The sequence below is a fragment of the Vibrio proteolyticus NBRC 13287 genome (genome assembly GCF_000467125.1).
In the GTDB taxonomy this organism is placed as follows: Bacteria; Pseudomonadota; Gammaproteobacteria; order Enterobacterales; family Vibrionaceae; genus Vibrio; species Vibrio proteolyticus.
Genome location: NZ_BATJ01000012.1, coordinates 57,090 through 149,926, shown reverse-complemented (window position 1 = coordinate 149,926; position 92,837 = coordinate 57,090). Strand labels below are relative to the sequence as shown.

Below are 92,837 nucleotides of genomic sequence, written 5' to 3'. Positions count from 1 at the left end.
GTCTTCTTCGCCGGGGCGTGGGAAGGGTTACGAAGACAAAATATCGCAAGAAACGTGGCTTAATGCGTTTATGTACTAGCATAAATGGACAGGACACGCGTTTGCTTAAGGAGAGACCATGCACAAAACCTGGCTTGCAATCACGCTGGCGGCTTTGGTGGCCGGTTGCGCCACCGGTGACACACCCGCGGCGAAAAAGAAAAATGCTCAGAAGGAAACCAATGCCGCGCTACAGGAAATTTACAACGAGCACGCTGGGGCTAAGTCTGCGGTGGCGGGTAGTATGGCGTATCTGGTGTGTACTGGCAGTGACAGCTATCTGCTGGCGGCTGCGTCAGGGGGCGGCGTGTGCACGTATCACAAGGGTGGGGCTATCAGCTATTATCGTTTTGCATCGCTGGGAGCCGGGCTTGGGCTCGGGTTTAAGAAAATTGCGTTTGTTTACGCATTTAATAATCAAGTAGCGATGAAGCGGTTTGAAGAAGAAGGGTGGGACGCCGGGGCTAAAGCAGATGCGACCGCGAAAACCACCGAAGAGGGTGATCAGGCTGCCGCCAATACCTCATATGATGCCAATGGGGTGAAAGTCTTTCAGACGGCCTTGTGGGGGGCAGCCGCTCAGGCGACAGTGCAAGGCTACAAGTTCTGGGAAACCGATTTTACCGATGACGTGATTGAGCATTCCGAGTAATCCGTCTGCCGGCCGCGATTAAGCGGCCGGCCTCCGAATCAACGAAAGCAAACCTGTGCCCAACGAGCCAGCCCTGCCGTGACGGAGCCGAAATAGTTGCCGCTCACCACTGGAATGCCGGGTAGCGTCTGTTGTACGGCTGCTTTCAGAATCGGTGATCGGGCCGAGCCGCCGGTCATGAAGATTACATCCGGTTTAATCCCACCTAAGGTGACCGCCTCACTCACCAGTTCCACCATTTTGCGTTGTGGCGCTGCGATCGCCTCGATCATGGCGTCACGGTGAATCTCGACCTCACACAGATCCGACATTATCTTCAGTTGTGTGGTGATGCTTTGGCGCTCAGACAGCGCAATTTTGGCTTCTTCCGCTTTCTTCACCAGGCTATAGCCCAGGGTATCCTGATACACCGCCATCAGACGGGCAAGTTTTTGTGGCTCCTGTGCGTTTTTGACCAGACGTTGAAGTTCTGCCAAGTTTTCCCGGGCATAAAACTTACTCTGGGCGCTGACGTCATTGATGGCGATCGGGTTCCAGAATTGTGTCAAAGCGATATCCAGCCCGTCATTGGTTTTGCTGCCAAGGCCGAAAGGATGCATCAGTTGTTTAAACGTCAGATGGATATCCAGATCGTTACCGCCTACCCGTTGGCCACTGTGTGCGATCAGACTGTGCTCGCGCTGGGCCTGGCCGCAAAAAGAAGGGCCCATTTGAATCAGCGAGCAGTCGGTGGTGCCGCCGCCGATATCCACCACCAGAACGGTTTTGTCCTGGTGGAGTGTGGCTTCGTATTCCAGACCGGCGGCGACCGGTTCAAACTGAAACTCAACATGACGGAATCCCGCACGTTTCGCGGCCCGGTGGAGAATCCGTTCGGCCTGCTGGTTTGACGCTTCGCCACCGCGCCCGTGGAAGTTGATTGGCCGGCCAATGACGGCATCATCAATACTGTGTTGAGTGTGGTATTCGGCCTGTGCTTTGATGTTGGCCATCATGGCGCACACCAGATCTTCGAAGAAGCTCAGTTGTACGTCTCGAAGCCCGATTGCGCCCAGAAACGATTTAGGGGATTTAACGTAATAGACTTCTTGCGGGTCGTCGAGATAGCGGGTCAGTGCCGCCTGACCGAATACCACATCATCAGGATGGAGCTCGATGTCTTCTTCTTGGTTGGTGGCAATGGCACGGCGCAATAACTGCTCACCTGTGCTATCAGCCGGTGAGATACGGCGATGGCGAAACAGGTGTTCAGACACCGACTCTCGGGTCGGAGCGGCCAGGGTTGACGGAATGTACAAACCTTCTTGTTCCAGCGCAATCAGTTGGGGCTCCTTGCCCACCATCTGGGCTACCGAGCAGTTTGCTGTACCGTAATCAAAACCTATATACATGTGCCACCTCCAACTTATCGCGAAAAAAGGTCGGAGATGCTACCTCAAGCCGGGCCGCTTCTCTAGTTGAATTTTGGCTGTTGCATAGGGTTCCGCCAAAATTGTGAAGCGCCGGCTGAAATGGCCGCTGAGTAAGCGCAAGCTTAGATTTCATCGCTTGCTGACGCAGATTGACTTGCTATACACATTTCTCGTCGCAGCGACTGTTAGGCTGATCACTCACCTGCACAATCTTGCACGATTTGGGAGAACAAACCATGGAAACCATTCTGGTATTTGGCGGGTTGGGCGACCCCAAAAGTTCGGTTATTGCCCTTTATCAACCGCTACTTCGTAAACTGCAACGTCGCTTTCATCTGGTGGCGATAGATCCGGCCGTCAGTCACCCGGACGCACTATTACGGCGTCAGCAATACGCGTTTGAGTACGCCGATGTTTATGCTTCGCTGCAAGCCTACAGACAACAACATTCGACAGAATCCGTTGCCGCCAGCTTCCTGCTCACCCCAGTCGCGACCCACCTGCCGTTGATTGAGGATTTGTATCAACACGGACTCTCTTCTAACAGCTTGATTGTGGTGGAAAAACCGTCGTTTTCGCTGCGCCAGTGTGAGCGGGGTTTCCACCAACTGATCCCGGCCATGCGTGCGCGGGGCACGCGGTTTTACTTTGTCGATACCGCGCTGGTGGCCCCCTCTCTGGAGGCGTATCTGAAGCGTGACGATGCATTGTCCACCAAACGGCCAAATAAAATCATTGCCGTCGCCAGTGATAACCCTGTTAACAGCGTGCCGGCGTTAGACGCATTTCGACTGAAGCACAACATTGCGGCGATCAATCAGCGTCGGCTGCTGGAACCGGAGATGGCCGGTGGCGCCGGACTCGGGCTGGACATGGGAGTCCATGCTATCGCGGGTCTGGTGCGTCTGCTGCAATATTCCGCCTGGGAGGTCAGTGGCTTTGATGTGACAGGAGCACAGCTAGAGGCGCTCATGCATGTGGATTTACTGCGTCAGCCTGGTGCGGAAACGTATTTGTATGCACAGGGGACGTTGCAGGCAAAGGAGCACCAAATGGTGTTTGAAGTGCAAGGCGGTAAAGGCAGTGACATCTGGGACCGGCGCCTGGAATTGTATTTTGACGATCAAGTGGTTGTGATTGGCCTGGGCACACTGAAACATGCGCCTTACTTATGGCGCTGGGCAGATGGCCGGGAGGAGTTTCAGCTGTTTGCAGCCCAAACGGCCGGGTATTCTCAGCACGCGATAGATATTCTGGCGGAGTTAGCCGACGTGCCCGATTCAACACGAATACTGACCTGTCTGGAAAGCGAACTGCTGATGGAAAAAACCATGGCGTTTCTTAACCAGATCTATTTGCGGGTCGGAGATTCGCTGCACGAGCGGGAACGCCAGATTCGACACGTCGACAAACACTCTCCCGCGCACTTGTCTGAGCGAGAGTATGAAGTTCGCAGCAGGCTGTACGACTTTGTTAACCGTATCATTCAGCGTGAGTGACAGGCGGATCACATCCGCTGAGCGTGGCTCTGGTGTTTCAGAGGCGGGCTGTCCAAGATAAGTGCACTCACAACAGAAGCTGGTTCAGTCGGTTGCGCGCCAGCATCCCCAACTCGTTCTGGTTGGGTATGGCGACCAGGCCGGGTGTCAGTTTCTGCAGGCTATCGGTTTTCAGTTGTTGTCTGACTTGGCCGTTTGGCAAAAAACCGAACACGTGATCTGATAAGGTGGCCCCGGTGGCGGAGCGCGTGCGGGGTGACACATTTTGACTGAACGTCACATTATGTAGGCCTTGTCGCCGAACTGTCATATTTCTAACCACATGAAATACATGGCTATTTTCTATTTCCAACCGCGATTCTGCTTCACTTTCCTACCGCTCTTACTCTCTTTTGTACAAAATGTGACCATATCTGACAAGGGGAAACTTTCACCACCACAATTGATGATAACTCTCACAATATCAAACGGATATTGAGGCATTCAGCGGTTCTTCTCTTACAGTTTTTGATGGCTTTTTTAGCACACGGGTGTGCTTAGCAGCCTTTATTTTTTTGTTTTTTAATTGAAGGGAAGAATATGAAATTCAAAAAGAGTTTATCTGCCGGGCTCCTTTTGTTCGGAGGTCTGAGCGGTGTGACACCATCCGTCGCTGCGGAGGTGCCACGAACCGCATTTGTCCATTTATTCGAATGGAGTTGGCCGGATATTGCCACCGAATGCGAAACCTTTCTTGGCCCTAAGGGGTTCTCTGCGGTTCAGGTGTCTCCGCCGCAAAAAAGCGTCAGCAATGCTGCCTGGTGGGCGCGCTACCAACCTGTTAGTTACTTTTTTGAAGGGCGCAGTGGAACCCGGGCTCAATTTGCGGATATGGTCCAGCGTTGTAAAGCGGTGGGGGTCGATATTTATCTGGATGCGGTGATCAACCATATGGCAGCACAAGATCGCTATTTTCCAGAAGTGCCTTACAGAAGTAATGATTTTCACAGTTGCACGGGCGATATCGATTATTCCAACCGCTGGTCGATTCAAAATTGCGATCTGGTTGGGCTGAACGATCTCAAAACCGAGTCAGAATACGTTCGGCAGAAAATTGCAGACTATATGAACGATGCGCTCAGTCTGGGCGTGGCGGGGTTTCGGATTGATGCCGCCAAGCATATCCCGGCCGGCGACATCGCGGCGATCAAGAGCAAGCTCAACGGCAGCCCGTATATCTATCAGGAGGTTATCGGGGCGGCAGGGGAGCCGGTACAAACCAGCGAGTACACGTATATTGGAGACGTGACGGAATTTAACTTCGCCCGGACCATCGGGCCTAAATTTAAGCAAGGTGGTATTAAAGACCTGCAGGGGATTGGTTCGTGGAGCGGCTGGCTGAGCAGCGACGATGCGGTGACCTTTGTGACCAACCATGACGAAGAACGCCATAACCCTGGCCAGGTTCTCAGCCATCAGGACTTTGGCAATCTGTATTTCCTCGGTAACGTGTTTACTCTGGCGTATCCTTACGGCTACCCAAAAGTGATGTCGGGGTACTACTTCAGTAATTTTGATGCCGGGCCACCATCGACAGGGGTACATTCTGGTAATGCGTGTGGCTTTGATGGCGGTGATTGGGTCTGCGAACACAAATGGCGTGGTGTAGCCAACATGGTGGCGTTTCGCAACCACACAGCAGCCCAGTGGCAGGTCACTGACTGGTGGGACGATGGTTACAATCAGGTGGCGTTTGGTCGTGGCGGGCTGGGCTTTGTGGTGATCAATCGAGATGACAATAAAGGCATCAATCAGAGTTTCCAGACGGGAATGCCCGCTGGCGAGTATTGTGACATCATTGCCGGTGATTTCGACACCCAGAGCGGTCATTGCAGCGCTACGACGATCACCGTCGACAGTCAGGGGTATGCACATTTTACTGTCGGTAGTCATCAGGCCGCTGCGATTCACATTGGCGCGAAACTCGGCTCCGTGTGCCAGGACTGTGGCGGCACGGCCGCAGAGACAAAAGTCTGCTTTGACAATGCACAAAACTTTAGCCAACCGTATTTGCATTACTGGAATGTCAATGCGGATCAGGCCGTAGCGAATGCAACCTGGCCGGGCGTCGCGATGACGGCTGAAAATGGCGGTTACTGCTACGATTTTGGTGTCGGTCTCAATTCACTTCAGGTAATTTTCAGCGATAACGGCGCCAGCCAAACCGCTGATCTGACCGCCAGCAGTCCGACGTTGTGTTACCAGAACGGAACGTGGCGTGACAGTGACTTCTGCCAGAGTAGCAATGTGGGCAACGAGAGTTGGTATTTCCGTGGAACCTCAAACGGTTGGGGCGTGAGCGCACTCACTTATGAGGCTGCGACAGGCCTGTACACTACGGTGCAGAGCTTTAACGGGGAGGAGTCGCCCGCACGCTTTAAAATTGATGATGGTAACTGGAGTGAGTCGTATCCAAGTGCTGATTATCAAGTCGGTGATTATGCCACCTACACGATCACGTTTGACAGCCAGACGAAGGCCATCACCGTGACTTCGCAGTAACGTCAAAGCGGCACGGTGATGAGCTGTGCCGCTTTCTGACTAATCGTTGTCGCGGTGTATCTCGCAAGGTGTTGAGAGCGTCACAATGTTTAAAACACAGATGCGATGAATGGATTAAGTTGGTTCATTGGGCACCATCCGATAAGCCAGTCGCAGTGGGTTGGATTCGGTATGAGATGAGTAGCCACAAGTACCGACCTGATAAGTCTTGAAACTGCCGTAGTATTGAACGGTGGTGCTGGCATGGCCCATCGTATCTTTAAACCCGCCCCAGGTGCTCATCGGGGCCGTAAATCCGTACGCTTCGGTCTGAAACCAAGTGCCGCCGTTACGGGTACCAAACAGCAAATTTCCCCACCGGTTTGGGAACAGAATTTCAAATTGTTCATCGGTACTGTTGTGAGAAGACATACCGGTGCGTGATCCGCCGTCGAGATCTCCGTTGTTCAGTAACGCCAGCCAATATTGGTAGAACATTTTATTGTCCGCTACTTCGACCTGGCCACCCTTAAACACGCAAGCACCGCCCTCGTTGTACATTGAAGCTCGGCTATACAACAGACGGATATCGTTAATGACCTGCAAAAACTTTTTTTGGCCGGCCTGAAAATGAGCTTGATCGCGCAGGAGTAACTGATAGATAGAATACGCAGAGTGTCCAAGCGTGGCACAGCCATAATCTGCCCGGCGTTCCAGCGCGTCGGCAACGGAGAGTCTCAGCATGATCGGTTCCTTTTGTTCTGAGGATAAAAGAAAGCTAGGTGAAATGACGGATAAGACAAATATATCTGAGTGATTGGTGCGGAGCAGGAGAGGGGGATGGGGGCAACAAAAAAGCTCCCGAAGGAGCTTTGTCTGGTTAGTCTATTAGGCTGAACAGTAAGGCAGAAATGGCCAGAGCGCCGGCCAGCAGAATAAAGTACGTACTCAGTCGGCCACGGTATGCTTTGAGCGAATCCACTTTATAGACCGCGATCATTGGCATGATGAACAGAATCATGGCGATGACCGGGCCAGACAGTGCTTCCATCATGCCCAGAATGCTCGGATTCATGACAGCCGCAAACCAGATCGCAAAGAACATCGCTACCACGCCCAGTTTGTCGGCTTGTGAGTAGCTCAGGTCGCTGTGTTTAGTCACCAAGCCATTCAGACTCTCACGTGCGCCGAGGAAGTGGCCAAGGAACGAGGAAGTAATGGCGATGAATGCGACCAGCGGGCCCAAAGTGGCAATAAACGGGTTGTGAGTGACATTGGCCAGATAAGACAGTACAGAGACGTTTTGCTGTTTAGCTTCAGCGAGTTGCTGCGGAGAAAGCGTCAACACGCAAGAGAAGACAAACAGCAGCACAAAGGCAATCAGCATAATGCTGGTACGCTTTAAAATCTGCTCGGATTTGACCGTTGCCTGATCATCATAGTGGCGACGTTGTACGCCGACAAAACTGGAAATGGCTGCCGCGTGACTGAACGAAAAAATGACGACGGGGACGGCAAGCCACAGTGTTTGACTGAAGTTGGCGATGTTTGGCATATCCAGTGACGGCATTTGCCAGTTTGGGATAAGGTACAGAGACAAAAAGCCAAGAATTGCAACCAGTGGGTACACCATTGCGGCGAATGCGCGAAGCATCAATTTCTCGCCACCCATCATGATCGCAATCATGGTGAACACCAGCACACCAGACAAGAGCACACGCGGTGGTGACGCCATGCCAGCCTGATTAATCAGAAAACTTTCGACGGTATTGGTCAGGCCGACGCCATAAATCAACAGAATCGGAAAAATAGACAGAAAATACAACAGGGAAATCAGGCGTCCAGCCTGAGCGCCGAAGTGTTCTTCCACCACGTCAGTAAAATCCGATTGCTTATTTTGCGAAGAAAGCACAAATCTTGCTAGCCCCCGGTGGGCCAGAAATGTCATCGGGAATGCCAGGACGGCCATGATCATTAACGGCCAGAACCCACCAATACCGAGATTGATTGGAAGAAACAGTATGCCAGCTCCGACGGCGGTACCAAACAGGCTTAAAACCCAATGTGTATCATGGCGTGTCCATGTCGCGCCTGCTGACAGGTCACTGTTTTTTGATAGTTCTATAGTTTGTTTCACCCTAGACTCGCTTCTTTCTAATATTTTAGTCCAGGAATGTTATACATTTTGAAACTATATATCACACAAATGTTGCAGGTATTAATTCTGTATGTTCTGGTTTTTATAGATCTATGAAACTATGAAAAATTATTAAATCCAGTTTTTAATTTCAATAATATTTTTATTTTTAGATTTAAGTTTCAAAAAATTAATCAAGTTTAGTTTATTGGATTTGTTTATTATTTGCCGGTTTAGCCACACTTTTGTTTGTTTTATGTTGCAATTTGGTGGCAGGGAAAATAGGGATGCAGCAAAGCTGTAACAGATTGACTCGGGCAGTCTGTTTTGATGCATATTGGCGAGCGCTTTCACAGCTTCTGTCTCGACAACGAGTTAGAGTGCAGTTCATGGAGTCCATCATGAGGACATTGTTGATGACGATACCGATAATCTTAGATTGTGATCCTGGACATGACGACGCTATTGCACTGATTCTGGCGTGCGCGTCGCCGGAGTTGGACATTCGCGCCGTGACCACCAGTGCTGGCAATCAAACCCCAGACAAAACGCTAAATAATGCGTTACGAATTCTAACCCTGCTGGACCGCTGCGACATTCCCGTCGCGGCTGGCGCCGCTAAACCATTGAAAAGAGAGTTGGTGATTGCCGACAATGTGCATGGTGAAAGTGGTTTGGATGGCCCTTCTCTTCCTGAGCCCGGCTTTTTGGCCCAACAAACGGATGCCGTGTCGCTGATGGCTTCTGTATTGCGAAGCAGTGAGCATCCCGTGACGATTGTGCCCACCGGCCCGCTAACCAACGTGGCACTGTTACTGGCTACGCACCGCGATCTGATCCCCAAGATAGAACGTATTGTGTTGATGGGAGGCGCAGCGGATTTTGGCAACTGGACCGCGGCGGCTGAATTCAACATATATGTCGACCCGGAAGCCGCCGATATGGTGTTTCGTGCTGGGGTGCCGATCACCATGTGTGGTCTGGATGTTACCCATAAAGCGCAAATCCTGGCGCACGATGTTGACCGTATTCGCAGGGTCAACAATCGCATTGCGACAACGGTAGCTGAGCTGCTCGACTTTTTCCTCATCTATCATCAGGATCCAAAATGGGGTTTTGACGGCGCACCGCTTCATGATCCGTGTACGATTGCCTGGCTGCTGGCACCGGAACTTTTTACTACGCGTGCATGCTGGGTCGGGGTCGAAACTCAGGGCGAGTATACTCAAGGTATGACGGTCGTAGATTTGTTTCAGTTATCCGGGCGGGAGGCAAATGCCGACGTTGTACTGGATGTTGACCGGCAGCGGTTTGTGGATCTTCTGGTAGCACGTCTGGAGGGATACACAACCAGCCATCCGATCGGGTAACGCACTTCAATCAAGGAGATGAGGATGAAACAGCAATGGATCGTAAAGAGTGTATTGTGTGCATGTTTGCTGGCTGCACCGTTGCCGCTGCTAGCGTCGGAGCGGGCCGATACCGCCTGGCAGTGGATTGTGCAAGGAGCCATAGTGGTGGACGTCCGAACGCCGCAAGAGTTTGAACAACAGCATCTGGATGGTGCACGCAACTACCCGCTGAGTGACGTGGCAACCGCTTTCAATCATCTGGACAAAAACACCCCGATCGTTCTCTATTGTCGCAGCGGTAACCGCTCTGCCAAAGCGTATGACTATCTCCGGCAAGCGGGCTTTACTCAACTGCACAACGGGGGTGGGCTGGAAGAAATGCTGGCAGTGAAGCCATGACCGCTTATTGACCGCGTGTCGGACAACCGACGTTATGATCGGCTGAATTGGGCTCGGTACTGCTTGGGAGAGACGCCAACCAGACGGCGAAAATGGTGGCGCATGGTCATGGCGTTTTCAAAACCAGACAACTGGGCCAGTTGATCCATGTTGTGTGCGTCGCTTTCCAGTAAGCCTTTGGCGCGTTCGATCCGCTGCTGTGTCAGCCACTCTTTTGGTGACTGGTGAAAGCTGGTGCGAAACTTACGGTCAAATGTCCTGCGCGACATATTGGCTTTGGCTGCCAGCATGTCAATGTGGATGGGCTGATGCAAATTGTGGTTGGCCCAGTTGAGAGCCTCAGAAAACTGATTCGGTACTTCCAGCATCGGCGTGTCGACAAATTGAGATTGTCCGCCGTGTCGATGCGCGGAGACCACCAGGCGTTTGGCGACCTGATTGGCCGTGGCGTAGCCAAAATCGCGGCGAATCACGGCGAGCCCAAGATCCAGTGCTGCTGCACTGCCAGCGGAGCAGCCAATTTGACCATCAAATACATACAGGACGTTTGGTGCGTAATCCACATGAGGAAAGCGGGCCCGAAAACGCGCTTCAAACTGCCAGTGCGTTGTGGCTTGGCGGCCATCAAGTAATCCCAGTTCAGCGAGAAGAAAGGCCCCGGAACAAAACGTCAGAATTCGTTTGCCGGCTTCGGCAAAGCGTGCGACCTGACGGTGAATCTCTGTGTCTGTGGTTGTTGGCCGAGTCGGCCAGCTCGGGATCACCAGCATGTCGTAGGGTTCCAGACTGTCTACGTTCCGTGCCTGCAATAATACCTCGCCAGTGGTGACAAACGGCTGATGCTCGAGATTGACCACTTCGGTGTGATACCACTGCTCAAACTCTGGTCTCGGCAGGGCAAACAGCTCTGCGGCGCAGGCGAGCTCAAACAGCGATGCGTGGGCGTGAGTAAGAATCGCCACTTTTTTCATCAGGCCTCTCCATGGGACTCATGTGGATAAACTTGGCTTGATATTAACGCACTATGGCTTTTTCGCCAGTGTCCGAGAGCCAGAATGAGAGCCACAATAAGATCTGGTCAATCACACAACAAGGACACGTTATGACAAGCGCCGTTTCCCGAATTCCAGCTGCCGACAGCGACGCCGCTTTGGCACATTTTTCAGCCCTTCAACGGTTTGAAACCGATTGCTGGGACGTTCACCACGCAATGACCAATGGGTTGCAGGATTTTGTCCTGATCGATGTGCGGGGGGGCGAACTTTACCGGCAGGGGCACATAGCCGGGGCGATCAATATTCCGCACCCACGCCTGAACTTCAACAATCTGGCCGAGTTTCCGCTCGATACCCTGTTTGTTGTGTATTGTGCCGGGCCACACTGTAATGGTACTGAGAAAGCCGCGATCCGGTTAGCCAAACTGGGACGCCCGGTGAAAAAGATGATCGGTGGCGTAACCGGTTGGCTGGACGAAGGATTTGAACTGAGGTCAGGGCTGACGGAAGAGGGTGAGGTGACGGTATGAAACTGATCGTGGGACGCGACTCGACCTGGTCGCTGCGCAGCTGGCTGTGCGCCAGTCTGGCCGGATTCATGCCGGAGCTTGAGATTATTGATTTGTCCCGTGGTGAGGCCTCGAAACAGCTTCACCGGTTATCACCAACCGGGCTGGTTCCGGTGCTTAAGGACGGGGATATCGAGGTACACGATTCGCTGGCGATTGCGGAATATTTGAACGAACAAAGTGATGGCAATTTGTACCCGTCAGATACCGCGCAACGCGCGCTGGCCCGCAGTTTGTGTGCCGAACTTCACGCTGGATTCCCGCTGTTGAGAAGTCGGTGTCCGTTTACCTTGGACGCTGTGACGCCAGTGCAACCGGACGCAGCGATGCAGCGTGAATTGACGAGGATAGAACGGATCTTTTCCAACGCGAACAGTCACTTCTATTTTGCTCAGCCCAGTGTGGTGGACGCGTTTTTTGCTGTGATGGCCGTCAGGTTGCAGCACTACGGGCTTGAGCTCGTTGGGTCAGCCGGAGAATACCAGCATCAACTGTTGCGTTGGCCTGCTCTTAAGGAGGCGTTAAAGCAAGCCCGGTTGTGGCGGGAGGCGGGCGCATGAACATCGGAATTTACATCTATGACGATGCCGAAGTGCTTGATTTTGCTGGGCCATTTGAAGTGTTCAGTACGGCCCGCAGACTCGCTCAGAATGACTGGCAGATTTTTTTTATTGCTCAGGAGGATGCTCTGGTGAAAGCGCGCGGCGGTATGATGATCAGCCCGCATTATCACTTCGCCAACCATCCGCCGCTGGACATGTTGCTGGTCGTCGGGGGGCTGCATCAAGCACAGCTCGATAAGCCAGCAGTGATAAACTGGATCCGCCAGCAGGCCCGGCAAGTGAGTCGAATAGCGTCGGTGTGTACCGGCGCCTTCTTGCTAGCGGAAGCGGGCATCTTAGATGGATTGAGTGTCACCACGCATTGGGAAGATCAGGCGGCGTTGCAAGCGCGTTATCCAGCATTATCTGTGCTCACAGACACGCGTTGGGTTGAGCAGGGACACGTGATGACCTCTGGAGGCATTTCGGCGGGTATTGATATGAGTTTGTCTCTGGTCGCACTTCTGGCGGAACGCACCTTGGCAGAGCGCACGGCTGTCCAGATGGAATATCGCTGGCAAGCGTCGCCGTAAACGAAAAGAGCCTGTGACATCACAGGCTCTTTTGCTTAGGAACGCGTTGGTTCTTTGTCTTGCTCTGGTTTTGTCCTGTCCACCAGCAGGTAATCAAACACGTTACGGGCAAAAGGTGCACCGACCCGTGAGCCGCCGTTGCCGTGTTCAATCACCACGGTAGTGACGTAGCGCGGATGCTGAAACGGTGCAAATGACGTAAACAAGCCATGATCAAGCAGGTTCTTGGCCAGTTTTTTGGAGTTGTACACTTCGTCTTTTCTCAGGCCGAACACCTGAGCCGTACCAGACTTACCGCCACTTGAATATTGCGCCCCTTTAAATGCTCGTCGTCCGGAGCCGCGGCTGCCTTCATTTACCAGTCGCATCGCGTTGATCGGAATATCCCAGTCTTGAGCCGGGACGCCTGTAATCGCTGGCAGCGGTTTGGGTTCCCACTCTTTGGCGTGACTGAACTGTTCACCGTGATCTAAGACGGCGCGAAGCAGGTGGGGCGGCATCACTTTTCCGTGATTGAGCAACACAGACGTTGCTTTGGCGATTTGCAGCGGGGTGGCGGTCCAGTACCCCTGACCGATCCCAATCGGAACGGTATCGCCTTGGTACCAGGGGACATGATGACGGACCATTTTCCACTCACGCGTCGGCATGTTCGCGCTGCTCTCTTCACGAATGTCGATCCCCGTGGGCCTACCGAAGCCGAATTTGTTCATCCAGGTTGAAATGCGGTCAATACCCAGATCATACGCCACCTGATAGAAGAAGGAGTCGACCGATTCTTCGATCGCCAATGTGACGTCCACATTGCCATGACCCCAGCGTTTCCAGTCGCGCCACGCTTTAGAATTCCGTTTTGAGCCAGGAATTCGCCACACGCCATGATCGTTTCGCACCGTATTGGGAGTGATCACGTGTTCAGACAAGCCGGCGACGGCCATAAAAGGTTTCACCGTTGACGCTGGTGGATAGACGCCGAGGGTGACGCGGTTCACAAGCGGGTGAGACGGATCGCTCAGCAGTGCACGATAGGCTTGCCCAGAGATGCCGTTGACAAACGGGTTGGGATCGTAGCTTGGGCTGGAGGCCATCGCCAGCACGCTGTTGTCTTGCGGATCCAAGACCACCGCACTGCCCTGACGGTGATCCAACTGGTCAAAGACAAACTGCTGCAGTTTAATGTCGATGTTCAGTACGATGTCCTTACCGGCGACAGGTGGGACGTATTTGATGGTTCGGATCACCCGACCACGGCTGTTGACTTCCACTTCTTCATAGCCTTTGGTGCCATGCAGTATGTCTTCGTAGTAACGCTCTACGCCCAGCTTACCGATGTTGCGAGTCGCCTGATAGTTCGTGAGCTTTCCCTCTTTATCAAGGCGTTGTAGATCACGGTCATTGATGTGCGAGACATAGCCCAGCACGTGGGTCAGAATCTCTCCGAACGGATAGTAGCGTTTGAGATCGGCACTGACTGACACGCCGGGAAACGCGTACTGATGCACCGAAAACTGGGCGACTTCCTGTTCATTTAGCTCACTTTTGATCGTCACCGACAGAAATCCACGTGTGTGCTGGTAGCGCTTTTTGAACGCATCGGTTTCTTCCGGTGTCAGAGTGATGAATGGGGAGAGTTTTTGCAGCAGGGTATCCACATCGCCCGCCTGTTCAGGGATCATGTCCAGGTTGTAGATGGGTTGATTCTCTGCCAGCAAGACGCCGTTGCGGTCGTAGATTAAGCCGCGTGTCGGAGCGATAGGTAAGATTTTGATGCGGTTGTCGTTAGATCGGGTTTTATAATCTTTGTAATGATTGACTTCCAGGTTGTACAGGTTGGCAATCAGCACCCCGATCAGGGCAACAATGCCAAAAAAAGCCGCAATGGCGCGCCGTTTGAACAGTTTAATTTCTTCTTCATGATTACGAATGGGCGTGCGTTGATGAAAATTCATTGTATCTTGAGCTCGTAAGGTTACATCGATGCACTGAGAAGAGCAGGCCGCCAGGGAAAGGCGGTGATGTTGTTACATTTAGTTACACTTAGTCGGTACTCTAACGAGGATCGTTTCAGTAATTGTACGAGCAATGTCAACTTTGTGGCCCTGCGTTGAGATTCGCGTGGCTTTTGGGCTATTTGTTCTCAACTGCATCTTTTTTAAACACTATCGATTATCATGAGCGTTCTCTCGTGCTGACTTGATGATGAAACTCATGCTGTCTGAATGGATCTCCACACCGGCGTTGATTGCCGCATTTCTTATTTTTGTCGGGTCATTTGTCCAAACTGCGATTGGCTTTGGGCTGGCGATTGTGGCTGCTCCGTTACTGTTTCTGGTGTCGCCGGACTATGTGCCAGCGCCGATCTGCCTGGTGGCATTGTTTATTTCTGTGCTTAACGCGCTAAAACATCGTGACAGCGTGGAAATCGGCGGTTTGAAAATGGCGTTAATTGGCCGGGTGCCAGGTTCAGTTGCCGGCGGCGTGCTATTGGTCATGGTGTCGACGGATGTACTGGCACTGTGGTTGGGGTTCTTGGTACTGTTTGCGGTTGCGGTGAGTCTGTTGCCGTTTCGGATTGAGCCGACCCCTATGCGGATGGGCGTGGCCGGTTTCTTTTCCGGTTTTTTTGGCACCAGTTCTGCGATCGGTGGTCCGCCCATGGCATTGCTGCTGCAACATCAGGAAGCCAATCAGCTGAGAGGAAATTTGTCGGCCTTTTTTGTGTTCAGCTCGCTGATCTCGCTGATCATTCAGATTCCCGCTGGCTTTTTTACACTTCACCATGTGTGGATTTCGATACCTCTATTACCAGCGGCCTGGCTTGGCTACAAACTGGCCCGGCTTACCACCCACAGTCTGCCCAAGGACAACATTCGAATGGGCGCGCTTTTGCTCTGCTCGGTCAGCGGGGCGACAGCCGTGTGGCAAGGGTTCAACTAAACTCGTTCATCCCAGATTAAGGAAACATCATGATACTGGAAGTCGCTATATTGAATGTGAAACCAGAATTATCCACGCAATTTGAGCGGAACTTCGCCCAGGCACAGACTATCATTGCCTCTATGCCGGGCTATATCGCGCATCAATTACAGCGTTGTCTGGAAACCCCTGACCAGTATCTCTTACTGGTCAACTGGGAAACGCTTGAGGATCATGAGCAGGGATTTCGCCAATCGCCTCAATATCAGGAATGGAAGCAACTTTTACATCATTTTTACCACCCATTCCCCACCGTGGAGCATTATGAACGGGTTTTCTGAAAGGAGCGACAATGAGAACGTTAGGTAACATTATTTGGTTTATTTGCGGCGGCGTCTTTATGGGGCTGGCGTGGTGGTTGTTTGGTTTGTTGGCTTTTATCAGCATTATCGGCATTCCATGGGGACGTGCCTGTTTCGTGATGGGGAACTTTTCTTTTTTCCCGTTCGGCTACGAAGCGATCTCGCGTGATGAGTTGACCAATGAAACCGACATCGGAACCAGCCCGCTGGGTTTTATCGGCAACGTGATCTGGTTTTTACTCGCGGGTATCTGGCTGGCCATCGGTCATATTATGTCCGCTGTGGCGTGCTTTATTACCATCATAGGTATTCCGTTTGCGCTGCAGCACCTGAAACTGGCGTATATTTCACTGGCCCCGATTGGTAAAACCGTGGTGCCGAAAGAAGAAGCGGCCGTGGCGCGTTATTCGAAATACAACAAGTAAGCGGTATATGAGCCCCGATGAGGGGCTCTTTTTTGTATGGAGAAAACCCCCAGCTAGGCTGGGGGTTCCGTAAAGCTTACAGCTATAAGTTAGTTATATAACCCCTTTCAATTTGATAAAAACGTCTTGTGGTCTGGCAACTGCAAGAGTTAATTAAGAATTGAAAGGGGGTCCCAATGGGGGACGAAAAGAGCTTAGCGCACACGCGATGGAATTGTAAATATCATGTAGTTTTTGCACCAAAGTACAGAAGGCAGGTGTTCTATGGTGAGAAACGAAGAGCAGTAGGCGAGATACTTAGAAAGCTATGTGAATGGAAAAGTGTGAATATTATTGAAGCGGAATGCTGCGCAGATCATATTCATATGCTTTTAGAAATACCACCGAAGATGAGTGTTTCATCATTTATGGGGTATTTGAAAGGAAAAAGTAGCTTGATGCTCTATGAGCGATTTGGGGATTTGAAGTTCAAGTACAGGAATCGAGAATTTTGGTGTCGAGGGTATTATGTCGATACGGTAGGAAAAAACACTGGCAAGATACAAAGTTACATAAAGCACCAACTAGAACAGGATAAAATGGGAGAGCAATTGTCGATCCCGTATTCAGGTAGCCCGTTTACGGGCCGCAGGAAATAGTCATATGCAAATGTCAGATCACTACGCGCCTGCTAGGGCGCTGCTAGTAGGAGAGCCTTATAGGCGCATATGAAAAACCACCGGCTATGCCGGTGGATACTTTTTTTCAAGGTAGAAAAGTTATCAGCCGTTTATTGCTCGGACTTTGCCTTGCTTGAGGTCATGCAGAACCTGAGACTTCGGTCCGTCGGCAATCACGAAGCCTTTTTCCATCACGATCACTCGGTCAACAATGTCCAGCATCGAGGTTTTGTGCGTAATCAGAATCAGGGTCTCGTCTGAGCTAAGCTGACTGAGCTGATGTTTGATGTGCATTTCAGAGCGGTTATCCATTGCACTGGTCGGCTCGTCCATCAGCAGTACAGGCGGGCGTCCCAGCAGAGCACGAGCAATGGCTACCGACTGGCGCTGACCACCAGAGAGCAACAGACCCCCTTCACCGACCTGGCGCTCCAGACCTGCGGGATCTTGTTGCGTGAATACGGTGACACCGGCGCGATTCGCTGCATCCATGACGTCGCGGTCGTCAGCCAGTGGACGGCCGAGAGTAATGTTGTCGCGAATCGAACCGTAGAACAGGTTAGAGTCCTGAGGAACACAACCTATATTGCGGCGGATGTCGATGTGATGCAGCTGTTCGATGTCGGTATCATCAATACGAACATGGCCTTCTGTCGGCTTGTACAGACCCATGATCAACCGCTCCAGTGTGGTTTTTCCTGAACCGATCCGACCAATGATGGCGACTTTTTCGCCTGGATTGATGGTCAGACTGAGATCGCGGATCGACGCTACCGGAGAATCCGGGTAATGGAAAGTGACTTTATCCAGTTCGATCTTGCCGTGCACAATCGGACGGTGAATGTAGCGTTTGCCTTCTTCCTGCTCATCCGGCATCGACATGACCTGTTCAATGATGGTCATGGACGATTTGGCCTGATTGTAACGTGTCGAAAGCAGAGACAACTGGACCATTGGGCCAATCGCCCGGCCGCTCAGCATGGTCGCGGCAATGAGCCCGCCCATGGTCAGGTCGCCTTCCGCTATCAGATACACACCGAGAATGATCATGCCGACGTTGGACGCCTGCTGCACAAACCCTGCGGTATTCTGAATACCATCGGTGATGCGGCGGCTTTTGATGTTCCAGTTTGCCATGTGCGCTACCGCTTCTTCCCAGCGGAACTGGAACTGGCTTTGCGCACCAAACAGTTTCACCGTTTCCAGCCCGGCGAGACTCTCAATCAAGTTGGCGTATTTCTGTGATGCCAGGCGTGAACCTTCCTCGATGGTCCGGCGCAGCGGGCCCTGGATCAGCAGGGAGTAAATCACCAGGATAGCGACCCCGACGATCGGCACCAGGACCAGACTACCGGCCATCATCCAAATCAAGAACAGGAACAACAGTGCAAATGGCAGGTCGATCAGCGATGAAATGGTCGCTGAAGTGAAGAATTCACGGATTGATTCAAACTCTTGCAGATGACGGGCAAACGCGCCAACCGAAGGGGGCTTGGACTCCATTCTAATCCCCATCACTTTGCTGAACAGTTTGGATGAGATCAAAATGTCGGACTTCTTACCGGCCACATCAATGAAGTAGCTGCGCAGCAACTTGAGGGACAGGTCAAATAAGAAGATAACGAAAATACCGCTGGCGAGTACCCACAAGGTCTCAAAGGCCAGATTCGGGACCACCTTGTCGTACACCAAACGGGTAAACATGGGCGCTGCGATGGCAAACAGGTTGATCAGGATCGAAGCGATCAGCACATCACGGTAAATGTTTTTCGATTGCCAGATGGTGCTCCAGAACCAGTGACCATCACGGGTTTTGAGCACTTCCGGGGAGCGTTCGTCGTATCGAAACTGCTTTTTGACCAGAAAGTAGCGACCAATGTATAGCTCTTCCAGTTCACTGAGAGGAATGGACACCGGCATTAAACCGGATTCACCGGTCACGATTTCCGCTTCTTGCGTGTCGCGGTTGATGCTGTTCAGTACGCAGGCATCGCCGCCTTTCAGCAGCAAGACAGCCGGCAGAATCAGATGGGAGATCTCGGTAAGGCCAGAGCGGTTTTCTTTGGCCACCAGTCCCGCCCGCTCGGCGGAGCGGGGGAAGAGGAACGGGGTTAATTTGCCATCCGCGAGCGGTAAGCCATTTATCAGCGCTTCTGGTGAATTCGCTAACCCGTAGTAACGGCTGACGTAGATGAGCGAAGTTAATAGCGGATCTTGCATGCACAACGACCTTTTTGTTTATTTATCGACGATGAAGCCCTGGAAGACATCAATAAAGTGCTCCGACAGGAAGTCGAGCTGAGTTTGCGTTTCGACCCTAGACGCAATGGTGGTGATGCCCAGGTTGTGCGCCGTCCGCGAAATCGACGTCAGGGTAAACTTCTGTTTCTCATCATCCAAATGGTGCGTGAACAGATAGTCCAGTTTCACATAAGCAGGACGGAACTCATTCACGTAATCGAGTGACTGGAAGTTACGGCCGTAGTTATCGACACCAAAATCTGCGCCGGCAGCACGGACCGCATTACAGAACAGGGCGGTGTGGTGCGGCGTGTTAATGAAGCAACTTTCCGGAATCTCAAAGTGCAGTTTCTCGGCCAGAGATTTGTGGCGGTTAAGAATCTGAGTGATCCAGCGGATAAAGCTTGGCTGCGAAATACTGCTCTGAGCGATGTTGATGGCGATGGAGTCCTGGATCTCACCGCTGCTGAGTTTCTCGATCATAGTCTCGATCACGTACTGGTCGAAAATATGGCTGGTTTGAAGCTGCTCCAGTGCGTACAGATACTGGTTGGCACTGTAGCGTACGCCATCGTGTTCGATGGCCGAAAAGACTTCGCGGTGATATGTCTGACCGGCGCTGTTGTTGGCTGACTGCAGGCGGAAGGTGATCCAGTCGTTGTGAATCGCTTCTTCTACCAGAGCTTTCCACTGCTGTTTACCCATCAGGTTCTGATTGTTTTCATGCGACACGTAACCGTAATGCAGATCCGGATTGGCTTTGGCACTGGCCAGCGCATTGTCGAGCAGCGTCAGGATCTCGCTTGGTGACTTGCGGGTTTCGTTGTGTACTACCCCGAGGGAGACTTCCGCAGAGGCGGTGCCGGTTGGATCGGCGTCGATGTCCTGCACAAAGTTGACGATACCATCGGCAGTGACTTTCAGTTCTTCCTCATCCATGTTCGGGAAAATAAAGCCGAACTCGTGGCTGGAGATACGGGCTATGGTGACGTCTTGGGCGTTGATGGACACCTTGAGGTGGTCGGCCAGTTCGCGCACCATACCGTCGCCGGCTTCATACCCGTCTTCTTCATACAACTCTTTGATGAAACTGGCTTCCAGGATCACTACGCCACCAATAGCACTCTCGCTTAACCATGAGTTCAACTGACTCATGTAGTACGCGCGGTTACCTAACTGAGAAACAGGGTCGATGTAGGCCCGTTCACGCAGTTGCTGAGCTTCTTTCGCCTGGGCTTTGAAGGCTTTTTCAACCTGAGCCGACATGCTGTTGATGCCATCGACAACGTAGGTTAAATCCTTGGTGTTTGGACGTGGCAGCGGATCCCCAAACTGGTTGCGCGCCACCTGTTCCATCTTTCTTACTATCAGTGTCAGTGGGCGCAGTGCACGTTTGAGGATAAAGGCAATCGACACCAACCCAATCAAGAAAATGGTTCCGAAGGCGACAACCAGTCGCTCAAAGGCTTTCCACAACTGGGCGTAGGCGTCCCCAGGGTGGCTGACAATTTCAACTTCGGCCAATTGCATCCAACCACTGGTGACAACCCGGCTGTCTTGGATTTTTTCAAACAAATGCAGGTTGGTGAACCATTCTGGAACCCCGTTAGGCTGCACTGGATAGGAACGCAGAATTTCTTCACCGTTATCGAGAAACGTGAGTCGAACAATGGAGTAGCTGCTGCCATCAAACAGGGCGTTGATCACCGATTCCACGGCGACCTGATCTTTGTCCTGCAGATACGGCGCCAGAGCAAGGCCAACCGTGTTGATGGTGTTGTTGACCTCTGAGCGTTGTTGCTGCTCTAGATTATTACGCGTGGTATTAAATTCGATGATAAACACCGAAGTCATCAACAGTAAGAACACTGCTATCATACCGGCGACAAGTTGTTTATATAACGTCATATTGCCTACTCATCGTAACTTACAATTGGTTTGTTTAATTTGATTGAACGTTCTCTGGCCCGCAGATCATTCCACAGACTGAGGCGCGATGCTTTACCGGCCAACTGGCCGCTGTTGGATTTCATCAGCCACAGGTTTTGACCATTAAAGCTGTAGATAGGCAGCAGATCACGGCGAGTGGACGCCGGTTTAATCTCAGGGTTGATGTTGTCCAAAATTAACGGTTCGGCGCTGGGCGTCGCGTAGTACGCCAGCACCATGTGAAACTGATTCAGTTCTATTGCCTTAACGTAGATCAGGCGCAGCCTACGGTCTGGGACCCCCAGCTCTCGGAGGGAAAAGTACTTGGCGATGGTGAAGTCTTCGCAATCCCCGGCATTGCTGCCAAGAAATTCCAGTGGCGTGGCCCAGTAGTCTTTTTTCCCCCACAGTTTGATGTCGTCCACAAAGTACAGTTGGTTAAAAAAGCGATTAACTTCCGTGAGTTGGTCTCGCTCGGATAAACCACGATAAGCGGCGAGCTCTGTCCGCCAGGTCTGTACTCGTGTTGCTGCCCTTTCGCCGTAGGTTTTACGCACCGAACTTACCCACTGCTGCTCTTTGGTATTCAGAGCAACCGTGGTAAATGAGGTTGCAACCAGCAACAACGCTGGCAGCCAATACTTCTTCAATTTGGGCTAGCTCCTGTTGCCTGATTCGTGTTTCGCGTCGCCATCTGCCCGGCTACTCTTTCAGCGCGTTGTCTTTCGCGCCCAGTATAGGTTTAAGCAGATAATTCATGACGGTGCGTTTGCCTGTGATGATATCCACCGTGGATGTCATCCCCGGTATGATGGGCAAGTCTTCCTCTTTACCCAGTGAGGTCTGGTTGGTGCGTACGCGCACCATGTAGAAACTGTTGCCTTCTTCGTCCTGAGTCGTATCAGCGCTGATGTACTCCAGTGTGCCTTCCAGACCACCGTATTTGGTGAAGTCATACGCGCTGAATTTAACGATCGCGGGCAAATCCGGGCGCAGGAAGGCAATGTCCTGCGGTGCGATTTTTGCCTCGACCAGTAAGGTGTCTTCGGTCGGAACGATTTCGACGATGTCCATACCTGGTTGAATAACACCACCGACGGTGTTGACGTACAGGGTTTTTACCGTCCCGGTTACCGGTGACATAATGACGGTACGGTTAACGCGGTCTTCCAGGCCGACCGCAGACTCGGTCATGGCTGACAGGCGATCCTGAGCGTCATTGAGTTTTTGTTGTTGTTCGGAGCGGAAATTTTGCGCGGCGTCGATGCGGCTGAGCATCGATTCGCGCACAGCGGCTTTCAGTACTGGGATTTTCAGTTCACTGGAGGTGAGCTCTCGACGGGTATCGTTAACCTGGCGTTGCAGCTTCAGTAGCTCGACGCGAGGTACGACACCTTCTTCAGCCAGTGGTCTGGTGATATCCAGTTCTTTCTTGGCGAAGTGATAGCTGTCACGCAGGTTACGCACCCGGGCTTCAATCTCCACCAAATCCTGGCGACGCTGACTGATCTGTTCGTCAATCACCGACAGTTGGTTGCGCAGATTATTCAGATCCTGACGGTATGCTGCACGCTGGCGAGCGACCAGTTGCGGCTGTTTATCTTTCAGATCGTCCGGGAATTCCAGTTTGCTGTAATCCAGTTGCACGTTCTGTTTCCAGTCTTTTTCATCAAAGTCGTCGTCGATCACCACGCTGTTGAGTGAGGCAGACAGCTGCAATACGTTGGCGGTCAGGTTGGCCACCTGCTGTTCGCGCTCGCGATAGTCAGAACGAAAACGAGTGTCATCGATCAGTAGCAGTTGCTGCCCCTTTTTAACCAGTTGGCCTTCTTTGACCAGAATCTCTTTAACCAGTCCACCTTCGAGGTTTTGTACCACCTGAATTTGAGAAGAGGGCACCACTTTGCCCTGACCGACCGTGACTTTATCAATCTCAGCCCATGACGCCCAGACTGCCGCAATGATGAAGAAGGCCACCATAACCCACAGCATGATTCGGGCGCTGTTTGGAGTGTTCAGCAGCAGCGCTGCGGTTTTATCGTCCACATAGTCGAGTTCGGTGCTGGTGAGCTTGTCGTAACTGCTCTTGCTCATCGGTGGTCCTTGTGTTGAAAGTCGGGGTTAAAACAGATTCTATTCTTTGTCCCGATAAAAGTTAAGGGCATGATATGCCAAACTAATTTCTGGGTACGTGAATCCTACACGTTGTCGTTGCTCAGGTATATGAACTTAATTTAGATGATAAAGTGCTTTTTGCCCGCACTTTTCCTCATCTGGAGCCGCGTTGACGTGAGCTGGATTACGTTCAGCGGCATTCCTGTGTCTTTCTCAGAAGGATGGGTGGCATGATCTTGAGTTCTCTGACGTATAAGCGCACAATCAACAAAAAATCAGCAGGAGTTGCAATGGAAATCGCAGATATTCGCCGTGAGTACAACAAAGGCGGACTACGCAGAAAGGATTTGAGTCAGGATCCGATTGATCAGTTTAACTTGTGGCTGCAACAGGCCATCGAAGCGGGTCTGACGGACCCGACGGCCATGACAGTTGCGACGGTTGATGAAACCGGTCAACCTTTCCAGCGCATTGTGCTGTTGAAAAACGTTGAGAAAGACGCGTTTGTGTTTTACACCAACCTGGGCAGCCGTAAAGCGCAGCAGATTGCGCACAACAACAAAGTGAGTCTGCACTTTCCCTGGCACCCGCTCGAACGTCAGGTGCACATTACTGGGGTGGCCGAAAAACTTACCGCGGTTGAAAACATGAAATATTTCGCCTCCCGGCCAAAGGAGAGCCAACTTGCCGCCATCGCCAGCCGACAGAGTAGTCGCATTTCGGCTCGTGGCGTGCTGGAAGGAAAGTACCTGGAACTCAAAGAGAAGTTTGCGAAAGGTGAGATACCTGTGCCGAGTTTCTGGGGGGGATATCGTATCCGGCCGGTCAGTATCGAATTCTGGCAAGGCGGCGAGCACCGTCTGCATGATCGTTTCCTCTACGCTCGTGATAACGGTGAGTGGCACGTCGACCGTCTGGCGCCTTAATCCCACTCGCGTTCCTCTGCTTATCAAACACCGCTCATTGAGCGGTGTTTTGGTTATTGAGCACCACAGACAGCTGGGTCTTTAACAATGTTTGCGGAATATAGGAGCCATAACCGAGCTCCAGCGCCTTATCAATCAACTGGTCTTTGCTGTGTGCCGCGAACTTCTGCCTCAGGCGGTCAACATAGCCTTCGAAGGTTTTAATCGAGATACCCATCACCGCTGAAATCTGTTTTGGCTTTTTGCCGTACAGCAGCAAAAACAGCGCCTCCGATTCGCGATTGGTCAGTGGAGCAATCGTGCGCACATGGGGATGATTGAGGGAAATCCGTTCATCGCTCTGATTGAGCCCGACCGCCCGGTAGACCCAATGGCCAACTTCAATGATGGCGGTGTCCGTCAGTTCCTGACCATAAAAAATTGTGCCTTGAATGTCGCCTTGTGCATTGAGCCAAGGCGATTTGCTGAAGATCAGCGCTCGCCAACTTCCGTCAGGAAACGGATGAATGTCGAGCACACGCAGCGACTGGCCCGTTTCGATCACGTAGCGATCCTGCTCGCGAAAATCCGCCGCGCATTTGGTGGTCGGGGCGGGCATATCAAAATCGGTGAGTCCGATGCAGTCAGCGCCGCATTGATGTCCAATCAGTTTGGCATACGCGTCATTTGCGTAGACAAAAACGGATTGAGTGTCTTTGCAGCCCCAGTATCCGGGTAACTGGTGAAAGAGCGACGCCTGTTGCGGCGTAAGGGTGGATAACACGGTTTAACTCGCACGTTACAAGATCGGCTTATGATAGCAAGTGCACAGTGTTCTGTAACCCATATGAGTGAGGATTGAGTCGTGTGGTAAACAAATGAGACAGAAAAAAGCCAGCCATAAAGGCTGGCAAACACAAGATTTATCTTGTCGACGTGTAGAAGAGGATCTATGCCCAACGTTACCGTTGAGAATAGACGTATCAATAGATACCAAACGCAGATACTGTCATCTGAGTTCATACACAATGTAATTCTTTGTTTTATTGGGTTAAAGGGGGGATTTCCCCCTAATGGGAACTTCCGTTGTTCCGAATTGAGTTTTATATCGCCCAGTTGTGTTGAACGAGGACACAAGTCGAAAGCATGATCAAGCTGTGTGAATGCCCCCCTGTCGCTGTAAGGCGAAAAAAGGGGGCGTTTATGCGAGTGCGAAGTGCGGCGTTTAGCTGGGTGTGTTTGGAGCGAGTGTTACCCATACCGTGTCATTACCATGAATGGTGATCACTCGGTTGTAGGGCTTGTAGCCCTCTTTGGTCACGCTGACTTTGTGCTGGCCGCTTGGCAGTACCACTTCGATAGGCGTACTGCCGTAACCAATGCCATTAATGGTGACTTGATCGTTGAACTGATTGGAGCGGAAGGTGACGTTTGCCCACTTTTTATCCTGCTTGTCGACACCACTTGGCACGCTGCCCTGCTGCACGCAGTAACGCTCGTCAACACCAAGTAAGGTACATGCCGCTGAGCGATCTGGTTTGGCCTGCAACTGCACCTGCATTTCCGTTGCGTACTGGTCGTTGCCTTTAAATCCGCTGCTGAGCAACTGGCTTTCCTGAATGTGAATGTTGAGCTGTACGCCTTTGAGGTTCTGCCTGGCCAGAGGCGCTTCTGTCAGGTGGTCGATCAGTTTACTGCTAAACGAATTCACCGCTTGCTGCTTGGTCAGGTACTGGCCCTGATTAGCGCATTCGCCCAAGGTCATGCTGACTGAACAGGTTGTCGTGTATGCCGTGGTTACGACTTCCTGTTGACGCAACTCTTGGGCAAGGCGGTTCACTCGTGCGGTAATGCGTTGCTCTTTGAGTACGGAGAACTCCCCTTTCAGGCGGGTTTGCTTTTGCTGAATTTGTGACAACTGTGTCTCAGCGTCCGCTATGGCCTGCTGTTTCTCTTGTTGGGCGGCCTGATTATCGTTCAGGGCAGCCCAGCTTTGTTTGTACTTACTCTGGAAAGACGTCAGTTCTGTTTCTGGATCCTCAAGCATTTTGGCGTATTGCTTATCTAACGTGGATTTTGCCAGTGTAAGTTCAGAGGCCAACTGTTGCCCTTCCCGAGCCAGAGCCGATTGCTCATTTTTCAGTTGCTGTAGGTGGTTGCTTTGTGTGCTGAGCTCAGCGGTGACGGAGTCAATCTGCGATTGTTTATCGGTCAGTTGGCCATCGATGGCGCTCACCGCGTCCACATTAGGGGCGCTGTCCTGAGCCAGAATTGACGGCGATACCCATAACGGGCTGAGCGCAAGCAAAAGCGCTGGAATGCGACGTGTTCTCATAGGTCCCTGCTAGAATTTTTATCGGTTGACCCACAAAAAATGTGGAATAGACAAACTTTTGACAGCCTGGAATACCCGGCTGACTTATCTAGTGATTCTTCATCCTGAAGCATAAAACTATCACTAAAATCCATGAGTTACAGTGAGTGATTTATTAGTTCTAGTTTGATGCTCATTCCATTTTGATCCGATTAAGGAAATATGCAATAGCTGGGACGAGGAATGATCTGAGGATGAATCATTGAACACACATTGACCGTAATTTATGTGCACTTGATCATTGTTCCGGGTGAGAAATTGATGCATTTTTCACCATGCGGTAGCCCTTGTTTGTGATATGCACATAAGTGGTTATTTGATGAAAATGAGGTTTTGGCTGGCGGTCTTTGTGGTATAAGATGCCTGCTGAAAGCCCGGAAAATCGTTCCAGAATGAAAGAGCAAAATCCTATAAATTGTGAGCTGAAGCTCTCAACAGCCAAACTTTTGTCACCCCGTCCGGCGGAGCTGGTGACGTTGCCTTCTTATATGGATTGCCACGAGCACAGCTACACTCAGGTTGTGATTGGGCTCAAGGGGCAGGCTGAATTTGACGTCAATGGACGGGGCAATTACATCGGCCCTGGTCAGGGATGCGTCGTGACTTCAGGGTCGGATCACGCTTTTGGTGGAGTGATTGGTCAGTCAGACATTCTCGTCCTGAACATGCCGCTGCCTTCCAACGATGATCCGCTGATGCTGCAAAAACTGAATGAGTTGTCGCAGTCCAATGTCTATTTTCAGTTGGATGCGCAGATCCAGCGTTTGATTCAGATGCTGGTGCATGAAATGCAGGCCAGTCCGGAAGATTTATTACTTAGCCGAGCCTGTAATGACACCGTCATTGCGCTGATGCAGCGCCATATCTCGGTTCTGGCTTCTTCGCGCAAAGATTCCCGCTTTGATTTGGAAGCCATCGACCGCTACATCGAACAGAACCTTAACCGCAGAATTACCGTAGCCCAACTGGCCGGGAGTGTATTTCTCGGGGAAAGCCAGTTTCATATGTTGTTCAAAGAGCAGATGGGGATCACGCCACATCAGTATGTGCTCGGTAAACGCATTGATATGGCCAAGGCACTGATTGAACAGGGCAATCTCAGCCTTGGTCAAATTGCCGATCTGACAGGCTTCTCTGGTCAGAGCACATTTACTCATACCTTCGCCCGTTTGCAGGGTGTCTCTCCGTCGCAGTACAAAAAGCGCTTCTCACCGACTTTCTGAGCCATTGTGGCTCGATATTCATCTCCATCGCTCCCGCCTGACGTTATTGACAACCGTCAGGTGTTTGTTCTTCCTCCAGTTTTTATTTAATTAAATGTATCTTTTTGCCCCTTATGTGTTACGTAGGCTAAATTTTACCAAATAATATATTGCTTAAATTCGTGTGATTTTGTTTTTGCTTTGTTAATAATCGTAGTTTTTAGCAAAAAGCTCGGAGTTTTTGACAAGTATTCTTCGCGGACTCAAAATACACTGCCTGCCATGATAGGAACATCCCGCGATAACGTCGGGGTGAGAGTGAGGAAAACGCATGTTTACTGCTACTGATGTGTTAAAGACTGAGTTTGTTGAGCAACCGCTTGAACAGCTGTGGTCACTGATCTCGCCACTCTACATGGTGGACGAATCTCAATGGCTGAAAGAGTTGCTGCCGCTGGCAACCCCGAGTGAATCGGAAAAACAACAAGTCAGCCAGAAAACGACGCAACTGATCAACGCCATTCGCGCGGACAAAAAATCGATTCAGATGATCGATGCCCTGCTGCTGGAATACAGCTTGGATACTCAGGAAGGTATCCTGTTGATGTGTCTGGCAGAAGCGCTGATGCGCATTCCTGACGCGACGACGGCGGATGCTCTGATCCGTGACAAATTGAGCGTAGCGGACTGGAAATCTCACCTGAAGAATTCCGATTCCGTGTTTGTGAATGCCTCAACTTGGGGCCTGATGCTGACCGGTAAAGTGGTCGGTGTGTCAGAAGATGACGCCAAGAGCCCGGGGCAAGCGGTCAACCGCCTGGTCAACAAGTTGTCTGAACCGGTGATCCGCAAAGCCATGTATCAGGCCATGAAGATCATGGGGCATCAGTTTGTGCTGGGACGCACGATTGCAGAAGCACAGAAAAACGGTCGTACGATGCGTGACAAAGGTTACACCTACTCGTATGACATGCTGGGTGAAGCGGCCCTGACCACCGCGGACGCCAACAAATATTTCAAAGATTACCTGATGGCGATTGAAGCGGTAGGACGTGATAAATACGGTCTCGACACCAGCCCGGCGCCATCGGTTTCGATCAAACTGTCTGCGCTGCACCCACGTTATGAAGTGGCTAACGAAGCTCGTGTAATGACGGAACTGTACGACACCTTGATGCAACTGCTGAGCCGGGCGATGGAGCTGGATGTGGCCATCACCATTGACGCAGAAGAAGCCGATCGTCTGGAGCTGTCGCTCAAGCTGTTTGAAAAAGTCTACCGCAGCGAGCAGGTTAAAGGCTGGGGCAAGTTCGGTCTGGTGATTCAGGCATACTCCAAACGTGCATTGCCGGTGCTGGTATGGCTGAACGCGTTGGCGAAAGAGCAGGGAGATCTGATCCCGCTTCGTCTGGTGAAAGGCGCTTACTGGGACAGCGAAATCAAATGGTCTCAACAGGCTGGCTACAGCAACTACCCGGTGTATACGCGCAAAGAAGCCACCGACGTCGCGTACCTGGCTTGTGCGCGCTTTCTGCTGAGCGACAACGTGCGTGGCAACATCTACCCGCAGTTTGCCAGCCACAATGCTCAGACCGTGACTTCGATTGCCGTGATGGCTTCGCACAAAGATTTTGAATTCCAGCGCCTGCATGGGATGGGAGATTCGCTCTATCACCACGCTATGGCCGCGTATAAGCAATCGGTGCGCATTTACGCGCCGGTCGGCAGCCACAAAGATTTGCTGCCGTATCTGGTACGTCGTCTGCTTGAGAATGGCGCCAACAGCTCGTTCGTGCACCGTTTGGTGGATGCGCGCTGTCCGGTTGAAACCCTGACTCAACATCCTGTCGATATGTTGCTGGCCTTCGATACACTCAACAACAACAAGATTCCGTTGCCACCGCAGGTGTTCCCGGAGCGTCGTAACTCGTATGGCGTGAACGTTGATATTGAAAGTGAAAATGCGCCGTTTGAAGCGCAGGTGCAAGCCTGGCTGACCAAGCGTTGGACTGCAGGACCAGTGATCAACGGTGAAGCTTTGTTCGAAAGCATGATCAAGGCTGAACAGGCGATGGAAATCGTCAAAGCGCCTTATGATCGTCGTATCGAAGTGGGTCAGGTGGCTTACGCGAACCTTGATCATGTTTCCGCTGCCATTGAAGGGGCTCAGCACGCTTTTGCCAGCTGGAACCAGACAGCGACAGCCACACGCAGCGCTGCCCTGGAGAAACTGGCCGACTTGCTGGAAGACAATCTGGCTGAGCTGGTTGCCATCTGTCACCAGGAAGCGGGTAAAACTATCCATGACAGCATTGATGAAGTGCGTGAAGCCGTCGATTTCTGTCGCTACTACGCCAAGCAGGTCGATGCATTGGGTGAGTTGGCCGTGACCAGCTTTGATGGTCAGGTGCGCAACGTTTCCCGTCAGGGACGCGGTGTGTTCGTTTGTATCAGCCCGTGGAACTTCCCGCTGGCGATTTTCCTCGGTCAGATCACCGCTGCATTGGTAGCGGGCAACACTGTGGTTGCCAAACCGGCGGAACAAACCAGCCTGATTGCCGCACGTGCCGTTGAGCTGATGCAGCAAGCTGGATTCCCGGCCGGGACGATTCAACTGCTGCCGGGCCGCGGCGCAGAAATCGGCAGTGCATTAACGTCGCATGCGGCGATCGCGGGCGTGGCGTTTACCGGTTCGACGGCGACGGCACAGCGCATCAACCAGTCTCTGGCAGAGCGTGATGCCGCGCCGGTGCCGTTTATTGCGGAAACCGGTGGTCAGAATGCCATGATCGTGGACAGTACCGCACTGCCTGAACAGGTGGTTCGTGATGTGATTCGTTCGGCGTTTGCATCGGCTGGCCAGCGTTGTTCGGCTCTGCGGGTCCTGTATGTTCAGGAAGATGTGGCGGATCGCATCGTAGCACTGATTCAGGGCGCGATGGGTGAACTCAAAGTCGGCACGCCTTATCTGCACAGTACGGACGTCGGACCGGTGATTGATCAAACGGCCAAAACCAAGCTGACGGCGCACTTGGAACTGATGAGTCAGACTCAGCATAAAGTAGCTCAGGTTGAACTGGATGAAACGTGTCAGCATGGCGATTTTGTCGCGCCAAGTGCGTTTGAAATTGATTCGATTGCCTGCCTGAAAGAAGAGCAGTTTGGTCCGATTCTGCATATCGTGCGCTTTAAGGCGAGCGAACTGGCTAACGTAGTGGCTGAAATCAACAACACAGGCTACGGTTTGACCATGGGTATCCACAGCCGCAATGAAACGACTTACCGCTGGATTGAGAAACACGCCCGGGTCGGGAACTGCTACATCAACCGTGACCAGGTTGGGGCGGTGGTCGGCGTTCAGCCGTTTGGTGGACAAGGCTTGTCCGGGACCGGACCAAAAGCCGGTGGCCCACACTACCTGTTCCGCTTCACTCAGACCCAGTTCGCTTAACCGGTAAGTAAGGAGAATCTACATGGTACATCAAGTTGCACGCTTTTCTGATGCTTACTCGGCATGGGAAAACTGGAATCTGACGGATTTCGATTCAAAAAGTGAATGTTTGCTGGCGTTTAAAAATACGCTGCAAGAGAGAATGCCAGGCCTTGCCGGCGTGATCTCATACCATCTTCAGCAGGCTTCGGCACTGCTTGCTCAACCGCATCAATTGGTTGGGCCGACGGGAGAAACCAACGAGCTCTACACCGCAGGCCGCGGTGTGGCTCTGCTCATCCAGAATGATCAGAGTGAAAAAGCACAACACGCCTTTGTTGCACAGCTGACTGCTGCACTGATTGCCGGAAACGGCATCGTGGTATGCAGTGATGATCTGCCGTTAACTCAGGCTTTGCAGGCTGCTTTTGAGCAGTCTTCCATTCCTGCCAACCTGATTCAGTTTGTCTCTTACGACGCTTATCAACAGCTGCTGGAATCAGACGTAAGAAGTGTTGGGTATGTAGGAACCACCTCGGTCGAGCGTACGCTTAACCGTCAACTAGCGAAACGTGAAGGCGCAATTATTGGCCTGGTTTCGGAAACGGATCTGGACGCAACACCTGTGGCGCACGATCCACATCTCTCGCTTCGGTTTATCACCGAACGCACCCGAACTATAAATATAACAGCAGTGGGTGGTAACGCGACCTTGCTTGAGCTAGGGAACGAAACCCACTAGCCCTTCTGAGTCGGCTCCTTCGCAAGAGGGGGCCATATTGAAGGCGATCTTTTTAAGAGGATTTTGTACATGGAAAATAGCTTCGCTATTACAACCACCTTTATCGTGTATCTGATACTGATGCTCGCTATCGGTGTGATCGCATACCAACGAACGAAAAACTCGTCAGATTATTTCCTGGGCGGTCGTTCCCTGGGACCTTGGCCAGCAGCGTTGTCTGCCGGTGCATCCGACATGAGTGGCTGGTTGTTGCTGGGTCTGCCTGGCTACGCGTATGCGGCGGGTATTGAGGCATTCTGGCTGGCTGGTGGCCTGCTGGTGGGTACTTGGCTGAACTGGCTGATCAGCGCTAAACGTCTGCGTACCTACAGTATCACTACTGACTCGCTGACCTTGCCTGAATATCTGTCTCGTCGTTTTAATGACAACTCAAAACTGATTCAGACCATTTCTGCATTCTTCATTCTGCTGTTCTTCCTTTTCTACACCAGTTCTGGTCTGGTTGCAGGCGGTAAGCTGTTTGAAACCGTCTTCGGTCTCGACTACACCACGGCGGTGATCGTCGGCACAGTGTGTGTGGTATCTTACACGCTGTTTGGTGGTTTCCTGGCGGTGTCCTGGACTGACCTGGTGCAAGGTTTGTTGATGGCGGCTGCACTGCTGATCGTACCGATTGCGGCAATGGAAAACGGATTTGGTCACCTGTCGACGGATCTGGCGAACATCAACCCGAACCTGCTGACACTGTGGCAAGATTCCAAAGGTGAGCCTTTGACTGCCGTCGCGATCATCTCGCTGGTTGCATGGGGTCTGGGTTACTTTGGTCAGCCTCACATTCTGGCTCGTTTTAAAGCGACACGTTCAAACAAAGACCTGACCACTGCTCGTCGCATTGCCGTGATCTGGACCGCCTTGTCTATGATTGGCGCGATGCTGGTTGGTCTGGTTGGTCTGATTTACGTCAACAGCACAGGTGATCTGTCCCTGGACGATGGTGAAAAAATCTTCATGCTGCTGGTGAACGCGATGTTCCACCCTGTCGTGGCGGGTATCTTGCTGGCGGCGATTCTGGCGGCCATCATGAGTACGGCGGATTCACAGTTGTTGGTGTCTTCTTCTGCACTGGCGGAAGACTTCTACAAGCAAGTGTTCAAGAAAGACGCGAGCTCAGAAGAGATCGTAATGGTAGGCCGTATTGCTGTAATCGCGATTTCTATCGTTGCGTTGGTGCTGGCGATGACGCCGGACAGCTCAGTGCTGGGTCTGGTGTCTTACGCCTGGGCTGGTTTTGGTGCGGCATTTGGTCCGGCTATCGTACTGAGCCTTTACTGGTCTCGCATGAACCGTAACGGCGCACTGGCGGGCATCATCATTGGTGGTGTTACCATCGTGGTCTGGAAACAGCTGACCGGTGGTTGGTTCGATGTGTACGAAATCGTACCGGGCATCATCTTCTCGACGCTGGCGATCGTTGGTGTCAGCCTGGCAACGGGTGCGCCTGACAAAGTGGTCATTTCTCAGCATGCAAGCTTTGAAAAGCACTTGGCAGAGCTAGACTAAGTCTCCACCTCTGCGTTTCAGCGCCCCGGCTTGCCGGGGCGTTTTTGATCTCGATCAAACTGTTACCGGGGTAATATCTTTGCTCTTGACAATACCCTGACGCGTTTTTTTGCACAGTGTCACGAATTTAATACTAAAGTTTGAGCAACCGGAACCATTAAGCGCAGAATGTGTCCACAAAACTGACACCTCGGACTTGTTAAAAGGAGAAACATCATGCCGGAAGCGTACTGCCATTGCTGTCGTAAGATTACCCCACACAAAATGGTAATGAAGCGATGTCAGAACGAAGAGCAGTCGGTGTTTACCTGGTTTGCCATGCTGTTTCAGGGCGAGCATTACGTGAAGATGGAGCAACAGGCGTTCTGCCGGGTTTGCAACACTCGCTCCGAGATGAGCAAGGCGACCCCGATGGGGAACGCTCACGCTGCTTAAAAAGTTTGACACACTAGCTGAAATGGCCGCGAAATGCGGCCATTTTGGTTTCTGCGCGCGGCATTCCTTCTTGCCAGCCGATCCAGTATTATCTTGCTAGCTAACAGAACAACGAGAAGCCACCATGGAACTTGATCGCATTGACCGCGAAATCCTCCGTACTCTGCATATGAAAGGCCGTCTGTCGATGGTGGAACTGGCTCGTCAGGTCAACCTTACGACATCGCCTTGCTCCGATCGGGTCAAACGTCTGGAAAAAGAAGGCTACATCAAAGGCTATCATGCGGAGTTAAACCCCGAGAAGCTCGGCCTCGATGTACAGGTCTTTATTCATATTCGCCTTGATCAGACCAGTTTTTCGATTTTCGAAAAGTTTGCCGCTGCGGTATCCATGATGCCCGAAATTGAAGAGTGTTATTCGTTGTCGGGAGATTTCGATACCATGATCAAAGTGCGGGTCAAAGACATGAAGGCGTATCAGAACTTTATGTCGTCCAAATTGGGGACGTTACCCGGGGTGATTCAGACTCGTAGTGAAGTGGTGATCGAAGAACACAAAACCGGATTCGGCGTGAACCCAGAGTTACTTTCTACTCTGTAATTCGTGCGATTCCTGTGATATCTATGGCCGTTTGCTGACGCAGAACGGCCTTTTGGTTTGTGCTCAGCTTTGCCACTCGGTTTCACAATACACGGAATGCGCCTGCGGTTCGATTTGCAATGGGGTGGTCTGACCGCTGGCGAGGCGCTGGTAGTTTTCCAACTGGTGTTGATCGGTTTCTCCCCAGTAATGCGGAAACTGTTGGGCAAATTGTGCGAGAGTGGCAACCGCTCTTTGATGCTCTCCCAGCGCGCTGTAAGCACGCGCCAGATAACGGGCCTGCAGCCGAGTCGTCACCGGGTAGTGTTGCAGCGCCAGCACCCGTTGGTATTGTCCTTGATCCAGATAGAGTTTCATCAACGAGTAGACCGCGTAATGATGAGTGGTTGGTGCGCTGCCGTTGTCCCCAAGTTCGATGGCCTGAAGCAAATACTGTTCAGCCTTGGCCGTGTCACCCTGCGCGGCGTACCCCCAACCGAGGAAGATGTGCGTTGACAGTGCCAGCAGCGTATTATCCAACTGAGGCAGCAATTCCGTCATCCGTTGGATTGCCTGCTGCAGCTTCAGCTGATCGGCATCGAACAGCCCCTGATCTAACATGGCAAACGCGAGATAAAAACGAACCATCTCACGAAAGTGCGGGTTGCCTAAGGTTTTAGCGTATGTCTGAGCTTCACGGAATAAAGCTTCTGCGCGGCGGCCCTGATGCTGCTGGAGATGAAAAAAACCCGCGTACAGCAGTGCCTCTGTCAACTCGTAAGGCTGATGCAGCTCACGGTACGCGGTGATGGCTTGATCCAGCGCCTGCTGCCGCTCACTGAGCGGCAGGCTGTAGTTGCGAGCGATCGCCAGTTGCGTGTCCGCTATGCGTGGCCGGTAATCCAGCTGTTGATAGTAATTCAGGGCCTTTCTCAGTTGCAGGCCATTTTGTCTGATGTCTGACCAAGGGCTCTGTTCCAGCCCTTCATTCGCCTGATTGCCCAGGTAGAACAACATGTCGGCCTGGTCATCCAGCGCCACCAGATTATCGCTCAGCGCCCGGGCGCGAGTGAGCCACTGCTGATGATCACGCCATTGCATCGCGGCCCAGGCAGCTCTGGCCGCCAGGCGATAACTGAGCAGCTTGAGGGCTTTGTCTTCGCTTTTTTCGGCCAGCGCGACTGCCTGAGCCACTCGTGGCTGCTGGTCTTCGTCGCCGCGCCGCCGGGCCAATTCAGCGTGCCAGACCGCAACGAACGCGGCCAGCACCGGATCACTGTCGGTGAGGTGTTTGGCGACGGTAACCAGAGTTTGCTCCGCGCTTGTCCACTCTCCAAGCAACACTTGGCTGCGACCCAGATAAGCCTGGGGCCACAGATCACTAGGGTCCAACACCGCCGCTGCACTGAAATAACGCCGAGCCCGATACGCCCCTTGCTGCTCAAGTGCACTGATCCCCTCGGCAAAGCTTTCAGAACTGAGTTTGAGGAAGGTTTTACCACTGCTTTTCTTTGGCATTGCCTGCGGATTGAGCAGCAGGTTGATTTGCTCCCCGACGGCGTAGATTTCCCCCGGTAACGACGGATAGCTGATGCTGCCTTGCTGTATGCGTCCATCGGCGTGGATCAGCCGGAAATCCAGCACTTGCTGTTGATTGTACAACCGGACAGCGGCGGTGATGGCGACATCGGCCTGACGTGCATTCAATAACGTACGAATGTCGCTCTCTGAGGTCGGCTGCGTCAGGTTGGCGTTTAACAGCCACATCTGACTCTGGCTGGGGGAGGTGATGTCTGCCTGCGCATTCTGGCGCAGCACCATAGACAGCATGTCTGCCAGCCCCAGTTCTACCCAGTTGAGTTCTGCCAGGCCAGAGCGGTTATGAAACGGCATGACAACCACATGCTCGCTGGCCGATGGTGGCTTGGATGCTGCCCATGGCAGCAGTTGCCAGGCTGCCACGGCGGTCACCACTAGACATAACGTAAGCGTTGCCCAATGGACACGGCTGAGCCTGAGCCAGTTGGGTGACGTTTTGGGTATGATGATGTCTTGGCTCGCTGGTATCTCGTCAACCGTCACGGCTGCGTCGGTGGCAAGCGGCATAATCCATTGGTAGCCGCGTTGCGGATAGGTACGTACATAATGCGGTTGCTGCGCTTTGTCCCCCAGTGCTTTGCGCAGATCGCGGATACTTTGAGTCAGAGACGTATCGCGGAACTCACCATGCTGCCACAGTGCGCCGAGAAGCTCGTCTTTGCTGACCACACGATCGCGATGTTCGATCAGATAACACAGTAGCTCGGCGACTTTATGGCGCAGTTTAATTTCCTGGCGTTGGTCATTGCTGCTCATGTCATACAGATAACCGGTTTGTGCATCAAATTCAAAATGGGCAAATCGAACCATAGTCGGACACGGCTGTTTAAAAAATCGTGACGGAATAGTAAATCACTTCCATGTTTGGGCTCAATGGTATTGGTCATCGTTATGGGCCGTTTTCGGTGGGATTTTAGATGATTTTATCTCGATTTTAGCTGGATTTTAGGCCGATCTGATATGGCCGGAAGTCAGGCAGGATATAACTTGAGGCAACTTCACGCTCTCAGGACCCGAACGATGGAAACCACCATTCAGACGTTGCTGTTTCAAGGCCAACCTTCCTTCTATTTACTCGCTGTGGTGTTTGCCGCCGGTCTGCTGACCAGCCTGACTCCGTGTGTTTATCCGATGCTGCCGATCACGGTTTCGGTCGTGGGCAGCCAGGCCCGCACACGATCACAAAGCGTGGCTTTTTCACTCTTGTATGTCCTCGGTTTGGCACTGGTCTACAGCCTGCTTGGCTACCTGGCCGCCAGCAGTGGGCAACTGTTTGGCACCGTGGCCACGCATCCACTGACTTTGCTGTTGGTGGCTGGTTTGTGTCTGCTGATGGCGCTTTGGATGACGGGATGGGTGGCAATGCCCAACCTGATGACAAGCACGGCAATTTCGGTGCGAAGTGCCTGGCTGAATGTATTACTGGCAGGCGCGGTATCTGGGCTGGTGATGGCGCCCTGTACCTCCCCGGTACTCGGCATGATGCTGATGTACGTCGCGGCAGACGGGAATCCGGCCTGGGGAGCGAGCCTGATGTTCGTATTCGCTTTTGGCATGAGTGCCTTGCTGATCGCCGCCGGCTCTTTTACGGGCCTGCTGACGACCATTCCACGCTCGGGGCGCTGGATGTTGGTGGTCAAATGGTTGATGGCATTACCGATGTTTGCCGCGTCTTTTTATTTCTTCTGGCAGATTTTTACCCTCCTACGATAAGGAACTTACTATGAAAAAAACGCTTCTTAGCGCGTTTGGGCTGGTGTCGGCCCTGCAACTTGGCTTGGTCAGCACAACCCATGCGGCGGCGCTGCTTCAAGCACCGGAACTCACGGCTCAAACACTCACTGGTCGTAGTATCGACCTCAGCCAGTTTCGTGGCGAAAAGCCGGTATACCTAAAATTCTGGGCGACGTGGTGCAACTACTGCAAAGCGGAGATGCCGCATTTGCAGTCTATTAAGGACAATTACGGGGACGAGGTGGAAGTGATTTCCGTTAACGTGGGCTTTAACCAGACGCCGGCAGGCGCACAAGCTTATATGCAGCGTAATGGTTATGACCTGCCGGTGGTGTTTGATGCCGATGGCGCCATTACCCGCAGTTTTAACGTGGTGGGTACGCCGCAGCACATTCTGATTGACCGCGACGGCCATATCGCTTACCGCACGTTTCTTGCCACGGATCAACTTGACCAGATGATCGAACATTGGTCTGAAGACAAGCCGCAAGGAGAACAACGATGAACTACCTAACACTAATCACGCTGAGCTTGATGTGTTTCTCCGCGGCTGCAACCAGTTTGCCGCATCGTGTTGAGAGTGTCGCCGGCCAATCCATTGAACTGACGCACAATACGCATCTGGTGTTTTTCAACATCTGGGACAATTACGATGCCAAAAGCGGTGCGCTGAAATACGTCGATTCGCTGCCAGATACTTTTACGGACCAGTTTCCGACCGTTTGGATCCAGCCGGATCTGAACATTACCCAGGCACAAATGAAAGATTACCAACGATTCTTTCCTCAGGTCACGCCGTTGGTACTGGACCGTGGATTTGCCATGATGAACCAGATGCAAATCTGGCAGACGCCGCATCACGTGCTGATTGAAGAAGGGCGGGTGGTGTTTTCTGGCAGCGATGATGAGTTAAGCCGTTCGCTCAATCTTAAAGTGGCCAGCACGGCAGCATCCAGTGCCGCCGTGTCCGAAGCTGACCCACTCGCCACCGACTACCGCCGCCCTGATGTGGGAGACAACGCGCCCAAGTTTGATCGTCAGACGCTAAGCGGTCAATCCGTTTCTCTGGCATCGTTGCTCGACCTGCAGCCTCAGGCTGTCTCGCTGGTATTTTTGGACTCCATGTGTCCGATGCCCCACTATCCTGATTGCGAAAATAAAATAGCGCGCCTGAACCAGAAAGTGGCGTCCGAGTCTGACCGGGCCTGGGTGGGAGTGATCAGCCCATTTTATGTCGATGAGTCTGTGGCAAACGACTTTGCCAAGCGCATGAAACTGGATATTCCGTTGATCTTTGATCACGGCAACGCGATATTCCACGCCTATGGCGTGCATGCCACACCGTATCAGATTGAGGTCAATCCGCGTGGGCGCATCACAGCGCGGGGCGAGTTACCTTAACGGTTCGGCAAGGTCTTTCACGGCTTTTGTTATGCACGGCGTCTGCGGTTAATTCGGACGCCGTTTGCTCTCAGACGCTTATCCTTTTGTTAATAGTATCGACGGCAGAGAGCAATTTTGGTTAGATAGGCGCTCGGTATTTATCGGTTCTACGGTAAGGCGCTGCGGCGCTACTGCTTGAAACGATCTGCAAGGATAAGGTTCTGATGTTAAGGATGATCACTAATCTCTTTCCGCTTTGGGCGGTATTGTTGTCGGCGGCCGCGTTGTTTCAGCCTCACTGGTTTGTCGACTTTAAACCTCTGATTGTGCCGCTACTGGCTGTCATCATGCTGTCGATGGGATTGACGCTCAAGCCGGCAGATTTTGCCAATGTACTAAAGAATCGTGCCGCGGTGACCGTTGGTGTCGCGCTGCAGTTCACCGTGATGCCGCTGGTGGCGTTACTGGTTGCTCGCGTTATGCAATTTGACCCAACTCTAACGGTGGGGATGATTCTGGTCGGTTGCGTGGCGGGCGGCACCGCCAGCAACGTGATGTGCTTCCTGGCGAAAGGTGACGTGGCGCTGTCCATCAGCATGACGGCACTGAGCACCTTGATCGGGGTGGCGGTGACTCCTTTGCTGGTGGAATTGCTCGCTGGGCAGAGCGTGGATATTCCCGTGGCGGGCATGTTTGTCAGCCTGCTCAAAGTGGTGTTGCTGCCGGTGGTGGTGGGCGTGGTGGTCAACACGTATCTGCATCGGCTGGTCGAGCGGGTTGCGCTGTTTCTGCCGCTTATTTCAATGGCCGTGATTGTCTTCATCATCGCGATTGTCGTGGCACTGACGGCCGGTAAACTCCGGGAAGTTGGCCCCGTGGTGCTGGTGGCTGTCATGATGCATAATGCGATTGGTTTGGCGGCCGGGTATTGGGTCACCTTAATGTTGGGCTTTGATAAACGAGTGTGCCGGACAATCGCATTTGAAGTCGGGTTACAAAATTCCGGACTGGCAACGGCGTTGGCGATGAAATTTTTTGCCCCCGGTACCGCGATCGCCGGATCGATATTTTCTATCTGGCATAATATCAGTGGTTCAGCGCTGGCCGGGTATTGGTCGCGACGTCAGAGTGGTTGTGATGCGGTGATGACGGAGTCCTGAAAAGTAGTGCTCCCGGAGAGAAAGATGTTAATAGTAAAAAGACTGATAAAACTGGCGATCATCTGTGTGGTGTTTTTTACCCTGTTTGACTTGCTGTCGTACGGTGAAATCACCTGGCACCTGAGGCTGATTCAGGCGCTCAGTGGGCGTTAAGGATAAGTTGGTTTAAAAAAGCCGCTCGGTTGAGCGGCTTTTTTCATCCGGTTATCAGGCAACCAGAGCGGTCAGTACTCCAATCAGGCCACCGAGCACGCCGCCCCAGACCACCAGCCAGCCTAAGTGCTGCTTAATCATCTTCTGCACGATCTCCTTGACCAGTTGAGGTGTCAGCTCATTGAGGCGCTGATCGATGATGTTTTCGATATTGTGCTTGATCTCATCCATCATCGCCGGCGATTCCAACTGCTCTTTCAGCGCCGCTTTGACATTGTCGCTCTGGCTGATTTCAATGACGGATGCCTGCATTTTTTCGACAAACGGTTCTTTGAGTGGTTGCAGTGCCTCGGTGCCGCCAAACATCGCCAGCATGCCACCAAACGGAGAGTTAGCAATTACTTCCACCAGCGAATCGAAGGTCGGATTAAAATCGACGTTAGCGATCACGGGCTCCAGATCCAATGTTTTATCGCCGGACATCTCTTTGTTCAGAAACCGGTCGATATTGGTGTCGGTGAAAAATTGCTCCATCATCAGAGTTTTAATTGCGGCTTTAAACTCTTCGAATCGAACGGGAATCACGCCAGAGCCATACAAGCCGGGCACTTTTTCAAACAGCATATGCACAGCCAGCCAGTTGGTGATGGCGCCGGAGAAAGCGAACAGACCAGCGTAAAATGCGATCTGGTTGTCAAACTGATAACCACCGGCCAAAACGGCGATAGCAACAATATTCGTCAGTAAGCTCTTGTTCATGTGGACTTATCGATAAGGGGAATAGATGGAGCAAGAGTATATTAATGCCCCCGCGGTGTGACAAGGTCTTCGCAGCAAGATAAGTCAGGATGCAACGAAAAGTATCAGAAATGTTTATTCTATGGACTATTTGGATACTTACAGTCACTATTTATTGTTGGCGAGTGGTTAGGATGTAGGTCCACTTTCATTTGAGGAGAACATCATGAAACCCACTTTATTGGCGTTGATCGCCGCTTCATCTCTGACGTCGCTGCCGACTTTCGCCTTGCAGTTGCACAGTCAGGACATCCAGGAAGGCCAGCCGATGCGGGCGGAATTCGAGTTTCAGGGATTTGGTTGTGCGGGTAAGAATCATTCGCCGCAACTGAGCTGGAGCGGGGCGCCCAAGGGTACCAAGAGTTTTGCGGTCACGGCTTACGATCCCGATGCGCCCACAGGCAGCGGCTGGTGGCACTGGAGTGCGGTGGATATTCCAGCGAAGGTAACCGTGTTGGCCAAAGGGGCGGATTTGGGCAAGTTAGGTGCCGTGGAGCTGCGCAACGATTACGGTCATCCGGGGTTTGGCGGTGTGTGCCCACCACAAGGCCATGGTATGCATCGCTACCAGTTTACCGTCTGGGCGTTGCCGGTTGAAACTCTGGATCTGCCTGAGAGTGCCTCGCCAGCGTTGGCCGGGTACATGCTCAATAGTATGGCTTTGGATCAAGCAACGTTGACGGCCACCTATTCTCGTTAAAGGAGGCGTGATGACAGAGCGGGCCTTTTCAGTCAGTTATTATCAGGGGTTGCATCCGCAACATTTGCGTAATGTCGCGGTGCTGGTGCCTTCGCTGTTCTGGATTCAAGCGGGCAGTAAGCGTGTGTTTCAGACGCACCAGACAGCCGACATTGAGGCGGGGATGATGTTGCTGGTGTCTGCTCGTGAGCGGCTCAGTTTTGAAAACCGGCCGGCGCAGGGCCGGTTTTGTTCTCTGCAAGTGAGCTTTCACATCGCGCCCGCTCGTGACATGCTGGAGTATAGCCGTTGCTGCGCCGCGGACAGGAGCGGGGCGCTGTTAAAACTGGATAAAGCTCTGCAAGAGACGCTGCGCCACCTGAGTCAGCTTGATGTATCGCGCTACAGCCTCGCGACACAGACCCATTGGTTAAACGCCCTCTATCAACAGTTGGCGGAACACGGTCGCTTACATCTGCTGTTCCCAGCAGAAGAGGACTCGCTGCTGGTGCGGTTGATTCGTTATTTGAGTCGAGCGCCGGATGAAGCGCATTCGATGGAGCAGGTATGTCAGTATTTTGCCATCAGCCGGGCGACATTGATTCGCCGTTTGAAAAAGCACGATACCCGCTTTCGGGATGTTTTGCTGCAGGTCAGAATGAACCATGCACTGGCGTTAATGCAAGGGGGGGAGCGTCAACAGCTCGCTCTGGCGCTGGCGTGCGGATATCAATCGCCAGAGCGATTCAGCCAGCGTTTCAGTCACTGGTTTGGCATTTCGCCCAAACAATATCTCAGAACACTGCCGCAATAAAAACGGCGACCTGAGGCCGCCGTTATCAGTGATGTGTGAGTTATGCACTTTGCTGCTCCGGCTCTTGTTCGCCAAGGAAACCGCCGGTCTGGTGCGCCCACAATTGCGCGTAGATGCCATTGGCTGCCAGCAATTCCTGATGAGTGCCTTGCTCGACGATGTGACCTTTGTCGAGCACGATCAGGCGATCCATGGCGGCGATGGTGGATAGGCGGTGGGCAATCGCGATCACGGTTTTGCCTTCCATCAGTTCGTAAAGGCTTTCCTGAATAGCGGCCTCGACTTCTGAGTCGAGTGCTGAGGTTGCTTCATCCAGCACCAGCAAGGGCGCGTCTTTCAGCAATACCCGGGAAATGGCGATACGCTGACGCTGGCCACCGGACAATTTCACCCCGCGCTCGCCAACCTGAGCGTCGTAGCCTGTGTTGCCGAACGGATCGCTGAGCGTCTCAATGAACTCATGCGCATGGGCCTGTTTGGTCGCGCGGAGCAGATCGTCTTCGGTCGCATCCGGGTTTCCATACAGCACGTTGTCGCGAATTGAGCGGTGCAACAGCGAGGTATCCTGAGTCACCATACCGATGTTGCGACGCAGCGAGTCCTGCGTGACGTGTGAAATTTCCTGGCCATCAATTTTAATCTGGCCACCTTCCACATCGTGAAAACGCAGCAACAAATTCACCAAGGTCGATTTGCCCGCGCCAGAACGGCCCACCAGGCCGACTTTTTCTCCCGGTTTGATGTGGAGGTTAAGATGATTGATGACGCCTTTCGCCTCCTCTCCGTAGTGAAAACTCACATCATCAAACTCAATGCCGCCCTGATGTACCTGCAGATCTTTCGCTCCGGGTTTGTCTTTGATGTCGATGGGTTTGGCCATGGTGCGCATGCCGTCGACGACGGTACCCATGTTTTCAAACAAGGCCCCGACTTCCCACATGATCCACATCGACATCCCATTAATCCGCAGCGCCAGACTGATGGCAATCGCAATCGCGCCTATGGAGATGGCGTTGTCCATCCACAAGAAGATCGACAATGCGGCTATCGAGAACACCAGAATGTAGTTGGTGATTTCCACTGCGACGTCAAAGCCGGTGACCAGACGCATTTGTCGGTATACCGTATCCAGAAAACCCTGCATGCCTTTCTCTGCGTACTGGGTTTCCCGTTTGCTGTGTGAAAACAGTTTCACCGTGGCGATGTTGGTGTAGCTGTCGACGATGCGGCCGGTCATGGTCGAGCGGGCATCAGCCTGTTCGGAGGCGACCTGTTTGAGCTTCGGAACAAAGTAGATCTGAATCGAGACATAACACAACAGCCAGATCATCATCGGGATCATCAGGCGCCAGTCGGCCTGAGCCAGCAAAACAATGATTGAGGTGAAATACACGGAAACGTACACAAATACGTCCATGCTCTTCATGACGGTTTCCCGCACCGCCAGTGACGTCTGCATTACTTTAGTGGCGACGCGGCCGGCAAAGTCATCCTGGTAGAAGTTGAGGCTTTGCTTGAGCAGGTAGCGATGCGCCAGCCAACGAATCGACATGGGATAGTTACCAAGCAATGTCTGATGGACCAGCAGTGAGTAGCCGACAACCAATACCGGCATGACCACCAACAGCAAGCCGCCGTAAAACATCAAGTCACTGCGATTGTCTTGCCAAAAGGTCTCAGGGTTACTGCTCGACAACCAGTCAACCAGATTGCCCATTGCGCCAAACAGCGATACTTCGACGATCGCCACCACGGTGGCCATTAAAGACATGATCAGCAGTGGAATTTCAAAGCCGCGCGTGTAGTAACGACAAAACGCGAAAATACCTGCAGGCGGTTGTTCCGGTTCTTTGTCGGGGAAAGGTTGGGTGAATCCTTCAAATTTCTTAAACATAATTCGTCCTAAAAAGCCAACGTCATCAGCCTGTCACCTCATGGTGTTTGTATCCGTCAAGGGGGTTATTGGGTGTATTGATCAGGCAGAGTGCTGCAATTGTATATGAAATGTGCACATTTAGGCAGGTTTTCCCACTTCATTCACTTGCATAATATGCGAGCAACGCAAATATTCCGTCTTGGTGGCAGTGAAAATTACTGTAAAATGGTTTTTATTCAGTTAAATCGTTAAGTTTTGGATGATGAAAGTCTGAAATTCAGCAAAATCAGGCTTAACAATATGTTTACAATCTGAATAAATTTAGTGAAGAGATGAGTATCCGAACATGTTGCAGGAACAAGAAAAATTAAGTCCGGATTACCAGACCGTCCAGAACGCCAATTGTGTGGTGATGGTGCCGCCGAAGGAGTTCAAGTATAACGCAGAGACGGCTCAGGACAATGAATTCCAGCATCAGGTTGACCTGAGCGATAGCCAGGTACGCCAGCAAGCAATGGCTGAATTTGATGCGATGGTGGCCACGTTACGCCGTGAAGGCGTGCAGGTTGTTGAGTTTGATTATCCGCTTTCGGCAGTGGAAACGCCTGATGCGGTTTTTCCGAATAACTGGTTCAGTACCACGGCGGAAGGCGGCTTTTATACGTTCCCAATGGCGTGTCAGAACCGTCAGCAGGAAGTTCGCCCTGATGCGTTAGTTGAGGCATTAAGTGACGCAGGCCGTTTGGTCAGTCATCAGGACTCACTGGTCGATTATCTCAACAGCAATGCGCACCTGGAAAGTACCGGCGTGATGGTGATTGATCACGTTAACCGGACAATTTACGCGGCGTTGTCTCAACGTTGTGATCGCGAAGTGCTGGAAGATTATGCTGAGCGCATCGGTTATTCACGCGTGGTGTCGTTCCAGACTGCATTGCCGTCTGGCCATCCGATTTATCACACCAATGTGATGATGGCGATTGGCGAAGGATTCTGCGTGATCTGTGATGAAGTGATCCCGGAGTTTGAACGCCGTTTCGTGCTCAAATCACTGGCCAAAGACAAGCAGGTGATCTCGATTTCGATAGATCAAATGAACCGTTTCTGCGGCAATATTCTGCAGTTGGAAACGGTCAATGGTGACAAAGTGATTGCGATGTCTCAGTCGGCGTTTGATGCGTTCTCACCCGCGCAGCGCGCACAGTTGTCGAGTCACGGTAAACTGCTGCCCTTTAATGTGAAAACCATTGAAGACATCGGTGGCGGCAGCGTGCGTTGTATGTTGGGCGAAGTGTTCCTGCCAAGTCGCAAAAATCCGCTGTAACCTATCCGTTTGCCGTCGGCGCCGCTCATGATTGGGCGGCGTCGCTGTTTTTGCGCCGCTTTATTGTTCTCACTACCATTCGACACTGGATTGGCGGATAAAAACGCGGATCATCAGCGCCCCGGCGGCTGGTAGGCGAGTGAGGTGTCGTTTCTCATAAAGACATTACTGGCGATCACGCTGCCCCCGCATATCAGGCCGAGCGCGGTCCAGGTTTCTGGCGTTGGAAACTCGCCAAACACAGGAATGGCCAGCAAAGTAGCGACAGCTGGCGTGGCAGAAGCGAATGCCGCAGATCGCTCCGCACCCAACTTAGTAATCGCATGCAGATAGGTAAACGCCGCCAACAGACCCGCCCCAACGCCTTGTAGCAGGATATGCCCGTTGACCTCTTTCCACGGCCAGTTGACCAAGGCGGTTTGTGCCAGATGGCTGTCGAGGCGTCCGCTGACAATCAATACGAGTAATGCGCCAGCAGAGACCAGAGAAATATAACCCGCGCTGACCAAAGGATGCAGATTGGCGACCCGGGCACTGATGGTGAACATTGCCCACATCAGGCTGCCAAGTAGGAATAGCATGTGGCCATTCAGTTGCGCATAGTTATACGTGGAAAGGCTGGAATAAAGGAACAATCCAATGCCGCTGAGCACCAGTGTCAGGCCAGCCAGACGGTGACGGCTGAGCGGCTGAGCATAGCAACTCACGGCAATCGCTGACACAAACAGTGGCAGTGTTCCGGGGATCAGGGCACTGCCATGAGCCACGGGCGCATACTGCATGGCGGTGCTGGCCACCAGCAGATAAGGCAGGCCGCAGCCAACTAGCATGCCGAAGTGGTAACGACGTGGGACGGCCAGCAATTGCTGACGCGCTTTCATTACCCAGGGTAACAGCACCAGGGCTGGGAAGATAAAGCGCGCTAGCGCAATATCCGCAGGAGTCAGTGCGGAATTCGCCCCGCCTTTAAGTGAAAGAAAAAAACCGGACCAGAGCAACAGTGTGGCCAGTATCGCCAGATACCCAGAAATCATAACCGTCTCGTGAGGTTGGACACATTGGATACCATTATGAAAGGGAAATAACGCATTAACCGGGCAAGTTGTGGTAAAAATAAAGTGATCTATGATTGAATCAACTCAGTTTTAATTATTATTTGATAGAAAAATGCAAAGGATTGAAAATGGACCGAATTGATCGTCACTTGCTCAGGTTGATCCAGCAACACGGCCGGCTCTCGACGGCTGAACTGGCGGACATGGTTGGTTTGTCCGCCTCACCCTGTGCGAGGCGGCTGAAACGTCTTGAGGAGTGCGGGGTGATCGACGGTTACCGTGCCTGCCTGAACAAGAGCAAAATCGGGGTGGGTATGACGGTCTTTGTTGAAGTCAGTCTCAATAATCATCAGGCAAGTTCGATTGATGATTTTGAACAGGCCGTGATGGCGATGGAAGAGGTGATCAGTTGCCACGTGGTCTCAGGTGCCTACGATTATCTGCTTGAGGTAGTCAGCAAAGAGCTGGCGGGTTATGAATCTTTCATCCGTAAGCTCCAGCAACATGAAAACGTCAAAGATATCCACACCCATCTTGCGATTCGCCAGGTCAAAGGTGAGGGCATATTGCCGGTCTTTATCTGATCAGCAGCGAGTGCAGCACACCGGTGGTGAGAGGACTCGTGCTCGTTGTCGGAGAGTGGCTGGGATTCGGTACATGAAGCGGGGTCGTAAGCGACGACTCTGTCACGCTTGTAGCGCAGGCGCTTGAAAAGCGTTTCAGGATGGGGCAAGGTGTGTTTTTCTCAATGTTGCGACATGTTCGGATAGCTGCCCCATGCCTGAAAAAATTCTGTCATCGATTGTTGTGCTGCCACTGCTGCTGAGTACGTCGGCACTGGCGAGTGTTGAGCCAATCACCCCGCAACAATGCAAAGTGATGCGGGAAAAAGGGGCGATAAGCAATGAATCTCCGATTCAATGCGATCGCCTGTCGACGGTACACGTGCGCCACTATGATTTTAATGGCGAGGTCAAACAAGGCGCGGTGGTGGTGATGAATTCGGTTGCGCATCGTGTTGAGCGCATTTTTGAGGCACTCTATCAACGCAAGGTGCCGATGCAATCCGTACTGCCCATTGAACACTTCAACGGCAGTGACAAAGCGTCGATGACGGCCAACAACACCAGCGGCTTCAATGCCCGGCCGATGACCGGCGGCACGGAGTGGTCGAAACACGCATTTGGTCTGGCTATTGATATCAATCCGGTGCAGAACCCGTTTATCGACATTGATGATCATAATCGGGTCAGTGTACAGCCCGAACAATCCACCAAGCAGTATCTGAACCGATATACCTACCGGGCTGGCAAACCGGTTCGCAGTGGTATGGCAGAAGACGTGATCGATATTTTCGCTGAGAACGGTTTTTTGACCTGGGGCGGTTACTGGAACTACCCCATTGATTCACAGCACTTTGAAGTCGGACCGCGTGCGCTGGTCAACCGTTTGGCAGCGGAACCGGGCAAAGCGCGAGGGGTTTTCGAAAAATACATTGCTGACTACCTGACCTGCATGAAAGCGTCCACTCAGGCGGTACACGAACAGGCCCGGGCGATTTGTGTTCAGAAGGTAACGAAAAAATTCTCTAATTGGGCCCCTTCGCGCAAATAATGCCACCTATTTGGGACGATACGCTGTTGGTAATTCTCCTTTTTTCGTTTACGTAAACCCAGAGAATAGCAACAAAAATAGCCCCATTCGGGGCTATTTTTTGGACCGATGATCAGGCGGTTTTTTCGCTGTCGCGGTTGAACGCCCAAGCGTACATCAGCTCCAGAGCAATGGTGGCGCCAGCCAGTGCGGTAATGTCACTCTGATCGTAGGGCGGCGATACTTCCACCACATCCATGCCGACAATGTTCATCCCCGCCAGGCCGCGAATGATTTTCAGCACTTTGTCCGAGTTGAGTCCACCACAGACCGGTGTACCGGTCCCCGGGGCAAAAGCCGGATCCAGACAATCGATATCAAACGTAACGTAAACCGGCTTGTCACCGGTGATGTCGCGGATCTGAGTGACGATGTCAGCGGCGGGCAGATCGTTGGCTTGCATCGCGTTGATGACATTAAAACCATGACGCTCCTGAGCGTACTCGGTTCGGATCCCGATCTGAACCGAATGTTTCGGTGAGATCAGGCCTTCATTCGGCGCATGATAAAACATGGTGCCGTGATCATAACTGCTGCCATTGGCGTAGGTGTCGGTATGCGCGTCAAAATGAATCAACGCCATCTCACCGTGGTGCTTGGCATAAGCACGCAGGATGGGCAGGGTAATGAAATGATCCCCTCCCAGTGCCAGCATGGTTTTGCCGCTTTTCAGAATCTCTGAGGTGGCCGCTTCAAGCCGGTAGGTAAAATCTTCTGCGTCGCCACAATCAAACACCAGATCGCCAGCATCGATCACTTTGGCGCGTTTGAAGACGTTAAATTCCCATGGAAACTTTTTACCTTCCCAGGCCAGATTCACTGATGCACGGCGAATCGCATCCGGGCCCATCCGGGCACCGGGACGTCCTGATGTCGCCATATCCAGCGGAACCCCAAGCACCACCAAATCCGCATCGCTTTCCAATGGATTGCGCTGATAAGGCTGACGCAGGAATGTCATCGCATTGGAATAGAGTGAATAATCGGTTTTGCTAAACAAATCATTCATTTAAAAGTCCTCTAAATAAGTATACCCGCTCAGACCCTGTTCCAGTTCATCCAGAATGGTCTGCTGTTCGTGGCCGGATACGCGCAGCCGCACCAGTTCGCGGTAATGTTCACGGATGCTGTCTACATCAATATGGACGTAGCGCATCATATCTTCCACCGTATCGCCTTCGTTGATCGACGTCAGCTCAGCCTGGCCATTGTCATGGATGTTCACTACCACGCTGTGCGTGTCGCCGAACAGGTTGTGCATGTCACCCAATATTTCCTGATACGCACCGACCAGGAAAAAGCCCATCAAATAGGGTTGATCTTTGGTCCACGCAGGTACGGGCAGGGTCGTTTCAATGCCTTGGCCTTCCACGTACTGTTCGATTGATCCGTCAGAGTCACAGGTGATGTCGAGCATCACGGCGCGGCGATCGTCGAGACGGTCCAGCCCTGACAGTGGCAGGACCGGGAATACCTGATCGATACCCCAGGCATCCGGCAGCGACTGGAACAACGAGAAGTTGACGAAGAACTTGTCTGCCAGACGTTCGCTAAGCTGGTCGAGGATCGGCCGGTGGAAACGGTTCTTTGTGCTCATCTTGTGACTGAGCTGATGATAGATTCTCAGCGACAGTTGTTCTGCCCAAGCACGTTGCTGCAGGTTGAGAACGCCCGTGGCGAACTGAGAATGCACTTCGGCCAGGTCACTCTGAGTGTCATTGTAAATTTCAATCAGTGCGCGAGCATCCATACCATCTTGCAGGCACTCCCAGTTACGCCACATATTTTGCAGCAGAAGAGGGTCGTGCCACTCCGGTTCAGAGACACTCTCCGGATGGTACGCTTCGGTGCCGATGACGTTTGTGATCAGGACCGCATGGTGTGCCGTCAGTGAACGGCCTGATTCCGAAATGATCACCGGCGTTGGCTGTCCGTACTGCAGGCAGACGTCACCAACGGTATTCACTACGTTGCGTGCGTATTCCGCCAGACCGTAGTTCATCGAGTTAGACGACTGGCTGCGTGTGCCGTCGTAGTCCACCGCCAGGCCGCCACCGATGTCGAAATAGTCGATGTGTGCCCCCATGCTGCGCAGTTCGCAGTAGAAGCGGGCGGATTCATTGACACCGTTGCGCACGTCACGAATGTTGGCCATTTGCGAACCCAGATGAAAATGCACCAGTTGCAGCGCATCAAGCATATTTTCACTGCGTAGCCGATCCATCACATTGAGTACCTGCGATGCAGAAAGACCGAACTTAGATTTCTCACCACCGCTGGACTGCCATTTGCCTGCGCCTTGCGATGCAAGACGAATGCGGATCCCAAGCCGGGGTTTTACGTCTAGGCTTTTGGCCTCTTTCAGCACTAAGTCAAGCTCAGACATTTTCTCCAGCACGATAAAGACTTTATGACCGAGTTTTTCGCCGATCAGAGCCAGACGCATGTATTCACGATCTTTGTAACCATTGCAGACGATGACTGAGCTGGCTTTCTGCGCCAGGGCCAGTACTGCGAGCAGCTCAGGTTTACTGCCGGCTTCCAGACCCAATTGTTTGGTTTCCAGCTGAGCCTGACTGGCCAGTATCTCATCGACTACTTCACGCTGCTGGTTTACCTTAATCGGATACACCAACAGATAATTGTTCGGGTACTGGTACTCTTCAATCGCCTGATTAAATGCCTGACAGATGTTGTGTACTCGCTGATGCAGAATTTGCGGAAAACGCACTAACACCGGCAGGTTGAGACCTTGCTGTTCGATCTGGTGCACAATCTGGCTCAGCGGCATCGGATGCGCATTATCGTTGCGTGGCGAAACGTAAACTTCACCGTTGTTATCGATACCGTAAAAACCCTGACTCCAGTAATGGACGTTGTAATCAGCACGTACGCTGTCTAGTTTGGATACTTGTTCCACATTTCATCTCAAGCAATCGTTATCTGCTGGCCGAGTCGGCCACCAAGATAAAACAGAAAACCGTGACCTGCCGCTGGTGGAGGTCACACCCGACACGGTGTCGCGTCAGCGCGCATTAACGGACAAAAGCGGGTGTGAGTCTAATGATTAAAATTTGTCGTCACGATTGAAAAACGGCGCGATTCGCTGACGAATCATCACTGCTGCATATCCATGAAAAATTCTGCTATCGACGGCCGAAATGAGCATGTTTTTCTCACTCAGAATGCGATTGTGGCCGCTGACCAGCAGCGCAATGTATGGCTGATAGGCAAGGATCTGCGTGTTACCCGCCAAACCGTGCAGTTGGGCGACAACATTGCCAACGGCATGGTGATCGTCGAGCAAGGGGGGAAGGTTGGTGAGCCAGTCGTGACAACCGGTTTACAGAGCTTGCATGATGGCATCAGCGTCCGGGTGATCCAACCCGACCATCAGGTATTATGTCGGATGCCACTGCCACTGATGAGCCGCAACCTCAGGAGTGCTTTGTATTAAACACCCGGTGTTCGCCACAGGGCCGGGTTCAGTCGGACAGGTGAATATCGCTCTGGTGTTGGTCGGCGGACTGATGCGGGTACGTTCTTCTCAGTGTTTATTGTCCCGACCGCGTATGCGCCACAAAAATAAACGCATCTAAAATGGGCTTTCTTTATCCAGCTCACTGCACATTTCGACAATGGCAAGCGAAAGCCCGGATTTAATGATTTGTTGTTGCCGCTGTAGTTGCAACTGATAAAAATCCAGATCGATATCGCCATCCGGTTCCATGACTTCAAGTTGAACCATGCCCATTTTCTGCACCAGATTCAGTTTGCGTATTGGCTCAAGTATCGTCGGGTCGGTAAATTCGTACTCAGCGCCATCGCTGTTTAGCTTGTTACGTAGCTTAATCAGATCTTCAATATCGTGGTAAATCGGGTCGGGCAGAACGCCTAAACCATACAACAATTTGAGACGAACCGCCGGATCACCCAATGGACCGGAATCGTGCAGCAAAGGGCCAACCACCGATTGAACCGCGAAGTTGTCTTTGCGGAAAATTCGTTGCATCAGCACATCAATGGCGACTTCGAATATCTCCACCGTCGCAATAAAAAAACCGCGTACCGAGGGGGTATTGTTGAGACGCTCTAAGATTTCGGTTTCGTTTAACTGGTCTGCCATAAAGTGATTAACGTTGTGATTCAAAAGGGGCCATATGGCCCCATACGACTTACAATTGGTTGAAGATAGCTTCAACCTGCGTGGCTTCTGCACCGTTCTCATCCAGACCGGTGTAGTGAGCCAGAGTGGCTCTCAGGCCATGTTCACGTAGCGATGTTTGCAGCTCGACCGCTTGTGGATCGCTGTCGTTGGTGTATTTCAACGCTGCGGCGATGCCTCTGAGCAGCATGTGATTATCAGTGCCATACTCGATTGTACCCAGTAATGGTTTGATTAATCTATCGTTTGGCCCTAATTTGCGAATTGGCTGGCGTCCAACGCGATCCACTTCATCCACCAGATACGGATTCGCAAAGCGTCCGAGAATTTTCTCAATGTACGCGGCGTGAAATGCCCGATCGAAACCGTAGCGACGGATCAGCACTTCGCCACTCTCTTCCATTGCCTGTTTTACATCGGCGCGAATCTGAGGATCTTCAATTGCTTCACGAATGGTCTTGTGACCTTTCAGGCAACCGAGATACGCGGTAATGCAGTGGCCAGTGTTGAGAGTGAACAATTTGCGCTCAACAAACGCCATCAGATTATCGGTTTTTTCCATGCCGTTGATGTCCGGCACTTCGCCTTTGAACTGGCTTTCATCGACGATCCATTCGCTGAAGCTTTCGACGGTCACTTCCAGAGGATCGTCATTGGCGGCTTCGGCTGGTGGAACGATACGGTCAACCGCTGAGTCGACAAAACCTACCAGCTCATCCGCTTTGGTGTGCAGCGCCGGATCAAGATGCTTGTAGACTTCGCCTTTCAGGTGGGTAGTGCCACGCACCATGTTTTCACAGGCAATGATATTCAGAGGGTTATCGTTACCGGACTCAAAGCGCTTAGCGATGCCGGTTGCGATGGTTTTGGCAATGATGTCAAGTACGTTCGGGCCGACGGCCGTGGTGACCAGATCGGTATTCGCGATGCGGTCAATCACATCATTACTGGTCGAATTCACGGCGGTGACATGTGTAACGGTGTCAATGGTGCATTCCGTACCGACGACTTTTACTTTGTATTCTTGTTTATGACTGAGTTGGTCAACCAGAGGGGCATCGACGTCTGCAAAGGTCACTTCCACATCCGCATCGGCCAGCAGTTTGCCGATAAAGCCTCGGCCGATGTTACCCGCACCAAAATGTACTGCATTTTTCATAATCTGTTACCTACCAAAAAAGTGACTAACGAATCTTAAAGATGAGGTCCGCCACAATAGGGGGGCGTGACGAGACCTCGGTTTTTGCTCAGGAGCAAAACAGGTTAGGCTGCCTGGTGACCGGACAGAATGTTGAGAATGTCCTCAACCTTGTCGGTACTGGTCAGCATGTCGATGGCCTCCGGCTCATCAAGTGCGTTAGTAATGGTGGTAATGACCTGAATATGTTCATCGTTTTTCGCCGCGATACCGATAACCAGCTTGGCAATGTCATCCGCGTCTTCGCCAAACTGTACGCCGCCAGGGTACTGGCAGATAACAATGCCTGTTTTGATGACTCGGTCTTTGGCCTCTACAGTACCGTGAGGTACAGCAATGGATTCACCCAGATAGGTGGGGACCAGTTTTTCGCGTTCGAACATGGCGTCGACGTATTCTGGCTCCGCGTAACCCATCTCAACCAGCTTGTTACCCGCATAGCGAATGGCTTCGTCTTTATTGCTGGCTTTGAGGCCCAGATGAATGTTTTCTCGCTCAATACGGAATACCGATGGCTGCTGGTCTTCAAAGCTATCGTCGTTCGCGGCCAGCACGGTCAGTTTGACCATATTGGCATCATTCGCAGCCGGTTGGTTTTGTGCGGCCATCAATTTAACCACTAGCTGATTGTACATTTCGCTGTCCAGGAAGTTCGTCAGGGAAATGTGGTGTGCGTCAGGTGCGTGCTTACGGGCACGATCCGTTAAGTCTTTGTGTGTAATCACGATGTCTGCGTCCTCTGGCAAGCTGTTGATGGCTAAATTAGTCACGTGGATGTCTAATCCGGCATCCTGGACTTTCTTGCGCAGCATGCCTGCGCCCATAGCGCTGGAACCCATACCAGCGTCACACGCAACAATGATGCTTTTCACACTCGCCATATCGACATCGCCTTTGCTTTGCTGATTGGCTACCGCGCCTTTTGACGTGGCTTTCATGTCTTGCATTTGTGAAGTCGCCTTCTCCAGCGCGACTTCATCGCCATCTTCTTCAGAGGTACGTTGCGCTTTCATCAGAACTGAAGCCACTGCGAAAGAGACGGCCGCCGCTGAGAAGATAGAGCTCAGTACACCCACCATAGAAGCTTTTGGTGTCATCAGCAGTACTGCGAAAATTGAACCCGGTGAAGCTGGAGACACAATACCCGCGTTAAATACCGTCAGGACAAAGACACCTGTCATACCGCCTGCAATTGCGGCCAGGATCAGACGCGGGTTCATCAGAATGTAGGGGAAGTAGATTTCGTGGATACCACCGAAGAAGTGGATGATGGACGCCCCACCTGCAGTCTGTTTGGCTGTGCCTTTACCAAAGACGATATACGCCAGCAGGATACCCAGACCCGGCCCTGGGTTTGCTTCAATCAGGAAGAAGATGGACTGACCAGCTTCAGATGCTTGCTGGATGCCCAGAGGTGAGAAAATACCGTGGTTGATCGCGTTGTTCAGGAACAGAATTTTCGCTGGTTCAACAAAGATAGAAGTCAGTGGCAGAAGGTGAGCGTTTACCAGGAAGTTTACGCCAGCCGCCAACGTGCCGGACAGGATCTTCACAAACGGACCGATGAAGAAGAACGCCAGAATAGCCAACGCCATGCCGATGATACCGGCGGAGAAGTTATTGACCAGCATTTCGAAGCCGCTTTTCACTTTTCCGTCGATCTTTTTGTCAAAGGTCTTGATTGCCCAGCCGCCTAATGGTCCTACCATCATGGCGCCCATGAACATTGGAATGTCGGTACCGACGATTACACCCATGGTTGTGATCGCACCGACCACAGCACCACGATCACCGCCGACCAATTTACCACCGGTGTAACCGATCAGTAGTGGCAGCAGATAAGTGATCATTGGACCAACCATAGACGCCAGCGTTTCGTTTGGCAGCCAGCCAGTTGGAATAAAGAGTGCGGTAATAAAGCCCCAGGCGATGAAAGCGCCGATATTAGGCATTACCATGTTAGACAGAAAGCGACCAAAATTTTGTATCTTGATCTTAGCATCTGGTGATATCATAAGAATTCCCCGTTCGATGTTCTGATGAATATTGTTGTAGTAACGGTTCGCCAAAACCGCTTGATTGCTTAGTACCCAATCAATTTACCACACAATCTTCATTTGGAACTGACAACGGGTTTTTCGTGATCAGCTCCGCATAAAATCCCTACTGCAAAACAATTTTTAGTGACCACTGTCATATCTCTGACATGTAATTTAGCTACATTTTGTTGTTTTTATAATTGTCAATTAATTTTAAATGATCGGTATCACAAAACGTAGCTGGTCAATAAGTGTTTCATGAGTGATCCTTGTCACACAAATGAAAGGTTAAAAAATTAATTCCGCACAACAGGTGATCTTTCTCACAGGTCATTATTTATTTAATTAATCGAATTAAATCCCGTCCAATCTGCCGTCGCTTTTTTGTAATTAAGATACGGCGAACGATATGTCGTGGGTGGCATAATTTTCGTCAGCGAAAGGACTTGCGGAGGGCGATGGCAACCAAACAATAATAAAGAGTAATCCATTGGGTGCATATTTGACCGTTTGTGATGATCCGCATTTTTCATGCCTTAATCACAAAGTTAACAATAAGGTCTTAGTGCGAGCCATGACAAGGTTCAGGGTTATTTTTATTCTTGTTAGAATGCCTGCGTTTTTTATTCATGCCTCAAATAAATTTTCGAATAAATTCCATGAAAGAAAGGATAACAATCTCGGTATCGTCTATTCATGGCACGCAGCATTTCCAGTTTGGAAAATGGTTTCGCCATGTGCTCAAGGGCTTGGGATATTGTATGGCTGTCAGCCTGATTGTGACTGGCGGGGTGATCTACTATCTGAAGAATGAAGTGGATTTCGCCAAGATCAAACAGCGGGAGCTCGAAACAAAATCCATGTCTTTGAGTGAGGAAGTGACGTCGCTCAAAGAGCTTAAGGACAACTTGGAAAGCGACCTGGTGGAGCGCGAAGAGCGCATCAATCTGGTGGCTGATCGTCTGGGCGACTTAGAGAAAGTTCTCGGAGTCGAAGAGGGGGCCGGTGCACTGGAAACCCGTCTGGACGCGGCAGCCATCACGTCGTCGGTTCGAATGGTGATGTTAACCCAAATCCCCAGCGGATCGCCTGTTCAGCATGCACGTATTTCGTCAGGATATGGCAAGCGTAAACATCCCGTGACCGGGAAAATGAAATTTCACCGCGGTCAGGATTTTGCCGTCAACATTGGTACGCCTGTCTATGCTCCGGCTGATGGGGTGGTAGAAGTCGTCCGACCCAGCAACAAGGGGAGTGGTAACTTTCTCCGCCTGCAGCATGCTTACGGTTTCTCCAGTTCGTATTCGCACTTACAGAAGTTCAAAGTGCAAAGTGGCGATTTTGTGCAGAAAGGCGATCTGATTGGCTACTCTGGTAACAGTGGTTTGTCGTCGGGCCCACACCTGCACTATGAAGTTCGTTTTGTTGGCCGGCCGTTAAACCCCCGACCATTTGTTGACTGGGGGGTAGACAATTTCGAGACACTATTTAGTAATGTAAGAGGTATTCGATGGGAATCTTTGGTAGACAAAGTCGAGTTAAGAGTCAGCAGTCAGCTACAACTGTCATCGCAAAAGGCTGTGCAATTAGCGGACAGCTCCAGTTAGAGTGCGATATCCAGGTAGACGGTTCTATCGACGGGGCCGTCGAAGTGGAAAAAAGTCTGGTGATCAGTGAATCCGGTTTGGTCAGTGGTGAAATCCGTGCCGAACGTGTGATCATCAACGGCGAATTTGAAGGCACCTGTTATGCTGACGTAATCGAGATCCTGAGCCGTGGCCGGGTAAGTGGCACCATTTACAGTGACAACCTCAGTATTGAGCCGGGAGGCAAGTTCCATGGCGTGACCCATGCCGGGCAGTACAGTCAGTCTGAGCGTCAGGTGGTGGACTTGTGCGATGCGAAAGCGGCTGCCGAAGCCTGATTGAACCCACGATGCACCGACAAAAGCCACGCACTTGCGTGGCTTTTGTATTTGGGGGCGCTCGGTTTGAACACGTGTGCAACGAACAGAGAGGACCCGTATTGTGGACCTTACATGGGGCTGACTTTGGAACCCATGTCATGTTTGTGGCGCAATTTAGCAAGCCAACTGGTCATACCGGTATAATCGGACGCAATCAATACAGGATGTAGGCATTATTTCCTCGCCAAACGACGTTTCTTTCACCTAATGAAACGGCTTGGATATAAAGCATTTAATATTTTTCGTCCATGGCCGATACAATAAGTATCAATAGAGCAGAAGTCATTAGATGAGTATTATCGGAATAGCGATCGGCGCCACAGGACTGGCACTGATATTAGTGTTCCTCTGGATGTTGTCGCTGTCATTGCGCAAAAAGCGTCTGGAAGAAGAGAAACGTCAGCGAGAGCTGGCGTATCGTCGTGCGCTGGAAAAAAACAAGCAGCGAGAGCGGCAGGAGCGCATTCTCAAGGCTGAAGAAGGGCATGTCCCAACCATTCTGTTTTTGGCCAAAGAAGCTGAACGCACCAACATCAAAGAAGCGCTGCACTGGTACACCAAAGCCGCGAAGCTCGACAGCATTAATGGCATGTACGGCATTGTTCGTCTCAGCCAGAAAATGCGGGAAGATCTGGTGCTGAAAGAACAGGCTAAGTTCTGGCAAAATTGCATCTCAGCACTGGAGGGAAATGCCTCAGCCAAATATGACATGGCGTTGGCGCTGTTTCACGGGCGGGGAACGGATCAAAACGTATTAAAAGCGACTTCCGTGATGCAAGAAGCGGCGGAAGAAAAAAACATCGATGCAATACTTTTTCTTGGCGAGTGGTGCGTTTCCGCGAATAACCCACAACGTAAACCTCAGGATTCGACTTATTGGTACAAACGTGCGGCGCAGCTTAACAGCCTAGAAGGGCGTATGCGCCTTGGGTTGAATTATCTGCATGGGGTTGGCGTTTCTGCGGATCACAATAAAGGTTGCTACTGGTTAGAACGGGCGGCAGAAAAGGGACATGTTCAGGCGATGTATCACGCGGGTGAAGCCTGGATGGACAGAGGGAGCAAAGGCAACGCAATCGCCTATATCTGGTTGTTCCTGTCGGCGTATTTTGGTTATGAGCCGGCAAAAGCACTGCGTGATCAGGTGGGTGCTAATTTAGGGGTCGATTCTGTTGTTGGGTTGCAATCTCTGGTTCGGCCAATCATCAAGAAAATGGCGGCGGGAACCGTCAGTAAGCACTCTGTGATCCGGGTATTGAACAAACTCTACAAACGTGGCATCCAGTTGCCACAAGATGCCACTGACAGTGAGCTACTGAGCGATGACAATGAGCTGGACGAAGAGTTACTCAGTCGCGCAGCGGACACAACGCAGTCTCAGCCGCAACCTGAACCACAGCCTCCTGAGCCAGAATCTCCACCGCCTAAAATGGACTTCAGCGCCGGTTTTAAGTTGTAGACTCGCATCGGATAGACACAAAAAAGCCCCGGTATCAAACCGGGGCTTTTGCATGTTTGGCGGCTTATTCTGCTGCCAGTCGCTTCTGCTCTTTTCTGTGTTGCGCTTTGCACACAGCGGCAGTGAACACAACGTCAGTGGAGCTGTTCAAAGCGGTTTCTGCTGAATCCTGGATAACACCAATGATAAAGCCTACCGCCACGACTTGCATCGCCACTTCGTTTGGAATACCAAACAGGCCACATGCCAGAGGAATCAGTAACAAAGAACCACCCGCAACGCCTGAAGCGCCACAAGCTGAAACTGCAGCCACAATGCTCAGCAGCAGTGCGGTCAGGATATCCACTTCAATACCCAGCGTATGCACAGCCGCCAGAGTCAGCACTGTAATGGTGATGGCGGCTCCAGCCATGTTGATTGTTGCACCCAACGGGATAGACACTGAGTAGGTGTCTTCATCCAGTTTTAGCTTTTCACACAGTGCCATATTCACCGGGATATTTGCGGCACTTGAACGGGTAAAGAATGCCGTAACACCACTTTCGCGCAGACACTGCAGTACCAGTGGGTAAGGGTTTTCACCGGTTTTCACCAAAACGATAATCGGGTTTACCACCAGAGCGATGATCAGCATCGCACCCAGCAATACACCCAGAAGCTGCGCGTAGCCAGACAGAGCTTCAAAACCTGTGGTGGCCAGCGTAGACGCAACCAGACCAAAGATACCAAACGGTGCCAAGCGGATAATGAAGCGAACGATTTGAGACACGCCGTGACTCAGATCTTCAAATACCGCTTTGGTGGTCGCTGATGCGTGGTGCAGAGCCAAGCCCAGACCCACCGCCCATGCCAGGATACCGATATAGTTGGCGCTCATCAGCGCATTCACTGGGTTATCGACCAGTTTGAACAGCAGGGTATTCAGAACTTCACCGATGCCTTGTGGTGGCGTTGTCCCTTCAGCGCCTGACACCAGAGTCAGTGTGGTAGGGAACATAAAGCTCATGGCGACAGCGGTCAGTGCGGCGGTGAATGTACCGAACAGGTACAAAACCACGATAGGGCGCATATAGGTGTGTTGGTTTTTCTTTTGGTTGGCAATAGAAGCTGCCACCAGAATAAAGACCAGAATAGGAGCGACGGCTTTCAGCGCTCCGACGAACAGGCTTCCGAGTAAACCCACCTCTTGTGCACGTTCCGGAGCCAGGAGCGCCAGCACGCTGCCGAGTACGATACCCGCCAGGATTTGGAGAACCAGGTTTCCACGCGCAAAACGGGCGAAAATATTGTTGCGATGCATAGTTATCCCTGCAATGAATCAATCTCTAAAATTATAGTGATGTCAGCTATTGAAAACTGAGGATGACAATAATAGTGGCTCAAGATGATGTGTCTAGAATTAATTGAGAATTAGCACAGCTAATTGCAAAAATGCTGTATATGTAACATTTTATGTTGTTGATTGTTTCGCGCTTGTTATTGATGCGTTGTGGGGAGATTGTTGTAGGAAATTATTCACCCGGCAGGTTACCGGGTGAATCGTAGCGTGTTAGTGGTTTTGCTTGAGTTTGCGTTTGTCTGACTGCACGGAACGATACATTTTACCCAGTTGTTTAAACTTGGCTCGCTGTTGAGCCAGGCTCGAGCTGTTATGGGCTTGTTCACGCAGCAGCTTGAAATAATTCTTCAGGCGACGCTCTTCCAGCTCACCACGATCGACGGCCTGAGTCACAGCGCAGCCGGGTTCCCCCTGGTGGTGGCAATCGTTGAACCGGCACTGCTGAGCGAGCTGCTCGATATCTGCGAACGCCTCACTGACGCCTGCGGCGCAGTCTGCCAATTGCAATTCGCGCATTCCCGGGGTGTCAATCAGAACCGCCCCCGATGGCATGAAGTGCAACGAACGTGACGTGGTTGTATGGCGCCCTTTGCTGTCGTCTTCACGGATCGAACCGGTGTCCTGTTCCGTTGTGCCCATCAAGGTATTCACCAGCGTCGATTTTCCGACCCCGGAAGAGCCCATAAAGGCCACGGTTTGCCCAGGTTGACACCAAGGGGACAGTCGGGCACAACTGTCTGCGTCAAGGCCGTTTACGGCTTCGACACACAGCAGGGGGCTCAAGGCTCTGACTTGCGCGGTTTTCTCTTCCGCGTCATCGCATAAATCGAGTTTACTCAGAACGATGACGGGCTCACTGCCTGCTTCGTGTGCCAAAGCCAGGTAACGTTCGATCCGGCTGAGGTTAAAATCAAGATTCAGTGAACAGACAATAAAGACGCTATCGACATTGGCTGCAATAAGTTGCTCGGCGATTTTACTCCCAGCGGCCTTACGACTGAATAGCGACGAACGCTCTAACGTTCGCAGGAACTGCTCATTTGGGTCGAGCAGTAACCAGTCGCCCACCGTCATTGCAGGTTGCGAATGATGGATAGGCAAGTGGTGCTCGCCGAGTTCGCTGAGCAGTGTGTAGCCGCTTCGCTGATGAGCCGTAACGCGCGCAACGGTCGCGTGTTCGAGTTCATCGAGTAACAGTTGTTGTTGAAAGACAGGTTGCCAACCCAGTTGGCGTAATGATAAATGATGTTTCATTGCTTTTCCCTAGCCACAGAGTAACGTCTCTGTGTCATTGATATGCAGAGATATTAGGGTCGAATGAACAAAAACAGACCCCGGTCTAAGGACACCGGGCAAATTTAGGAGGGGAAGAAAGGAATAGAGTGAAAGTGAGTGTTCGCTTTACTTCGCCTGACTTGCCGGGTGGATACGTAATACAATCATCAGATTCTCCTTATGTTTAATCAGTTAACGGCGCGATGATAACAAAACAGGCGGGAAGAGTCTCACCTGTTTTGCTGTTTTTTCGCCAATTATTGATGGCTGTGCTGCATTTTTTTCATGCCGCTCATGACTTTTTTCACTGGCGCCTGGAAGCTTAGCTTTTCACCGTTGGCGAAGGTAACTTCAACATCAATGTTCTCACCTTCTGCCAGTGGCTGCTTAAGATCAAACAACATGATATGTAAACTGCCAGGCTTGAGTTCGGCCATGCCGTGGGCTGGCAGTTTGATTTTTTCTATCTGACGCATTTGCATCACATCGCCGTCGTGGATCACGTCGTGCAGTTCTACTTTGCCTGCCGCTGGTGTCGAAACGGAAACAATGTAGCGGTCCTCATCGCCTTGGTTCATGAACTGGGCGAAGATGGCACTGGTTGGGGCGTTTGGTGGCGTCGCGCGCGCATAGGCATCGTGAGCCATGATGTCAGAGTTTGCGTAGGCCAACGGGCTGAGAGCCAAAGAGGCCAATAGCAGAGCTTTAAGCTTCATATTATTTTCCTTGTACTGAGCTGGTTACCGACTCGATAGCTGCCACAATCGGTGCCGGTGTCTGAGTGTGCGGCACTTTTGTAATCAGTGTGCCGTCTGGTTTGAGGAAGTAGAAGTAAGAGCTGTGATCCAGCGTGTACTTCAGTTCCGAATCTTTCAGTTCCGTTTTACGGAAAATGACGCCATAGCTGTGCGCCAGTGGTTTGGTCACCGCCAGTGGCGCCGACAGGCCTTCGATTGCCTTGTGGAAGTATTGAGCGTATTGATACGAGTCATCCGCTTTATCGCGTTCTGGATCCAGTGAAACGAACACTGGGCGCAGTTTTGCCAGCGTGTCCGGGTCGATCTGGTTGAGGGCACCGGCCAGCATGGCCAGCGACGTCGGACAGACATCTGGACAGCGGGTAAAACCAAAATACACGATGCGGATACGCTCATCGCTGGTATCAAAAAGATGCACCGGTTGGTCGTTCTGGCCGAACAGCACGGTTTCCTGTGGTGAGGCTGGTTGTTGCTCTGTGGCAACTGGGCTATCGGGCTGAGAATCGAGGTAGGTTTTGACACCATATCCTAAGGCAAAAGCCGCGACCAAAATCAGAGACCAGTTTCTACTCATCTTTTCATCCTTATTGCAGGGTAAACGGTTTGATGACCGTCGGACAACTCGCCCAGCCAGGTCATTTCATTTTGAGTGCAGACTGGCAGAAGTACTTCGCCTTCATAACGCTGGTTGCCAACTGCTTTCAGCACGAAGCGTGCTCGCCCCATTTCCATTTCCAACCCTTCCAAATCTAAGCGCAGTGTTTCAGACTGGGCTTGTGGCCACTGCACCGAGATCTGCACCGGCACCAGCGGCTGAGCCGTATTCTGGTTGAGTGTCATGGTGACATTGGATTGAGAGCAGGGCTGAGAAGACAACACGCAATATTGGTCGAGAGAGAGACGACTGTCTCCCGTGTCAAACCAGCGGGCAATGTCTGAGGCGAAAAAGCCGACAGCCAGTGCCAGAGCAATTCCAGCCAGTTTAATCACCGTGTGCATGACGAGGGTCCGATTACTTGAAAATGAAGATGTTAGCACAGGCGAGGGGAAGTCGTTGAGTGAAAGAGACAAAATATGTCAATAATCAAACGTGGGGCCCGAAGGCCCCGTGTTCTATGCCGCGTGCTCAGACATCACGGTTTTCGGCGAATTTCTCCAGCCCCAGTACCAGAGCAAAAGCGCACAGCATCAAAACAATGGCGATCCCCAGTTGTGCCGGCTGAGAGGTGATGTGTTCAAATTCAAACGGTGTGAGGTTGTGTTGAAGTAAGGGGACTTGTTCCCCTTTGGAGTTGATGCGCCAACTGATGGTTTCTTTCCACGGCCAGATTTTTGGCAACGTGCCCAGCATCAAACCAGTCAGGAACGTCAGAGTGAAGTCACGAAAGCGCTTTAGCAGCCAGGACAACAGATGAGAAAAAGTGAGCAGGCCAATCACACAGCCCCCCAGAAACAGCGCCAGTATATCAATCTGAACCGCTTTGACTGCACCTAAAACGGGCGCGTACATGCCTATCAACAGCAAGATGAAACTACCGGAAATACCCGGAAGGATCATTGCACAGATGGCGATCGCTCCTGCCATCAACACGTTGAGGCTGGTTGGCTCGATTTCGAGCGGATTGAGCACGGTAATCGAGTAGGCAAATGCGACCCCGGCCAAGGCAAATAGCAACAGCGACGGACGTTTATGCTCTATCTGACGCAGCATGTGGTACACCGATACCAGAATCAGGCCGAAGAAAAAGGACCAGATTGGAATCGGATGAGTGACCAGCAGCCAGGAAATAAGCTTTGCCAGCGTTGCAATGCTGGTCAGGATACCGCCAAACAGTGCAATCAAAAACAGCCCGTTAATATGATTAAACGCAGCTTTAAATCCTTCGCGGCGCCACAGCCCGATTAAGCTCGGGTTAACGCGCCGGATACTCTCTAACAAGGTATCGTAGATGCCGGTAATAAAAGCGATCGTACCACCGGACACGCCCGGAACGACATCGGCTGCGCCCATCGCAAGCCCTTTGAGGAACGTAGTAATGTAATTCATTCTTTCTCTTCGGTTCAGTGAATTGTGCCGAGTATAACCTCAAACCCCTCAACTCTGTCCAGCGCCCACCGTCTCAATCAGGTTAACTCTGTGGTGCTGAACTGGAAGAGGAGCGAGACGTAACTAAATACCATAGCGTTTGATCGATCCGGCTTATTGCTGTTCCATATTGCGTTCACATGCATAATGCATTTGCAAATTGCAACAAAGCGGTACCCAATCTGGTAAATAATGAGTACAACGTTGCATATTTGGGCTGTTTTAAACATGGCATGCAACCTGCATTACTTAACGTAATCCCGGTTGCGACCGGGGTTACCTAGCCAACTGACGTTGTTAGTGAATGATTTTGTTCACACTTTATTTGAGCCAATCGCGGTTATTGCGGTTGGCTTTTTTTCTTTCTCAGTAATGGGATACTGTCCCGGTTTACACTTCCTCTTCGATTGAAATCTCGCGTAAAACTCGACAAATCGCTCGGGTTTCTTTAATAATGTCCGCTTTCACTTTGCTCTGACATTGGTTTAGAGTGGAACTTGTCTGTTGTAAGTTCTTGATATAGAGCTATTTTTAGAGGTTATTATTCGATAGGCAATCATTGAAATAACAAGAGCTGTCAATTTGGTGTCAGGCACCAACTGATTTTGCTCTGGCTCGTTAGGGAAGATGAGTGAGAACAATAAAGAGGTTATATGAATCACGTATTGTCGGTGGGACCACTGGAATCTTTCTTAATCGCTATCAGCGTGCTGTTTCTGGGTCATTTCATAAACACCAAAATTCCCGTTTTAAAGAAATTTAACATTCCCGAGCCGATTGTCGGCGGATTGATCGTTGCAGTGTTGATCACTGCCCTACATTTTCAGGGTGTCGATCTGGAATTCTCTCTGCCGTTGCAGAACACTTTTATGTTGATGTTCTTCAGTACGGTCGGCCTAGCGGCTAACTATACCCAGTTGATGAAAGGTGGGGCGAAAGTCTTCATTTTCCTGGGGGTCGCGTCGTTCTACATCATCATTCAGAATGGTGTCGGTGTCTCTTTGGCAACGGCATTGGGTTTGGACCCGTTGATGGGACTGATTGCTGGGTCTATCACCTTATCGGGCGGTCATGGCACCGGCGCAGCCTGGTCACAAACGTTTACCGAAAACTATGGTTTGTCCAACACGTTGGAAATTGCGATGGCGTCGGCCACGTTTGGTTTGATTATCGGTGGCATCATCGGTAGCCCGGTGGCGCAGAAACTGATTGAAAAACATGAATTTGAGTCTGAGTATGGACGCGGTGTCCGTACCCATGAGCGCTTTCCTGAGGTCGTCACATACAACGAATACGAAGAAGACAAAGTTACGGCGAAGAAAGTCATCGAAGTGCTGTTTATTTTGCTGCTTTGTGTGACGGGGGCGAAGTATCTGGAGCAATGGGTCAGCAGCTTTGACATCAAATGGTTGATGATTCCAGACTTTGTATACGCTCTGTTTATCGGGGTGTTCATCACCAACGTTCTGGAAGTGTCCAAAGTTCGCACCATAGATGCAGAAACGGTCGATATTCTTGGCACTGTGTCGTTGTCGCTGTTTTTGGCGATGGCGCTGATGAGCCTCAAGCTGTGGAATATTTTTGATTTGGCGGTGCCGTTTCTGATCATTCTCGCGGTGCAGTCGGTGGTGCTGGGCCTGTTTGCCTATTTTGTCACGTTTAAAGTGATGGGCAGCAACTATGACGCGGCGGTGATGTCGGGAGGACATTGTGGCTTCGGTCTGGGCGCTACACCCACTGCGGTAATGAACATGGGGTCGCTGGTGAATAAATTTGGCCCGTCGCCTCAGGCCTTTATGGTGGTACCGATTGTGGGTGCGTTCTTTATCGATATCGTCAACCTGATCATTTTGCAGGGTTACATCTCGTTTATTGGTTAACGTAATCTGACACAAAAAAGGCTCTGCACTGCAGAGCCTTTTTTGTGGAACTAACTGGATCGAAGCGTCAGTTTCGTGCCGTCAAACTTGAGCTGAGCGAGCAGGTTGCGCGCATTGGTCATGCCTTGCTCGTCAAATTGCAACCCATAGCGAGAGTAGTGCTTTGAGCGTTGCAGATTGCAGACTTTGCCGTACAGCGGCGCAAAAACGTTTTGCTCTTTGTTGTTGGCGCTCAGCTCAATCGCGATTTCATCCCCCACCAGGAAAGTACGCCCTAACGGTGCGGTGATAAAACGGCAGCCGCTTTTTGACAAATCGCGGATTTCACACTCCGAACGATAATCTCCAAGTATCACTTTACCCGGCAGGTTCACTTCGTAGCGCGGCTCTTTGCGCAGTTGCGTCACTTGCATGGTACCGGGAACGGAAATGGCCACCATGCTGACGGGTTCACGCACGAAATGGGTCAGTTGGCTACGAAAATGCACCAGAGCCCCTTCCCCGCGTGGAGAGATCGCCCGGACGGTCAGCCAGAAGCCTTCCTGAAAGAAAAAGTTGATGTCGTCGTCGGAGATCTTGGGGATCTCAATCAGGATCAGATTGCTGGAATGGGTGCCGATAAACGCGGTTTTGCAGCGAAAGGTTGTGCCAACAGGTGTGGTGATGCCTATGGTCATTTCACTGCCATGTTCCAACATCGCCAGCGCGTCTGTGCTGTTGAGTGTGGAAACGGTTTTGTTTCCCCGTTGTATCTCGTTTTTTGCCACTGCCTGTGTGTTCATCTAGCCTCCGTTGCGTCAGCCATTTTTGTTATAGTTAGGCTGGTTTAACGATTTTATTGCCGACGCGGCGAATATTCAATTTGTCAGCCGTCAATAATTGAGCGTTCTGTCAAAAAATTGAAGGGTGAATACGATGAATGAAATAATTCATGATGCCGAGCGCGGCGAATTTCGGGTCCGTGTGGAACCGGAGTTTGAGGCGCTGGTTCGATACCAGTTGGAAGGGAATGTCATGGCGATCACTTCGACCCGGGTGCCGGATGAGCTGCAAGGGAAAGGATACGGTAAAGTCATGATGGAAACGGTATTGCCTGAGATTGAACAAATGGGCCTGACCGTACGTCCGGTTTGCAGTTACGTTGAGCACTATCTCAACCGCCATCCTCAATGGGCGCACTTGGTGGCGAAACCGTGATACTCGACGAATATGCCAGTTTACTCGCACCGCTGGGTATCGAACAGGTTTCCCGGTGCGACGTGCTGCAGACTCTGTGGGGCGGATACGGCGAACTGGTGCGGCTCTCGGTCAGAGGTGCGCACGGGCCCAGTGTGATCGTAAAACACATCCGTTTGCCTAAACCCACATGCCATCCGCGAGGCTGGAACACTGATCGAGCCCACCAACGCAAGCTGTCTTCCTATCAGGTTGAGTGCCGCTGGTATCAGGACTATGCCGGCCAATGTCTGTCACACACGCCGGTGCCGCGTCCACTGCAGATTGAATGGCAGGATCAGGAGATGTTGCTGGTCATAGAGGATCTGCGCACTCTGGGGTACACCAAGGTCAGTCAACAGGCAACGCCGACGCAAATTCAGTCTGTGTTGCGTTGGCTGGCGTGGTTTCATGCCAGTCACATCGGGTCTCCGGCGGACGGATTGTGGGACAATGGCACATACTGGCATCTGGCGACGCGTCCAGATGAGTTGGCTGCGTTGGATGACAGTAGGTTAAAGCGCGCAGCCGTAAAACTGGATCGCCTCTTAAGCGAAGCGCCGTATCAGACACTGGTTCACGGCGACGCCAAACTGGCTAACTTTTGCTTCCGGGCCGACGACAGAGGCGCGGCGGCGGTTGACTTTCAGTACGTTGGCCGTGGTTGTGCGATGAAAGACGTGGCGTTGTTTATCAGCAGTGCGGTGGAACCTGCGCAGTGTGCCGAACTCGAAAGTGCCTTGCTCGACCGTTATTTCCGTTATCTCACACAGGCGTTGCAACATTGTCGTCCAGAACTGTCTGCACATCAGGTTGAACGTGCCTGGCGGCCACTGTTTGCGCTGGCATGGGCCGATTTTCAGCGTTTTATTAAGGGGTGGAGTCCGGGACACTGGAAAATTAACCCGTACACTGAAGCGTTGACCGAACGGGCATTAGACGTGGTAGAGGCTCACCGTGGGTAAGCCTCTTTGCGCCGTTTAATCAAAAGCGGCAACGTGCCATGTAGTAGGTATTGATGTACCTGCCGTGACGAAAGGCCGAGCCCTTGGCTTCCCCTTCAATTTCGAAACCAAATTTTTTGTAGCAGGCGATCGCTTTCTCATTATCGCTGTTGACTTCAATTTCGACGCGTTTGACCTGTAGCCAGTTGTCCGCTAGATCCAACACGGTTTCGATCAGTTTAGAGCCGACGCCAAGCCCGTGGAATTCATCATGCACCCCAATGCCAAAGCTGGCGCAATGCGCACGTCGTGGTCGTTGATTGTGCTCAAAGCCGATATTTCCGACGACTTGACCGTCTACCTCGGCAACAAAGGAATACACGCCTTCAGGAATGGATTCGAGTCGTTTCGTCCACATCGCGAGCGAAGGGCTTGGCAGTTGCAGGGTTTCTGCCTGAGCGCTGGGCTGTGAATAGATTTCGCATAGGGCAGCAGCGTCACTCACCTGAGTTGGACGAACGAGTATTTCCATAAGAGGCTCCTTTTATTATTGACCTCCAATGTAACGTTAACCAGATGAAATGCAAACAGATTCTTATCCAGCGCGGCACGTCACACTCAGGGCAACCAGAGCGTGATCACTGCTGTCCCCATCGATCGCGTAATCAGGGTTAACCAGATGTTTGTCTATTACCTGATAGCGCAAGATATCGGCGAGACAAAATGACGAAGAGGAGCGAAATTCGTCGGAGACTAAGATGTAATCGAGTACGCTGCCCTGAGGGCCAGCGTAATGAGTGAAAGGGCGTGTAACCTCTTGATCGCTGAACAAATGCCAAGCGTCATGCAGATGGTAGCGGGCGTAAGGTTGTGGGTCTTGTCGGTACGGGCCGTTCGAGCGTAAAGCGGCAAACTCGCCGCTGTGGTAATCGGCGTTGAAATCCCCCATCACCAGACACGGGCGTTGCGATTGTTGCTTTGTAGTGACGAGAGACTGATGCAGGCAGTGCGCTTCCCAGCCTCTTTGGATACTCGACTGCCAGCGGCCAGCCAGCTCTTGCCGCCACACACATTCAGATGTCGTGTCCGATAAAAGCTCGCCTTCCATGGGCCGTTGAGATTTAAAATGCACGATGTACACATCGGTATGGCCAATCACTGGTAACGTAATGACCGCGTGCAAGGGTTCTCTGCTGAACGTAAAACGGTCGGGAGACAGGACACGTTGGATGCGGGTTGCGGATTCAATTGGGTAGCGAGAGGCGATTGCTACGACGGGGTGCGTGTAAATGTAGTCGTCGGCGATATGTGGCCCGTCAACGGTGGCAAAATAAGCATAACCAAGGCGACGCAATTGAGCTTGCAGGGCTTTGGGGCTGAACACCTCCTGAAAGCCGACGACATCTGCATTAACCTGCTTGAGTTGTCTCTCCAGCCAGTCACACTTTTTCTGCCACTGAACCTGCGTGTAGATATTGCCAAAGTCATAGAACGCATTCGGCGGCTCAACATAGTTGAACAAATTCATGGTGGCAAAAGTGAGTGTGGTGACAGGCTCTGACATTCAGGGTTCCGGATTGTGATGTTAAGATTTTTTACGCAAATGATTGCGGTTTGGTTAAATTCCGCTTTAAGATCGTATTTTACGTTGTGTAGAGACACTATTATGAATCAGGCTCCCGCCAGTTGGAAAACTCCCCAGAACTTTTTGTTAATTATCTCGATTATTGTCCCGATCGCGTTTTCTAGCTGGATGGCGCTACTGAATAACTTTGTGGTTGAAAAGGCGCATTTTGATGGCGCGGATATCGGTTTATTGCAGAGTGTCCGTGAAATTCCTGGCTTTCTTGCTTTCACCGCTGTCTTTGTATTGTTGTTTATTCGAGAGCAGCGTTTCATGCTGCTTGCACTGGCGATGTTGACCATAGGCACCGCCATCACGGGGTTGTTTCCGTCTCTGTTTGGTTTGTTGATGACGACCTTGTTAATGTCGACAGGGTTCCACTACTTCGAAACGCTTAAACAGTCGCTGTCGTTGCAGTGGTTGAACAAAGATGAGGCGCCCGAGATGTTGGGGAAACTCATCTCGGTTGGTGCTCTTGCATCGTTGCTGACTTACGGAGCACTGTGGATCATGCTGGAGGTCGTTCAGCTTGATTTTGCCTGGGTGTATATGATTTCCGGAGGGGTTGGACTGGCGCTGGTTCTCTGGATAGCGCTGGCGTTTCCGGAATTTCGCTCCGAAACGCCGCAGAACAAGAAACTGGTGCTGCGCAAGCGTTACTGGTTGTATTACGCCCTGACCTTCATGAGCGGGGCAAGACGACAAATCTTCACCGTTTTTGCCGGTTTCCTGATGGTGGAAAAGTTCGGCTACTCAGCGGCCGACATCACGTTATTGTTTTTGATTAACTACCTGTTTAACTTTTTGTTTGCCAAGCGAATCGGCCGTTTTATCGGTGTCGTGGGTGAGCGCAAAGCGCTGATGTTTGAATACACAGGTTTGATCCTGGTGTTTGTGGGGTATGCCATGGTCACCACTGCGGAATGGGCGGCAGCATTGTACGTGGTCGATCACCTGTTCTTCGCGTTGGCACTGGCGATAAAAACCTATTTCCAGAAAATTGCGGATCCGGCGGATATGGCCTCGACCGCGGGCGTATCGTTCACCATTAACCACATTGCGGCGGTTGTCATTCCGGTAACCTTTGGCTTGATCTGGTTGGTGTCTCCGGCGGCTGTGTTCTATATTGGCGCGGGCATGGCTTTGGTGTCACTGGTGTTATCGCTCAATATTCCCGGTAAGCCACAGGAAGGGAATGAAGTGCGGGTGTTGCGCTGGAGCTAGCGTTTGGCCTGAACAAACAAAGCAGCGCTTAGCGCTGCTTTGTGGTTTTGGGAGCGGGTATCAGTGGTCTAAGTAAAGATAGTTCTGCCAGCTTTTCATTCGAATCAACACCTTACGCATGATCGCCACGTGCTCAAAATGGTCTGAATACACCGCTACTTCGAAGGCGGTTCCCAGCGGCAGATTGAATTCGGAGATGTCATCCGTCATTTTCAGTTTGACCATCACACGACCGTTGGTGCGCAGCGCCTCAGTGCCGAGCAATACTCCACGGGCCTGGATCTGGCCTTCACCAATCGCCGGGATGACTTCAATCACTTCGCCCCGAAATACCCGACCAGGAATGGCTCGGAACAAAAACTCGGCTTTGAATCCGGGCTCGATTCGTTGTAAAGAATTTTGCCGGAATGCGGCGGCGTAATAGCGATCTTCCGTGTTGACGTAGGTCATCGCTGGAGCAAGGGGCAGCGGGACGGCCATTAACCCGGGGCGCAGAGCGACCTGAGTCGCGAAACCGCCCGTAGGGGCCCGGACGATGGTTTGCTCCAGGTTAAACTCGGCTTTTCTCAGTTGGGCGAGCAGACTGGCGACTGCGGTGTTTTCCCCTCCGATTTCGGAGTCCAGAGCAAGCTGAGCTTGCTTCACTCGCTGAGCGGCGGCCTTCACGCTGGCTTCAGAGGCTTTGTAGGCTTGCTGACGAGTGTCGAGATCCTGCGCGGTAAACGCGCCTCTTGCATAACCGCGTCTATAACGGATGAATTCACGTTCTGCTTTATCACGTTCAGCGATGGCTTGTTCTTCTTCCGCGACCGCGGCCAGTAAGTCAGATTGCAGGCTCAGTGCACCCTGGCTGGCTTCTTTCACCTGAGCCTTGAGTTTATCGACCTCGGCCTGGAAAGGTGTTGGATCGATTTTAAACAGCACATCGCCCTGTTCTAACGGTACATTCGGTTGCACTGGCACTTCGATCACCCGCCCGCGGACGCCGGAGACTATCGGTGTGGTGGTGTAAACCTGGTTGCCGAACTGACTGAATGGGTGGTTGTAGTTCATCAATAGAATTAACGTGCCGATCAAGGCAATGCCGCCGAGTACGGCGGTGGGTACTGTCCATTTATTGAGAGGGATTTTAAAGATTTTAAAAATGGCAATACACAGCGCGGTGTAGGTCAGAACTAAAAGTAAATCCATTACTGCGCTCCTTGGTGATCGTCAGCCTGAGAAGACTTAGGCGCGTCGGCCGATTGCTGAGCTTTCAGCGTGGCGACTTCTTGTTGTAATTGGCTGACCTGATCAATCAACGATTCGACCCGGTGATGCAGATCGTGCTGCTCCGCTTCCAGTTTTTGAAATCCCCAGCCACGCTCTTTGCGCCACAGCGTGGCCCAGATCCAGAGAAATGGCCACAGGGCATGCAGTGTGAATAAGCTGACCCAGCCAGCATAATGAATGGCATCTTGGTGCGGATGTTCGCGCTCTTTGGCTATTTCATACGGAATATCGTGAATAACAATGATGCCGTAAAAAATCACCAGAGCGACAAATATCAACAGGCCCAGCGCGATGTAATCGAGAAGCATATTGGTGTCCTAGTTCGGTCTTTGAGAAATAGCAGTTGCTACTATTGATAAAAATAAGTAATTGATTGTAAAAAGTATAGTGTCGAAGCCAATTTATACATATCAATTGTGTAACAGAGTTGTGGTTTTTCGGTTCATGGCAACCTTTTATCCAACAACCATCAGACAGGGAAAGCAACAATGTCAATCTATGGAGAAGCAGCTGCGATTTCTGCAGCTGCGGTTTGGGCTGCCGCCACTTGGCTTTACAGTCAGTTCAGCCATCAGTTTTCGGCACTGCAACTGAATATTGTGAAAGGTGTGGTTGCAGCGGCGATGATGTTACTGGTGTTGCCGTTTATGCCACAACCAGAGTGGCAACTGAGTGCGTCTCATTTGTGGATCCTGGGCCTGTCCGGTGTGATTGGCATCGCAATCGGTGACAGCGCTTATTTCGCTGCGCTAAAGCGAATTGGTGCTAATAAAACGCTCTTAATGGAGTCTTTGGCTCCGCCATTGTCGGGCGTATTGGCTTTGCTGGCGCTAGGTGCCAGCCTGAGTCTGCAAAGTTGGTTTGGCGTGTTGCTGACCACCGCCGCAGTGATGTATGTGATTGCCGAGCCGCACACCGGGCGGATCATGTCGTCCAGCGGAATTGCATTTGGTGTGCTTGCCAGTATGTGTCAGGCGACCGGCGTAGTGATCTCGCATTACGCGTTGGTCGAAGGGAATATTCCACCGTTGATTGGAGCGTTGATCCGTCTCAGTGCCGGGGTTGGGGCGGTGATGCTGGTGGTTGGGCGACTTGAATCTCAGCCTTTTTGTGCCATTCGGCGTCATCTCAGTCAGCTTAACCGTTCATCGTTGGGCTGGTTGTTGGCGGCGATTTTTGTCGGCACATTTCTCGCGTTGTGGTTGCAGCAGATAGCACTGAAAAACGCCAATCCGGCCATCGCGCAGACGTTGATCGCCACCAGTCCACTGTTTATCTTGGTCATCTGCGCATGCAAAGGGGAACCTCTGACCCGGCGCAGTGTGCTTGGTACGCTGGTTGCGCTGGTAGGGATTTCGTTGTTCTTTATCCGTTAGCGGTCAGGTTATTCAATACAGATCTGATTACGTCCATTGGCTTTCGCACGATACAATGCTTTGTCCGCGCGATAAAAAGTCCGCTGGGTATTTTCGCCATCGCGGTGCTGTGTGACGCCGACACTGACGGTCAGCCCGCGCTCGCCCAGAATATCATCCCAACCAAATTGGTATATTCTTTCACGGTAGTTTTCAGCGTGCATGGCGGCTTGATCTTGATGTTGATTTTCCAGGATCACCAAAAACTCTTCGCCACCAAAGCGAACACAGGAGGCTCCTCGAAAGAGGAAATACGCAGCCAGTTGTTTGGCGACGTTAATGATTGCCTGATCGCCGACCAGATGGCTGAGTTCATCGTTGATCGATTTGAAGTGGTCGATATCGATCACCAGCAATGAGAAGGTCGCATCGTGCAGCAGCAAATCTTTCAGCTTAACGTCCAGCCAGCGGCGGTTGTGCAGGCCGGTCAAAGGATCGGTAAACACATCCTGCTGCAATTGAGCCACAGTATTCTTCTGGTTTTCGGTGGTTTCTTTCAGCTCGCGGTTCTCAAGCTCTGACAGGATCAGCTTCAGTTGCAGTTCAAAGCGAGACAGGCGACGCAACTGAGAGGAGCCGAGCTCGCTGATGGGGATATTTTTCATCAGGTCCGACTCAATTCGGTAAGCCTTTTTCTGATATTCGAGTGCCCGCTTAAAGTCGCTGTTCATCTCACAAGCGGCGCTGTAGGTATCAAAACACCGCTTAGCCAGCACCGGGGAAGCGTACTGGCGAATGCGTTTGCTGATGGTCGCCAGAATCATGTTCGCCATGTCGGATCGTCCGAGTTCACTCAGGCAGTGGGCAAGTTCAAGGCGGATCATATTAAACAGCCAGCTCGAACTGGTGTTTCCGACGCTATATTGAATGTCACCCAGAGCGTGAAGCGCCTTGGTGGTATGACCTTCCAGACGCAGGATTTTCGCTTGATAGAGCAGAATTTGCCCGGACAGAACCTTATCACTGACCAGAATACTTAATTCTTCGCACTCTTTGATCAAATCGTGCGCCGCCGAGACGCGGCGCAGTTCGATAAAGCATGCCAGCATGTACAGTTTGTATCTCAGCCGCAGCGAACGACTGGAAATGGCGTGATCAATGCCGTCTATCTTTTGGTAGTAGCGCAGAGCGCGATTGTGATCCCCATAAGCATCACACAGATTACCCATCCCCAGAATGGCCAGCACATAGGCATCAATGTCACTGTGCTCCACGGCGATACTGGAAGCGGAGACGTATTCGTTAAGTGCTCCGGAGAAATCCCCCATTTCAAACAGGCGATCGCTGAGGCTGTTTTTGACTGACAGGATCACATCGGCATCCTGCGGCAGGCTGAGCAAACTCAGTGCGGCGCGCAGCTCGTCAATACTGTTGCGAATCTGATTGAGAGTCAGGCGGTACTCGGCACTGATGATCCAGCAATGGGCTTTTTCACGCGGTGAACTGGCGATGTGTTGGCGGGCATAATCCCAGAAGATGGTTGCCTCTTCACCACTAACAGAGGAAGCATCCAGCCCTGATTCACGTATTTTATTCAGTAGTGCTTCCATCTGATACCTTATGCTGGCTCTCTTCCAGCTGTTCCAGAGTAAACGGGAAGGACAGAACATCCTGACAGATCACCTCAGGTTGTGGACCTTTAAATCCTTTACGCTGCCATGGATAGAGTTGAATCATATTGCGCAGGATCTGATACATCTCATCGGCGGCCTGTCCCTGTTCGGCCAGTAGCAATCCCAGACGGTTTTGGCTCAGGCGAGCGAGTAAGTCTTGCTGATGACACAGGGAGTGAACCAACTCTGTGCAGGCATCCAGCAGTTCCGGATTGGCATGGTGAATTGTCACAACCGTATGCGAGGCACGTTTCAACTCGGTTTTATGCTGCATCAATTGCTCCCACCAATAGGTTTCAGAAACCAGGCGACTGAGATGTTTTTCCGGGTCGTATTCGTGCTGGGCCCGAATACGGTTGATCAGTTTTCTCGCTCGCTGTTCCAGTTGGCGTTTGGAGTCTCGCGCTTTGTCCAGACCGGTACGGGAATTTTGTTCACGCAGCATGTTGACGGAATGCTGGCGGTACTTTTTGAACGCAGCCAGCGCAGCTTGATCGTCGCCGCATTCCTCGGCAACCCGCGACTGTTGAAAACAGATTTGCGACAGCAGCTCACCATTATCAAAACTGGCGGCGGACGCTTCGGCTTCGACCAATAGTTCGGCAGCTTTCACTGGGTTTTTGCGCAGCAGTTCCAGCCGTGCCCGGCTGATAAATGAATGTGCTTTCATCCAGGTCAGATTGTGCTCGACAGCCAAATCGTGTGCCTTGCGGGTCGCTTCTTCGGCTTCGTCAGCCCGTTCCAGACCGAGCAGCGCCAGGCCGCGAAAGTCCCATACCTCGGCGTGCCAGGTCCTGTCCGGGTGGTACTGCAGCGCTTCTATCGCGCCGTCGAGTACCGTCAGCATCTCAACATAGTTGTTAAGCAGGTAGTGGTCCCATGCGAGCAAGATGCGGGATTTGCCTTCCAGCCAGTCGATACGGGCATTATTGGCAACTTTCACCGCTAGCTCATGAGTCGAGCGAGCCATATCAAGCTCATTGGTGATGCGCCAGATGTTGCCAAGCCCAATCAGCGCCTCAATCTGAAATTCGACTTCACCGACCAGCGCGGATTGCTCCAGTGTGTTAATCCAGTATTGTTGAGCAGAATAGTATTTGGCTTGCCCCCAACAGTGCAGGGCGTGGATATGCAGAATTTCCGGCAGGTAATCATCGGTGTCGAGAGCGTTGAGTTTGGTGTAGGCGTCTTTGATGTACTTCAGCCCTTTGCGATAGTCCATCTGACACCAGGCGCAACGTGACATGATGATCAAACACTGGATCCTGCCTTCAGGATAGGCAATTTGGACAGAGCGATTGGCGCATTGTTCGGCCAATTTCAGCACTTTTTGAGGGTCAGACTCAACCTGAGCCCGCAATTGCTCAATTTCGGCTTCTAACGTGTGCTGACTTTTGTCCAATGAATCAATCCTTTAGCTCAACGCATGGCATGCGAAAGACATTATAAAAACAGCAGTCAGGCTAAAGCCAGAATAAGCAAACACCGGCCATTAAATAGCCGGGTTAGTTCACACTATTCCTGGTTACGACAGCAGTTCGCGCAATGTCAGTGGTTGCTGCGTCAGGCCAAGGTTTTGTGCCGCTGTTTTCCCTGTCTTATCTTGATAGCACAGATTGTGCCAAGCTCGAAAAATATCCAACATGGGCAACAGACCACCAGGGCGAAGCTTGCGTCTCGGCTCGTTAATGAACGTCGAAAAAAGTAGCTGGAAGCGCTGGTGGTAGAATTCGATTTTTCCCGTGCTGGCCTTGCGGAGCCAGTATTCCGGCGTCGGATGATCTCCGGCCAGGTAGCATATTCCTTTGGCGGTGTGATGCTGAGAAGCGATCGCCCAACGGTCGCGCCACCATCCCATATGAACAATGTCGATTTTGTCAAAATCTTGTGTGTTCTCCCAGCCCGGATCTTCTTCTACGTACATAAGGTCGACATTTTGACGCTGAATACGAGGTAGGCACACACTTAGTGCGGCAGAGCGCAGCACGGGGTCTTGGGGCATATAAATCGATACGCGTTTGTCGTCTCCACACATATCCAGCACATGCAAAAAATGGGCGTAAGAGGTGTAAGGAGGCCGTATTAGTGCGCCTTTGGACGGGTAATTGAATGAGGTCAGGTTGCCCATCGGATCTTCGACGTTGCCGCGGGCTAGAATCGTTTGATATTGCTGGTCAATGCGTTCACGCAGATAGGGTGATGCCTCAGGTACTGGCATGTTGGCTTCTGACGAGTGCTCGCGGGAGACAAAGCGAGCGGGTGTCTGGTAAGGGTCATGGTCGACTTCGCCCTGCGATTCTTCATCGGAGGCGTAGTTGACGTGCTGACACAAAATGTAGCCGGTGTTGGCTTCTCCCGTGGTGATCCACAATACGCCGTTGTTGCTCTGCGGCTGCAAAGGTACGTAAAACGACGCCAGTTCGTATTCGCTGGCATGGTTGACCCAGCGTGCATCTATCATCGCCAGTTTGCGTCGGCAGCGGCTGGCAATGTGATCAAGGTGATCGTAGAACGTTTTTGGGTTGATCGACAGCTTGCGGCAAATTTCACGCACCGAGTAGCTCATGAAGAGTAAGCCGAGCAGATTTTCCTGAAAAGTCAGCTTTTTGTTGGCGCCGGACCATTTGTCGACAAAGGTAGACTGACACGCTTTGCAACGATAACGCTGGCGGTCACCACTGTAACCAAATGCGTGGTACAGATGTTTATGAGTATGAACGGACAAGCCGAAATTTTCGCACTCGTCGTGGCGACACGCCGGAAGGCCATCGCTGTGCAGGTGTCTTAAACGATGCAGTTCGTTTAACACTTCCTGATTGTTAAGTAAGGGGGGGAAAGCACCGCACTCACGACATACCATCGTTGGCCGCTTAGGGTTAGCATGCTGCAAAACGTAACGATTTGCCTCACTCAATCCAAAGTTGTCACACGCCAATGTTTTACAAAAGTTGAGTTGTAACCCGTCTGCCTCCTTTGGCAGTTCATCGTTTGACACGATCGCCCCCTCGGGAAAATTCAGGCTGCCAACCGGAGCTGGCAGCTTGGTACTGTGGAAAAGAATTCGTTATCACAGTCGATTAGATGTTGATCGCCGTTTCCAGAGCGACTTTCATCATATCGTTGAACGATTTTTGACGGTCTTCTGAGCTCAGTTTTTCACCACGGATGATGTGGTCAGAGACAGTCAGAATGGTCAACGCACGTGCGCCCAGATCCGCTGCGACGCCGTAGATGCCAGCCGCTTCCATATCCACGCCCAGGATGCCCAGTTTCTTCATTTTCTCGAAGATGTCTTCTTCCGGGGTGTAGAACAGGTCAGCAGAGAATACATTACCCACTTTCACTGGTACTTGCTGATCTCGCGCCTGGTGTACGGCTGTTTCGAGCAGGTCGTAGTCGGCAATGGCAGCGAAATCGTGGTTATTGAAGCGGATACGGTTCACTTTTGAATCGGTAGAAGCACCCATGCCGATAACCACGTCCATCAGGTTAACGTCATCGCGCACTGCACCACAACTACCCACACGGATAACGTTTTTCACGCCGTATTCTGAGATCAGTTCGTGTACGTAGATGCAGCATGATGGGATACCCATACCGTGGCCCATAACAGATACTTTTTTACCTTTGTAAGTGCCTGTAAAGCCAAACATGTTGCGAACGTCACAAACTTGCTTCACATCTTCCAGGAACGTTTCTGCGATGTATTTTGCGCGAAGTGGATCACCCGGCATAAGGACGGTTTCTGCGAAATCACCTGGTTGTGCATTGATGTGAGGGGTTGCCATAGCTTTTACTCCAATTTGTCAGTAAATGCATTGAGTCATTTTACTGTTTCTGTTGAAAGTGTGTTTTCTTGTTGAGCCAATACTAACCCTGTCAGTACTGGCTCCTTGAGAAGTATGTCACAAAAAGCCCTGTGTGGAGGGATATATTTTCCATTGATAACCAAATGTGTTGAAAGTGGTAAGGCAATCGATTTGTGTAAACGTTTGGCTGCCTTTTTGTGGTGATTGTTCTGGAAACAAAGCGTGATCTTTTTATTGGTGTACAGAAAATATTTTTGTACACAGTGATCGACTTGTGCTAATAATTGTACAAGAAAATAATATGTACACATGTCGATGTTCGAGGTGAACCATGGAGAGTCAATCTGTTCTGGTCGGCGTCAGCGCTTGCGTATTGGGCGAGCGGGTCCGTTTTGATTCTGGCCATAAAGTGAGTAATTTCGTCACCAAGGAGCTTGCTCCTCATCTGGAGTTTATTTCTGTGTGCCCGGAAGTCGGCATTGGGATGCCAGTGCCACGGCCAACTATACGGCTCATCTCCGACGAAGAGCGCATAGCGCTGGTGGAAACCAAAGATGAGCAACGTGACTACACCGAGGCAATGCAGGCGTTTGCCAAGGATAAAGTCGCCGAGTTGGATCAATTGTCGTTGTGCGGGTATATCGTGTGTGCCAAGTCACCGACCTGTGGAATGGAACGCGTGAAAGTGTACAAAAAGCATAACGCCGACAAAGACGGGGTCGGCATGTACACGCGTGTATTGATGGAGTCGATGCCCTGGTTGCCGATTGAAGAGGACGGGCGTCTGAATGATCCGGTGCTCAAAGAGAATTTCATCACCCGGGTCTATTGTCTGCACGATTTGTATACTTCAATGGGCGGCGTGCCCACTGCCAGCAAGCTGATTGAGTTCCACTCACGCTACAAGCTGACGTTAATGGCGCATCATCCGCAGTCTTACCGAGAGCTTGGCCGGCTGGTAGCCAGTATCAATAAATATGACATCAATGAGTTCTTTAACTTGTATCGTTTGGGATTGATGCAAGCCATGGCCATTCGGGCCAGCCGCAAGAACAATACCAATGTGCTGATGCATCTGCAGGGATACTTTAAGCGTTCGCTGAATAAAGATCAGAAAGCAGAATTGCGCAAAGTGATTGATGACTATCGGATCGGGCTGTTGCCGCTGCTTGCACCAATGACTCTCATCAAACATTACCTCAACGCTTATCCGGACAGTTATCTGGATAAACAGAAATATTTGAACCCCTATCCGCAGGAGTTACGTTTACGTTATGGGTTGTGAAACAAAGCTATATGCAATTCGGGAAGTGGCCGAAGCAACCGGAGTGAAACCGGTCACGCTGCGTGCCTGGCAGCGTCGTTATAACCTCATTCAGCCGCAGCGCACAGAGAAAGGCCATCGGCTGTACACGCAAGCGGACATTGATACCATTCATGCGATTCAACGCTGGCTGGCCAAAGGTGTGGCAATTGGCAAAGTCAAAGGCTTGCTGTTGTCAGGCGATGAGGAGACCGGCGCAGAGCAGGCAGACAACATGACGCTGGACGAAGTGGAAAGTTTGCTGGAAGCGCTGGCCGCACTCAATCAGGGCAAAGCCGAAAGCATCCTCAGCGGTGTGTTTAAAGAATATCCGCTCAAGATTGTGACCCAGCAGTTTGTGATGCCGGTGACGGAGGCTCTGGACAAAGTGAAGTCCAGTCAGCGTACGCTGCAAAAAGCGTTGTTCCAGGCGCTGATGCTTACTCGCATCAGTGCCATTATCGACGCGGAAAATAAAGCGGCAACCAAAGGCAAGTGTCTGTTCGTCAGTCTGGATCCGGTTGGAAGCGTCTTTGCCTGGCTGGAAGCGCTACAACTGTCCGAGACCGGACTGCGGGTGATTGTGTTGGATGGGGCTGACGATCTGACCGGGCTCTGTGATGGTGCGGCCTTAGAGTTTTTCTCGCGCTTACATGTGTTCTCTAACCGTGCATTGCCGGATGTTCAGCGGCAGCATCTCGTCGCTTTGTCCAGCCAATGGGACGAACGATTCAGCGCGTCGGATGTGCTGCGGGCACTGTATCTGGACTAGGGAGGCAACATGCAACTGGTATGGTTTCGTCGCGACTTACGTGTTGAGGACAACACAGCGCTTCAACAGGCCCTCCGTTCGGGAGATGCGGTGGTGGCAGCCTTTGTGGCTACGCCTGTGCAGTGGCAGGAACACCATTTGGCGCCGATTCAGGCAGACCTGATTTACCGGCGTCTGTTTGAATTGCAGCGCGATCTGTCCGCACTGGATGTGCCTTTGTTGTATGCCGAAGAGGCTCGTTTCAGCGATGCTGTTGCGGTGGTGACCCACTGGGCACACACTCTTGGTGCGGTCGCAGTGCACCTGAACAAAGAATACGAACTTAATGAAGTGCGGCGAGATAACGATTTGCAGGAGGCGTTGGCAGATGTGGTGATCGACTGCCAACAGCATGACGACAAATGTGCGTTGCCACCGGGGACGGTGCTGAATCAGCAGGGAAATTATTTCAAGGTGTTTACCCCTTTTAAAAAAGCCTACCTCAAGCGTTTCTATGAAGTCCCGCTGACAATTAAGCGCAGCGACAAAGCATCCCAAACAGCGGCTCTCGGTTCACTGTCCAGTGACGTGTTGTCCAATGAGGCGCCTTTTAGTTATGAGCGGCACAGCAGTAATGCTTATCCGGTTGATACCCGCAGTGTGATCGACACCATGCGCGATTACTGCGCACAATCCGTAGAGCAATATCATCAGGTGCGCGATTTCCCGGCGCAGGATGCGACCAGCCGACTGTCGCCGTATCTTGCTATTGGGGCGCTGTCGGTACGTCAGTGTTTTGCGAGGCTCAGTTATGGTCACCCCCACCTCTGCTCAGGCAGGGAAGTGTGGCAGAGTGAGCTTATTTGGCGTGAGTTCTACCAGCATTTGCTGCATTTTGAACCTAAACTCAGCCGTAGCGAAGACTTTGTCCCATGGGGGCGTCATCTTGAATGGTGGTCTTCGGAAAAGCATTTGCAGGCCTGGAAGGAGGGGCGTACCGGTTATCCCATTGTGGATGCGGCCATGCGCCAACTCAACCAGACGGGCTGGATGCATAACCGGTTACGAATGGTGGTAGCGAGTTTTTTGACCAAAGATCTGCACGTCGACTGGCGGGAAGGTGAAAAATATTTCATGAGCAAACTAATCGACGGTGACTACGCCGCCAACAATGGCGGTTGGCAGTGGTGTGCGTCGACCGGTTGCGACGGTCAGCCTTATTTTCGTATTTTTAATCCGGTCAGCCAGGGAGAAAAATTCGATACGGCAGGGCGTTTTGTCCGTCAATGGGTACCGGAGTTAGCAGACGTTCCGGACAAATGGATACATCAACCCTGGAAATGGCCGGGTGTAAAGTCATTGTCATATCCATCACCAATAGTTGATCACAAAGCCGAAAGAGAGATAACCTTACGCCTCTATAAAGAAGCCAAGGATAATTGAACATGTTGCGAAAGTTACTCTCGTTATGTTGTTTGCTGAGCTCAACGGCGTTCGCAGCGACTTTTGACCTTCCGCCGGAGGGGAGTAACATTGTGGGCCGTATGCAGTACCACGAGGTCAAAGACGGTGAAAACATGTCGGACATCGCCAAGCAGTACGATGTCGGCTTTCTTTCGCTGATGGCGGCCAACAAAGGGGTAGACCCCTTTGTTCCTCAAGTCGGGTATGTGCTGACGATTCCGTCAGAAATTATTCTGCCGGCAGTCAGACGCGAAGGTATTGTGATTAACCTGGCTGAACTGCGCTTGTATTACTTTGAGCCAGAGCTGAAGAAGGTGCACATTTTCCCGGTAGGGATAGGCCGAATTGGCCGCGATACACCCGAAATGGAAACCACCATCAGCCAGATGAGACCCAACCCAACCTGGACACCACCGGCTTCGATTCGTCGAGAATATCTGGCGAAAGGAGTTGAATTACCGCCCGTGGTACCGGCTGGTCCGGATAACCCGCTGGGTTTGTACGCGATGAGACTGGCGTACGGCGCGGGTGATTATCTGATCCACGGCACCAATAAGGATTTTGGTATCGGTATGCGTGTTAGCGCGGGCTGTATTCGAATGGATCCGAAAGACATTGAGTGGTTGTTTCATCAGGTTGGACGTGGCGTGAAAGTCAAAGTGATCGATGAGCCGATCAAAATGTCGCTGGAGCCGGATCGCAGTGTGTTCGTCGAAGCGCATGAACCGTTGACCCGCAGTGATGGCAGTAAGAAACAGTTGAAAGTGCCGCAGGAACTGGTTTGGTGGATGGAGGAGCACAACATTCCTCAAACCAAAGCTCGCTCGGTGATTTTGGCGCAAAATGGTGTGCCAGTCGAAGTGATTCCGCCAAGTTTCGATTCGGCTGACTCGGATCCGTTAGGTGATGATGTTGACTTTGCTTTGCCAACCGAGTGAGTGAAAGATAAATAAAAAAATGGTGACCCATGAGTCACCATTTTTTATTACCGCTAACGCAGAAAAGCAAAAGGGCCTGAATAATCAGGCCCTTTTTACTACATAACTGAGACTTACTTAGTGTAAGACTGAGCGATGTTGTCGATACGTTCGTTAGCGCGTGCTGCTTCTTCTTGAGCTGACTGAGCTGCTGCACCAGTTTTTTGAACTTCAGATTTTAGAGACTGCACGTCTTGGCTTAGTTGGCTAACTTGGTTGCTTAGCTCGTCCATTTTCGCTGTTGTTGCTTCGTCTGGACCAGATGCACAACCTGCTAGAAGTAGTACCGAAGACGCTGCAGCTGCGATCAACATTTTGTTCATTATGAACTCCTTGCTTATAAGTAAGTATCAAAAATTCGCCCTATACATTTTATGTCATATAGTGACGAAGTAAATTGTAGTCTCAATTTACCAGAAGACATAGTAGTAAAAAGTCAAAAAAATCCAAGAATTTAACCAATTAGCTGATAAATCGATCGGTGTCTCATAGTTGAGATGAATGCCGTTTTACCTGGCCACTTCCCGTCCAGCCCTTGACTACTCTGACTTTACACACAATTGAGTGTAGTCAACAACTTAGAATTTTGGCATTTTTTCTCTACAGAAACAGAGATACACCAACATCATAAAATTTATGTGATCTCTATCTATAATGTCTCAAAACGCGCTATTATACGGCGTTTTTATTTTGTTGTGTCTGAGGAAAGTAAGAGAATGCATCTGTCAGGCACGAATAAATTGATGGAGAATACTTTGCACTTTAAAGATTTAGGCTTAGACAATCGCTTACTGAAAACCCTTAACCACTTCGATTTCAAACAGGCCACTGAGATCCAGCAGAAAGCCATTCCTGTGGCGATTGCGGGGAAAGACCTGTTGGCGTCATCTAAAACCGGTTCGGGTAAAACGCTGGGGTTTGTTCTGCCAATGCTGCATAAATCGCTAAAGACCAAAGCGTTCTCTGCCAAAGACCCGCGTGGTTTGATTCTGGCACCAACCCGTGAATTGGCCAAACAGGTATATAATGAGCTGCGTTCGATGCTCAGTGGTCTGTCGTACGATGCGACACTGATTCTTGGGGGCGAGAACTTTAATGATCAGGTTAAAGCGTTGCGCCGTCATCCGAAATTCATCGTTGCGACGCCAGGACGTCTGGCCGACCATCTTGAACATCGTTCACTGTATCTGGATGGCCTGGAAACGCTGATTCTGGATGAAGCAGACCGGATGCTGGATCTGGGTTTTGCACCCGAGCTGCGTCGTATTCACAAAGCTGCGAAACACCGTCGTCGCCAGACGTTGATGTTCTCTGCCACTCTGGATCACGCGGAAGTGAACGGTATTGCGTCTGAAATGCTGCAAGCGCCGAAACGCATTTCTGTGGGTGTCTCGAATGAAGAGCATAAAGACATTACTCAGAAGTTTTATTTGTGTGACCACTTAGATCACAAAGAAGCCATTCTAGACCGCTTGATTGAAGAGTCTGATTATCGCCAGATGATCATTTTTACCGCAACGCGTAACGATACCGAGCGCCTGACCGAAAAACTGAACGCGAAGAACCTCAAAGCGGTGGCGTTGAGTGGTAACCTCAATCAAACTCAGCGCAACACCATCATGAGCCGCTTCGAGCGCGCGGTGTACAAGATCCTGGTGACTACGGATGTGGCCTCTCGAGGCCTGGATATCGCCAATGTTACGCATGTGGTCAACTTCGACATGCCAAAGCACACAGAAGAATACGTGCACCGAGTGGGTCGAACGGGCCGCGCAGGTAACAAAGGTGATGCGATGTCTCTGGTGGGCCCAAAAGACTGGGACAGCTTTAAGCGTGTGGAAGCGTATCTTCAGCAGGATTTGACCTTCTCTGAGCTTGAAGGACTGAAAGGTAAGTTTACTGGCGTGAAACCGCGTAAACCCGACTTCCGCAAAGGTAAAACGGCCAACACCAAGAAAGCCAAACCTCAGGCGAAGAAAGTGGCGAAGAAGCCAGCTAAACGTGACAAAGGTTTCTATCAGAACGTCGCCGTGGGGGATGCCGTATTCATTCCTAAGAAAAAAGTGGCGCCGTCGTCTGACGAAGATTAATCAAAAAAGGGTTGGCTTTTGCCAGCCCTTTTTTGTGACAACGGCGCCTCGGTATTCGGTCCCGCAACTGCGTCACTTAATGGTTTTCCTTGCGTTATCGGCGCCGTCAACTTCCCTCTCCAATCATCAACTCTCCAACATTATTGGCGCTAACCTGTGCTATTTAAGTAATGTTCTCTACCTTTAGCGGTGTCTGTTTATCCGGCTGTCTGGGGTAGCTCAACGCGAAATGTGACAGTCACAAGTCAGTGTTTTATGGTCAAAAAAATAGCTAACTGATTGAAACCTAAACACTGACGCGAGAACAAAAATGTCATTTGTCATACAGGCTTCAATTTAGTGAAACACAACTGTCATATTTGCGCCCTAAAGTGAGCAGCGTTCAAGTGAAACACAACGGCAATGATGCCACTAAAGGAAATTGTGATGAAAAAGACAGTAATCGGTGCAATCGCACTTCTAGGCGCAATGGCAGTGACTCCTGTTTCTGCTAAAGAAACTATCTCTGCAGTGGGTTCTAGCAGCGTAACTCCACTGATGGAAGTTTTCTCTGAAACATACATGAAGAAGAACCCTGAAGTCTTTATCGAAGTTCAGGGCCCGGGTTCATCCGCCGGTGTGAAAGCGGCGAAGAACGGCAGTGCAGACCTGGGTATGTCTTCTCGTAACCTGAAATCCTCTGAAAAAGAGCCTTCACTGGTTGAAGAAGTGATTGCTCGTGACGGCATCGCCGTTGTTGTTAACCCTAAGAATGACCTGAAAGGCCTGACGTCTGAGCAAGTGACCGCCATCTACAAAGGTGACATCACAAACTGGAAGGACGTCGGCGGTGCAGACAAGCCAATCGTTGCAATCACTCGTGATACCGCATCGGGCACACGTGGTGCGTTCGAAGACATCATGTCTCTGAAAAAGAAAATCGCAGACAAGAAAGTATCTGCTATTTCTCAACGCGCTCAGGTTGCGAACGGTAACGGTGCATTGAAAACAATGGTGGCATCAAACCCTTACGCAATTGGCTACATCTCTCTGGGTACAGTAGACAACACTGTTCACGCACTGTCTATCGACGGCACTGACGCGTCTGTAGACAACGTGAAGAATGGTTCTTACAAAGTGGCTCGCCCATTCCTGGTTCTGTACAAGAAAGGCCAGCCTTCTGCAGAAACTCAGAAATTCCTGGATTGGATGCTGACTGAAGAAGCACAGAAGATTGTGGATTCTAAAGGTTACATCTCAGTTCACTAAGACACCGGCAATACATTAATTTGCTCAGCCCGCGTTTGGGCTGAGCCTTTTCTATCCAATCCACACCGAAGAAATCGGCAGTGAGATTTATATGACCATCGCGACAAATAGTGAAAAGCTTATGAATACGACAGAAGCGACTCATGTTAACAAGTCAGGTCTGCGTGCGAAAAAACGCGTTGACTGGAAAGAGCGTATCTTCCATGGCTTGTTCCTTACCAGTGCGGTTATCGGTATCGTTTCTCTTGCGGTAATTGCGTATTTCATTTTCAAAGAAAGTATCCCGGCCTTCCAGGAAGTGGGCATTAGCGGTATCGTGCTAGGCCAAGACTGGTTGCCACCGGCACTGTATGGCGTAGCCACCATGATCGTTGCGTCTGTCGTCTCCACTCTGGGGGCGGTGTTGGTTGGGGTGCCGGTCGGCGTTCTGACGGCCATCTTCATCGCAGAAATTGCGCCGAAGCGGGTAGCGGACATCATTCGTCCCGCGGTTGAGTTACTGGCGGGCATTCCGTCGGTGGTCTACGGCTTCTTTGGCCTGGTCATCATCGTACCTCTGATCCAAGACCTGTTTCAGGTGCCGGCGGGTAACACGATTCTGGCCGGTATCATCGTGCTGGGTGTGATGATTCTTCCAACCGTTATCACGGTATCTGAAACCTCTATCCGCGCAGTACCACGTTCTTACAAAGAAGGTTCACTGGCACTGGGTGCTTCCAAAATCTTCACCATTTTCAAGCTTCTCGTACCCGCAGCCCGTTCAGGCATCATGACGGGTGTGATTCTGGGGATCGGTCGTGCGCTGGGTGAAACCATGGCGATCATCATGGTTATGGGTAATGCTCCAGCGATGCCTCAAGGTCTGCTGGACTCTGCCCGGACACTGACCGCGAACATCGCGATTGAAATGTCCTACGCCAGTGGTGTTCACGCGAACGCACTGTATGCTACGGGTGTGGTTCTGCTGGTGTTCATCATGATGCTGAACGCAGCCCTGCTGTACCTGAACCGTGAAAAAGCGAGGTAATGAGAATGGATCGCGCAAAACTAAAACGTTCACGAGAAATTAAAGACAACATCCTGAAGGGTTTCATCTGGGCGGCCGCCGCTCTGACGGTCGGTTTCCTGTTCTGGATTATCTGGTACATCCTGTCTAACGGCCTTCAGCATGTCGACTGGAACTTCATTACAGACGATTACACACGCACTGGCGATGAGCACGGTATTTTCCCGATGATTATTTCAACCATCTACATGGTGGTAGCATCAATCGCAGTGGCGGCTCCGATGGGGATCATGACGGCGATTTACCTGACGGAATACGCGAAAGTGGGCAGTCGTCTGGTGAAAGTGATTCGCTTCTGTACCGAGTCTCTGGCCGGGATCCCATCGATTATCTTTGGCCTGTTTGGTATGACGTTCTTCGTGGCGATACTCGGCCTGGGCTTCTCAATTTTGTCAGGTGCACTGACACTGAGTATCCTGATTCTGCCGGTGATTATCCGAACCACAGAAGAAGCACTGATGGCGGTACCACAGACTTACCGCGAAGGCTCTTACGGTTTGGGAGCATCTAAAATCTACACTATCTGGCGTCTCATATTGCCGAGCGCAATGCCAGGTATCTTAACCTCGGTCATTCTGAGTATTGGTCGTGTAATTGGTGAATCTGCGCCGGTGTTTCTCACCGCGGGCATGGTGGCGCGTATTCCTGATTCGTTGCTCGATTCAGGCCGGACGCTGACCGTTCACCTGTACAAACTGACCACGGAGCTGTTCACCATTGAAGAATGGAATCAGGCTTACGGCACAGCAACCGTTCTGATTGTGGTGGTCCTACTCATCAATATGGTGACTAAGCTGATCGCTAAGCGTTTCAACACAGCGACGTACTGATCCGCCAGCACGAATTTATCGATACACGATTGACAGAATTTAGAGATTAAGACGATGAACAAATTTGATATTGAAAATCTGGACCTGTACTACGGTGAAAACCAGGCTCTGAAAGCGATTAACCTTCCTATTCCTGTGCGTCAGGTGACGGCTCTGATTGGCCCGTCTGGTTGTGGTAAGTCAACGTTATTGCGTTGCCTCAATCGCATGAATGACCTGATTGAAGGGGTTAAAATCACCGGTAAACTCGAGATGGACGGCACCGATATCTACGGCAACATTGATGTCGCAGACCTGCGTATTAAAGTTGGTATGGTATTCCAAAAACCAAACCCGTTTCCAATGAGTATTTACGAAAACGTCGCGTACGGCCTGCGCGCCCAGGGTGTGAAAGACAAAAAGTACATTGATGAAGTGGTGGAGCGTTCACTGCGTGGCGCGGCATTGTGGGATGAAGTGAAAGATCGTCTGAAATCCCATGCGTTCGGCTTATCTGGTGGTCAGCAGCAGCGTCTGTGTATCGCGCGTACGATCGCGATGGAACCGGATGTGATTCTGATGGATGAGCCTACGTCTGCTCTCGACCCGATTGCGACCCACAAAATCGAAGAGTTGATGGAAGAGCTGAAAAAGAACTACACCATCGTTATCGTTACCCACTCGATGCAGCAAGCGCGTCGTATCTCTGACCGTACCGCCTTCTTCCTGATGGGAGAGCTGGTGGAACATGATGCGACCGATGTGATCTTCAGTGATCCGCAAGATGACCGCACGCAAGGTTACGTTAATGGTGATTTCGGTTAAGCCTTACTGGCATAACACTATAACTATAAGCGATGGTAACTTTTGCCCCTCATTGAGGGGCTTTTTTCTGTCTGCTATCTGGCTTTGTACTAAGCCAGATAGCAGACAGGTAAATGCTTAAAGTATTGAACGGTTTTGTGCTGAAAAGCGAACAGCAATATGGCGTCAAGAGAGCTAAAATTGAACGGAAGGCATCGGATGATGGTTTTATCATCGCCGATTCGCCAAATGATGATTTCCGTGAGAGTGTGACTATGATGGGCTCAGACCTAAACGTGACTTATGCGTCGCACAAGTAAGCCAAGTAACATGTTTAAAACGTTGGCTCTCTGGGCTGCGACTTTCTCGCTGACGCCGTCTGCGTTTGCGTCTGGCGCTGCTGACAGCCTGCGGAGTGACAATCTCACCTTCACTTGCCAGCACACAGCGCAGCAGGTTATTTTGCAAGTTCAGACGTCACCAGCGTTTGACGGTACCCTGTTACTCAGTGGTCAAAAGGCTGATCAGAGTCGCTATCAGTTTCAGGGAAAAACGTCCGTTACTTTTAGCTACAGTTTGGCTCAATTACCGCTCCGGATGCAGATCCTGCAACGGGAGACGCGGAGCACGATTGTCTGGATTGATACCGACTGTTACGTGTCCGTAAAAGATCAGTGACGGGTACCGCTGAATTTCATTTCATACATACTTTTGTCTGCCACTGACACCAACTGGTTAATGTCTTTAGAGTCGTCGGGGAAGCAGGCGAATCCAACGCTGGTTGACAGCTTCACGCGGCTCATTCTGCCTACTGTGACCGGCTTTTCAAAACAGGAATAAATGGCGCTTAAGGTCTGTTCGGTTTCGTCAATGGCCGGAGAGATAATCGCAAATTCGTCACCGCCCATACGAAAAACTTCAAACCCCAACAAGGTTTGTTGCATCCGCAGACGGTGTGAAATGCGTTTAAGCACATCATCACCGGTTTGATGGCCATAGGTATCGTTGACCGCTTTGAAGCCGTTGAGATCGAGCAGATAGAGGCAAAACGGGCCACTGCTGGTCTCTTTCTCCAAAGCTTTGAACATTGATAAGCGGTTTGGGATGCCCGTTAAGGCATCCGTCAGTGCCAGATCTTTATGGTACTGAGTTTCTTTATGCAGGATGTAACTCACCAGGCCGACGCAACAAAACAGCAGCGCCATCAACATATATTGTGTTTGTGCCAGTGCATTGGCTTGCGCACGCTGATGTTCGTACAATGGACTGCTGAGTCGAAAGTTCTGGTTCACGTAGTGCAGCATGCTGATGTACAGGTTTTTGAATTCGGCGGTGAGCTCGGTGGCATCTTGCGCAGTTTTGAGGTGAATCAGCTTTGTTTCCAGAGCCTGGAAATTATTGAACATCGCGGTAAAAAAATCTGTCGTGCCTTCGATGGACATAAAATTTCCGGCTTCCGGACTCGACAACAGCAGATCAAAGCGGCTCCAGGCCAATTCGTACTGCAACAAGGTGTGTTGCATCTGCTGTTCTGATTGCAAAGAGTAGGGGATCGCTGAGACCAGTTCGGCGAATTCTTTGTTGAGTTGGAACATGAACCAGGTGGCTTCGGATTGTTGATCTGTGTAGGAGCGGGCGAGATCCCGGGTGGCGGATAGCAGGTACAGGTTGGCGATGATCAGCAGTCCCGTCAGTACGAAAAGTAACGTTTTAGCCCGATAGGCGAATGGAGAGAGTGGATGGCGCTTTACATTATTTTTCATATTTTCTATGGACGATAATCTCTTTTATCTGCCAGACCATTTTGGTCTGGAACACCTCACTGCCTGTCTCCGGATACTTGTCCACATTGAAGAGCAGCCAGTATGGCCCTTTGTGCCGGACTTTCATGGGTTTACCATCCTGATAATAGGCGATAATCGGATGATATTTATCGATCTCTTCAATTGTCGTGGTGGCGGCGTATTCATTCAGGCCGATGAACGACATGGCATACGCGTCGCGAACCCCCAAATAATCCAACAGCTCAGACGCCGACGTACCAGTAAACGTGTGACTGTCCGTTAACCAGGGAAGATGAGTGGTAATGTTGTCTTGGTCGACTTCGTTCGTCAGTTGGCTCAGAGAAACGGTTTGCGCTTGTCGCCCGTCAATATGAATCAGTAGATCGGCAGCGTGGCTGAATGTACTGAGTAGGATTAAAGTTGCGGTTGCTATCCACTTCATGCCTTT

General features: G+C 51.4%; 88 protein-coding genes. 49 read left to right on the top strand and 39 right to left on the bottom strand.

Features of this window, described 5'->3' with window-relative positions:
• Positions 1–118: 118 nt before the first annotated feature.
• The gene (locus VPR01S_RS15515) at positions 119–691 is read left to right on the top strand and encodes a lipid-binding SYLF domain-containing protein (RefSeq protein ID WP_021706307.1); all 573 of its coding nucleotides are present in this window, start codon (positions 119–121) and stop codon (positions 689–691) included.
• Between the two features lie 38 nt (positions 692–729).
• On the opposite strand, the gene yegD is transcribed toward VPR01S_RS15515, so the two are convergent.
• Complete coding sequence (gene yegD, locus VPR01S_RS15510; RefSeq protein WP_021706306.1) at positions 730–2,082, bottom strand: molecular chaperone; 1,353 nt, start codon at positions 2,080–2,082, stop codon at positions 730–732.
• A gap of 257 nt (positions 2,083–2,339) precedes the next feature.
• On the opposite strand from yegD, the gene VPR01S_RS15505 reads away from it, so the two are divergent.
• A complete protein-coding gene (locus VPR01S_RS15505; protein ID WP_021706305.1) occupies positions 2,340–3,602 on the top strand; it encodes a hypothetical protein in 1,263 nt (420 codons plus the stop codon).
• A 67-nt stretch (positions 3,603–3,669) separates the two neighbouring features.
• Here the strand turns inward: VPR01S_RS15505 and VPR01S_RS15500 are convergent, their stop codons facing one another.
• Positions 3,670–3,882: a hypothetical protein gene (locus tag VPR01S_RS15500; protein ID WP_021706304.1), complete on the bottom strand. Its 213-nt coding sequence runs from the start codon at positions 3,880–3,882 to the stop codon at positions 3,670–3,672.
• 299 nt (positions 3,883–4,181) lie between these two features.
• Between VPR01S_RS15500 and VPR01S_RS15495 the strand changes: the two genes are divergently transcribed.
• Positions 4,182–6,143, top strand: coding sequence for a starch-binding protein (locus tag VPR01S_RS15495; RefSeq protein WP_021706303.1), 1,962 nt, complete (start codon positions 4,182–4,184; stop codon positions 6,141–6,143).
• Between the two features lie 114 nt (positions 6,144–6,257).
• On the opposite strand, the gene VPR01S_RS15490 is transcribed toward VPR01S_RS15495, so the two are convergent.
• Entirely contained in the window at positions 6,258–6,866 is a 609-nt protein-coding gene (locus tag VPR01S_RS15490; RefSeq protein WP_021706302.1) for a hypothetical protein, read from the bottom strand.
• Positions 6,867–7,002: 136 nt separating this feature from the next.
• Positions 7,003–8,259, bottom strand: a complete 1,257-nt coding sequence (locus VPR01S_RS15485) for an aromatic amino acid transport family protein (protein ID WP_021706301.1) — start codon at positions 8,257–8,259, stop codon at positions 7,003–7,005.
• A 416-nt stretch (positions 8,260–8,675) separates the two neighbouring features.
• On the opposite strand from VPR01S_RS15485, the gene rihA reads away from it, so the two are divergent.
• Together rihA and VPR01S_RS15475 are read left to right on the top strand one after the other, a co-directional pair.
• Positions 8,676–9,629 (top strand): pyrimidine-specific ribonucleoside hydrolase RihA, encoded by a 954-nt coding sequence (gene rihA / locus VPR01S_RS15480; protein WP_040902885.1) that lies wholly within the window; start codon positions 8,676–8,678, stop codon positions 9,627–9,629.
• Between the two features lie 24 nt (positions 9,630–9,653).
• On the top strand, positions 9,654–10,010 hold the full coding sequence (locus tag VPR01S_RS15475) for a rhodanese-like domain-containing protein (protein WP_021706299.1): 357 nt from the start codon (positions 9,654–9,656) through the stop codon (positions 10,008–10,010).
• Positions 10,011–10,042: 32 nt separating this feature from the next.
• Here the strand turns inward: VPR01S_RS15475 and VPR01S_RS15470 are convergent, their stop codons facing one another.
• Positions 10,043–10,981: a helix-turn-helix domain-containing protein gene (locus VPR01S_RS15470; RefSeq protein ID WP_021706298.1), complete on the bottom strand. Its 939-nt coding sequence runs from the start codon at positions 10,979–10,981 to the stop codon at positions 10,043–10,045.
• Between the two features lie 131 nt (positions 10,982–11,112).
• On the opposite strand from VPR01S_RS15470, the gene VPR01S_RS15465 reads away from it, so the two are divergent.
• Genes VPR01S_RS15465 through VPR01S_RS15455 form a run of 3 tightly spaced genes read left to right on the top strand, consistent with a single transcriptional unit; the run spans position 11,113 to position 12,709 of the window.
• Complete coding sequence (locus VPR01S_RS15465; protein ID WP_021706297.1) at positions 11,113–11,535, top strand: rhodanese-like domain-containing protein; 423 nt, start codon at positions 11,113–11,115, stop codon at positions 11,533–11,535.
• The gene (locus tag VPR01S_RS15460) at positions 11,532–12,134 is read left to right on the top strand and encodes a glutathione S-transferase N-terminal domain-containing protein (protein WP_021706296.1); all 603 of its coding nucleotides are present in this window, start codon (positions 11,532–11,534) and stop codon (positions 12,132–12,134) included. Before VPR01S_RS15465 ends, VPR01S_RS15460 begins: the two co-directional genes overlap by 4 nt.
• On the top strand, positions 12,131–12,709 hold the full coding sequence (locus VPR01S_RS15455) for a DJ-1/PfpI family protein (protein ID WP_021706295.1): 579 nt from the start codon (positions 12,131–12,133) through the stop codon (positions 12,707–12,709). Before VPR01S_RS15460 ends, VPR01S_RS15455 begins: the two co-directional genes overlap by 4 nt.
• Before the next feature lie 35 nt (positions 12,710–12,744).
• Here the strand turns inward: VPR01S_RS15455 and mrdA are convergent, their stop codons facing one another.
• Positions 12,745–14,658, bottom strand: coding sequence for a penicillin-binding protein 2 (gene mrdA, locus VPR01S_RS15450; RefSeq protein WP_021706294.1), 1,914 nt, complete (start codon positions 14,656–14,658; stop codon positions 12,745–12,747).
• A gap of 259 nt (positions 14,659–14,917) precedes the next feature.
• On the opposite strand from mrdA, the gene VPR01S_RS15445 reads away from it, so the two are divergent.
• The 4 genes from VPR01S_RS15445 (at position 14,918) to tnpA (ending at position 17,050) form a co-directional block, all read left to right on the top strand.
• A complete protein-coding gene (locus VPR01S_RS15445; RefSeq protein ID WP_021706293.1) occupies positions 14,918–15,646 on the top strand; it encodes a sulfite exporter TauE/SafE family protein in 729 nt (242 codons plus the stop codon).
• A 29-nt stretch (positions 15,647–15,675) separates the two neighbouring features.
• Positions 15,676–15,966 (top strand): antibiotic biosynthesis monooxygenase family protein, encoded by a 291-nt coding sequence (locus VPR01S_RS15440; protein ID WP_021706292.1) that lies wholly within the window; start codon positions 15,676–15,678, stop codon positions 15,964–15,966.
• An 11-nt stretch (positions 15,967–15,977) separates the two neighbouring features.
• Positions 15,978–16,412: a YccF domain-containing protein gene (locus VPR01S_RS15435; RefSeq protein ID WP_021706291.1), complete on the top strand. Its 435-nt coding sequence runs from the start codon at positions 15,978–15,980 to the stop codon at positions 16,410–16,412.
• Positions 16,413–16,588: 176 nt separating this feature from the next.
• Positions 16,589–17,050, top strand: coding sequence for an IS200/IS605 family transposase (gene tnpA / locus VPR01S_RS15430; RefSeq protein WP_021706290.1), 462 nt, complete (start codon positions 16,589–16,591; stop codon positions 17,048–17,050).
• 123 nt (positions 17,051–17,173) lie between these two features.
• On the opposite strand, the gene VPR01S_RS15425 is transcribed toward tnpA, so the two are convergent.
• The 4 genes from VPR01S_RS15425 to VPR01S_RS15410 are packed head-to-tail and all read right to left on the bottom strand — an operon-like array spanning position 17,174 to position 23,335.
• On the bottom strand, positions 17,174–19,291 hold the full coding sequence (locus VPR01S_RS15425) for a type I secretion system permease/ATPase (protein WP_021706289.1): 2,118 nt from the start codon (positions 19,289–19,291) through the stop codon (positions 17,174–17,176).
• Positions 19,292–19,309: 18 nt separating this feature from the next.
• Positions 19,310–21,220, bottom strand: coding sequence for a bifunctional diguanylate cyclase/phosphodiesterase (locus VPR01S_RS15420; protein WP_021706288.1), 1,911 nt, complete (start codon positions 21,218–21,220; stop codon positions 19,310–19,312).
• A gap of 5 nt (positions 21,221–21,225) precedes the next feature.
• Positions 21,226–21,891 (bottom strand): transglutaminase-like cysteine peptidase, encoded by a 666-nt coding sequence (locus tag VPR01S_RS15415; protein WP_021706287.1) that lies wholly within the window; start codon positions 21,889–21,891, stop codon positions 21,226–21,228.
• A gap of 52 nt (positions 21,892–21,943) precedes the next feature.
• The gene (locus tag VPR01S_RS15410; RefSeq protein ID WP_021706286.1) at positions 21,944–23,335 is read right to left on the bottom strand and encodes an HlyD family type I secretion periplasmic adaptor subunit; all 1,392 of its coding nucleotides are present in this window, start codon (positions 23,333–23,335) and stop codon (positions 21,944–21,946) included.
• Positions 23,336–23,646: 311 nt separating this feature from the next.
• Between VPR01S_RS15410 and pdxH the strand changes: the two genes are divergently transcribed.
• Positions 23,647–24,282, top strand: a complete 636-nt coding sequence (gene pdxH, locus VPR01S_RS15405) for a pyridoxamine 5'-phosphate oxidase (RefSeq protein ID WP_021706285.1) — start codon at positions 23,647–23,649, stop codon at positions 24,280–24,282.
• Between the two features lie 34 nt (positions 24,283–24,316).
• Here pdxH and VPR01S_RS15400 read toward each other — a convergent pair whose 3' ends face one another.
• Positions 24,317–25,045, bottom strand: coding sequence for a helix-turn-helix transcriptional regulator (locus VPR01S_RS15400; RefSeq protein ID WP_021706284.1), 729 nt, complete (start codon positions 25,043–25,045; stop codon positions 24,317–24,319).
• A 441-nt stretch (positions 25,046–25,486) separates the two neighbouring features.
• Positions 25,487–26,596 carry a PEGA domain-containing protein gene (locus tag VPR01S_RS15395; RefSeq protein ID WP_021706283.1) on the bottom strand — a complete coding sequence of 370 codons (1,110 nt, stop codon included), beginning with the start codon at positions 26,594–26,596 and terminating at the stop codon, positions 25,487–25,489.
• Between the two features lie 431 nt (positions 26,597–27,027).
• Here VPR01S_RS15395 and VPR01S_RS15390 point away from each other — a divergent pair, with 431 nt between their 5' ends.
• The 6 genes from VPR01S_RS15390 (at position 27,028) to VPR01S_RS15365 (ending at position 34,605) form a co-directional block, all read left to right on the top strand.
• A complete protein-coding gene (locus tag VPR01S_RS15390; RefSeq protein ID WP_021706282.1) occupies positions 27,028–27,858 on the top strand; it encodes an AraC family transcriptional regulator in 831 nt (276 codons plus the stop codon).
• 310 nt (positions 27,859–28,168) lie between these two features.
• The gene (putA, locus tag VPR01S_RS15385; RefSeq protein WP_021706281.1) at positions 28,169–31,288 is read left to right on the top strand and encodes a bifunctional proline dehydrogenase/L-glutamate gamma-semialdehyde dehydrogenase PutA; all 3,120 of its coding nucleotides are present in this window, start codon (positions 28,169–28,171) and stop codon (positions 31,286–31,288) included.
• A 22-nt stretch (positions 31,289–31,310) separates the two neighbouring features.
• Positions 31,311–32,009 (top strand): hypothetical protein, encoded by a 699-nt coding sequence (locus VPR01S_RS15380; RefSeq protein ID WP_021706280.1) that lies wholly within the window; start codon positions 31,311–31,313, stop codon positions 32,007–32,009.
• Between the two features lie 69 nt (positions 32,010–32,078).
• Positions 32,079–33,569 carry a sodium/proline symporter PutP gene (gene putP, locus VPR01S_RS15375; RefSeq protein WP_021706279.1) on the top strand — a complete coding sequence of 497 codons (1,491 nt, stop codon included), beginning with the start codon at positions 32,079–32,081 and terminating at the stop codon, positions 33,567–33,569.
• A gap of 216 nt (positions 33,570–33,785) precedes the next feature.
• A complete protein-coding gene (locus VPR01S_RS15370) occupies positions 33,786–34,004 on the top strand; it encodes a hypothetical protein (RefSeq protein WP_021706278.1) in 219 nt (72 codons plus the stop codon).
• A gap of 124 nt (positions 34,005–34,128) precedes the next feature.
• The gene (locus tag VPR01S_RS15365; protein WP_021706277.1) at positions 34,129–34,605 is read left to right on the top strand and encodes an Lrp/AsnC family transcriptional regulator; all 477 of its coding nucleotides are present in this window, start codon (positions 34,129–34,131) and stop codon (positions 34,603–34,605) included.
• 63 nt (positions 34,606–34,668) lie between these two features.
• Here VPR01S_RS15365 and VPR01S_RS15360 read toward each other — a convergent pair whose 3' ends face one another.
• Positions 34,669–36,993: a winged helix-turn-helix domain-containing protein gene (locus tag VPR01S_RS15360; RefSeq protein WP_021706276.1), complete on the bottom strand. Its 2,325-nt coding sequence runs from the start codon at positions 36,991–36,993 to the stop codon at positions 34,669–34,671.
• Between the two features lie 210 nt (positions 36,994–37,203).
• Here VPR01S_RS15360 and VPR01S_RS15355 point away from each other — a divergent pair, with 210 nt between their 5' ends.
• The 5 genes from VPR01S_RS15355 to VPR01S_RS23160 all read left to right on the top strand — a co-directional run bounded on the left by VPR01S_RS15355 (position 37,204) and on the right by VPR01S_RS23160 (position 40,613).
• Positions 37,204–37,896 carry a cytochrome c biogenesis protein CcdA gene (locus VPR01S_RS15355; RefSeq protein ID WP_021706275.1) on the top strand — a complete coding sequence of 231 codons (693 nt, stop codon included), beginning with the start codon at positions 37,204–37,206 and terminating at the stop codon, positions 37,894–37,896.
• Positions 37,897–37,906: 10 nt separating this feature from the next.
• Complete coding sequence (locus VPR01S_RS15350) at positions 37,907–38,422, top strand: TlpA family protein disulfide reductase (protein ID WP_021706274.1); 516 nt, start codon at positions 37,907–37,909, stop codon at positions 38,420–38,422.
• Entirely contained in the window at positions 38,419–39,318 is a 900-nt protein-coding gene (locus tag VPR01S_RS15345; RefSeq protein ID WP_021706273.1) for a peroxiredoxin family protein, read from the top strand. The genes VPR01S_RS15350 and VPR01S_RS15345 overlap by 4 nt, the downstream gene beginning before the upstream one ends.
• A gap of 206 nt (positions 39,319–39,524) precedes the next feature.
• Positions 39,525–40,460, top strand: coding sequence for a bile acid:sodium symporter family protein (locus tag VPR01S_RS15340; protein WP_021706272.1), 936 nt, complete (start codon positions 39,525–39,527; stop codon positions 40,458–40,460).
• Between the two features lie 24 nt (positions 40,461–40,484).
• Positions 40,485–40,613: a hypothetical protein gene (locus tag VPR01S_RS23160; protein WP_040902863.1), complete on the top strand. Its 129-nt coding sequence runs from the start codon at positions 40,485–40,487 to the stop codon at positions 40,611–40,613.
• Positions 40,614–40,667: 54 nt separating this feature from the next.
• On the opposite strand, the gene VPR01S_RS15330 is transcribed toward VPR01S_RS23160, so the two are convergent.
• Positions 40,668–41,372, bottom strand: coding sequence for a DUF445 family protein (locus tag VPR01S_RS15330; RefSeq protein WP_021706271.1), 705 nt, complete (start codon positions 41,370–41,372; stop codon positions 40,668–40,670).
• A gap of 205 nt (positions 41,373–41,577) precedes the next feature.
• On the opposite strand from VPR01S_RS15330, the gene VPR01S_RS15325 reads away from it, so the two are divergent.
• Both VPR01S_RS15325 and VPR01S_RS15320 read left to right on the top strand, forming a co-directional pair.
• Positions 41,578–42,111, top strand: a complete 534-nt coding sequence (locus VPR01S_RS15325) for a YbhB/YbcL family Raf kinase inhibitor-like protein (protein ID WP_021706270.1) — start codon at positions 41,578–41,580, stop codon at positions 42,109–42,111.
• A 10-nt stretch (positions 42,112–42,121) separates the two neighbouring features.
• Entirely contained in the window at positions 42,122–42,904 is a 783-nt protein-coding gene (locus tag VPR01S_RS15320) for a helix-turn-helix transcriptional regulator (RefSeq protein WP_021706269.1), read from the top strand.
• A 40-nt stretch (positions 42,905–42,944) separates the two neighbouring features.
• On the opposite strand, the gene VPR01S_RS15315 is transcribed toward VPR01S_RS15320, so the two are convergent.
• Complete coding sequence (locus VPR01S_RS15315; protein WP_021706268.1) at positions 42,945–44,798, bottom strand: ABC transporter ATP-binding protein; 1,854 nt, start codon at positions 44,796–44,798, stop codon at positions 42,945–42,947.
• 328 nt (positions 44,799–45,126) lie between these two features.
• On the opposite strand from VPR01S_RS15315, the gene VPR01S_RS15310 reads away from it, so the two are divergent.
• Entirely contained in the window at positions 45,127–46,104 is a 978-nt protein-coding gene (locus VPR01S_RS15310; RefSeq protein ID WP_021706267.1) for an arginine deiminase-related protein, read from the top strand.
• A gap of 113 nt (positions 46,105–46,217) precedes the next feature.
• Here VPR01S_RS15310 and VPR01S_RS15305 read toward each other — a convergent pair whose 3' ends face one another.
• Positions 46,218–47,138 (bottom strand): DMT family transporter, encoded by a 921-nt coding sequence (locus VPR01S_RS15305; RefSeq protein ID WP_021706266.1) that lies wholly within the window; start codon positions 47,136–47,138, stop codon positions 46,218–46,220.
• Between the two features lie 149 nt (positions 47,139–47,287).
• Here VPR01S_RS15305 and VPR01S_RS15300 point away from each other — a divergent pair, with 149 nt between their 5' ends.
• Together VPR01S_RS15300 and VPR01S_RS15295 are read left to right on the top strand one after the other, a co-directional pair.
• Complete coding sequence (locus tag VPR01S_RS15300; protein WP_021706265.1) at positions 47,288–47,743, top strand: Lrp/AsnC family transcriptional regulator; 456 nt, start codon at positions 47,288–47,290, stop codon at positions 47,741–47,743.
• A 193-nt stretch (positions 47,744–47,936) separates the two neighbouring features.
• The gene (locus VPR01S_RS15295; RefSeq protein WP_021706264.1) at positions 47,937–48,773 is read left to right on the top strand and encodes a M15 family metallopeptidase; all 837 of its coding nucleotides are present in this window, start codon (positions 47,937–47,939) and stop codon (positions 48,771–48,773) included.
• Between the two features lie 112 nt (positions 48,774–48,885).
• Here VPR01S_RS15295 and speB read toward each other — a convergent pair whose 3' ends face one another.
• Complete coding sequence (gene speB, locus VPR01S_RS15290) at positions 48,886–49,821, bottom strand: agmatinase (RefSeq protein WP_021706263.1); 936 nt, start codon at positions 49,819–49,821, stop codon at positions 48,886–48,888.
• A complete protein-coding gene (gene speA, locus VPR01S_RS15285) occupies positions 49,822–51,732 on the bottom strand; it encodes an arginine decarboxylase (protein WP_021706262.1) in 1,911 nt (636 codons plus the stop codon).
• Positions 51,733–51,945: 213 nt separating this feature from the next.
• Here speA and VPR01S_RS15280 point away from each other — a divergent pair, with 213 nt between their 5' ends.
• Positions 51,946–52,269, top strand: a complete 324-nt coding sequence (locus VPR01S_RS15280; protein ID WP_021706261.1) for an efflux RND transporter periplasmic adaptor subunit — start codon at positions 51,946–51,948, stop codon at positions 52,267–52,269.
• Between the two features lie 138 nt (positions 52,270–52,407).
• Here the strand turns inward: VPR01S_RS15280 and VPR01S_RS15275 are convergent, their stop codons facing one another.
• The 3 genes from VPR01S_RS15275 to VPR01S_RS15265 all read right to left on the bottom strand — a co-directional run bounded on the left by VPR01S_RS15275 (position 52,408) and on the right by VPR01S_RS15265 (position 56,190).
• Positions 52,408–52,938 carry an MltR family transcriptional regulator gene (locus VPR01S_RS15275; RefSeq protein ID WP_021706260.1) on the bottom strand — a complete coding sequence of 177 codons (531 nt, stop codon included), beginning with the start codon at positions 52,936–52,938 and terminating at the stop codon, positions 52,408–52,410.
• A 49-nt stretch (positions 52,939–52,987) separates the two neighbouring features.
• Positions 52,988–54,136: a mannitol-1-phosphate 5-dehydrogenase gene (locus VPR01S_RS15270; RefSeq protein ID WP_021706259.1), complete on the bottom strand. Its 1,149-nt coding sequence runs from the start codon at positions 54,134–54,136 to the stop codon at positions 52,988–52,990.
• Positions 54,137–54,240: 104 nt separating this feature from the next.
• The gene (locus VPR01S_RS15265; protein ID WP_040902860.1) at positions 54,241–56,190 is read right to left on the bottom strand and encodes a PTS mannitol transporter subunit IICBA; all 1,950 of its coding nucleotides are present in this window, start codon (positions 56,188–56,190) and stop codon (positions 54,241–54,243) included.
• A 683-nt stretch (positions 56,191–56,873) separates the two neighbouring features.
• Here VPR01S_RS15265 and VPR01S_RS15260 point away from each other — a divergent pair.
• The 3 genes from VPR01S_RS15260 (at position 56,874) to VPR01S_RS15250 (ending at position 59,639) form a co-directional block, all read left to right on the top strand.
• On the top strand, positions 56,874–57,821 hold the full coding sequence (locus VPR01S_RS15260) for a M23 family metallopeptidase (protein ID WP_021706257.1): 948 nt from the start codon (positions 56,874–56,876) through the stop codon (positions 57,819–57,821).
• Between the two features lie 8 nt (positions 57,822–57,829).
• Positions 57,830–58,138, top strand: a complete 309-nt coding sequence (locus VPR01S_RS15255; protein ID WP_040902879.1) for a bactofilin family protein — start codon at positions 57,830–57,832, stop codon at positions 58,136–58,138.
• A gap of 331 nt (positions 58,139–58,469) precedes the next feature.
• Positions 58,470–59,639 (top strand): tetratricopeptide repeat protein, encoded by a 1,170-nt coding sequence (locus VPR01S_RS15250; RefSeq protein WP_021706255.1) that lies wholly within the window; start codon positions 58,470–58,472, stop codon positions 59,637–59,639.
• Between the two features lie 64 nt (positions 59,640–59,703).
• Here VPR01S_RS15250 and sstT read toward each other — a convergent pair whose 3' ends face one another.
• The 6 genes from sstT to VPR01S_RS15220 all read right to left on the bottom strand — a co-directional run bounded on the left by sstT (position 59,704) and on the right by VPR01S_RS15220 (position 65,058).
• Entirely contained in the window at positions 59,704–60,939 is a 1,236-nt protein-coding gene (gene sstT, locus VPR01S_RS15245; RefSeq protein ID WP_021706254.1) for a serine/threonine transporter SstT, read from the bottom strand.
• 249 nt (positions 60,940–61,188) lie between these two features.
• The gene (rsgA, locus tag VPR01S_RS15240) at positions 61,189–62,232 is read right to left on the bottom strand and encodes a ribosome small subunit-dependent GTPase A (protein ID WP_021706253.1); all 1,044 of its coding nucleotides are present in this window, start codon (positions 62,230–62,232) and stop codon (positions 61,189–61,191) included.
• A 278-nt stretch (positions 62,233–62,510) separates the two neighbouring features.
• A complete protein-coding gene (locus tag VPR01S_RS15235; RefSeq protein WP_021706252.1) occupies positions 62,511–62,969 on the bottom strand; it encodes a copper chaperone PCu(A)C in 459 nt (152 codons plus the stop codon).
• Position 62,970: 1 nt separating this feature from the next.
• Entirely contained in the window at positions 62,971–63,585 is a 615-nt protein-coding gene (locus VPR01S_RS15230; RefSeq protein ID WP_021706251.1) for an SCO family protein, read from the bottom strand.
• Entirely contained in the window at positions 63,582–64,010 is a 429-nt protein-coding gene (locus VPR01S_RS15225; RefSeq protein WP_021706250.1) for a hypothetical protein, read from the bottom strand. The genes VPR01S_RS15230 and VPR01S_RS15225 overlap by 4 nt, the downstream gene beginning before the upstream one ends.
• A gap of 127 nt (positions 64,011–64,137) precedes the next feature.
• Entirely contained in the window at positions 64,138–65,058 is a 921-nt protein-coding gene (locus VPR01S_RS15220) for a polyprenyl-phosphate transporter (protein WP_021706249.1), read from the bottom strand.
• 692 nt (positions 65,059–65,750) lie between these two features.
• Here VPR01S_RS15220 and gltS point away from each other — a divergent pair.
• Positions 65,751–66,977, top strand: coding sequence for a sodium/glutamate symporter (gene gltS / locus VPR01S_RS15215; protein ID WP_021706248.1), 1,227 nt, complete (start codon positions 65,751–65,753; stop codon positions 66,975–66,977).
• A gap of 50 nt (positions 66,978–67,027) precedes the next feature.
• On the opposite strand, the gene VPR01S_RS15210 is transcribed toward gltS, so the two are convergent.
• Entirely contained in the window at positions 67,028–67,759 is a 732-nt protein-coding gene (locus VPR01S_RS15210; protein ID WP_021706247.1) for a flagellar brake protein, read from the bottom strand.
• Positions 67,760–67,892: 133 nt separating this feature from the next.
• Here VPR01S_RS15210 and VPR01S_RS15205 point away from each other — a divergent pair, with 133 nt between their 5' ends.
• Both VPR01S_RS15205 and VPR01S_RS15200 read left to right on the top strand, forming a co-directional pair.
• Positions 67,893–68,174, top strand: coding sequence for a GNAT family N-acetyltransferase (locus tag VPR01S_RS15205; protein ID WP_021706246.1), 282 nt, complete (start codon positions 67,893–67,895; stop codon positions 68,172–68,174).
• Positions 68,147–69,157: a phosphotransferase gene (locus VPR01S_RS15200; protein WP_021706245.1), complete on the top strand. Its 1,011-nt coding sequence runs from the start codon at positions 68,147–68,149 to the stop codon at positions 69,155–69,157. Before VPR01S_RS15205 ends, VPR01S_RS15200 begins: the two co-directional genes overlap by 28 nt.
• A gap of 19 nt (positions 69,158–69,176) precedes the next feature.
• Here the strand turns inward: VPR01S_RS15200 and VPR01S_RS15195 are convergent, their stop codons facing one another.
• Both VPR01S_RS15195 and VPR01S_RS15190 read right to left on the bottom strand, forming a co-directional pair.
• Positions 69,177–69,668: a GNAT family N-acetyltransferase gene (locus tag VPR01S_RS15195; protein WP_021706244.1), complete on the bottom strand. Its 492-nt coding sequence runs from the start codon at positions 69,666–69,668 to the stop codon at positions 69,177–69,179.
• A gap of 63 nt (positions 69,669–69,731) precedes the next feature.
• Entirely contained in the window at positions 69,732–70,700 is a 969-nt protein-coding gene (locus VPR01S_RS15190) for an endonuclease/exonuclease/phosphatase family protein (RefSeq protein ID WP_021706243.1), read from the bottom strand.
• A 102-nt stretch (positions 70,701–70,802) separates the two neighbouring features.
• Here VPR01S_RS15190 and VPR01S_RS15185 point away from each other — a divergent pair, with 102 nt between their 5' ends.
• Positions 70,803–71,984, top strand: coding sequence for an MFS transporter (locus VPR01S_RS15185; protein WP_021706242.1), 1,182 nt, complete (start codon positions 70,803–70,805; stop codon positions 71,982–71,984).
• Positions 71,985–72,044: 60 nt separating this feature from the next.
• Here the strand turns inward: VPR01S_RS15185 and VPR01S_RS15180 are convergent, their stop codons facing one another.
• Together VPR01S_RS15180 and VPR01S_RS15175 are read right to left on the bottom strand one after the other, a co-directional pair.
• On the bottom strand, positions 72,045–73,175 hold the full coding sequence (locus VPR01S_RS15180) for an HlyD family secretion protein (protein WP_021706241.1): 1,131 nt from the start codon (positions 73,173–73,175) through the stop codon (positions 72,045–72,047).
• Complete coding sequence (locus VPR01S_RS15175; RefSeq protein ID WP_021706240.1) at positions 73,175–73,564, bottom strand: DUF3302 domain-containing protein; 390 nt, start codon at positions 73,562–73,564, stop codon at positions 73,175–73,177. Before VPR01S_RS15175 ends, VPR01S_RS15180 begins: the two co-directional genes overlap by 1 nt.
• Before the next feature lie 180 nt (positions 73,565–73,744).
• Here VPR01S_RS15175 and VPR01S_RS15170 point away from each other — a divergent pair, with 180 nt between their 5' ends.
• Positions 73,745–74,632, top strand: a complete 888-nt coding sequence (locus VPR01S_RS15170; protein WP_021706239.1) for a DMT family transporter — start codon at positions 73,745–73,747, stop codon at positions 74,630–74,632.
• Positions 74,633–74,640: 8 nt separating this feature from the next.
• Here VPR01S_RS15170 and VPR01S_RS15165 read toward each other — a convergent pair whose 3' ends face one another.
• From VPR01S_RS15165 to deoD, 4 genes are all read right to left on the bottom strand, one after another.
• A complete protein-coding gene (locus tag VPR01S_RS15165) occupies positions 74,641–76,221 on the bottom strand; it encodes a GGDEF domain-containing protein (RefSeq protein WP_021706238.1) in 1,581 nt (526 codons plus the stop codon).
• Positions 76,202–77,686 carry a tetratricopeptide repeat protein gene (locus VPR01S_RS15160; RefSeq protein ID WP_021706237.1) on the bottom strand — a complete coding sequence of 495 codons (1,485 nt, stop codon included), beginning with the start codon at positions 77,684–77,686 and terminating at the stop codon, positions 76,202–76,204. Before VPR01S_RS15160 ends, VPR01S_RS15165 begins: the two co-directional genes overlap by 20 nt.
• Before the next feature lie 123 nt (positions 77,687–77,809).
• Entirely contained in the window at positions 77,810–79,279 is a 1,470-nt protein-coding gene (locus tag VPR01S_RS15155) for a hypothetical protein (protein WP_021706236.1), read from the bottom strand.
• Between the two features lie 82 nt (positions 79,280–79,361).
• Positions 79,362–80,072, bottom strand: coding sequence for a purine-nucleoside phosphorylase (gene deoD / locus VPR01S_RS15150; RefSeq protein ID WP_021706235.1), 711 nt, complete (start codon positions 80,070–80,072; stop codon positions 79,362–79,364).
• Positions 80,073–80,424: 352 nt separating this feature from the next.
• Between deoD and VPR01S_RS15145 the strand changes: the two genes are divergently transcribed.
• From VPR01S_RS15145 to VPR01S_RS15130, 4 genes are read left to right on the top strand one after another with little or no spacing between them, the layout of a single operon-like run.
• Positions 80,425–81,378 carry a YbgA family protein gene (locus tag VPR01S_RS15145; protein WP_021706234.1) on the top strand — a complete coding sequence of 318 codons (954 nt, stop codon included), beginning with the start codon at positions 80,425–80,427 and terminating at the stop codon, positions 81,376–81,378.
• Positions 81,368–82,168 carry a MerR family transcriptional regulator gene (locus tag VPR01S_RS15140; protein ID WP_021706233.1) on the top strand — a complete coding sequence of 267 codons (801 nt, stop codon included), beginning with the start codon at positions 81,368–81,370 and terminating at the stop codon, positions 82,166–82,168. Before VPR01S_RS15145 ends, VPR01S_RS15140 begins: the two co-directional genes overlap by 11 nt.
• Positions 82,169–82,177: 9 nt before the next feature.
• On the top strand, positions 82,178–83,590 hold the full coding sequence (gene phrB / locus VPR01S_RS15135; protein ID WP_021706232.1) for a deoxyribodipyrimidine photo-lyase: 1,413 nt from the start codon (positions 82,178–82,180) through the stop codon (positions 83,588–83,590).
• A 2-nt stretch (positions 83,591–83,592) separates the two neighbouring features.
• Positions 83,593–84,549 (top strand): L,D-transpeptidase family protein, encoded by a 957-nt coding sequence (locus tag VPR01S_RS15130; RefSeq protein WP_021706231.1) that lies wholly within the window; start codon positions 83,593–83,595, stop codon positions 84,547–84,549.
• A gap of 113 nt (positions 84,550–84,662) precedes the next feature.
• Here VPR01S_RS15130 and VPR01S_RS15125 read toward each other — a convergent pair whose 3' ends face one another.
• Complete coding sequence (locus tag VPR01S_RS15125) at positions 84,663–84,911, bottom strand: Lpp/OprI family alanine-zipper lipoprotein (RefSeq protein ID WP_021706230.1); 249 nt, start codon at positions 84,909–84,911, stop codon at positions 84,663–84,665.
• A gap of 420 nt (positions 84,912–85,331) precedes the next feature.
• On the opposite strand from VPR01S_RS15125, the gene VPR01S_RS15120 reads away from it, so the two are divergent.
• The 7 genes from VPR01S_RS15120 (at position 85,332) to VPR01S_RS15090 (ending at position 91,283) form a co-directional block, all read left to right on the top strand.
• The gene (locus VPR01S_RS15120; protein ID WP_040902874.1) at positions 85,332–86,678 is read left to right on the top strand and encodes a DEAD/DEAH box helicase; all 1,347 of its coding nucleotides are present in this window, start codon (positions 85,332–85,334) and stop codon (positions 86,676–86,678) included.
• 426 nt (positions 86,679–87,104) lie between these two features.
• The gene (locus tag VPR01S_RS15115) at positions 87,105–87,926 is read left to right on the top strand and encodes a phosphate ABC transporter substrate-binding protein (protein ID WP_021706228.1); all 822 of its coding nucleotides are present in this window, start codon (positions 87,105–87,107) and stop codon (positions 87,924–87,926) included.
• 91 nt (positions 87,927–88,017) lie between these two features.
• On the top strand, positions 88,018–88,953 hold the full coding sequence (gene pstC / locus VPR01S_RS15110) for a phosphate ABC transporter permease subunit PstC (RefSeq protein WP_021706227.1): 936 nt from the start codon (positions 88,018–88,020) through the stop codon (positions 88,951–88,953).
• A gap of 5 nt (positions 88,954–88,958) precedes the next feature.
• Positions 88,959–89,822 (top strand): phosphate ABC transporter permease PstA, encoded by an 864-nt coding sequence (gene pstA, locus VPR01S_RS15105; RefSeq protein ID WP_040902858.1) that lies wholly within the window; start codon positions 88,959–88,961, stop codon positions 89,820–89,822.
• 54 nt (positions 89,823–89,876) lie between these two features.
• Positions 89,877–90,626 (top strand): phosphate ABC transporter ATP-binding protein PstB, encoded by a 750-nt coding sequence (gene pstB / locus VPR01S_RS15100; RefSeq protein WP_021706225.1) that lies wholly within the window; start codon positions 89,877–89,879, stop codon positions 90,624–90,626.
• Between the two features lie 113 nt (positions 90,627–90,739).
• The gene (locus VPR01S_RS15095) at positions 90,740–90,925 is read left to right on the top strand and encodes a hypothetical protein (RefSeq protein WP_021706224.1); all 186 of its coding nucleotides are present in this window, start codon (positions 90,740–90,742) and stop codon (positions 90,923–90,925) included.
• A gap of 10 nt (positions 90,926–90,935) precedes the next feature.
• Positions 90,936–91,283 carry a hypothetical protein gene (locus tag VPR01S_RS15090; RefSeq protein WP_021706223.1) on the top strand — a complete coding sequence of 116 codons (348 nt, stop codon included), beginning with the start codon at positions 90,936–90,938 and terminating at the stop codon, positions 91,281–91,283.
• On the opposite strand, the gene VPR01S_RS15085 is transcribed toward VPR01S_RS15090, so the two are convergent.
• Both VPR01S_RS15085 and VPR01S_RS15080 read right to left on the bottom strand, forming a co-directional pair.
• Positions 91,277–92,368: a GGDEF domain-containing protein gene (locus tag VPR01S_RS15085; protein WP_021706222.1), complete on the bottom strand. Its 1,092-nt coding sequence runs from the start codon at positions 92,366–92,368 to the stop codon at positions 91,277–91,279. The genes VPR01S_RS15090 and VPR01S_RS15085 overlap by 7 nt on opposite strands.
• The gene (locus tag VPR01S_RS15080; protein ID WP_021706221.1) at positions 92,358–92,831 is read right to left on the bottom strand and encodes a putative pterin-binding protein; all 474 of its coding nucleotides are present in this window, start codon (positions 92,829–92,831) and stop codon (positions 92,358–92,360) included. The genes VPR01S_RS15085 and VPR01S_RS15080 overlap by 11 nt, the downstream gene beginning before the upstream one ends.
• Between the last annotated feature and the right edge of the window lie 6 nt (positions 92,832–92,837).

Excerpts from the sequence above, each read along its gene's own strand:
- VPR01S_RS15325 (WP_021706270.1), top strand. The coding sequence starts at position 41,578 with ATGAAACCCACTTTATTGGCGTTGATCGCCGCTTCATCTCTGACGTCG.
- VPR01S_RS15380 (WP_021706280.1), top strand. The coding sequence starts at position 31,311 with ATGGTACATCAAGTTGCACGCTTTTCTGATGCTTACTCGGCATGGGAA.
- VPR01S_RS15120 (WP_040902874.1), top strand. The coding sequence starts at position 85,332 with ATGGAGAATACTTTGCACTTTAAAGATTTAGGCTTAGACAATCGCTTA.
- VPR01S_RS15220 (WP_021706249.1), bottom strand. The coding sequence starts at position 65,058 with ATGAATTACATTACTACGTTCCTCAAAGGGCTTGCGATGGGCGCAGCC.
- deoD (WP_021706235.1), bottom strand. The coding sequence starts at position 80,072 with ATGGCAACCCCTCACATCAATGCACAACCAGGTGATTTCGCAGAAACC.
- phrB (WP_021706232.1), top strand. The coding sequence starts at position 82,178 with ATGCAACTGGTATGGTTTCGTCGCGACTTACGTGTTGAGGACAACACA.
- VPR01S_RS15200 (WP_021706245.1), top strand. The coding sequence starts at position 68,147 with ATGGGCGCACTTGGTGGCGAAACCGTGATACTCGACGAATATGCCAGT.
- VPR01S_RS15360 (WP_021706276.1), bottom strand. The coding sequence starts at position 36,993 with ATGGTTCGATTTGCCCATTTTGAATTTGATGCACAAACCGGTTATCTG.
- VPR01S_RS15365 (WP_021706277.1), top strand. The coding sequence starts at position 34,129 with ATGGAACTTGATCGCATTGACCGCGAAATCCTCCGTACTCTGCATATG.
- rsgA (WP_021706253.1), bottom strand. The coding sequence starts at position 62,232 with ATGAAACATCATTTATCATTACGCCAACTGGGTTGGCAACCTGTCTTT.
- VPR01S_RS15270 (WP_021706259.1), bottom strand. The coding sequence starts at position 54,136 with ATGAAAAATGCAGTACATTTTGGTGCGGGTAACATCGGCCGAGGCTTT.
- VPR01S_RS15440 (WP_021706292.1), top strand. The coding sequence starts at position 15,676 with ATGATACTGGAAGTCGCTATATTGAATGTGAAACCAGAATTATCCACG.
- VPR01S_RS15455 (WP_021706295.1), top strand. The coding sequence starts at position 12,131 with ATGAACATCGGAATTTACATCTATGACGATGCCGAAGTGCTTGATTTT.
- VPR01S_RS15095 (WP_021706224.1), top strand. The coding sequence starts at position 90,740 with ATGCTTAAAGTATTGAACGGTTTTGTGCTGAAAAGCGAACAGCAATAT.
- VPR01S_RS15435 (WP_021706291.1), top strand. The coding sequence starts at position 15,978 with ATGAGAACGTTAGGTAACATTATTTGGTTTATTTGCGGCGGCGTCTTT.
- VPR01S_RS15370 (WP_021706278.1), top strand. The coding sequence starts at position 33,786 with ATGCCGGAAGCGTACTGCCATTGCTGTCGTAAGATTACCCCACACAAA.
- VPR01S_RS15300 (WP_021706265.1), top strand. The coding sequence starts at position 47,288 with ATGGACCGAATTGATCGTCACTTGCTCAGGTTGATCCAGCAACACGGC.
- VPR01S_RS15195 (WP_021706244.1), bottom strand. The coding sequence starts at position 69,668 with ATGGAAATACTCGTTCGTCCAACTCAGGTGAGTGACGCTGCTGCCCTA.
- VPR01S_RS15490 (WP_021706302.1), bottom strand. The coding sequence starts at position 6,866 with ATGCTGAGACTCTCCGTTGCCGACGCGCTGGAACGCCGGGCAGATTAT.
- VPR01S_RS15330 (WP_021706271.1), bottom strand. The coding sequence starts at position 41,372 with ATGAACAAGAGCTTACTGACGAATATTGTTGCTATCGCCGTTTTGGCC.
- VPR01S_RS15495 (WP_021706303.1), top strand. The coding sequence starts at position 4,182 with ATGAAATTCAAAAAGAGTTTATCTGCCGGGCTCCTTTTGTTCGGAGGT.
- VPR01S_RS15425 (WP_021706289.1), bottom strand. The coding sequence starts at position 19,291 with ATGCAAGATCCGCTATTAACTTCGCTCATCTACGTCAGCCGTTACTAC.
- VPR01S_RS15205 (WP_021706246.1), top strand. The coding sequence starts at position 67,893 with ATGAATGAAATAATTCATGATGCCGAGCGCGGCGAATTTCGGGTCCGT.
- VPR01S_RS15145 (WP_021706234.1), top strand. The coding sequence starts at position 80,425 with ATGGAGAGTCAATCTGTTCTGGTCGGCGTCAGCGCTTGCGTATTGGGC.
- VPR01S_RS15130 (WP_021706231.1), top strand. The coding sequence starts at position 83,593 with ATGTTGCGAAAGTTACTCTCGTTATGTTGTTTGCTGAGCTCAACGGCG.
- tnpA (WP_021706290.1), top strand. The coding sequence starts at position 16,589 with ATGGGGGACGAAAAGAGCTTAGCGCACACGCGATGGAATTGTAAATAT.
- VPR01S_RS15460 (WP_021706296.1), top strand. The coding sequence starts at position 11,532 with ATGAAACTGATCGTGGGACGCGACTCGACCTGGTCGCTGCGCAGCTGG.
- VPR01S_RS15395 (WP_021706283.1), bottom strand. The coding sequence starts at position 26,596 with ATGAGAACACGTCGCATTCCAGCGCTTTTGCTTGCGCTCAGCCCGTTA.
- VPR01S_RS15390 (WP_021706282.1), top strand. The coding sequence starts at position 27,028 with ATGAAAGAGCAAAATCCTATAAATTGTGAGCTGAAGCTCTCAACAGCC.
- VPR01S_RS15225 (WP_021706250.1), bottom strand. The coding sequence starts at position 64,010 with ATGCACACGGTGATTAAACTGGCTGGAATTGCTCTGGCACTGGCTGTC.
- VPR01S_RS15280 (WP_021706261.1), top strand. The coding sequence starts at position 51,946 with ATGAAAAATTCTGCTATCGACGGCCGAAATGAGCATGTTTTTCTCACT.
- gltS (WP_021706248.1), top strand. The coding sequence starts at position 65,751 with ATGAATCACGTATTGTCGGTGGGACCACTGGAATCTTTCTTAATCGCT.
- VPR01S_RS15465 (WP_021706297.1), top strand. The coding sequence starts at position 11,113 with ATGACAAGCGCCGTTTCCCGAATTCCAGCTGCCGACAGCGACGCCGCT.
- VPR01S_RS15090 (WP_021706223.1), top strand. The coding sequence starts at position 90,936 with ATGTTTAAAACGTTGGCTCTCTGGGCTGCGACTTTCTCGCTGACGCCG.
- VPR01S_RS15350 (WP_021706274.1), top strand. The coding sequence starts at position 37,907 with ATGAAAAAAACGCTTCTTAGCGCGTTTGGGCTGGTGTCGGCCCTGCAA.
- VPR01S_RS15170 (WP_021706239.1), top strand. The coding sequence starts at position 73,745 with ATGTCAATCTATGGAGAAGCAGCTGCGATTTCTGCAGCTGCGGTTTGG.
- pstA (WP_040902858.1), top strand. The coding sequence starts at position 88,959 with ATGGATCGCGCAAAACTAAAACGTTCACGAGAAATTAAAGACAACATC.
- VPR01S_RS15235 (WP_021706252.1), bottom strand. The coding sequence starts at position 62,969 with ATGAAGCTTAAAGCTCTGCTATTGGCCTCTTTGGCTCTCAGCCCGTTG.
- VPR01S_RS15310 (WP_021706267.1), top strand. The coding sequence starts at position 45,127 with ATGTTGCAGGAACAAGAAAAATTAAGTCCGGATTACCAGACCGTCCAG.
- VPR01S_RS15115 (WP_021706228.1), top strand. The coding sequence starts at position 87,105 with ATGAAAAAGACAGTAATCGGTGCAATCGCACTTCTAGGCGCAATGGCA.
- VPR01S_RS15515 (WP_021706307.1), top strand. The coding sequence starts at position 119 with ATGCACAAAACCTGGCTTGCAATCACGCTGGCGGCTTTGGTGGCCGGT.
- VPR01S_RS15175 (WP_021706240.1), bottom strand. The coding sequence starts at position 73,564 with ATGCTTCTCGATTACATCGCGCTGGGCCTGTTGATATTTGTCGCTCTG.
- VPR01S_RS15470 (WP_021706298.1), bottom strand. The coding sequence starts at position 10,981 with ATGAAAAAAGTGGCGATTCTTACTCACGCCCACGCATCGCTGTTTGAG.
- VPR01S_RS15275 (WP_021706260.1), bottom strand. The coding sequence starts at position 52,938 with ATGGCAGACCAGTTAAACGAAACCGAAATCTTAGAGCGTCTCAACAAT.
- VPR01S_RS15305 (WP_021706266.1), bottom strand. The coding sequence starts at position 47,138 with ATGATTTCTGGGTATCTGGCGATACTGGCCACACTGTTGCTCTGGTCC.
- VPR01S_RS15230 (WP_021706251.1), bottom strand. The coding sequence starts at position 63,585 with ATGAGTAGAAACTGGTCTCTGATTTTGGTCGCGGCTTTTGCCTTAGGA.
- VPR01S_RS15190 (WP_021706243.1), bottom strand. The coding sequence starts at position 70,700 with ATGTCAGAGCCTGTCACCACACTCACTTTTGCCACCATGAATTTGTTC.
- VPR01S_RS15345 (WP_021706273.1), top strand. The coding sequence starts at position 38,419 with ATGAACTACCTAACACTAATCACGCTGAGCTTGATGTGTTTCTCCGCG.
- putP (WP_021706279.1), top strand. The coding sequence starts at position 32,079 with ATGGAAAATAGCTTCGCTATTACAACCACCTTTATCGTGTATCTGATA.
- VPR01S_RS15260 (WP_021706257.1), top strand. The coding sequence starts at position 56,874 with ATGAAAGAAAGGATAACAATCTCGGTATCGTCTATTCATGGCACGCAG.
- VPR01S_RS23160 (WP_040902863.1), top strand. The coding sequence starts at position 40,485 with ATGTTAATAGTAAAAAGACTGATAAAACTGGCGATCATCTGTGTGGTG.
- sstT (WP_021706254.1), bottom strand. The coding sequence starts at position 60,939 with ATGCATCGCAACAATATTTTCGCCCGTTTTGCGCGTGGAAACCTGGTT.
- VPR01S_RS15315 (WP_021706268.1), bottom strand. The coding sequence starts at position 44,798 with ATGTTTAAGAAATTTGAAGGATTCACCCAACCTTTCCCCGACAAAGAA.
- VPR01S_RS15085 (WP_021706222.1), bottom strand. The coding sequence starts at position 92,368 with ATGAAAAATAATGTAAAGCGCCATCCACTCTCTCCATTCGCCTATCGG.
- VPR01S_RS15210 (WP_021706247.1), bottom strand. The coding sequence starts at position 67,759 with ATGAACACACAGGCAGTGGCAAAAAACGAGATACAACGGGGAAACAAA.
- VPR01S_RS15080 (WP_021706221.1), bottom strand. The coding sequence starts at position 92,831 with ATGAAGTGGATAGCAACCGCAACTTTAATCCTACTCAGTACATTCAGC.
- VPR01S_RS15265 (WP_040902860.1), bottom strand. The coding sequence starts at position 56,190 with ATGATATCACCAGATGCTAAGATCAAGATACAAAATTTTGGTCGCTTT.
- pstB (WP_021706225.1), top strand. The coding sequence starts at position 89,877 with ATGAACAAATTTGATATTGAAAATCTGGACCTGTACTACGGTGAAAAC.
- VPR01S_RS15340 (WP_021706272.1), top strand. The coding sequence starts at position 39,525 with ATGTTAAGGATGATCACTAATCTCTTTCCGCTTTGGGCGGTATTGTTG.
- speB (WP_021706263.1), bottom strand. The coding sequence starts at position 49,821 with ATGAATGATTTGTTTAGCAAAACCGATTATTCACTCTATTCCAATGCG.
- pdxH (WP_021706285.1), top strand. The coding sequence starts at position 23,647 with ATGGAAATCGCAGATATTCGCCGTGAGTACAACAAAGGCGGACTACGC.
- VPR01S_RS15165 (WP_021706238.1), bottom strand. The coding sequence starts at position 76,221 with ATGGAAGCACTACTGAATAAAATACGTGAATCAGGGCTGGATGCTTCC.
- VPR01S_RS15420 (WP_021706288.1), bottom strand. The coding sequence starts at position 21,220 with ATGACGTTATATAAACAACTTGTCGCCGGTATGATAGCAGTGTTCTTA.
- VPR01S_RS15140 (WP_021706233.1), top strand. The coding sequence starts at position 81,368 with ATGGGTTGTGAAACAAAGCTATATGCAATTCGGGAAGTGGCCGAAGCA.
- VPR01S_RS15475 (WP_021706299.1), top strand. The coding sequence starts at position 9,654 with ATGAAACAGCAATGGATCGTAAAGAGTGTATTGTGTGCATGTTTGCTG.
- VPR01S_RS15445 (WP_021706293.1), top strand. The coding sequence starts at position 14,918 with ATGCTGTCTGAATGGATCTCCACACCGGCGTTGATTGCCGCATTTCTT.
- VPR01S_RS15180 (WP_021706241.1), bottom strand. The coding sequence starts at position 73,175 with ATGGATTTACTTTTAGTTCTGACCTACACCGCGCTGTGTATTGCCATT.
- VPR01S_RS15320 (WP_021706269.1), top strand. The coding sequence starts at position 42,122 with ATGACAGAGCGGGCCTTTTCAGTCAGTTATTATCAGGGGTTGCATCCG.
- VPR01S_RS15295 (WP_021706264.1), top strand. The coding sequence starts at position 47,937 with ATGCCTGAAAAAATTCTGTCATCGATTGTTGTGCTGCCACTGCTGCTG.
- rihA (WP_040902885.1), top strand. The coding sequence starts at position 8,676 with ATGACGATACCGATAATCTTAGATTGTGATCCTGGACATGACGACGCT.
- VPR01S_RS15125 (WP_021706230.1), bottom strand. The coding sequence starts at position 84,911 with ATGAACAAAATGTTGATCGCAGCTGCAGCGTCTTCGGTACTACTTCTA.
- VPR01S_RS15185 (WP_021706242.1), top strand. The coding sequence starts at position 70,803 with ATGAATCAGGCTCCCGCCAGTTGGAAAACTCCCCAGAACTTTTTGTTA.
- VPR01S_RS15250 (WP_021706255.1), top strand. The coding sequence starts at position 58,470 with ATGAGTATTATCGGAATAGCGATCGGCGCCACAGGACTGGCACTGATA.
- VPR01S_RS15355 (WP_021706275.1), top strand. The coding sequence starts at position 37,204 with ATGGAAACCACCATTCAGACGTTGCTGTTTCAAGGCCAACCTTCCTTC.
- VPR01S_RS15505 (WP_021706305.1), top strand. The coding sequence starts at position 2,340 with ATGGAAACCATTCTGGTATTTGGCGGGTTGGGCGACCCCAAAAGTTCG.
- VPR01S_RS15410 (WP_021706286.1), bottom strand. The coding sequence starts at position 23,335 with ATGAGCAAGAGCAGTTACGACAAGCTCACCAGCACCGAACTCGACTAT.
- yegD (WP_021706306.1), bottom strand. The coding sequence starts at position 2,082 with ATGTATATAGGTTTTGATTACGGTACAGCAAACTGCTCGGTAGCCCAG.
- mrdA (WP_021706294.1), bottom strand. The coding sequence starts at position 14,658 with ATGAATTTTCATCAACGCACGCCCATTCGTAATCATGAAGAAGAAATT.
- putA (WP_021706281.1), top strand. The coding sequence starts at position 28,169 with ATGTTTACTGCTACTGATGTGTTAAAGACTGAGTTTGTTGAGCAACCG.
- pstC (WP_021706227.1), top strand. The coding sequence starts at position 88,018 with ATGACCATCGCGACAAATAGTGAAAAGCTTATGAATACGACAGAAGCG.